Raw genomic sequence first — 111,776 nt, forward strand, 5'->3', positions numbered from 1 at the left:
GGATTGTCGTCTAACCCGGACTTGGTGCCCCCCGTGTGGGGGGTCACCCTCCTGTGTCTGTTGTCGGGGGGGGCGGGGGGGGCGGGGGGGTCCCGCGGGCCCCCGCCCCGCGTCAGCCGTGCTTGCTGATGCGGTCGAGCAGATTGGCGGTCGCGCGCTGGATGCGGGGGTCGACGTGGCCGGGGCGGTCGAGGGCGGGGGACCAGGCGAAGGTGCCGGAGGCGAAGACGTAGGCGCCGCTGGGGGCCTGGTAGAGGGACGTCTCCTGGTGGCGGGGGCGGCCGGTGGCGTCCTCGTACGGGGAGTGGGCCAGGAGGATGCGGTTCTGGGTGGGAGGGAGTGGCGTGCGGGGGAAGTAACGGTCCGCCTCGCCGGCGACGAGGCCGGGGATCTCGTCGCCCTCGGCGGCGCCGGTGGCCTCCCAGAGCCAGTGGTCGGCGTTGCGGACGACGAGGGGGGACGGCTCGGGGACCCGGCCGGCGTACTGGAGGCCGAGGAGGAGCTGCTCGGGCTCGCCGAGGTCGCGCCAGAGTGCGGTGCGGCCGCGCGGGTCGGAGCGGCGCTTGCGGCAGCTGAGGAGGCGGTCGGGTTCGCCGGCGGCGGAGGGGCCGAGGTCGACCTGCCAGTACATGGTGTTGGCGGAGAGGAAGACCAGCGAGGTGCCCCGGTCGCGGGCGGCCTCGACGGCGCGGCGCATGGGCACGGACCAGTACTCGTCGTGGCCGGGGAAGACCAGGCCCCGGTAGCGGGCGGGGTCGACGCGGCCGGCGTGCAGATCGCGGGCGTCGGCGTAGGCGAGGTCGTATCCGTAGCGCTCGGCCCAGCGGATGAAGTCGTAGGCGTGGCCGACGTGGAGGGGCAGGCCGGCGCCCGCGTAGGGACGGTCGAAGGAGACGGTGACGGCGGCGTCCTCCTCGCCGAGGAGGCGGCCGTGGTCGTCCCAGGCGTGGTAGAGGCTGGCGCCGGTGCGGCCGTCCTCGGGGTAGAGGTTGTAGGCCTGCCAGGTGACGTCGGGGAGCAGCAGGAGCAGATCCGCCGGCCGGTCGTCGCGGACGGTGAAGGGGACGTGGCTGCGGTAGCCGTCGTCGGTGGTGAGCACGGCGACGTACGCGCCAGTCTTCCAGTACGCGGGGACCTGGAGCCGCCAGGACTGCCACCAGTGATGGCACGAGACCGTACGCCCGGCGGCGAGGGGCGCGGGCTGGACGATGCCGGAGAGGCGGGGGCTGGTGGTCACCTGGGCGGCGCCGTCGCCGCCGTAATGGCCGATTCGGTAGATGTCGATGCTGAACTGCTGCGGCGGGTCGACGGTGACGCGGAAGTCGATGGCCTCGCCGGGGGCGACCGCCCCGGCGGAGGCGAAGCCCTTGATCTGGCGGCGTACGTCGTCCGAGGAGCGGGGGCCGGGGCTCTTGCGGGGGTGGGGGACGGTCTCGCCGCTGCTGGCGGCGAGGTCGACATACCAGGGGACGACCTGACCGGTGTCGTCGTCCAGGTACTCGGTCGTGCCGCGCAGCCAGGGCACCGGGCCCTGTCCGAAGGGGTCGGTGACCCCGTGAGCCAGCGCACCCGACTGCCACCGGCGGACTTTCTCCGTCCCCACGGCGTTCCCCTCCTCGTCCCGCGTCCCCCGAGGTGGTGGTGTTGCGTTCTGGACCCAGCACATCACATAAAGCACTCATGCCGTTACTGTTCGTGGCGAATTGAAGCCAAAATCGGTCAACACGGCGGGGCCCAGCCGTCAGACGAGGCGGACCGGCTTCTCCAGGCGGACGCCGACCGCCGCGAGCCACGAGCGCAGCGGGGCCGCGTCGCCGTTCTCCACGAGGCGCAGCACCGGCCAGGCCAGGTCGGCCCGGCGGGCGCCGTTGACCAGCAGCGTCGGGCCGTCGAGCCAGTCCAGGCCGGGGGCGGCGCCGGCGGTGTCGACGGCGGCGCAACAGACCATGGCGGTGACGTGGTCGGTGAGCAGCTCCCGGCCCGTGCGGGGCGGAAGGAGCTCGTAGACCGGTGTCGTCGCGGCGGGGTCGGGGGCGCCGGATATGCGGCGGGCCGCGGCCTCCTCGCGGGCGACGTGCCCGGTGATGCGGGCGGCCAGCTCCTCACTGCCCCCGGCGGCGAGGCGGTCGAGGACCCGGGCGAGCGTGGCCCGGCCCGGGGGTTCCTCCAGCGAGGCCAGGGGGCGTTCGTCGGTCGCCTCGGCCGCGGGCGGCCTGGCGGCGCGCGGCGCCTGTCCGCCCATCAGCAGCCGCTCCGGCGCCGGGGCGGTGTCGACGGCCGGTTCGGGGGCCGAGGCGCGGACGACCGGGCCGCGCACCTCGTCCAGTACGGAGACGAGCCGGGCGGCGTCGCCACGCCAGATCCGGTCCACGACCTCCTCCGGATACGTGTCCCAGCCGACCGGTGACCAGTCGGGCCCCGGCTTCTGCGCGCCGGCGTGGAAGAGCCGGGCGGCGAGCAGCGAGGCGGCCTCGTCCACGGTGCCGGGCTCCTCGAGCAGGTCGCAGGCCGGGCGTTCGCCGAGCCGGGACTCGAAGCCCTCCGCGAGCCGGTCGCGGCGGGACAGCTCGGTGAGCGCGGCCACCACCCCGGCGTCCAGCCGGGACGGCCAGCGGCCCATCCGCCAGGCGGGCAGCGCGACCCTGGTCAGCAGCCGGTCCCAGCCCGCGTAGGCCAGGCCGACCTGCTCCTGGGCCACGATCCGCAGTCCGTAGTCGACCGCCTGCGCCCGCTCGGAGGCCGAGGCGGCCACCGCCCGCTCCATCTCGGCGGCGTGCGCCCGGCAGCCGCGCAGCAGCAGCCGGGCGACCCAGCCCAGGAAGGCGTACGCGGGGAAGGCTAGGCGGCGCGTGCTCCACTTACCGGAGGACTGGGCGCTGATCGCCACGGCCGCGTCCAGGCCCCGTACGAAGCGGCGGGCCGCGGCTATGTCCGGATCGGCGGAGGGGCCGGTGCCGGCCACGACCGGCGCGAGCAGGGCGCGCAGTTCGGCGACCCGCATCCACCACATGAAGGGCGACCCGACGACCAGGACCGGCGCCGTCGGCTCGCCGCCGGCCGTCCGGCGGCGCCTGAGGCGGTGCGTACGGTCCTCCAGCCAGCTGTCGCAGTCGGGCGTCAGCTCTATGCCGGAGGGCGCCGGAACCTGGAGGCGTACGGCCAGGTCCCGCACCATGCGGTAGAGATCGGGCGCGGCGGATTCGGCGACCGGGACGGTGGGGCTGACGGCGGGCCTGGCCCGTACGATCACGGCCGCGACGGCGCCCGCCAGCAGCAGCACGACGAGGGCGCCGCCGACCACCGTCCAGCGGACCGTGTGCGAGGTGTCGCCGACGATGCGGCCGGTCGCGCCGCCCACCAGCAGCACCACCGCGACGGCGGCGGGCAGCAGGGCGACCGCCAATGCGGTGCCACGGATCCGCAGCACCGACATCGCGCGGGCCCGCGCGAATCCCTCACCTGCTTCTCCGGCCAATGCGCTGCTCACCCCCAAGCCGACGCGCTGCATGCCTGTGCATGTCCCCACTGTCGCACCGCCCACTGACACCGCAATGTCCGTACGGCCAGTTGCCGCAGTGGGGCTGTGCACCTGCCGGGAACCCTAGTTGGGCAACCGGTCATAGTCAGCCATATGGCCGAGCCATCACCCTATGGAGTGGCTTTGGTCAAAGCCGATCAGGTGCTCGGCCGGGGGATCGGCCAGAAGAATCGATCAGGCGTCCGGGGCGGGTTCCGCGGCTGTTTCCGAGGCCGTTTCCGCGGCCGTTTCCGCGGCTGCCCGCTCGGCTTCCGCGGCCGCCTTCGCCGCGATGTCCGTGCGGTGGTGCGAGCCGTCCAGCGTGATCCGCTCCACCGCGCGGTACGCCCGCTCCCGCGCCCTGCCCAGGTCCGCGCCGGTCGCGGTCACCGACAGGACCCGGCCGCCCGCGCTGACGATCCGGCCCTCGGCGTCGAGCTTCGTGCCCGCGTGAAGGACGTAGGCGTGCTCGTCCTTCTCCGCGACCTCGTCCAGGCCGCTGATCGGGTCGCCGGTGCGGGGGGTGTCCGGGTAGTTGTGCGAGGCGATCACGACGGTCACCGCCGAGCCCTCGCTCCAGCGCAGCGTGGGGAACGTGGCGAGGCTGCCGTTCGCGGCGGCCCGCAGCAGGCGGGCCAGCGGGGTCTTCAGCCGGGCCAGCACCACCTGGGTCTCCGGGTCGCCGAAGCGCGCGTTGAACTCGATCACCCGCACGCCGCGCGAGGTGATCGCCAGGCCCGCGTAGAGCAGCCCGGAGAACGGCGTCCCGCGCCGGCGCAGCTCGTCCACGGTCGGCTGCAGGATGGTCCGCTCGACCTCGTCCACCAGCTTCGGGTCCGCCCACGGGAGGGGGCTGTACGCGCCCATGCCACCGGTGTTCGGGCCCTGGTCGGCGTCCAGCGCCCGCTTGAAGTCCTGGGCCGGCTGGAGGGGGACCACGGTCTCGCCGTCGGTCACCGCGAAGAGCGAGACCTCCGGGCCGTCCAGGAACTCCTCGATCACGACGCGCTCGCAGGCATTCGCATGCGCGCGGGCCGCCTCGAGATCGTCCGTCACGACGACGCCCTTGCCTGCGGCGAGCCCGTCGTCCTTGACCACGTACGGCGCGCCGAAGGCGTCCAGCGCCGCGTCCACCTCGGCGGGGGTCGTGCATACGTAGCTGCGGGCCGTGGGCACGCCCGCGGCCGCCATCACGTCCTTGGCGAACGCCTTCGACCCCTCCAGCTGCGCCGCCTCGCGCGACGGGCCGAAGCAGTCGATGCCCCGCGCCCTCACCGCGTCTGCCACGCCCACCACGAGCGGGGCCTCCGGGCCGACGATGACCAGCTCGGCCTCCAGGCCGACGGCCAGGTCGGCCACCGCCGCGCCGTCCAGCGGGTCGACGGGGTGCAGCTCCGCCGCCTCGGCGATCCCGGCGTTGCCGGGCGCGCAGTGCAGCGAGCTCACGTCGGGATCGAGGGACAACGCACGGCACAGGGCGTGTTCGCGGGCTCCGCCGCCGATGACAAGGACCTTCACGCGCCCAGACTAACCGCAAGCCCTTCCGGCGCCGGACGCCGTCCGGCGGTCCGGTGGCCAAAACGTGCCCGGAACCGGGGTCACTCGTTCGGGTGGGGTACACCGTGGCGTATACCTGATCACGGGCCACGTACGAGGGGAAATTCAGGGATCGGGCCTGCATGGTCAGCCGTTCGGCGGTAAGAAGGGGGCCGATCCGTCGGGAGGTCCGCCGGGATGCGAGGGAGCGCGCAGTGAGCCAGCCGGACATGTATCCCGAGGAAGCCCCGAGGGAACCGGAGCGGCAACCGGAGAGGCAGCGGCGGGAGGATCTGCGGGCGATGCCCTTCCCGCTGGGGGACTGGGGCGAGCCGGCGGAGCGGCTGGAGGAGCTGTACCGGTGGGCGGAGGAGGGCGCGCTGCGCACCGCCGACTGGTATCTCAGGGACCGCGTCTGGAAGCGCCGCTGGGCCCGCGCGCTGCGGCTCGGTGCGGCGCTGGGCACCGCCGCGGGCGCCGTGCTGGCGCTCACCGGACAGCTCAGGGGCGCGGTGGTCGCGCTGCTGGGCGCGGCGATCTGCGTGGGCCTGGACCGCGCGTTCGGGCTGACGGCCGGGTGGATGCGGGACGTGGCGACCGCGCAGGCCGTGCAGCGCCGCCTGGACGCGCTGCGCTTCGACTGGGCCTCGGAGTCCGTACGGGAGGTGCTCGGCCCCACCGAGGGGACCGCCGCCGAGGCGGCGGAGCGCTGCCTCGGCGTGCTGCGGCGCTTCAGCGACGACGTGTCGGAACTCGTACGTACGGAGACCGCCGACTGGATGGTGGACTTCCACGCCGGGAGCCCCCAGCTGCGTACGCAGTCCCTGGCGGGCGGCTGGGGGCACCGCGCGGAGGGCGGCGCACCCGTCGGGCGGTTTCCGCTGCTGCCCGGCGGGCGGCCGAACATGCCCCGCCAGCGCCCGCCGGAAGGACCCCGCGCCAGCTAGGGCCCTAGCTGAAGACGATCATCGAGCCCTGCCCCAGCGACCGCGTCGCCGCGGCGTGCAGGCCGAGCCAGACGTGGCGTTCCCGGGCGAAGGGGCTCTCGTCGACGAAGCCGTACGGCTGGGGCGCGGGCTCCTCCAGCTCCGTGGGGCGGCCCGGGGGCGCGGGCGGGGCAGGGGGGTTGAGCGGGTCGATGCCGATGACCGGGGCGACCAGGTCGAGTTCGCGCATCAGGCCGTGCGAGGAGCCCAGCGGGCCGCCGCCGTCGAGGAGTTCGTCGCTGACGACGGGCTGCGGGAAGTCGAGCGGTACGTACCCGCCGGCGTGGTCGTAGTGCCAGACGAGGTGCGACTGCTGGGCCGTGGCCTCGAACATCTCCAGCAGCTGCTCGTAGTCGCCGCCGAGTTCGTCGACCGGGGTGACCTCAAGCCCTTGCAGGTGCAGCAGATACGCGCGCCGCAGGAAGTGCAACGCGTCGTAGTCGAAGCCGGCGACGGGCGCCACGTCCCCCGAAAGCCCGGGCATGTAGCTGTAGACGGGCACGGGCGGCAGTCCGGCCTCGCTCAAGGCCTTGTCGTAGCGGGCGATTTCCTCGGCGAATGGGTTTTCCGGGCTGTGGCAGAGCACATCCACGAGGGGAACCAGCCACAAGTCACAGGCCACAGGCGTCGCTCCAAGGTCCGTCCGTCATCCAGCCAGTGCGGGACAGCGTAGTGCGCCGGGCGCTGTCCGTCAGGGGCGTGCGAGCTTGTCCACGAGTGCGAGCGCGTGGTCGTCGTACGCCTCGACGATGCGGTGGGCGGTGACCGCGTCACGGTCGGCGACGGCGGCGGCAAGCTCGCTGTGGTCGGACCAGCACACTCCGGCGAGCGACCGTTCCCTGCGCAGTAAGGGCACCGTGTATATCCAGGTGTGGGTGCGCAGGCGGTCCAGGAACTCACCGACGTGCGCATTGCCGGCCAGCGCCATGATCTCCCTCCAGAAGCGCAGGTCGTGGCCGATGAGGATGTCCAGTTCCCCGGCGCGCGCGGCGCGGGCGGCCGATTCGGCGCGGCGGCGTACGGAGGCGAGCGCGGCGGGATCCATGTCGATCGGGCCCCGCTCGGTCACCCGACGGAAGATGCCTTCGGCGACGAAGATGCGGGCCGCGACCATCGACCGGAACTCGTCGTAGGTGAAGCGGCGGACCTGGAAGCCGCGGTGCTGCTCCAGGTCGAGCAGGCCCTGTGCGGCGAGGTCGACCAGCGCCTCGCGGACGGGGGTGGCGGAGACCCCGTACAGCTCGGCGATCTCCTTGACCGTGAAGTGGCGGCCCGCCTGGAGTCTGCCGGTGAGCACCTCGTCGCGCAGCGCGTCGGCGATCTGCTGCCGCAGACTGCTTCGTCTGACCGGCGTGGTGTCCGGCATGCGCGCTCCTCCTGGACCTGTGCTCGTACGTAACGCGGGGGTGGCCCTCGCCCACCTTAGGCGAGGGCCACGGCAAAGCGTTACGCGCGGTAAAGCTCAGGCGGAGCGGAGTCGAGCGGTCACACCGTGTGCGCGTCGGCCACCGCGAGCGCCTCGTCCAGCGCCGCGAGGCCTTCCTTGGCCTCGGCCTCGGTGACGGTGCAGGGCGGGACGACGTGCGTACGGTTCATGTTCACGAAGGGCCACAGGCCGCCGCGCTTGCAGGCCGCCGCGAACTCGGCGATGGGGGCGTTGTCCGCGCCCGCCGCGTTGTAGGGCACCAGGGGCTCGCGGGTCTCCTTGCTCTTGACCAGGTCCAGCGCCCAGAAGACGCCGAGGCCGCGCACCTCGCCGACCGACGGGTGGCGCTCGGCGATCTCGCGCAGCGCGGGGCCGATGACCTGCTCGCCGATGCGGGCCGCGTTCTCGACGATGCCCTCCTCGCGCATCGCCTTGATCGTCGCGACGGCGGAGGCGCAGGCCAGCGGGTGCCCGGAGTAGGTGAGGCCGCCGGGGTAGGGGCGGGTGGCGAAGGTCGCGGCGATCTCCTCGCTGATCGCGACACCGCCCAGCGGTACGTAGCCGGAGTTGACGCCCTTGGCGAAGGTCATCAGGTCCGGGGTGACGCCCCAGTGGTCGGCGGCGAACCACCTGCCGGTGCGGCCGAAGCCGGCCATGACCTCGTCGAGGATGAAGACGATGCCGTAGCGGTCGCAGATCTCGCGGACGCCCGCGAGATAACCGGCCGGCGGGACCATGATCCCGGCGGTGCCGGGGACGGTCTCCAGGATGATCGCCGCGATGGTCTGCGGGCCCTCGAAGGCGATCAGCTGCTCGAGGTGGGCCAGCGCGCGGTCGCGCTCCTGCTCCTCGGTCTCGGCGTGGAAGGCCGAACGGTAGAGGTACGGGCCCCAGAAGTGGACGACGCCGGCCGAGCCGCTGTCGGAGGCCCAGCGGCGCGGGTCGCCGGTGAGGTTGATCGCGGCGGAGGTGGCGCCGTGGTACGAGCGGTAGGTGCTCAGCACCTTGTGGCGGCCGGTGTGCAGGCGCGCCATGCGGATGGCGTTCTCGACCGCCTCGGCGCCGCCGTTGGTGAAGAAGATCTTGTTGAGGTCGCCGGGGGTGTGCTCGGCGATCAGCCGGGCCGCCTCGGACCGTACGTCCACGGCGAAGCCGGGCGCGATGGTGCAGAGCCTGGCCGCCTGCTCCTGGATCGCGGCGACGACCTTGGGGTGCTGATGCCCGATGTTGGTGTTCACCAGCTGGGACGAGAAGTCCAGATAGCGGTTGCCGTCGTAGTCCCAGAAGTACGAGCCGTCGGCGCCGGCCACCGCGAGCGGGTCGATGACCGCCTGCGCGGACCAGGAGTGGAAGACGTGGGCGCGGTCGGCGGCCTTGACGGCGGCGCCGGTCTCGGGGTCAGCGTGAGGAGGGGTCATGAGCCCCAGGCTAAGGAATCGGCCACAGCGGCGGCACCGTCACCTTGTATGGCGCTCGCCACTCACGCCGACACAGTGTCGGTGTAAGCGGCGAGCGCCATGGAGTGCGGTCCTAACCGCGGCGCCTACCTGACCGCAGGGCCTACCTGACCGCAGGGCCTACAGGAAGGAGTTGATCTCGATGGTCTCGGTGCGGCCGGGGCCGACCCCGATCGCCGAGATCGGCGCGCCCGACATCTCCTCCAGCGCCTTCACGTACGCCTGCGCGTTCTTCGGCAGGTCGGCGAAGGTCTGCGCCTTGCTGATGTCCTCCGACCAGCCCGGCAGGTACTCGTAGACCGGCGTGGCGTGGTGGAAGTCGGTCTGGCTGTACGGCAGCTCCTCGACCCGCTCGCCGTCGATCTCGTACGCGACGCAGACCGGGATCTGCTCCCAGCCGGTGAGGACGTCGAGCTTGGTGAGGAAGAAGTCGGTGAGGCCGTTGACCCGGGTCGCGTAACGCGCGATGACCGCGTCGAACCAGCCGCAGCGCCGGTCACGGCCGGTGGTCACACCGCGCTCGCCGCCGATGCGGCGCAGGGCCTCGCCGTCCTCGTCGAGCAGCTCCGTCGGGAACGGGCCGGCGCCGACACGGGTGGTGTAGGCCTTGAGGATGCCGATGACCCGGGTGATCTTCGTCGGGCCGATGCCGGAGCCGGTGCAGGCACCGCCGGCGGTCGGGTTGGAGGAGGTGACGAAGGGATACGTGCCGTGGTCGACGTCCAGCAGGGTGCCCTGGCCGCCCTCCAGGAGGACGACCTTGTCCTGCTCCAGTGCCTGGTTGAGCAGCAGGGTGGTGTCGGCGACGTAGTCCTTGATCTGCTCCGCGTAGCCGAGGTACTCCTCGACGACCTGGTCGGCGCTGATCGCGCGCCGGTTGAAGAGCTTGACCAGCACCTGGTTCTTGTCGGCGAGGGCGGCGTCGACCTTCTGGCGCAGGATCGACTCGTCGAAGAGGTCCTGGACCCGGATGCCGACACGGTTGATCTTGTCGGCGTAGGCGGGGCCGATACCGCGCCCGGTCGTGCCGATCTTGCGCTTGCCGAGGAAGCGCTCCGTCACCTTGTCGATGGTCTGGTGATACGGAGTGATCAGGTGAGCGTTGCCGCTGATCAGGAGCTTGGACGTGTCGATGCCACGCTCGTTGAGTCCGCTCAGCTCGGAGAGCAGGACCGCCGGGTCGATGACGACACCGTTTCCGATGACCGGGGTGCACCCCGGCGACAGGATTCCGGAGGGGAGGAGATGCAGCGCGTACTTCTGGTCGCCGACGACGACGGTGTGGCCGGCGTTGTTGCCGCCCTGGTAACGCACCACATAGTCCACTGAGCCACCGAGCAGGTCGGTGGCCTTCCCCTTGCCCTCGTCACCCCACTGAGCACCGAGCAGCACAAGTGCGGGCACAGGCGTACACCCCTTCCGGGCGGGGCATGTCCAACGTGCAGAGAGCCGTCGAACCGGTGCCCCGGAATAGACGAAGCCCCTGGCGCAAGACAGCGCAAGGGGCTCTTGCACCGAGATATTACCTGAGGAAGGACCAAGGTGTCGGCTCAGCGACCGGCGGGACATCCGCTGCTCGTGGTCATCGACCCGGCCGCCCGTGCCATGGACGGCGAATCCGTACGCATCGCAAAGGATGTCCTGTGCGCCGGCTCATCCTCCGTAAAGATCGCTCTGCCCGATTCGGCCGAGGAGGTTGACCGGGCGCTGGCCCACCGGGGAAGGCGGCGGCCGGTCGTGGTCGGCGACGACGGGGCGCTGCTGCGGGCACTGCGCGCACTGCACCGCGAGCGGACCCTCGGGCAGGGCCCGGTGGCCCTGGTGCCGGTCGGGCAGCGGTCGGCGCTGGCGCTGGCTCGCGCTCTGGGTGTGCCCGTCGGGGCGGTGCCCGCGGCACGGGCGGTGCTCGACGGGGCCGAGCGGGAGCTGGATCTGCTGGTCGACGACAGCGGCGGAATCGTGGTCGGCGCACTGCGGATCCCCTGCGGCGGCTTCGCGGTCTCCCCGACGGCACTGGGCTGGACGCCTGTGGAGCGGGCGGCGCGGGCGGCGCGCTATCTGGTGCGGTCGCTGGTGGCGAACGGGCAGCCGCAGCGGCTGAGGGTCGAGGCGGACGGCGTCGTCCTCGCCGACCTCGACCACCCGCTCCAGGAGATCTCCGTACGCACCGCCAAGTCCGGACTCGCCGAGGTGCTGGTCCGCGGTTCCAACGGCGGACCGGTCTCGGTGCAGGCCCGCACCGTCACCGTCTCGGGGCGCGACTTCCGCTACCGGGCGGACGCCTCGGTGACCGGGCCGGTGCGTACGCGTACGTGGACCCTGCAGCCGGCGGCGTGGCGGCTGACGGTGCCGCGCTGAGGCCCGGCAGGGCTCAGAGCGTGGCCTTGTGCTCGCGCCAGCGGTCCATCATGCCGACCAGCTCCTTCTGCAGGAACTCGAAGAAAGCCGCGGTCTCCGCTATCCGCTGCCCGGCCGGCGTGTCGGGCCCCAGGGCCTCGATTCCGGCGCGAAGGGTGTTCTCCCAGCGGACGAGGACCTGGTCGCGGCGGCTGAAGGTCTCGTACCACTGGTGTGGCGGCTCGCCGGCGCCGCGCTGGTCCAACTCCCGGCGGTCTGGCTGGTCGCGTCGGTGGCGATGCTGCTGTACGGCGCGGTGCCGAAGCTGGCCGTGGCGAGCTGGAGCACCGCCCTGCGGCGCCGGGACCTCACAGCGTGACGGGGAGGGACTTCAGACCACGGATGACATAACCGGGGCTCCACTCCGGCTCGGAGACCAGCTGGAGGCCGGGCGCCCGGCGCAGCAAGCTGCCGAAGGACGCGGCGAGTTCGATCCGGGCCAGCGGGGCGCCCAGGCAGAAGTGGATGCCGGCGCCAAAGGTGACGTGCGGGTTCTCCGGACGGGCCAGCCGCAGCTCGTCGGGCTGGTCGAAGCGCGCGGGATCGCGGTTCGCCGAACCGAAGAGCAGCGCCACCTCGCTCCCCCGCGGGATGACCGTGCCGCCGATCTCGATGTCGTCCAGCACCCACCGCTCGAACATCTGCAGCGGCGTGTCGTACCGCATCAGCTCCTCGACGGCGCTCGGCAGCAGCGCGTCGGGCGCGGCCTGGAGCGCTTCGAGCTGACCGGGATTGCGGAACAGCGCCCACCAGCCGTTCCCGGTGGTGTTGACGGTGGCCTCGTGACCGGCGTTCAGCAGCAGCACGCAGGTCGAGATCATCTCCTGCTCGCTCAGCCGGTCGCCCTCGTCATGGGCGGCGATCAGCGCGCTGATCAGGTCCTCCCCCGGCTTGGTGCGCCGCTCCGCGATGAGGCCCCGCAGATACGCCGAGAAGTCCAGGCTCGCCTGGACGGCCCGGCGGGCGGTCTCCTCCGTCGGGTTGAGCTCGAACATGCCCACGATGTCCGCCGACCACGGCCGCAGCAGGTGCCGGTCCGCAAGCGGTATCCCCAGCATCTCCGCGATCACCGCCACCGGCAGCGGCTCCGCCACCTTCGCGATCAGATCGCCCCCGCCGTCCGCGAGCAGCTCCCCGACCAGCTCGTCCGCCAGCCGCTGCACGGTCGGCGCGAGCCGCTCCACGGTGCGCGGCGTGAACGCCTTCGAGACCAGCCGCCGGATCCGGGTGTGGTCCGGCGCCTCGAGGTCCAGCAGCCCGTTGCCGTTGAGCGTGTGGAACGGCTCGTGCTCGGGCGGCGGTGCGGTCCGTCCGAACTCCTCGTGCGTGAACCGGTGCAGATAGGTCCGCCCCAGGCGGCGGTCCCGCAGCAGTGCGCTCACGTCTTCGTAATGCGGAATGAGCCACTGCCGGCTCGGCTCGAACCAATGCGCGCGGCCCGTCGCGCGCAGCGCGGCATACGCCGGATACGGATTGGCCACGAACTCCGGCGACCACGGGTCGAAAGCGGGTGCAGCTGTGCTCATGCTCCCGGAGGGTATCCGGCGTACCCCTGAGCTGCGCGACTACGCCCCCTCTACGCCCCCTCCGGGCGGTTGTGCCGCCCCCGCACCGGGCATCACCGCTACAGCACGCACCAACGCATGGGCCGGCCCACCGCCCATCGCGGGGAGAACCCCTACCGGCGGCGACCGGAGCCCCCTCTCCGTCAACCGCCCCTACAGGCCATCACCACGGGCGTGGCGTCGCGCACCACCCGGGGCGGTGCGGAGGTGGACCCATGAGTGCGATCGACCGACGACGCGCAGAGCGCGCCTTACGATTCCTCGGCCTTGGCCTACTGGCCACGGCGGTTTGTGTACTGATGAGCATCGCCATGACCCTCGTTCCGGACCTGCGCAGCCAGGGGAGCGGCAACGCCGGGCAGGCGTACGGCGCGGTCGCCTCCTCCAGCGCGGTGCTGGTGCTCTTCCTCATGGCGAAGACGTTACGGCTGCAGCGGGAGGAGACATCGCTTCAACGGCAGGAGCTTGAGCTGCAAAGGGAGGAGATGCGCCTGCAGCGGATCGAACTCGAGCTACAGCGGGAAGAGATGCGGCGATCGGCGGGTGAGCTGCACCGCAGCGCGGAGGCGGAGCTGCGCGGACTGCACATGCAGTTGCTCAAGATGAGTATCGACGACCCGGATCTGGCGGAGGTGTGGCCACCCCTGGCACCCGGCCTCTCCTTCAAACGAAGCCGCCAGTACTCGTACGCCAATCTCATCTACGCCCATCTTTTGCTGGGGCACAGTCTGGGGACCCTCTCGGACCGCGAAGCGCTGGGACACATGAGGTCTATCGCCGCTACGCCCGTATTCCGGGAGTACTGGGCCGCCGCGCGGGCGATGCGTGACGAGCTGGAGCCGGGCTCGCAGGAACATCGGTTTGCCACGCTGGTCGACGAAGCCGTGATGCAGATCGCCGCACTGACGCCGGATCTCCACGTGGTGGACGAGCCCACCGGCTAGCCGGTCACGTCCCTCACAGGAGTCACGCCTGTCGCGGATGTAACGAAAATGCCTCCGTTCGGCGTCTTTTGGCGTGGACCAGCTCCATTGACCTCTGCGTTCCTGTTGCATTGCGCAGCGTGACCCACATCACTCGAAGGCTTGGCGCGACCCCACGAGAGCGCGGCAGTTACAGCAACGGCACGTGTCCGGACCTGTTCGAACTGAGCGACGGCCGCTTCGCCGTCATCGGTACCGACGTGACCGACGAGCTCAGCGGCAAGCTCCCGCCGGACGCCGGAGTCGCTCCCTACGAGCGGATCGTGGTCATCACGCGCGACACGTTGCTCCGGGCAAAGGACGACATCGCCGGGCTCTGAGCCAACGGCGTCCCGTTCACCCGCCCGGGGTGACCAACCGGGCCTCGTACGCGAAAACCGCCGCCTGGGTGCGGTCGCGGAGGCCGAGCTTCACGAGCACGCGGCTGACGTGGGTCTTGACGGTGGACTCGGCGACGACGAGGTGCGTCGCGATCTCCGCGTTCGACAACCCCTGGGCGACAAGAACCAGCACCTCGGTCTCCCGCTCCGTCAGGTCGGCGACGCGGTCCTGGGCGGGGGGCCGGGGGGAGCCGAGGCGGGAGAATTCGGCGATGAGGCGCTTGGTGACGGCGGGGGCGAGGAGGGCTTCGCCGGCGGCGACGATGCGGACGCCGTCGGCGAGTTGCTGGGCGGAGGCGTCTTTGAGGAGGAAGCCGGAGGCGCCGGCGCGGAGGGCCTGGTAGACGTATTCGTCGAGGTCGAAGGTGGTCAGGACGAGGACCTTGGCGGTGGCGTCGGCGGCGATGATCTCGCGGGTGGCCTCGAGGCCGTTGAGCTCGGGCATGCGGATGTCCATGAGGACGACGTCGGGGCGGAGGGCGGCGACCTGGCTGATGGCGTGGCGGCCGTCGACGGCTTCGCCGATCACTTCGATGCCGGGCTGGGCGCCCAGGAGGACGGAGAAGCCCTCGCGGACCATCATCTGGTCGTCGACGATGAGGACGCGGATGGGCGGGGGTGTCATGCCTCGCTCCCTACCGGGAGGAAGGCGACGACCTCGTAGCCGCCGTCGTCCGTCGGCTCGGTGGTGACCTCGCCGCCGAGCATCGTGGCGCGCTCGCGCATGCCGAGAAGGCCGTGGCCGGCGCCCGGAGAGGGCCGTACGGACCCGGTGGGAGGGCCGTTGACGATGCGGAGGCCGAGGCCGACGGGGACGTAGGAGATCTCCACGCGGGCGGGGGCGCCGGGGGCGTGGCGCAGCGCGTTGCTGAGGGCCTCCTGGATGATGCGGTAGGCGGAGAGCTCGACGCCCTGGGGAAGGGCGCGTACGGCGCCGGTGATGACCTTGTCGACGGTGAGCCCCGCGTCGCGGACGTTGGCCAGGAGGGAGTCGAGCGCGGCGAGCGTGGGCTGCGGCGCGTCGGGGGCCTCATAGTCCTCGGCTCGTACGACACCGAGGACGCGGCGCAGTTCGGTGAGGGCGATGACCGCGTTCTCACGGATGATCGCGAAGCTGCGGGTCAGCTCCTCCGGCGGGTCGGTGACGCGGTACGGCGCGGCCTCCGCCTGGATGGCGATGACGGACATGTGGTGGGCGACGACGTCGTGCAGCTCCCGGGCGATGGTGGTGCGTTCCTCCAGCACGGTGCGGCGGGTGCGCTCGACCTCGGTGACGGCGGCCTGCTGCTTGGTCGTACGGGAGCTGCGGATCGCCCAGACGGTCAGGAGGACGAGCGTGGACAGGACGAACATCGCTCCGGCGTCGGACGCCCGCCAGCTGTCGTAGGCGGTGAAGAGGATGCCGATGAAGGTGGTGATCACCCACATCCCGGCGGCCACGCGCGGCCTGGACCGCATCGCCACCACCGTCATCACGGCGAGGTGCGAGACGAACCCGACGGCCGTCCAGGGCCAGGGCATGGAGGAGAAGGCGGCCAGGCCCATGAACATGGTCACGGCGACCGAGAGCCACCAGGCGCCGATGGGACGGAGCAGCGTCATCGCGAGCGGGATCGCCGCGAAGAGTGCGGCGAAGGCCGCTGCCTGGTCCGGGCCTCCCTGCATCACGAAGCCGACGGTGAGGAGGAAGAAGGCCAGCATGCCGATCGCTATGTGCGGCAGCCGGCGGGCGTATTCGCGGAGGGAGTTGTCGGGGAGCGGGCGGACAAACGCGCTGTCCGCCGGGAGGAGCGGCAGGGGGCGGAGGGCGAAGGCATCCGTGATGAAGTCCTGCCGGAAGCCGTCCCAGAGCCCGCGGGCCAGGCGGAGTTCGGTCTGCGGGACGGTGGGGTGGCTGCTTGTCTCTTTCACGCTCCCCAAGGTAGAGAGCGCGGCGGTCGGCGTCGTCCGCTGCGGAGATGACGTTCCGGCGTCCCCCTCAAGTACTACCCGGTGGCTACCAGGCGAGCTGGGCGATCTCCTCGGCCACCACAGCCGCCGCGTCCGCCGACGGGTCGATGAGCGCGAAGTGCCCGACGCCGTCGAGCAGCGTGAGCTGGATCTCCTGGCCCGCCTTGGCGGACGCGGCGGCGTAGGCCTCCGCGACCTGCGGCGGGACGTCGTTGTCAGTGGCACCCTGCACGATGGTGGTGGCGATACCGGTGGGGACCAGCGCGGCGGGATCGGCTTGGGGCTGCCGCGCCTCGAAGCGTTCCTCGGGGTCCTCCTCGGAGTGCTCCGGCTCCGGTCCGCCGAGGAACTGGACGACGGCGTCGCCGCACACGCCCAGCGCCCGCGCGGAGGTGAGGTCCGCGATGGGCGCGAGCGCGACGACGCCGCGCAACGGGGGAGGTGTCGGGCGGTGCCAGCGGGAATCGGGCGGCAGTTCGTGACGGGCGGCGGCCCACAGCGCGAGGTGGCCGCCGGCGGAGTGTCCGGCGAGCACGGTCCGCCGGGGGTCGACGGTGTCCGCGCCGAGCGTGGCCACGGCCAGGCCCGGCAGGGCGTCGGTGGCGGCCTCCGCGTCGTCCAGGGTGTCGGGCCAGCGGCCGGCCGTGCCCCGCGGCTCGCCGCCGCGCCGGTATTCGACCGACGCGACGGCGAAGCCGTGCCGCCGGGCCAGGAAGGCCGCGAGCGGCGAGATGTGCTGCCGGTCGTACGGCGCCCGCCACGCGCCGCCGTGGAAGAGTACGACGAGCGGGGCGGGGCGCCCGGGGCCGCCGCCGGCCGGCCGGAAGAAGTCGACCACCTGGTCCGGGTGTTCGCCGTACGCGGCCGTCGCGTCCGGCGGGACGGGCGCGTGCGCGAGGGCCGACTCCTCCTCGTTGAGCATGCCTTACGTGTTTCCTTCCAGAACGGAACCGAGTGTGCGTGCGGCGCGCAGCACATCGGCATAGCGCGTGTAGAGCGGAGTGAAACCGAAGCGGAGGATATCCGGTGTCCGGAAGTCACCGACGACACCCCGTGCGATCAGCGCGCGCATCACGTCCTCCGCGCCCTCGCAGCGCAACGCGACCTGGCTGCCCCGCTGTTCGTGCGCGGCCGGCGTGACCGACTCGACCAGCCCGGCCGGGACGTACGCCGCCACGCACTCCAGGAAGAAGTCGGTCAGGGCGAGGCTCTTGGCCCGCACGGCCTCGATCCCGACCCCGTCCCACAAGTCGAGGGCCGCGTCCAGCGCGAGGAGGGAAAGGATCTCCGGGGTGCCGACCCGGCCCCGGGCGCTGCCCGGTGCGGGACGGTAGGCGGCCTCCATGGCGAAGGGGTCGCGGTGCGAGTTCCACCCCGGCAGCGGGGAGTCGAAGCGGGGCTGGAGCTCCCGGCGTACGTAGAGATACGCCGGGGCGCCGGGACCGCCGTTGAGGTACTTGTACGTGCAGCCGATGGCGAGGTCGACCCCGTGCTCGTCCAGACCGACCGGCAGCGCGCCGGCGCTGTGGCACAGGTCCCAGACGACGAGGGCACCCGCGGCGTGGGCGGCGGCGGTGACGCCCGGCAGGTCGTGGAGCCGGCCGGTGCGGTAGTCGACGTGGTTGACCAGGGCGACGGCGGTGCGCTGGCCGGCCTCGGCGGCCATGTCGGAGGCTGCCACGGCGCGGATCCGGCAGCCGGTCATCCGGGCGGCGGACTCGGCCATGTAGCCGTCGGTCGGGAAGGTCGCGGCGTCGACCAGCACCTCGTCACGGCCCGCGCCCGCCATGCGTACGGCCGCGACGACCGCCTTGAAGACGTTCACGCTGGTCGAGTCGCCGGCCACGACCTGGCCCGGGGCGGCCCCGATCAGCAGGGCGATACGGTCGCCGACGCGCTCGGGGGCGGTCCACCAGCCGCTCTCGTCCCAGGAGCGGATGCGCAGGCTGCCCCACTCGCGGGCGATCACGTCCTGGAGGCGGGGGGCCACGGCGGACGGGAGCGCGCCCAGGGAGTTGCCGTCGAGGTAGACGGCGTCGTCCAGCTCGAAGCGGTCGCGTACTTTGGCGAGTTCGTCGGCGGCGTCGAGGCGTTCGGCCTGTGCCGGGAGAGGTTCAGACATGGCTGCGGGCCGTCCAGAGCTCGGGGAAGACGTTCTTGGTCGCGCGCTTCTCCAGCCAGGCCACCCCGGCGGAGCCGCCGGTGCCCGACTTGGCGCCCATCGCGCGGCGGGTGGCGACCAGGTGGTCGTTGCGCCAGCGCCAGACCAGTTCGGCGACCTCGGTCAGCGCCTCCCCGAGCCGGACCTCGTCACGGTCCTGGTCGGAGCCCGCGTAGATCTCCTGCCAGACCCGCTCGACGCCCGGGTCGACGTCATAGCGCTGCGACAGGTCGCGCTCCAGCACGGCGGTCGGCACTGCGTGGCCACGCCGGGCGAGGAAGGCCAGCGCCTCGTCGTACAGGCTGGGCTCCTGGAGCGCCTTCTCCAGCTCGGCGTGGACGCGCGGCGCGCCCCGGTGCGGGACGAGCATCGACGCGGACTTCTCGCCGAGCAGGAATTCCAGCCGCCGGTACATCGCGGACTGGAAGCCGGAGCCCTCGCCGAGGGCGCTGCGGTAGGCGTTGAACTGGGCCGGGGTGAGGTGGGCGAGCGGCTTCCAGGACGCGTTCAGCGACTCGAGCTCGTAGGTGCTGCGCTTGAGGGCGGCCATCGCGACCGGCAGGTCGTCGCGGCGCAGTGCCTGCGCCGCGGTGTGCCACTCGTGGACGATGACCGTGAACCACAGCTCCATGACCTGGGTGGTGACCAGGAAGACCATCTCACCGGGGTCGTCGGAGAGCGGGTGCTGGAGGTGGGTGAGGACGTCCGCCTGGACATAGTCCTCGTAAGGGGTGGTGCCCTCGAAGTCGAGATTCGGGGGGTTGTGGGACTCCTGTGCCATCGGGGTTTTCTCCGTCGAGAAGAGCTACCGGGTAGCGGTCCGTCCCGTGCCCGTCGGCGGCGGAACTCCGGTCCCCTCGGGCCCGCGCGCCAGACGCGTCAGCGGATACCCATGGCGAATCATGCGTTACATCGCCGGGGCGGAGCAAGGCCACGTGGACCCTGCCCCGCTCCGTACGGGCTCAGCCGAGCGTGTTGGCGGCCGTCTCGGACGAGTCGCGCAGGAAGCCGCTGCAGCGCTCGTACTCCTCCTGCTCGCCGATCGCCTGGGCGGCGCGGGCGAGGGCGTGCAGGGCGCGGAGGAAGCCACGGTTGGGCTCGTGCTCCCACGGCACCGGGCCGTGGCCCTTCCAGCCGCTGCGGCGCAGGGCGTCCAGCCCCCGGTGGTAGCCGGTGCGGGCGTAGGCGTACGACTCGACGACCCGGCCGCCCTCGAAGGCGTCGTCGGCGAGCTGGGCCCACGCCAGCGAGGACGCGGGGTACTTCGCGGCGACCTCGGCCGGCGCGGCGCCGGAGGCGAGCAGCTCGCGCGGCTCGGGGTCGTCGGGCAGGTGCGTCGGGGGCGGGCCCCCGAGGAGGTTCTCGTGAATGGACATGGGTTCCAGTATGGCCGGGGCCCGGCCGCTCGTGGTGAGCTGCCGGGCCCCGGATCGGTATTCCGCCGAGCGCGTTACTTCAGCTTCGTACCGGTGGAGCGCAGGTCGGCGCAGGCCTGGGTGACGCGGACGGCCATGCCGGCCTCCGCGGACTTGCCCCAGCTGCGGGGGTCGTAGACCTTCTTGTTGCCGACCTCGCCGTCGACCTTCAGGACGCCGTCGTAGTTGCGGAAGACGTGGTCCACAACGGGGCGGGTGAAGGCGTACTGGGTGTCGGTGTCGAGGTTCATCTTGATGACACCGTTCTCCAGCGCCGTCGCGATCTCCTCCTTGGTGGAGCCGGAGCCACCGTGGAAGACGAAGTCGAACGGGTCCTTCTTGCCGTACTTGGCGCCGATGCCGTCCTGGAGGTCGCGCAGCAGCTCGGGGCGGAGCACGACGTTGCCCGGCTTGTAGACGCCGTGGACGTTGCCGAAGGAGGCGGCCAGCAGGTAGCGGCCCTTCTCGCCCAGGCCGAGGGCCTCGGCGGTGCGGACGGCGTCCGAGACGGTGGTGTAGAGGGAGTCGTTGATCTCGTGGGAGACGCCGTCCTCCTCGCCACCGGTCGGGGTGATCTCCACCTCGAGGATGATCTTCGCCTTGACGGCCTGGGCGAGGAGCTCCTTGGCGAGCTCGAGGTTGTCGTCGAGGGTCTCGGCGGAGCCGTCCCACATGTGGGACTGGAAGAGCGGGTTCAGGCCCTTGGCGACGCGCTCCTGGGAGATCGCGAGCAGCGGCCGTACGTAGCCGTCGAGCTTGTCCTTCGGGCAGTGGTCGGTGTGCAGGGCGACCGTGACCGGGTACTTCTCGGCGACGATGTGCGCGAACTCGGCGAGCGCGACCGAGCCGGTGACCATCTCCTTGTTGTACTGGCCGCCCAGGAATTCGGCGCCGCCGGTGGAGATCTGGACGATGCCGTCGCTCTCCGCCTCCGCGAAGCCGCGCAGCGCCGCGTGCAGGGTCTGGGTCGAGGTGACATTGATGGCCGGGTAGGCGAACTTGCCTGCCTTCGCCCGGTCGAGCATCTCGTTGTAGACCTCGGGGGTTGCGATGGGCATCTGTCCGCTCCTTGTGATGTGCGGGTGGTCGTGACCTGGGGTGACCCTGACCTGGGGTCGACGTCATCGTCGGGGCCATCTTCCCAGATGGCCGGTTTCACGTGAAACGGCCTGCCGGGGGTGGTTCGGCCCTGCTTCGAGTGTGCTCCGGGTGTACGTCAGTCGAGGTCGAGATCGGCCAGACCGAACACCTGGTAGTACGGCAGCCCGGCCTGCGCGATCGCCGGGGCGGCCCCGCGCTCGACGATCACCGCGACGCCGACCACCTCGGCCCCGGCCTCGCGCAGCGCCGCCACGGCGGCCAGCGGGGACCCGCCGGTGGTCGAGGTGTCGTCCACCGCCAGCACCCGGCGGCCCTTGACGTCGGGGCCCTCCACCTGGCGCTGCATGCCGTGGGCCTTGGCGGCCTTGCGTACGAAGAAGGCGTCGAGCTTGCGGCCGCGCGCGGCGGCGGCGTGCAGCATCGAGGTAGCCACCGGGTCGGCGCCGGCGGTCATGCCGCCGACGGCCTCGAAGTCGAGGTCGGCGGTGGCGTCCAGCATCAGCTGCCCGACCAGCGGGGCGGCGTCGCCGTCCAGGGTGATGCGGCGCAGATCGATGTAGTAGTCGGATTCCAGGCCGGACGAGAGGGTCACCTTGCCGTGGACCACGGCCTTGTCCTTGATCTGCTGGAGCAGGGCTTCGCGGGCGTCAGTCATGGCTACGAGATTAGTCGCTGTCAGCCGCGGCTCAGGCGAGCGATTCCCAGGCCCATGTCGTGCTGACCTCGAGCGGATCGATGGGGGTGACCAGGCGCGGATCGGAGTTCAGGCCGTTCGGCGGGCCCGACTGCGGCTCGACGCAAACGGCCTCGGGCTGCTCGTCGTACATCACGACCCACTCGGCGGGGCTGGTGATGCGGAGCGTCAACTCACCCGGCCAGGTGAGGGTCACATCGACCCCGTCCGGCATGCCGAAGCAGTCGTCCCACGGGCGCGGCTCGGGGTCGATCCGGCGGCCGGTGGGGAGGTGGTCCTCGCCGCGCTCCTCCTGCCACGCGGGTGTGAAGGACGGCTGCGCGTCCTGGCCGCCCTTGCCGAGGTTGCGCAGGAACCACGGGTGCCAGCCGGCCTGCGCCGGGAAGGAGTCGCCGTACGTCTCCACGCCGAGGGTGACGGTGAGGTCCGACTCGGTGAGCTCGAAGAGCTGCGTCACCCGGCCGGGGTAGGGCCAGGGCTTGGCGAGGTCGTAGTAGAAGCCGGCGGTGGTGTCGGTCGCCCCGGGCGCGGCGTGCCAGGCCGTGTCGCGGCCGGTGCCGTGGATGGCGTGCGGGCCGGCGTCCTGCGGCATCTGGTGGACGGTGTCACCGTTGCGGAAGCGGCCGTCCTTGGTCCGGCCGCACCAGGGCACCATCGGGAAGGAGCCGTAGTGGCTGCCCTGGCGAAGCAGTTCGACGCCGTCCACCGTGAACGAGCCGATACGGCAGCCGTTCTCCGGAACGATCGTCAGCGCGGCGCCCCCGGCGCGGAGTACGTGAGTTTGGTCAGCCACGGAACAAACTCTAGAGCCTCCGGCGTCGCAGCGCCCTGCCGACCACCACTGCGCCGGCGATCAGTACCGCCGCCGCCGGTGCCGCCCAGCGCAGCGTCGCCGTCGCCGATGCGGCCTCCGGCGGCGGTACGGGGGCGTAACGGCCGCGCGGCGGGGCGTGGTCGACCTCCTCGGCGCTGCGGCCGATCATGGTGCGGCGGGCGTGCGCCGCCTCGGCGGGAGGCTCGGGTGCGTCGTCGAAGGCCTCGAGCTCGGCCACGCTCTCCGGGACGGTGAGCCCCTCGGGGAGGTCGGCCTCGTCCTCCAGGTCCGGGTCGGGCTCCTGGTCCGGCGCCGGCGCCTCCACCGGCTTCTGCTCCGGCAGGTCCGTGGTGAGTTCGGTGACGAAACGGTCCAGCAGGCGGTGCCCGGCCGCGGTGACCACGGCCGGCTCGAGCTCGGCGAGGCGGCCGTCCGCCTGCACGGTGCCGCTGAAGGTCAGCAGGGTGCCGCCTTCCGCCTGCTCCAGCCCGATCTCGATGGACAGCTTCACGCTGCCGGCGCCCCGGGCCTCGGTGGCCTCGGCCTCGGCCGCGAAGGCGCCGGCGTTCTCCGTCAGACGGAGCACACCGCGATACGTGATCGTGGAGCCGCCGATACGCAAGCGCAGCCGCCCGGTGATCCCCTCTGCCCCCGCTTCCCGCTGCAGGCCCGGCACGGACCGGCTGACCCGCTCCGGGTCGGTCAGGGCCCGCCGAACGGTTTCGGCCGGAAACGGAACGAATACCTCGTGGTCCATGGCCCCGGAGCCTAATCGCCTCCGGCGCGGTTGGGGGTCTTTTCGCGCCGCCCGCCGTCCGGTTGCCCTCAGCCCACGCGCGGGCGGATCAGGGTCGACGGGGGCAGGCCCCGGATGCGGGTGGCGGAGGCGGCTTCGGCGGCGGCGCGCAGGGCCGGGGGGAGGCTGGGCGCGGAACGCGTCGCGGCGAGGACGATGCCCGAACGGCCGCCGCCGGGTGGGCCGTCGACGTAGGGCGTGGTGTGCAGGCCCGCCGCCCGGAGCGTGGCGTCGACCGTCCACAGGGTGTGCGGGGCCGCCGCACCGGTGTGGACGGCGAGGCGGCCGCCGGGGGCGAGGGTGCGGGCGGCCAGGCCGAAGAACTCCTGGGAGTAGAGCTTGGCGCTGCGGGAGAGCCGGGGATCGGGCAGGTCCGCCAGGACCACGTCGTACGTGCCGGGCCGGCCGCGCCGGAGCCAGTCGAAGGGGTCGGCCGGGACCGCGCGGACGCGGGGGTCGCGTAAGGAGTGACGGTTCAGCACGGTGAGCCCCGGGTCCGTACGGGCGAGGCGGATCAGCTCGGCGTCCGGGTCGACGACGGTGGCCGACCGCACTCCGGGGTAGCGCAGCGCCTCCCGCAGGGCGAGTCCGTCGCCCCCCGCGATGACCAGGACGCGGCGCCGGGGCCCGGGCCCGGCCATGGCGGGGCGGACGAAGGCGGCCTGGTAGCCGCCGCGGGGGTGGCCGTCGAGGTAGAGCCGGCGCGGGGTGCTGGTGAGGACGACCTCCTGGACGGCGGTCTGCTCGGCCAGCCGTACGTCGCCGCCGTACAGCGCGTGCCGGGCGGCCCGTTCGAAGGGGCCGGAGGCCAGCGCGGCGGCGGCCAGCAGGGTGAGGACGGCGAGGTTGACGAGCAGGACCCGGAGCTGGGCGCGCCGGCTGAGGTCACTGCGGAAGAGCCAGAGGACGATGACGCCGCCGGCCACCGCGTTGACCGCGCCGGTGACGAGGGCGCCGGTGAGCTGGCCGAGGAAGGGCAGCAGGAGGAAGGGGAAGGCGAGTCCGCCGGCCAGGGCACCCACGTAGTCGGCGGCGAAGAGGTCGGCGACGGCGCCACCCGCGTCCTGGCGGCGGATGCGCTGGATGAGGGTCATCAGCAGGGGGACCTCGGCGCCGATGAGCACGCCGATCGCGAACGCGAAGACGATCATGGCGGGCCGGGACTGGCCGAGCCAGGCGAAGCCCGCGTAGAGGGCCATGACGGAGAGTCCGCCCACCAGCGCCAGCGCCGCCTCGACGGCCGCGAAGCCGGCTGCCGCGACCAGGCGGAGCCGTTTGGCGAGCAGCGAACCGACGCCCATGGCAAAGACCATGACGGACAGCACCACGGACGCCTGGGTGACGGAGTCGCCGACCAAGTACGAGGCGAGGGCGACCAGTTCGAGTTCGTAGACCAGTCCGCATGCCGCGCAGACGAACACCGCCGTCAGCACCAGCGCACGGGCCGGCCCGGCGGCTACGGGAAGTCGGAGCCGGCGGGCCGGTCGGGCCGAGCGAAGGGGCGACTGGTCGATCATGGCTGAACGGTATGTCAGGTTTGCGGCGCAACTCGTCACCCACAAGGGTGGGATGCGCGTATTCCGGGGGCGGATTGGAGGCTGGTTATGGGAGTGCGCTGAGCCGTGAGCGGGTGGCCACGAGGCGGTTTTCCTGTGGATAGGCGTGCCAGGTCCGCCAATGGACACCGTCGTTGCCGTATTGGACGAGCATCGCCGTGAAGGCGTGCGGGTCACCCGGAAAGGTTCCCGCCAGGCCGTTGGGATGGTCGGCCACCAGGGCGAGCAGTTCCTGGGCGCGTCCGGCGAAGGATCCCCGGGACAGGGTCTCGATACGGGCGGCGAATTCGTAGTCCCAGCCCGCCACCCGTTTGGCGACCCCGAAGGGGAGCGGATCGGTACTGCCCTTCATACAGGCCACGGTCTCCGAGCAGCGGCCTCGCGGCGAGTCGAGAATCACCTGATGGGAGGCGCCGAGCAGCCGCATCTGAACCTGTACGCCGGAACCGGCGCCGGGGCCGGAGCCGTCGGCGCCCAGGCGCCGGTCGAGCACGGCGAGCGCGGGCAGCGCGTCCTTGCCCAGACACCAGGCCAGGTCTCCGGCGCGGGTGTCGGTGTAGGCGGTCTGCAGGGTGGTGAGCATGGGTCGGCTCCGCAAGCACATCGCAGGGACGCGATGGAGTAAGGGTTCGTGGTGAGGTGAGGTGAGGTGAGGTGGTGGGCCGACCCGCGCCTGTGGGGGGATCATCTGATACATGGTCCGTCGGCTCGCGCCCACGTCGGGTCGGGGGTCGGTGAATACGCAATCATGAATGCGCGGTGCCCTCAGCTCTTTTACCCATCTCCGGCCGCTTTACATCCCCAAGGGCGCGTAATGGCTCAGATGTTCTGCGTTATGACACCCGGCGGGTGAGTGGAACCCGCCGGGCGCATATGCGAATAGGCATGGGCTGTCCGCAATTTCACGCGGCCGCTCGGACCGCACCTGCCTCAACTGCTTCCGCAGCCCCCGCCCCCGCCGCACGACGATCCGCCCCCGCACGACGAGTGCCCTCCCCCGCACGAGTGACCGCCACCCCCATGGTGACCACCGCCTCCGCCGTCCGACGAGCCGGCACCGCCAGCCCACCAGCTGGCGCTTGCCCCGCTGTCGGTGTAGCCGCCGCTGTTCGAGCGCTTCGCGTTCCTGCCCCGCGGCTTCCGGTTGCTCGCGATCATCCCCGCGACGAACAGCACCCCAAAAATGATCAGGAATATGGTCATCTCCGAAGCCCCCCTTTCTTTGCGCCTGTCCTACGTGTCGTACGTGGCACGGTCATGCCCGCGGTCTCAGCGGGCCAAAGCAGAGTTGAGGAAGTCCAGAGGTTCGGCAGCCGGCGCCGGGCCGAGCGGGACATCGTTTAGTGTCAAAGCGTCGCGTGGGACGTGTGCCGTATGCCGTATGCCGTAGGGAGCTGGTGTCATGGGAGCAAGGCCGTATCTGAACCGGAGCCTGGCCGCATTCGGGACGACGATCTTCGCGGAGATGTCCGCGCTGGCCCTCAAAACCGGCTCCATCAACCTCGGCCAGGGCTTCCCCGACACCGACGGCCCCGAGGAGATCCGCGAGGCAGCCGTGCGCGCCCTCCGGGACGGGCGCGGCAACCAGTACCCGCCGGGGCCGGGCGTGCCCGAGCTGCGCGCCGCCGTCGCCGACCACCAGCAGCGGCGGTACGGGCTCGAGTACGACCCTGATGCCGAGGTCCTGGTCACCGCGGGGGCGACGGAGGCGATCGCGGCGGCACTGCTCGCGCTGCTGGAGCCCGGCGACGAGGTGATCGCGCTGGAGCCGTACTACGACTCGTACGCCGCCTGCATCGCCATGGCGGGCGGCGTACGCGTCCCGGTCACACTGCGGCCGGACGGCGAGGCGTTCGGGCTGGACCTGGCCAAGCTGCGGGCGGCGGTGACGGAGCGGACGCGGCTGATCCTGCTCAACACCCCGCACAATCCGACGGGCACGGTCCTGAGCCGGGCCGAGCTGGCCGCCGTGGCGGAGCTCGCGGTGGAGCGGGACCTGCTGGTCGTGACCGACGAGGTCTACGAGCACCTGGTCTTCGAGGGCGAGCACCTCCCGCTCGCCGGCTTCCCCGGGATGCGGGAGCGCACCGTCACCATCGGCTCCGCCGGGAAGACCTTCTCCTTCACCGGCTGGAAGGTCGGCTGGGTGACCGCCTCGCCCGAGCTGGTCAGCGCGGTGCGGTCGGCGAAGCAGTTCCTGACCTATGTGGCCTCGGGGCCCTTCCAGTACGCCGTCGCCGAGGCGCTGCGGCTGCCGGACTCGTACTTCGCGGGCTTCCAGGCCGACCTGAAGGCCAAGCGGGACCTGCTGAGCGCGGGCCTCGCGGACGCCGGCTTCAGGGTCTTCCGGCCGGCGGGGACGTACTTCGTGACCACCGACATCCGCCCGCTCGGCGAGTCGGACGGCTTCGCCTTCTGCCGCGCGCTGCCGGAGCGGGTCGGTGTCGTCGCCATCCCCAACGCGGTCTTCTACGACCACAAGGAGGCGGGCGCGCCCTACGTACGCTTCGCCTTCTGCAAGCGCGACGAGGTGCTCACGGAGGCGGTGACCCGCCTCAAGGGGCTGCGGGCGGGCTGACCGGGTTGCGGGAAGGCGTTCCGCAAGGCGGACGGCCTACCCCCAACCCGGCGGTAGCTCAGCTCTCGTCGTCGCCTTCGTCCTGCTTCGGCGACTCCACGTCCTTCTCCAGGCCGAGCGTGTCGACGACCCACTTGTCGAACTCGATCGAGGCCCGCACCCAGCTGACCGTGCTGGAGACGAAGTGCTCCAGGCCGACGCCGAGCCCGATCAGCATCTGGGCCTCGCCGATCAGCCGTACCGAGCCGTCGTCGTTGGTGTGGGTGTAGACCTTCGGCCACAGGGTGCGGCGGTTCCAGTCGTCGATGACCTCGTGCAGCTGCGGCTTGTCGTCGACGGTGTACGGGCGGTCGTAGAAGGTGCGGACCGCGAAGATCTGCTGGTCCTCCTCACCGCGGAACATGAAGTACGCGCGGAACTCCTCCCACGGCGCCGCGAGGTCACCCTCGTCGTCGACGACGTACTTGAGCTCCATCTGCTCCAGCAGCTGCTTGACCAGGTCCTGGTCGGGGATGACCACGTTTCCGGCAGTCTCGGACGGATCGGGGTCCGGCTGGCCCCCGAAATTCGGAATCGAGGACGGGTCGATGCTCACCGTTGAGGTTCCCTTCGTACGGATTACCCGCCATCCTCCCCCATCCGGGGACGGAGCGTCACAGTGACTTCGCCGTGCCGACGATCAGCCGGTCGCCGGCTCGGTCCACGCGCACGGTGTCGCCGTCACGCACCTCGCCGGAGAGGATCTCCCGGGCGAGCTGGTCGCCGATGGCGGTCTGGACGAGACGGCGCAGCGGCCGGGCGCCGTACGCGGGGTCATTGCCCTCGTCGGCGAGCCAGTCCAAGGCCTCGTCCGTGACTTCCAGCGTAAGCCGACGGTCCCGCAGCCGGGCCGCGAGCCGGTCGGTCTGCAGCCGCGCGATGTGGCGCAGCTCGTCCTTGGCGAGCGCGGAGAAGACCACGATGTCGTCGAGCCGGTTGAGGAACTCCGGCTTGAAGGACACCCGGACCGTCTCCAGGACGCTCTCCTTCTTCTCGGCCGCGCTGAGCACCGGGTCCACCAGGAAGTGGCTGCCGAGGTTGGAGGTGAGGATGAGGATGACGTTACGGAAGTCAACGGTCCGGCCCTGGCCGTCCGTCAGCCGCCCGTCGTCCAGCACCTGCAGCAGGACGTCGAACACCTCGGGGTGCGCCTTCTCGACCTCGTCGAGCAGCACCACGCTGTACGGGCGCCTGCGCACCGCCTCGGTGAGCTGGCCGCCCTCCTCGTAGCCGACGTAGCCGGGCGGGGCGCCGACCAGGCGGGCGACGGAGTGCTTCTCGCCGTACTCGCTCATGTCGATACGGACCATGGCGCGCTCGTCGTCGAAGAGGAAGTCGGCGAGAGCCTTGGCCAGTTCGGTCTTGCCGACGCCGGTCGGGCCGAGGAACAGGAAGGAACCGGTGGGGCGGTCGGGGTCGGCGATGCCGGACCGCGCGCGGCGTACGGCGTCGGAGACGGACCGTACGGCCTGGGTCTGGCCGATCAGCCGCCTGCCCAGTTCTTCCTCCATACGGAGGAGTTTCTCGGTCTCGCCCTCCAGAAGGCGCCCGGCGGGAATGCCGGTCCAGGCGGCGACGACGCCTGCGATGTCGTCGGGGCCGACCTCCTCGCCGACCATGCCCTCCAGCTCCTGCTGGGCGGCGATCGCCACCTCCAGCTCCTTCTCGGCGGCCGGGATCAGCTCAGTGCGGATCTTGCCGGGGGTGACCCAGTCGCCGGTCTCGGGGGCCTTGAGCTCGGCGAGTTCGCGTTCGGTCTCCAGCTCGTCGAGCCGCTTCTTCAGCTCGCCGACCCGGGTGTGGATCGCCTTCTCCTTCTGCCACCGGGCCGTCAGGCCGCGCAGCTGCTCCTCGCGCTCGGCGCGGTCCTTGCGCAGCCGCTCCAGGCGCTCGCGGCCGTCGTCGGACAGGTCCTGCTCGGGGTCGCGCTTCTTGAACAGGCCCCGCTCCTTGTCGGCCGAGGCGCTGGCCAGCAACGACTCCTCCTCCATCCGCAGCCGGTCGACGGCGCGCTGCAGCTCGTCGATCTCGACGGGCGAGGAGTCCATCTCCATCTGCAGCCGGGACGCGGCCTCGTCCACCAGGTCGATGGCCTTGTCGGGCAGGAAGCGTGAGGTGATGTAGCGGTCGGAGAGCTGGGCGGCGGCGATCAGCGCCGAGTCGGCGATCTGTACGCCGTGATGCGCCTCGTACCGTCCCTTGAGGCCGCGCAGAATGGCGACCGTGTCCTGCACCGAGGGCTCGGCGACCAGCACCTGCTGGAAGCGCCGCTCCAGCGCGGGGTCCTTCTCGATGCGCTCGCGGTACTCGTCGAGGGTGGTCGCGCCGACCATGCGCAGCTCGCCGCGCGCCAGCATCGGCTTGAGCATGTTGCCCGCGTCCATGGCGGAGTCGCCGCCGGCGCCCGCGCCGACGACCGTATGCAGCTCGTCGATGAAGGTGATGACCCGGCCGTCGCTGGCCTTGATCTCGGCGAGTACGGCCTTCAGCCGCTCCTCGAACTCCCCGCGGTACTTCGCCCCGGCCACCATCGCGCCCAGGTCCAGTGCCACCAGCCGCTTGCCGCGCAGCGACCCGGGCACGTCGCCCTTGACGATGCGCTGGGCGAGGCCTTCGACGACGGCGGTCTTGCCGACGCCCGGCTCGCCGATGAGCACAGGGTTGTTCTTGGTGCGGCGGCTCAGCACCTGCACCACGCGCCGGATCTCGTTGTCCCGGCCGATGACCGGGTCGAGCTTGCCCTCGCGGGCGGCGGCGGTGAAGTCGGTGCCGTACTTCTCCAGCGCCTTGTAGGTCCCCTCGGGGTCCTGACTGGTCACGCGCTGCCCTCCCCGGGTGGTCTCGAACGCGTCCAGCAGCTTCTTGCCGGTCGCACCGTACTGCGTCAGCAGCTCACCGGCCGGACCGCCCTTCACGGCGATCCCGATCAGCAGGTGCTCGGTGGAGATGTACGCGTCCCCGAGCTCCTTCGCCCGGGTCGTCGCGTCGGCCACCACTGCCAGCAGATCGCGGTTCGCCCCGGGCGGTGCCACGGTCGAACCCTGCACGCTGGGCTGGGCCTCGACCAGCTTCTCCGCGCCCTGGCGTACGGTGCCGGGCTCGGCGCCCGAGCTGGTCAGCAGGTCGAGGATGTTCTCGTTCTCCGGCTGCTCCAACAGCGCGAGCAGCACATGCGCAGGCGTCAGGTCCGGATGCCCGCCGGACACCGCCTTCGCATTGGCGGCGTTCAGCGCTTCCCGGCTCTTGATGGTCAGCTCGGCGTCCACGTCCGCGTAGCCCTCCTCCTCGGTCGGCGGTCAAAACCTGCTGTTTCCAACCTGAGACAAGTTGAGTCTATTCCACTCAAGGTTGCGACCGCCAGCATGCGCGGCGCACAGCCGCACCTCAGCTGCCCCACAGCCCTGATCGAACCTCATCGAACCTCTTCGCTGATCCTTCACACCTCTGCCAAGATCCCCACAGGGAGGGGATCCTTTACATGTCCATACGCAGTCGCGCGGCCTCCGTCGCCGTGCTCTCGCTTGCCATCGCCGCCGCCGGCCTGGCGCCCGCCACCACCGCGCAGGCCGCCGTCACGTGCCCCAGCGGCTACTGGAAGGCGCAGTACTACCCCAACACCACCTTCAAGGGTGACCCCAAGAAGACCGCCTGCGAGACAGGCATCAGCAAGGACTACGGAACCGGCGACCCGGCAGGCGTCACCCTGCCGAAGGACAACTTCGGCATCCGCTGGACCATGACCCGCGACTTCGGCTCCGGCGGACCGTTCGCCTTCTCCACCGCCGTACGCGACGGCGTCCACGTCTACCTCGACGGCAAGCGGAAGATCGACCTCTGGAAGGACGTGACCACGACCCGGAAGAAGACCGTCAACGTCACCGTCCCCAAGGGCAAGCACACCATCACCGTCAAGTTCGCCGCCTTCAAGGGCAGGGCGAACATCACGTTCGGCTACACCCCGCGCACTTCGGCCGGCGTCGACAAGGTCAAGCCGCTGGCTCCGACCGGCATGCACGCGGCGTACCTCAGCAACGGCGACGGCAGCCTGTACTGGTCCGGCAACGTCGAACTCGACCTCGCCGGTTACCGCGTCTACCGCCGCCCGTCGACGGCCACCACCTGGACGAAGATCAGCGGAAGCTCGCTGCTGACCTCACCCGCGTACACCGACCGGCCGCCCTCCACGGGCCTGCAGTACGTGTATGCCGTCACCGCGGTCGACAGGGCCGGCAACGCCTCCGCCAAGTCCTCCGGCGCCGCCGTCACCACACCCGACTGGACCGCCCCCGCCGTCCCGACAGGCCTGAGCGCCACGTATGACGACGACACCGCCCAAGCCACCCTGACCTGGAACGCCAACACCGAGGCCGACCTCGCCGGTTACCAGGTCTACGTCCGTACGGGCTCCGCCGGCGACTGGACCGCGGGCCCCGTGGTGACGTCGACCGGCTACACCACCTCGCCGGCGACCACGGGCGAGACGTACGAGTACGCCATCACCGCCCTCGACAAGGTCAACAACTCCTCGGCCAAGTCCCCGGTGGTGAGCGTCACTTCGCGCGACGACCTCCACCCCGCGGCCATCACCGACCTCACGGCGACGGTCACCGCCAACTCGGCGGTGAAGCTGAGCTGGACCATGCCGACGACCCGCTTCGCCACGGTTTACCACGTCTACCGGTCGACCACCTCGCCGGTGGAGATCACCTCCGCGAACTACCTCGAGGACTGCTACCAGCCGACCGACACCGACCCTGCCCCGTACGCGGTGACCTGCACCGACAGCAATGTCCCGCTGCGCGGGGTCACGTACTACTACGCCGTCACCGTGGTCAACTGGGACGAGAACATCCAGTCGGACGCCTCGAACGAGGTCTCCGCCACCGTCCCGGACTGACCCTCTGACACCCTGCTGACCATGACGATCAACCCGCGCGACCCCGGCCCCGACTACCTCGCCTTCTGGCGTGAGTACCACCTCTGCACCCTGACCACCCACCGCCCCGACGGCTCTCCGCACGTCGTCCCGGTCGGCGTGACGTACGACCCCGGGGCCGGGGTCGCGCGCATCATCACCAACAAGGCCAGCCGCAAGGTCGCCAACATCCTCGCGGCCCGGCCCGAGGCCGCCCGGGTCGCCGTCTGCCAGATCGACCGGGCGCGCTGGGCCACCCTCGAAGGCACCGCCACCGTCAACACCGACCCGGCGGCCGTCGCCGACGCCGTACGCCGCTACGCGGAGCGGTACGGCCGCACCCCCGGCGAGAACCCGAGCCGGGTCGTGATCGAGATCGCCCTCACCCGGGCGATGGGCCGGCCCTGACCCGCAGACGACAACAGGCCCGCCACCCTCCCGGGTGACGGGCCTGACTGCTCCGCGCTGAGAACGGCTGTGCAGGAGTGGCTACTCCGGCCGCTTGGGCCGCCACACCACCAGCGCGCTGGTCTGCTGGACGTCCTGGTACGGGACCAGGTCGCGCCGGTACGAGGCATGGACCTGGGCCTCGCGCTGTTGGAGGGCGGCGGCGGCACCCTCCACGGCGGCGGCGAGCTCGGCGACGCGGTCCTGGAGGGCGGCGACCTGGTTCTCGAGCTCGATGATGCGCTTGATGCCGGCGAGGTTGATGCCCTCGTCCTGCGACAACCGCTGCACTTCACGCAGCAGCTGGATGTCGCGGGCGGAGTAGCGGCGGCCACGGCCGGCGGTGCGGCCGGGGGAGACCAGGCCGAGGCGGTCGTACTGGCGGAGGGTCTGGGGATGGAGGCCTGAGAGCTGGGCGGCCACCGAGATGACGTAGACCGGCGATTCCTCGGTCAGTTCATAGGGGTTACGCCCCCTGACACCGCCGATGCCGTCCATGCCGTCCATGCTCATGACGTCAGGCTCCCTTCGCGGCCTTGAACAGCTCTGCCCGTGGATCGAAGTCCGAGGTCGCGTTCCGGTACGCCTCCAGGGCGTCCAGGGCCTTGCCCTCGCTGGCCGGCGGGACGGCGACCTCGACGGTGACGAGAAGGTCGCCCCGGGTGCCGTCCTTGCGCACGGCGCCCTTGCCGCGGGCGCGCAGCGTACGGCCGTTGGGGGTGCCCGGGGGCAGCTTGAGCCGCACCGGGGGGCCGCCGAGGGTGGGGACCTGGATCTCGCCGCCGAGGGCCGCCTCCGTGAAGGAGACCGGGACGGTGACCGTGAGGTTGTCGCCCTTGCGGCCGAACACGGGGTGCGGGTCGACGTGGATCATCACGTACAGGTCACCCGACGGGCCGCCGGTCTCGCCGGGGGCACCCTTGCCGCGCAGGCGGATCTTCTGGTTGTCCGTCACGCCGGCCGGGATGCGGACCTGCATGGTGCGGGAGGAGCGGGCCCGGCCACTGCCCTTGCAGACGTCGCAGGGGTTCTGGGCGATGAGGCCCCGGCCCTTGCAGTCGACGCAGGGGTCGGTGAGGGAGAAGCCACCGCCGCCGCCGCGCGAGACCTGGCCGGTGCCGACGCAGGTGGGGCACACGCGGGGCGTGCCGTTGGTGTCGCCGGTGCCGGCGCAGGCCTTGCAGGGGGCCTGGCTGGACATCCGCAGCGGCACGGTCGCGCCGTCCACGGCCTCGGTGAAGCTGAGCGTCACCTCGGTCTCGATGTCCTGGCCACGGCGCGGCTGGACGCGTCCGGGGCCGCGGTTGAACAGGCCGCCGAAGACATCGCCGAGGCCGCCGCCGAAGCCGCCGCCCGCCGTGCCGCCGCCGCCCTGGCTGCCACCGAAGAGGTCGCCCAGGTCGAAGCCACCGCTGAAGCCGCCGGGCCCCTGGCCGGGACGGCCGAAGCCGCCGCTGCCGAAGAGGGCGCGGCCCTCGTCGTACTCCTTGCGGCGCTTGGTGTCCGACAGGACGTCGTTGGCCTCGGAGATCTCCTTGAAACGCTCCTCGGCCTTGGCGTCGCCCTTGTTCGCGTCCGGGTGGAACTCCCGGGCGAGCTTGCGGTACGCCTTTTTGATCTCGGCCTCGGTGGCGTCCTTCGGGACGCCGAGGACCTTGTAAAGATCTTTCTCCAGCAGGTCCCTGCTGATGCTCATCCTCGACGTCCCTCCTTCCTGCTTCCTGCGTGTGACGCGTCAGCCCTGTTCGGGGCCACCGTTCTCCTCTTCGGACGTCTCATCGGCCTTCTGCGCCCCCGGCTGGGGCTCGGCGACCGCCACCCGCGCGGGGCGGATGGTGCGTTCACCGATGCGATACCCGGGCTGGAGGACTTGCACGCAGGTGGTCTGGGTGACGTCCGGCGAGTAACTGTGCATCAGGGCCTCGTGCACCAGCGGGTCGAAGGGCTCGCCCTCCTTGCCGAACTGCTGCAGGCCCAGCTTGGCGGCCACGGTCTCCAGCGACTCGCCGACGGACTTGAAGCCGCCGACCAGCTCGCCGTGATCCCGCGCCCGGCCGATGTCGTCGAGGACCGGGAGCAGTTCGGTCAGGAGGTTCGCGATGGCGATCTCCCGGACCGCGATACGGTCCCGCTCCACCCGGCGACGGTAGTTCTGGTACTCGGCCTGGAGCCGCTGGAGGTCCGCGGTGCGCTCGCCGAGCGCGGTACGGGCCTGGTCCAGCTGCGCCTGCAGGGCTGTGGCCGTGGTACCGGCAGTGGAACTTGCGTCCCCGGCCGGGGCGCCCGGGCCCGCCTGGTCGGCGGGCCCGGCGCCCTGCGCCGCGTCGTTCGTTACGGATTCCGCGGCGTCGGCAGAGGGGACATCAGGCTCCTGGTTGTGGTCGAAGCCCTGGGTCTCCTCCGTCACGCGGCACCGTCCTTCTTGTCCTCGTCGACGATCTCGGCGTCCACGACGTCGTCCTCAGCGGCGGCCTGCTGGGCGCCCGCGTCGGCCGAACCGGCGCCGGCCGCGCCCGCACCCTCGGACTGGGCGTTGGCGTAGAGCGCCTGGCCCAGCTTCTGGCTGGTGGCGGCGACCTTCTCGGTGGCCTCGCGAATGGCGCCGGTGTCGTCGCCCTTCAGCTTCTCCTTGAGGTCCGCGATCGAGGTCTCGACCTCGGCCTTGACGTCACCGGGGACCTTGTCCGCGTTGTCGGCGATGAACTTCTCGGTCTGGTAGACGAGCTGCTCGGCCTGGTTGCGGGTCTCGGCGGCCTCGCGGCGCTTGTGGTCCTCGTCCGCGTACTGCTCGGCCTCGCGCATCATGCGGTCGATGTCGTCCTTCGGCAGCGCCGAGCCGCCGGTGACGGTCATCCGCTGCTCCTTGCCAGTGCCGAGATCCTTGGCGCCGACGTGCATGATGCCGTTGGCGTCGATGTCGAAGGTGACCTCGATCTGCGGGACGCCGCGGGGGGCCGGCGGGAGGCCGGTCAGCTCGAACATGCCGAGCTTCTTGTTGTACGCCGCGATCTCGCGCTCGCCCTGGTAGACCTGGATCTGCACGGACGGCTGGTTGTCCTCGGCCGTCGTGAAGATCTCGGAGCGCTTGGTCGGGATGGTCGTGTTGCGCTCGATCAGCTTGGTCATGATGCCGCCCTTGGTCTCGATACCGAGGGACAGCGGGGTGACGTCGAGCAGCAGGACGTCCTTGACCTCGCCCTTGAGCACACCGGCCTGAAGCGCGGCGCCGATGGCGACGACCTCGTCCGGGTTGACGCCCTTGTTGGCGTCCTGACCGCCGGTCAGCTCCTTGACGAGCTCGGCGACGGCGGGCATCCGGGTCGAGCCGCCGACCAGGACCACGTGGTCGATCTCGGACAGCTGGATGCCGGCGTCCTTGATGACGTTGTGGAACGGGGTCTTGCAGCGGTCGAGCAGGTCCGCGGTCAGCTGCTGGAACTGGGCGCGGGTGAGTTTCTCGTCCAGGTGCAGCGGGCCCTCGGCGGAAGCCGTGATGTAGGGCAGGTTGATCGAGGTCTCGGTGGACGAGGACAGCTCGATCTTCGCCTTCTCGGCGGCCTCACGCAGGCGCTGCAGCGCCATCTTGTCCTTGGAGAGGTCCACGCCGTGGCCGGAGTGGAACTGCTTCACCAGGAAGTCGACGACGCGCTGGTCCCAGTCGTCACCGCCGAGGTGGTTGTCACCGTTGGTGGCCTTCACCTCGACGACGCCGTCACCGATCTCCAGGAGGGACACGTCGAAGGTGCCGCCACCGAGGTCGAAGACGAGAATGGTCTGGTCGTCCTTGTCGAGGCCGTAGGCGAGGGCGGCCGCCGTCGGCTCATTGACAATACGCAGAACGTTGAGACCCGCGATCTCGCCGGCCTCCTTGGTCGCCTGGCGCTCCGAGTCGTTGAAGTACGCCGGCACGGTGATGACCGCGTCGGTGACCTTCTCGCCCAGGTAGGCCTCGGCGTCCCGCTTCAGCTTCTGCAGGATGAACGCGGAGATCTGCTGCGGGTTGAAGTCCTTGCCGTCCAGGTTGATCTTCCAGTCGGTGCCCATGTGGCGCTTGACCGACCGGATGGTCCTGTCGACGTTCGTTACCGCCTGGCGCTTGGCGACCTCGCCGACCAGCACCTCGCCGTTCTTGGCGAAGGCGACGACGGAAGGCGTGGTCCTGGCGCCCTCGGCGTTGGTGATGACGGTGGGCTCGCCGCCTTCCAGAACGCTGACGACGGAGTTAGTCGTGCCCAGGTCGATGCCGACCGCACGTGCCATTTTGGAATCCTCCAGCGACTTGAGTGGAACTGGCTCAAGAGTGCCTCACCGGTTCGCCGGTGTCAAAAGGCCTGAGCCCTCCAGACTCAACCTTCCTCCGCGTAAGGGGCGCATAAGTAGCTTAGTCGCAGGTCAGAGGCACCGCGAGGGCCTCCGGGGCCCGATAACGGGTCGTACAGGCGACGCAGATCACCGGCAGGGCGGCTTCTGGTGGCTGGGGGAAGACGATAATCTCGTGGAAACTGGATAAGTTACTGCTTAGTAAGAACGACCGTAAGTACCGCTCTCGCAGGTCCGAGGAGCCCCGTAATGCAACTCGCCGCGATCATCGTGTCGCTGGTCCTCACCGCGGTCGGCGTTGCGCTCATCAGCCGCGCCGTCGCGCAGATCTACCGGTTCGTGAAGCTCGGCCGGCCCACCCCGGCAGGCGCGCGCACGGGCAACCCGGTGCAGCGCAGCAAGACGCTCGCCAAGGAGTTCGTCGGGCACACCCGGATGAACCGGTGGGGCGTCGTCGGCGTCGCGCACTGGTTCGTGGCCGTGGGCTTCCTGACGCTCGGGCTGACGATCGTCACCGCGTACGGCCAGCTGTTCAAGGCCGACTGGACGCTGCCGGTGCTCGGCGACTTCCTGCCGTACGAGGTGTACACCGAGTTCATCGCGCTGGCCACGACCGTCGGCATCCTGGTGCTGATCGGGATCCGGCTGCTGAGCCTGCCCTCCCGCGCCGGCCGCAAGTCCCGCTTCGCGGGGTCGAAGGCCTGGCAGGCGTACTTCGTCGAGTACGTCATCCTCGTCATCGGCCTGGCCATCGTGACGCTCCGGGGCCTGGAGGGCGCGCTGCACGGCGTGGACCACTACGAGGCCGCGTACTTCGCCTCGTACCCGCTGGTCGCCGCCTTCCACGGACTGAGCACCGGGACGCTGCAGAACCTGGTCTACCTCGTCGCGATGATCAAGCTCGGCGTCACCATGACCTGGGCGATCACGGTCGCGCTGAACACCAACATGGGCGTGGCCTGGCACCGCTTCCTGGCCTTCCCCAACATCTGGTTCAAGCGCGAGGAGTCCGGCGCGACCGCGCTCGGCGCGCTGCAGCCGATGGTGTCGGCCGGGGTGCCGATCAACTTCGAGGACCCGGGCGAGGACGACCAGTTCGGCGTCTCGCAGGTCGAGCACTTCTCCTGGAAGGGCATCCTCGACTTCTCCACCTGTACGGAGTGCGGCCGCTGCCAGTCGCAGTGCCCCGCCTGGAACACCGGCAAGCCGCTCTCGCCGAAGCTGCTGATCATGAGCTTGCGCGACCACGCCCACGCCAAGGCGCCCTACCTGCTCGCCGGCGGCGGCAAGGACGCCGAGGGCGAGGAGAAGGCCACGCCGGAGCAGCTCGCCGGCGTCCCGGCGGCCGCCCTCGCCGAGGCCGAGCGCCCGCTGATCGGCACGGCCGAGGAGAACGGGGTCATCGACCCCGACGTGCTGTGGTCCTGCACCACCTGCGGCGCCTGCGTCGAGCAGTGCCCGGTGGACATCGAGCACATCGACCACATCGTCGACATGCGCCGCTACCAGGTGATGATCGAGTCCTCGTTCCCGAGCGAGGCCGGCACGATGCTCAAGAACCTGGAGAAGAAGGGCAACCCCTGGGGCCTGCCCAAGAAGCAGCGCCTGGCCTGGGTCAAGGAGGTCGACTTCGAGGTCCCGGTCGTCGGCGAGGACATCGAGGACCTCAGCGAGGTCGAGTACCTGTACTGGGTCGGCTGCGCCGGCTCCCTGGAGGACCGGGCCAAGAAGACCACCAAGGCCTTCGCCGAGCTGCTCAACATCGCGGGCGTGAAGTTCGCGATCATGGGCGGCGAGGAGAACTGCACCGGTGACTCCGCCCGCCGCCTGGGCAACGAGTTCCTCTTCCAGCAGCTCGGCCAGGAAAACGTCGCCATGCTCAACATGGCCTTCGGCGAGGACGACGAGGACGAGAGCACCAAGCTCCCCAAGGCCAAGAAGAAGATCGTCGCGACCTGCCCGCACTGCTTCAACACCATCGCCAACGAATACCCGCAGCTCGGCGGCGAGTACGAGGTCGTCCACCACACCCAGCTGCTCCAGCACCTCGTCGACGAGGGCAAGCTCGTCCCGGTCACCCCGGTCGAGGGTCTGATCACCTACCACGACCCCTGCTACCTGGGCCGCCACAACAAGGTCTACACACCGCCGCGCGAGATCATCGCCTCGGTGCCGGGCCTGCGCAACGAGGAGATGCACCGCCACAAGGAGCGCGGTTTCTGCTGCGGCGCGGGCGGCGCCAGGATGTGGATGGAGGAGCGGATCGGCAAGCGCGTCAACAACGAGCGCGTGGACGAGGCGCTGTCCCTCAACCCGGACATCGTCTCCACCGCCTGCCCCTTCTGCCTCGTCATGCTGTCCGACTCCGTCAACGGCAAGAAGAACGACGGCCAGGCGAAGGAGTCGCTCCAGGTCGTGGACGTCTCCCAGCTCCTGCTCGAGTCGGTCAGGACCCCGGCCGAGGCCGCCCCCCAGTCCAACGCGGACTCGGAGCCCGAGCCGGTGAAGTAGCGGTACCCATACGTCGAGGCCGGCCCGGATGCGTCCGGGCCGGCCTCACGCGTTCCGTACGCGGCCCGCTACTTGACTCCGTACTGCTTCAGCAGCTGCGCGAACTGCGCCGCGTCGTGCAGCTTCGAGGAGTCCGTCGAGGCCACCTCCTTGCCGTTGATCTTCACGTACGGAGTGCCCTGGGCGCCGCTCGACTCGAAGGCCTTCTCGGACTGCTTGACGAAGCTGTCGTACGTGCCCTTCTGCACGGCGGCGTCGAAGGCCGTGCCGCGCAGTCCGTCGACCTTGCTCGCGATGCTCAGCAGGAAGTCGGCGGTGAAGCCGTCCACGGACTCGTCGGGCTGGTTGGCGTACAGCGCCTCGTGGTACGGAACGAACTTGCCCTGCTCCAGCGAGGCGCGCAGCGCGTTGGCGGCGCGCTTGGAGCCATTGCCGCCGAGGTTGCCGTCCAGGAAGGAGGCGAGGGTGTACTGGATCTTGACCTTGCCGGACTTCGCGAGGGAGGCGAGGGTCGGGCCGGAGGCGGTCTCGAAGCTCTTGCAGATGGGGCAGCGCAGATCCTCGTAGACCTGGACCGTGTTCTTCGCGGACGCCTGACCGACGGTGATCGTCGTGCCGTCGGAGCTGAGCTTCGCCGGTATCGCCGCGAGCACGGCGGGGTCGGACAGCTCTGGGCCGCCCGTGGCCGAGACCGTGGAGGACGGAGTGGCCTTGGAGCCGGAGTCCGTCACCGCACCCAGCGGGTCGCAGGACGTCACCGTCAGCGTGATCAGCACGGCGGCGGCAGCGGCGACAGCGGCTCGCCCGGCGGTTCGTACAGCCATGAAATGGTCCCTTCCGATTGCTCGTTGGCATGAACGCTATGGGCTGACGGGCCCCAGTAGCCAACCCGAAGAACTTCCGCCTCCCGTGCAACCAAATGGTCCGGGACAACCCATCGCCGCCCCGCACCCCCCGTCCCCCGCAGCCGGCCCGGATCTGTCACAGGTTGGCAGCAAAGCCTCCAGGTGGGCGAGGGGCCGCTCCCCCACCGACCCGGACCGGGTAATTTCGAGTACGTGGCTGGATTCAGGAACAGACGCGGACGGGACCGGGACGTGCAACCGCAGAACACGCAGCCGTACGGGCAGCAGCAGACCTACGGGCAACCGCAGCAGCAGCCCCCGTACGGCTCCGGCTACGGATACGCCCCCGCCGCCGGAGAAGGCGAGCCCGAGTACTTCGGTACCCCGGGGCCCGCCCCCGCGCCCTCGTACAACGACAACCCCGGCCACACCCGCGCCTTCACCCTCGGCGGCGCCCCCGACGCCGCCCAGCAGTCGGGCGGCCAGGACCACGTCGCCACGTACCGCGCCGGCCAGACCACCGCCCCTCCGACCGGCCCGCGCCTGCCCTGGAAGCAGCTGATCAGCGGCATCGTGCTGCGCCCGGCCGCCACCTTCTGGCAGATGCGCGACTACCAGGTCTGGGGCCCGGCGCTCACCGTCACCTTCCTCTACGGCCTGCTCGCCGTCTTCGGCTTCGACGCGGCCCGCCAGGACGTGCTCAACGCCACCATGTCCAACAGCATCCCCTGGGTGATCTGCACCGCCATCGCCGTCATCCTCAGCGGCCTCATGCTCGGCGCCGTCACCAACGCCCTCGCCCGCCAGTTCGGCGGCGACGGCGCCTGGGCCCCCACCATCGGCCTCGCGATGCTCATCACCTCCCTCACCGACGCCCCCCGCCTGTTCTTCGCCCTCTTCCTCGGCAGCGCCAACAGCTTCGTCCAGGTCCTCGGCTGGATCACCTGGCTCGCCGGCGCCGCCCTCCTGACCTCCATGGTCAGCAAGTCCCACGACCTCCCCTGGCCCAAGGCCCTGGGCGCGGCCTCCATCCAGCTGATCGCGCTGCTGGTGCTCTTCAAGCTCCCGGTGATCTGATCCGAACGTACGTAAGGGGCGCCCTCAAAGGAGAGCGCCCCTTACCAAGCGTCTGTACCGACCGACCGACGCCTACGCGTCGAGCACCTGCCCCTGGCGCCGCACGACCGGCGGTTCGACACTCCACGGGAAGTTGATCCAGTCGTCGGTCCGCTTCCACACGTACTCGCACTTCACCAGCGACTGCGTCTTCTCGTAGATCACCGCGCTGCGCACGTCCGCGACCTGATCCACGCAGAAGTCGCGCACCAGCTTCAGAGTCTTCCCGGTGTCCGCCACGTCGTCGGCGATCAGCACCTTCTTGCGCGAGAAGTCGATCGCGTTCGGCACCGGCGCCAGCATCACCGGCATCTCCAGCGTCGTCCCGACGCCCGTGTAGAACTCGACGTTCACGAGGTGGATGTTCTTGCAGTCCAGCGCGTACGCCAGTCCGCCCGCCACGAAGACCCCGCCCCGCGCGATCGACAGCACTATGTCCGGCTCGTAGCCGTCGTCCGCGATCGTCTGCGCCAGGTCGCGCACGGCCCCGCCGAAGCCCTCGTACGTCAGGTTCTCCCGCGCCTCCGACCCCATGCGCGTCACACCTGCGTCCGGTGGAAGTTCATGAACGACCGCGACGGCGTCGGTCCCCGCTGCCCCTGATACCGCGACCCGTACTTGTCCGACCCGTACGGGAACTCCGCCGGCGACGTCAGCCGGAACAGGCACAGCTGCCCGATCTTCATCCCCGGCCACAGCTTGATCGGCAGGGTCGCCACATTCGACAGCTCCAGCGTCACATGCCCGGAGAACCCCGGGTCGATGAACCCCGCCGTCGAGTGCGTCAGCAGCCCCAGCCGGCCCAGCGAGCTCTTGCCCTCCAGCCGCGACGCGACATCGTCCGGCAGCGAGATGACCTCGTACGTCGACGCCAGCACGAACTCACCCGGATGCAGAATGAACGCGTCATCCCCCTCCGGCTCCACCAGCCGCGTCAGGTCCGGCTGCTCGACCGCCGGATCGATGTGCGGGTACCGGTGGTTCTCGAACACCCTGAAGAACCGGTCCAGCCGGACATCAATGCTCGACGGCTGCACCATCGACGGCTCATACGGGTCCACGCGCACCCGTCCGCTGTCGATCTCGGTCCGGATGTCCTTGTCAGAGAGAAGCACGCAACGAAGGTTACGCGGACCACGCGGCCCGGGCCGAATCCACCCCGACGCCGCGCGCCCCGCCCGCTCCTACTTCTACTTCTGCGGCTCCCGCACATCCACCGGCACCGCACTCCTCAACCGCGCACACCCCGGACACCGGATCAACCGTCCCGGCCCCAGCCGGTCGGCCCCGAGGTTCTGCATCGGAAACGTAGTGGTGCTGAACACGTGCCCCTCGGCACAACGAACGACGGTGCGATCCATCGCTCCCCTTCCCTGCACGCCAACGACGAAAGCCACATTAGGGGATCAACCACCCACCCCACACGCGGCACTCCGCGCCCACCCGCACCAGGAAATCGCCCCCAACCTACGCCCCACCCCACCCTCCCCGCACCCACTCCCCCACAGCACAAAGGCCCCTCGACGCATGCGTCCGGGGCCTGCCATGAGGTACAGTGTGCGACGATGAACCGCCCCCAGGGCGATCTTCGCGGGTGTAGTTTAATGGTAGAACATGAGCTTCCCAAGCTCAGAGCGCGGGTTCGATTCCCGTCACCCGCTCCAATGCATAGCCCCAGGTCAAAGACCCGGGGCTGATTTATTGTCTAGACCTATTCTCACGCTCGTGCCAGATCCGTGCCAGAAGGCGGGATCCCTTTCAGGCCGCTTCCTGCGTACGGCGCGGCGTGAAGCGAACGATGACCTCGCCGCGCTCGGGGGCGACGTGAATGTCCAGGTCGGACTCCATCGCCTGGGCCAGCCGCGAGAGCAGCGGCAAGGTCGGGGTGGTGCCACCCAGCTCTATACGCGAGATCCCGGGTTGGGTCATGCCCGCCCGTCGGGCGAGCTCGCTTTGTGAAATGCCAAGTTGCCGACGCCTCGCGCGTACTCCGTCAGCCAGACGCTGCGCATAGTCCACCGTGCCCCCTACGCGGCGTGCGTGTCGAAGGACACGGCGGTGCCACCCGACGGAGCCAGGTGCACATCCACGCCCACCTCCAGTGCCGCAGCCAGCCGGGCGAGCAAGTCCGAAGTGACCGGCAGTGCTCCTCCGACCTCAATGCGGTCGACCTCGTCGGCCGAGGTACCGAGCCGACGCGCCAAATCCTCCTGGGAAAGACCCAGTTCGGTACGCCGGTCGTAGACAAGCTGGCCGAGCGCCATGGCAAGCCGGATCTGCTCGCGCTCCAGTGTCACCTCGGGGGGTTCGGTGTACCCCTCGGCCAGCTGCCGCTCACGGGCCAGCTTCCAGCGTGCGTGGTTCATCGTTCCTCCTCGTGTGCCTCTCGACTGTACGTCTCGTGGGCAGCCGGATGCTCCGCCTCGCACAGCTGCTTGGCCTGCCTTGCCCGCTTCACCTCGGCATCCTCACGCATCTTCGTCTTACGGAAAACCGTCAGCAACACGATCCGCTGCCCGGGAGCGAGCCAGTACGAGATCCGCATGGCGTCACCACTCAGGCTCAGGCGCAGTTCCCGCACGCCGCCACCCAGATAACGGGAATGGGGTTCACCCAGCGTCGTCGGCCGCTCGGCCAGAAGCTCGGCCTTCTCCTCGACCTGCCGATAGTGCTGCGGCGACAGGTTGGCGAGCCATTGCCGCACCTCCGGCTCGATCTCGACCACGTACAACTCGCCCATACCAGGGATCGTATATCACAAATACGGTATGGGCGAAGCCGCCCCAACCAAGCCACGCCCGGCCGGAGCGCCAGCCCATCACCTCCGAGCCTCGGATCGCATCCGCGGCGCGGCCCCCGGGCGGTGGGCGACAGGGCCGAAGCAATCCGGCAGTGCCGGATCCGCCACTGAAATCGTCAGACCGTCCGGATCCGCCGCGTTGCTAAAAGGCCGACTCCGGCAACGGACAAGGAGAGCGGACGCTCGTGCCAGATCCGTGCCAGATAGGACGGGGCACCACGGTCAACAGCGGTCAGCCCACGAGGCCACGCAGCCAGGCACACGTAGTTGTTTCCGCAGGTCAAAATCATCCCCCGACCCGAAGGACCTGTGATTCCCAAGCTCAGAGCGCGGGTTCGATTCCCGTCTCCCGCTCCACAATGAAGTCCTAGGTCAGCGGCCTGGGGCTTGTTTATTGTCTAGACCTATCGAAGCCATCGCACCACTTGCGCACCACTGGAAAAGGGCGGGGCGGCAGTCACGGGCTCAGGTCCACCGTTCGCAGCAAGAGGTCGGCGAAGCGAGGAAGTCCCGCCTTCCCCAGGCGAGTGATCGCGTCATGCGCTGTCATCGGTGGGTTGCGTTTTTCGGCAGCCAGCAGGACGACAGCGTCGGACACTTCCTAAGGCAACTCGCCATGCAGCTCGCACAGATAGGTGTCCGGGTCGAGAACGCGTACGCCGCGCGCCGCGAGTTCGCCGGCGGGGAAGTCATCAAGATTCCAGGTGATCAGCGCGGTCGCCCCAGCGGCCACTGCAACCGCCTTGCCGGATGCCGCAGTCGTAGAGCCGTTCGACGCCTGCGCTTAGGGCTCTAAGGTATCTACTGACGGGTTCGCGTCAAGTCGAGCCCGAGGGGTGGAGGGGGAACGGCGCGATGCCGATTGCCGAAGACATAAGACGCACAAGGCGTACCGGGCGCAACGGCCGCACAAGGCTCCGCGCATCGGGGCTTCTCGCACTGGCGGGGGCCGTGATGGCGGCCTCGGCGCTGGTCGTGACCGGCACCGGAAGCAGTTCGGCCGCGGATCGCGCGGCGCCGGGGGACGACCAGGGGGTGGTCGGCACCGTCGGGCATGCGAAGGGCGCCGGGGGCACCGTGCGGCTCGCCACGGGTGAACGGGTAGGACTGGTCGACGGCAAGAACGTCGGCGTGACGGCGCAGAACGGCCGGAGCACAGGACGGTACGCCATCACGTCGACGGACGGAGACATCAGTGTGCGTCCGGTGAGCCGGCGGCAGCCGGTGGCCGCGACGGAGGTGGCGACGGCCAAAGGGCGGGCGCTCTCGACGATGACGGTCGCCGCAACGACGACGTACAAGGTGAAGTTCACGGTCACCAACGCGGACGTCGTCAGCAAGACGGTCGCGCTGTGGAACCGCGCCAACTGGTCCTCCGTGGCCGTGGACAACGCCGACAACGGTCCGGACGCCACCGCCGAGCTCCCGCCCGGGGACTACTTCGCCGTCGCCCTGCACAGCGACTGGCAGCAGCCCAGCTACCTCCTGGCCCGGGCCTTCACGGTCACAGACTCAGCTCTCACAGTGCGCTTCGACCAGAGCAAGGCCAAGGAGACGGCGGTCAGGACCGATGACGCCACCGCCGCGCGTGAGGCCGCCGCGGTGTGGATCTCTGTGCCGGGCGGTGATCTCGCGGGCTTCGCCGGCGCCGGCAGCAGCAAGGTCTACACGACGCCGTTCTCGGTCACCGGGACGGCGCTGCGCATCCATGACGTGCTGACGAAGAAGGGCTCTTCGGCCTCCGCGCCGAGCCCCTACCGTTACGACCTCACGTACTCCTTCAAGAAGACCGTGCCCTCCTCGCCCATCGTGACCGTGAGCAGGGCGAGTCTCGCCAAGACCAGCACCCCGATCCGGGCGCAGGGCGCCGTCATCCGGGCGGACCTGGAAACCGTGCCCAACACGGGCGAATGGACCGGTGTTTACATCGGCAGCTGGGTGAAGACCGCGGCGGCCACCACCGAGTACGTCACCCCGGGCGTCTCCTACTCCCGCCTGCTCTCCTACGGCCCCGGCGACCAGCGCCTCTACCTGCCCGACCGTACGCTGTCCGCCGGCACCACGGCCGGTGCCACGGTGGGCTCCGCCCCCTTCGGCACGAGCCCGTTCCCCTCCGGCTCCGTCCGCAGTGCCACGAAGATCAGGCTGTACGAGCCGGAGACCGCGAGCGACGCGGCGGGCAACACGGGCACCGACGACCGCTCGAAGTCGTCCTTCCTGCTCACCTCCGGCGGCGAGACCCTCGCGTCGGCCAGCGGCCTGTCCCCGTACGACACGCTGTCCGCCACGGTCCCGAGCGGCACCGGCACCTACGAGCTTGAGCACACCGTCACCCGCAGGGTCGGCTACTCCCGCCTGTCCACACTGGTCCGCAGCGAGTGGGCGTTCACCTCCACCGGCACGAGCACCGCCGAGGAACTGCCCCTGGTCGAGACCGCCGTCACCGCCTCCGGCCTGGACGCCCGCAACGCGGCGGGCACGAACCCCGTGACCCTCGGCGTGACGGCCACCACCCGCGGCTCCGCCGGGGCCACGGAGACGGTCACCGGTCTCGCGTACTCGACGGACGACGGCGCGACCTGGACGGACCTGCCGCTCACCACCACGGACACCGGCGTCTCGGCGACGCTCACCGTCCCCGCGACCGCGTCGTACGTATCGCTGCGCGCCACGGCCGTGAACGACCAGGGCGGCAGTGTCCGACGCACCGTGATCCGCGCCTTCGGCGGCCCAGCCGCCCAGGGCGACGAACAGACCGGCACGACGAAGATCTCGAACGTGGTGGTCGGCAGTGGCAAGCCGGTCGTCCTGACCACCGCCGCGCTCCAGTACTTCAGCGCGAAGTTCACCGCCACCGACCCGTCCGGCATCGCCGAAGGCGGTCTCTACCTGTACCGCGGCTCGTACGGCACGCCCAGCGGCGTTCTCTTCGACACCTGGCCGGCGACGTGCACCGCACAGTCCGCCACCACATCGGTCTGCGAGACGACGCTCGCGTACATCACGCCGCGCTCCAGCCTGGGCCTCAACAGCCTTGCCGGCACGTGGAAGGTCGCCGCTTGGGCCTGGTCGAACGACGGTGTGAGCCACAGCGATCTGCACGCCGCGAAGAGTCTCCTGGTCCAGCGCGACTCCGCACTCACGGCCAACGCGTCCCCGGAGCCGGTCAAGAAGGGCAAGACCCTGACCGTCACCGGCAAGCTGACCAGCGCTAACTGGCAGTCCGACACAGGCGCCTACTCCGGATACGGCGGCCAGTCGGTGAAGCTCCAGTTCCGCAAGAAGGGCACCAGCACCTACAGGACGGTCAAGACGGTCAAGTCCTCGTCCACCGGCGCCCTCAAGACCACCGTCACCGCGTCCACCGACGGCTACTGGCGCTTCAGCTTCCCCGGTACGACATCCACCCCGGCAGTCTCAGCCACCGGTGACTACGTCAACGTGACGTAGTCCGCAGGGCCCACACGGCAGGCAGGCCCGACCACGACCGGTCGGGCCTGCCGTCTGCCGACGGCACCATCGGGCCACATCCTCACCAGACGGACATCGCCGCGAGACTCCACGAGTCGGAAATCCTTGACGAAGGCTGAGAGGCTCAGCCACGCCATCTCGCGGTGCCGTGCCAGTACCGTGCCAGATAGGGCGGGGCACCACGGTCAACAGCAGTCAGCGCGAAGGGCCTCGTAGCCACGCACGTGTAGTCGTTTCTGCAGTTCAGGGTCAAATCCAGGCCTGAAGAACCTGTGATTCCCAAGCTCAGAGCGCGGGTTCGATTCCCGTCACCCGCTCCACGCTTGAGCCCCAGGTCAGAGGCCTGGGGCTTGCTTGTTGTCTAGACCATTTTTTAGGTCGCCCAGCCCTCCACCAGCCCCATCTGCCGACACAGGGGGCCGATTTGGCGAATTTCCGCACCACGCCAGGATTCCCGAGGGTGGTTGTCTCAAATGGCGGGACGCATTTCATGTGAGCTGCGTCATGCAATCGCGCTCGGCCGCATCCTCACGATGCGCACTCCTATTGCGGTGGCGGTCATACGGCCACCGCGACGCCCCAGTACCGCGACGGCTACAGCCGCAACGTCCTGCGCGCTCATCGACCGCCCCCAACCGTTCGACCCGCGTGTATCAGCACCGCAGCCCGGATCCCGCACGGCGAGGGGCCGGAACGACCCACTGCTACTGCACGGCGGTTCCGGTCTTTCGGTTCCGGCCCTTCCACAGGATGACCGCGCCACGGATCTGGTAGCCGCAGCTCACGACGGCCGTGATTGCAGCCACCCCAAGGCCTGACGTCTGCTTCAAAATCTGGCCATCTCCGACCAGTACCAGGATCAGTGTGATCAGAGCGAGCAGGTTGTACCACCAGCGCAACCAGCGCCGTCCGAGGACCGTCGAACCGTGGCTCGCCAGCCATCCCACGGTGCCACAGGTGATCGCGCTGAGCATGACCGGAACAGCCACAAGCACTCCGAACGGTGTCGCCAGTGCCCACGTCTGACCGTCGTCAATCGGCAGGGCCAGGGTGGGCACCGCCAGCCCCACGGCGATGAAGAACGGCCGCGCTGCTTTACCCGGGCTTGTCCACGGTGGAGCGCTCGGCACCGGAGCGTCTGGCCACAGTGAGACCGGCTGCCCAGACGGTGGCACCGGCGACTGCGGCACCGCCGTCCCGGTCGCGGGGCTGGGCCGGCGGCGCGCCGGCGGGATTGGCTGCGCTTGCGGCTCGGCAACCACCACTTCGGCCACCACCCGCTCCGCATCAGCAGGCTGCGTCACCGGCTCAGTCATCGGCGCCGACTGAGGCAGCGTCCGTTCAGGTTCCGGCTCGGGCGCGGGCGCCGGCGCCGGCGCCGGTGGGGATTCGGGGGTCTGCGGAAGGATCGCCTGGAGCCGGGCTGCGGCGGCGAGCGACACGGTTCGGCTGTCGTCGTCGACGAGGCTCCGGATCTCGTCAGCTGCGAGCCGGCGTACGAGGTCGTTGCCTTTGCGATGCAGGTGGGCGAGCCCGTCCAGGGCGCTCATACGGTCGGTGGGGATCGGGCTGCTGAGTGCGTGGCGCAGGTAGGTCGGCAGCGCCCAGTTGATGTTGCGGGCGATGACGATCCGGCCCTCGACGTCGTCCTGCTTCTTGGGGCGCTGCTGGGGCATCTCGTCGACGACTTTGTCGTGGACATAGCTGTAGAGCTCGTCGAGGGTGATGTCGCCGTCCCCGTCCAGGTCGGCGCTGCCGTCGCGCAGGCCCGCCACCAGATGGCGAGTGAACACCGACTGCACGCCCGTACCGTGCGGCTCGTTGCCCTCGAAGGAGTACTGGGTGGCGTCCGAGGCCGTCAGTACGGTACGACCCCTGCCCTGGAACCGCTCTAGCGCATGCACGGTGGTGTCGGCCTTGGCTGCGCGACCGGCCGGGAAGGCGCCGCTGTAGCAGCAGTCCAGGATCAGGACCTTCTGGCGGGACATGCAGCCGGACATGGCATGGTCGATCTGCTCGGCGGGCAGCGAGGTGAACAGCAGGCTGTCGCGCCTGGTGTTGGCTGTCGCCAGGTAGAGTCGGCCGTCGTCGTCCTTCAGGCCGTGACCGGTGAAGTACAACAGGGTGAGGTCGTCGCGTCGCCGGTCGCGGTAGAGGTCGCCGATGGCCTCCCCAACCCGGTGATGCGGCTCGTTGATCAAGGTGGTGACCTCGAACCCCGCGATGTCGGGATCCCGCAGGACAGCGGCGAGCGCCTCCGTGTCGTGGCCCGGGGCGGTCAGTCGCCGCAGTCCGGCGTCCTGGTAGTCGTAGTTCGCGATCAGCAGTGCCACCCGGCGGCCCATGGCTATCTTCCGGTGTGCCGACGGACGTACGCGTCGATCAGGTCGCGGCGCTCATCGGTGGACGCCTGTTCCAGCTCGATCGTGTCGCCGTCGATGGTCAGCGAGATACGGTGCCGGACGGACTGGCGGCCGAGCCAGTCGCGCAGAGTCTCGATGAGCGTGGTGAACACGCCACCAGACGCGCTCAGCGCCACCACGACCGCCCCCAGCATGAGGGAGTCGCCCTTCGCCCCGTCAGGAGCGGCCCCAGCGGGTGCGGGACGGACCGACTCGACATCCAGCTCGGCGATCTCGACCCGCAACTGGCGCGTCAGTCGCTCGCCCACCTCCCAGTCCAGCTCGGGATTGGGCGCGAGGACCAGCAGCACACTCATCACGCCCCCTGCTGGGGCACCCGCGTGGCCATCGTTCATCGCATCCTGACGGTGCATGCGCCCCCCGTTACGAATTTCAGCGATGCCGTTTCCCACAGTGTGGCCGCCAGAGGCCGCCGACGGCAGCCCTTCGTGACTATCTGCCCAAGGCACAGCGCTGCGGAGGCAGGGCCGTCGACTGACCGGCTCTACCTCCGCTGCGTGTCGCCTCTCACTCGGGGAAATCGGCGCTTCAGCCGGAGTGCTTCCGCTTCTCCGCCTGGAGCCGCTCGGCTGCCTCCTTGCGTTGCTGGCGCACCTCGGCATCGATGCTCTGGGCGAGCTTGCGCTGGTGCTTTTTCTTGGAGTGCTGGTAGATCAGCTGGGCCTTTGGACTGGACTGGCCGGCACGGACCATGAGGTCCTTCATCTTCGCGCCGGTGTCGGCCGCCAGGGTGTTGCCGGTGTGGCGCAGGTCGTAGAAGCGGAAGTTGGACGGCAATCCGACCTTGTCCCGGGCCTTCCGCCACTTGCGACCGAGGGTCGACCGCCGGAACGATGCGCCGCGCTCCCCGACGAACAGCAGCCCGCCTACATCCGCGGCCACCACGCCGCCACACTGCGTGCCGTCCTGCCCGACCACGCCGACCGCATCCAGGCCGAGCCCAACTGGCCAGCACTCGCGGCGACCCTCGCAGACGCTCAAGCTGCCGGCCACAACCCGGCCGAGCTCCTCCACAGGGCTGTCGACCTCACCCAGCACCCCGCGCGGACGGGGTCGCTGACACGTCACTCCCCATGGCCAAACCTGGCCGAGGGGCAGCTCTATCAGGAGCCGCCCCTCGGCCTACCCGCAGCACCGAGGAAAATGCCGCGGATTGCGCCGGTGAGGAACGGGCCCGCCCTCGGCCTCGGGGCGGGGCCTGCCAAGGCTGGCACCTTCCCCCTCATCCGGAGATGCCGGGGTTCCTGGCCATGATGTCCTCGGTGGCCTGCCAGAGCCGGGGCAGGAACTGTGTGACCTGGTTGGCGCGGTGCAGGAGATCACTGGTGGAGGTGATGCCGAGGTCGGCGACGGCTGCCTGGAATGCCGGGACGAGCTCGCGGTGCAGCTCCGGGGCGTCCACGGCAAGGATGGTGTGGCAGCGCGCGAAGGTCGCGATGATCCAGAAGACCGCTTCGTGGTGGTAGCCGCGGTCGATGAGGCCCTGGCTTCCGTCGATCGCGATCGGCCGTGCCGCCGGGGTGACGTCGGTGCTGAAGAAGAAGGCAGTCTTCGCTATTTGGGCGGTGGCGTCGAAGACTGCGGTCAGTTCGCGTAGATGGTGCTGAACCTGTCCTGCGAGCAGGTCGGCGCAGCCAAGGAGCTCCAGCAGTTCTGGGTAGAGGCTCAGGTGGCGTAGTCGGTGAGGACCTCGCGTGCGGCCAGATAGCGCAAACGCACGGTGGGGTTGCGCAGGGCGGCGACGAGCACCACGTGGGTGGTCACCCCGGTGGGAAACAGCCAGGCCAACACCTGCTCGTGGAACGGCACTGAGGTGTCGATCGCTGCGAGCCGGTTCTCGACGCGGTGGCGGGCGTCCTGGCATCTGCGACGGACCCACGGCCGGTCGGCGAAGCTGCGCGAGACGCGTATGTGCAGCTGACGCAGGTGGCCGGTGGGGTCATCGATGATCGTGTCGACGCGAAAGCTCCCGGCCAGGTGATACGAGGCCAGGACACCCTCGGCCGAGGCGAACTCCGCCCAGGGCAGATAGGTCACTTCCAGCAGGGCACCGTGGTAGCGGATCTTTCCGGGCTTGACAGGCAGGTCGGCTTTCGCAGTGACGACGACGATGTCGACGTCGGAGGACGGTGACAGCTCCGCATCGTCCGGCAATCCGACCGTAGAACCGCTGAAGTACGCTCCGCGAAAGCCGGTCTCGGGGCGGGCGTGCCGGGCGACCCACTGAGCTGCGGCTGAGCGTGCCAGGCCGACTCTCACAAAGATCTCCCCCGATGACGTGTGCAAGACCATCATTGTCCCTGCCGTCCTCCGGCCGACGCATGCATGCATGCAAGGCTGTTCCGGTGGAGACACACGTGATCGCAGTCGTGGGCAGCAGTCCCGGCGTGGGGAAATCGACGTTGTGCGGTGCCTTGGCCCGCTGGATCGCCGAGAGCGGGGCAGTGGTCGATCACTTCGAAGAAGCCGACATCCTCACCCGCGCCGCCTTCCACGCCGTGGCCGAGGAGTTCGCCGAAGGCCGCGGCAGCGTCCGGCCTCACACCCTGATCGAGGCCACCCGGGCCTACGTCGAGCAAGCACGTGCGGACGGCGTGGACGTGCTGGTGACGGACGCTCTGATCCCCTTCATCCCCTCGCTGGTGGCCTGGGGCCACGACGAGACGGCGATCACCAAGGTCGTACGCGAACTGGAGACAGCCGTTGAGCCGGCCCAAGTGACCGTGGTGTATTTGCGGGACGCCCCGGAGACGGCACTACGACGCGCGGTCGAACGCGAAGGCCCGCAGTGGGCGGACTGGTATGTCGACAAACTCAGCCGCTCCCCCGGCACCCGAAGCGTCGCAGACCTGGCATCAGCGGCCGTACACCTCCGCTGCGAAATGGAACTGACCCTGCGACTGCTGGCAGCGACACACTGGACCGTAATGATCGTGGACGTCACTGACCGTGACGTGGCTCAGACCGTGCAGCATGTCCGCAACCAACTGCACGACAAGCTCGGCAACAGCGCGCGCTGAAATCCCCACCCGCCGCCGGGAACACCATCACTCTCAGGACAGACCGGCAGCCTGGCCGACGGCAGGTCCGCTGACGAGACACAGGCCCCGGCCAACCGTTCGCCCCTGCCTCCCACGCCTGCCGTGACTCCACCAGAAGCCAGCGGATGACCCCAGAGCCTCCGGCCGGACGAAGCCAATGCGGTGCGTACGGGCTCGACGACAACGAGACGGCAGAGCTGCGCCGCTGGGCACTCTCGTGGGCCGAGGACATCGCGGGCAGGTCAGTACAGCCGAGAAGTTTCAGCGATTCTGGGTAGCGGCTGAGATGGCCGTAGTCGGTGAGGACCTCGCGGGCGGCCAGATAGCGCAAACGCACGGTGGGGATGCGCAAGGCGGCGACCAGCGCCACGTGGGCAGTCACTCCGGTGGGAAACAGCCAGGCCAAGGCCCCTCCGGAGAGCCGGACTCAGTTCCCCACGCCGAGGCTGGACATGAAGGCGGACGGGTATCGGTCGCCGCGCGCCGCGCCCGGCGGCACCGCCTTCTCGATCTCGGCGAGGTCGTCCGCGGTGAGGTTCAGCTCCGTCGCGGGCAGCGCCTCGGCCAGCCGATCGCGGGTGCGAGCGCCGACCAGCGGCACGATGTCCTCGCCCTGCGCGGTCACCCAGGCGATGGCCAGTTGGGCGACGGTGCACCCCTTCGCCTCGGCGACCCGGCGCAGCGCCTCCACGAGGGCGAGGTTGTGTTCCACGTTCCCGCTGGAGAACCGCGGGCTGAAGCCGCGGCTGTCGCCGGGGGCGGCGGTGTGGCCGGCAGACCAGTGCCCGGAGATGAGGCCGCGGCTGAGGACGCCGTACGCGGTCAGGCCGATGCCGAGCTCCCGCAGCGTAGGCAGAATGTCCGCCTCCACCGCGCGGGAGATCAGCGAGTACTCGATCTGCAGGTCGGCGACCGGGTGCACGGCGTGCGCCAGGCGGATCGTCGCCGCATCGACCTCCGAGAGGCCGAGGTGCCGGACGTACCCGGCGTCGATCATCTCCTTGATCGCGCCCACCGTCTCCTCGATCGGTACCGCCGGGTCCAGCCGGGCGGGACGATAGATGTCGATGTGGTCGGTGCCCAGCCGGGTCAGCGAGTAGGCCAGGAAGTTCTTCACCGCCTCGGGACGGCTGTCGTGCCCGCCGAACTCCGGGCCCGGCCCCCGCAGCATGCCGAACTTGACGCTCAGCTGGTAGCTGTCCCGATCCCGTCCGCGCAGCGCCTCGGCGAGCAGCAACTCGTTGTGGCCCATGGCGTAGAAGTCGCCGGTGTCGATCAGCGTGACGCCGGTCTCCAGCGCGGCGTGCACGGTGGCGATACTCTCCGCGCGGTCGGCCGCGCCGTAAGCGCCCGACATGCCCATCGCACCCAGGCCCAGCGCGGAAACGGCCGGGCCGGTGCTGCCCAGGGTTCGTATCTGCATCGTGTTCTCCTTCGTCGTCGATCTGTCACCCACCTTGCGCCCGCGCCGCGACGTGCGGGAGCGGAGTGTTCATCATGGGAGAGCCGCTCCCTGGATCGGCTCGCCCACCGCGAGGGACCATGAGGGCCATGCAACGTGACCAGCTCGCCGACTTCCTGCGCCGCCGCCGGGAGGCGATGCGCCCGGCCGAGGTCGGCATCGCCGACGGCCCCCGCCGTCGCACCAGCGGCCTGCGCCGGGAAGAGGTGGCCATGCTCGCCGGCGTGTCGGTGGACTACGTCGTACGCCTTGAGCAGGGCCGCAGCAGTCAGCCCTCGGTCCAGCTGCTCGGCGCGCTGGCCCGGGCGTTGCGCCTGTCCGACGACGAGCGCGACCACCTGTTCCACCTGGCCGGCCACCGGCCCCCACCGGCCGACGGGCTGGCCCGCCTGGCCCGCGCCGGCCTGATCCGCATGCTCGACCTACTCGGCGACACCGCGGCCTTGGTGCTGTCCGACCTGGGCGAGGTCCTCGCCCAGAACCGGGCCGCCCTCCTGCTCACGGGCGACCACACCGACTTCTCGGGCGACCGCCGCTACGTCGCATACCGCTGGTTCACCGACCCCGCAGCCCGGGCCGTCAACCCGCCCGAGGAACAAGAACGCCACGCCCGCCAGCTCGTGGCCGACCTGCGCGCGGCCGCCGCCCGCCGGGCCGGCGACTCCACGGTCGCCGGACTCGTCGACCGGTTGCAGGCCGCAAGCGCCGACTTCCGCCGGCTCTGGGCCGAGCACGAGGTGGCGGTCCGGCGCTCCGACCGCAAGACCCTGCTGCACCCGCGGGTCGGCCGCCTGCTGATGGACTGCGAGACCCTGGTCACCCCCGACCAGGGCCAGCAACTGCTGGTACTCACCCCGGCAGACGCCGAGACCCGCGAGCGACTGGAACTGCTGCGGGTCATTGGCATCCAGGAATTCCCCACCGGAGCAACGGGCCCGCCCGAACGGTGAAGCGGCCGACCACGGGGCAGCGGCTCTCCACCCGGCGTCGCCTCATACAGCGTGGCGTTGTGGACGACACGTAGTTCGGCTCTGGCGACGGTCACGTGACGTCCCAAGGGACACGCGACGTCACAAAACCCGCTCCACCAGCAGAGAAATGGGGCAATTGCCCGTCTCACGCTTGCGTACGACGAGATCACGGCCACCCAACGCCGTCCCTGACCGACGCCGACGGCTGCCCCTGAGTCCGGTGCCCCAGGAGTAGCCGTCAGCCACCTGAACCATCAGCTCTGTACAGGTGCGCCTGCGCCCTGGGCGGGAACCTGCGCCTGCGGGATGGCCGTCAGTAGCTGGTCGAACTCGCCGCGCCAGTAGCGGTGGATGTTGAGCCGACGCGGCTTGGGGTCGTTGGGGAAGTGCAGGTACATCGAACTCCAGACCCTCGCCCGCTTTATCGCGCTCACCGGGAACGCCTCACGGGGGAACACCGCGACAACGTCGCCCGGACGGTTGGTGAAGCGGTTCGCGTTGTTGATCACGATCGAGGTGTTGGTGAGCGTGATGAAGTAGAACTTACGCGTCAAGGCGACCGCGAGGCCGACCCCGGGGATCTCGTCGAATATCGCGTTGAGCCAGGGGCTCGGGCCGGTCTCGGTGTGCACGCAGGCGATGAACGTCTCACCGGGAGGCGCGACCTGAGAGAGCTTCTCGATGACCTGAGCCTTCTGTTTGGCCCGCCGAATCGCCATGAACCCATTTCCTTTGTTCATCCAACCAGGGCACCGCGTCAACGCGGTGAAAACGGCTGACGGTAGCACTTCAAACCCACCGAGTCCCAGCGTTTCGGCGACCCGCATACGGGTGGAACCCGTAGACCACTTCCAAGGACGTCGGCGGGCAATGCCGCGGACAGCACACTCCACCGCACCGACGGCAGCAGCCGGATCGGCCCAGGGTGCTCATACGGTCGCTTCGAACTTGACCGTGCTTGAGCCCAGAGCGCTTGGCCTCTTGTGCTTCGCGGTGGGAGCCTGGGCATGTCTTTGCGGGATGGGGCTGCGCCGGCCCCCTACCCGCGCCTGACGAGAGGGCGGTAAACGTCCGCCTGCGGTGCGAGGTGGTTGCGGGCGCGTGCCGTGCCCGGTCTGCGACCTCAATTCAGGACATCACGAGCCGCGCACGATAACGGGGGATGATCATGCGACCGAACGGCGACTCACGACGGATGCCCGCCGGGCTCGTCGCGCTCGCTCTCGGCAGCTTCGGGATCGGCCTGACCGAGTTCGTGATCGCCGGTCTGCTTCCGCAAGTGGGTGGGAGCCTGGCGGTGTCCGAGGCCGCGGCCGGCTGGTTGATCTCCGGGTATGCCCTGACGGTCGCGGTCGGCGCGATCGTGGTGACCGCCGCCACCGCCGGCCTGCCGCGCAAGGCGGTGCTCACCGGTTTGGTGGCGCTGTTCGTCGCCGGCAACCTGCTGTCCGCCGTCGCACCGAACTATCCGGTGATGATGCTCGGACGCGTGGTCGCGGCGCTGTGCCACGGCTCGTTCTTCGGCCTCGGCTCGCTCGTCGCACGGCGCATGGTCGCCCCCGAGCGGGCGTCGAGGGCAGTGGCGGTGATGTTCGCCGGGCTCACGGTCGCGAACGTGCTGGGTGTACCGTTCGGCGCCCTGGTCGGCGAACGCTGGGGCTGGCGCGCCACGTTCTGGGGGATCGCCGGCATAGGCGTCGGCGCCCTGGTCGCCATCGCCGTGCTCGTGCCGGCCTGGGCCGGCGCCGTCAACCGGCCGCCCGCCTCGAAGGGTTCCGCCACGAACCGGGCAGACGGTCTGCGTACCCAACTGGGCGCTTTCCGGTCCGGGCAGGTCTGGCTGACCCTCGCCGCCACCGCGCTCGGCTACGGCGGCATGTTCGGTGCGTTCAGCTACCTCGCCTACACCTTCACCCGGGTCACCGGCTTCTCCAGCACCGATGTCGCCTGGCTGCTCGTCGTGTACGGCAGCGGCCTCGTGGCCGGGAACATCCTCGGCGGACGAGCCGCCGACCGCGATCGCGACCTCACCTTGATCGCTTCCCTGGCCGGTCTCACCGCCACCCTCACCGCGTTCGGGCTCCTGGCCGCCAGCCCTGTCGCGTCCACGGTCCTGGTCTTCCTGATGGGGTTGTTCGGCTTCGCCAGTGTTCCCGGTTTCATCACCCGCGTCACCGACCACGCCCACGGGGCGCCACTCGCCGCCAGCGCCAACGTTTCCGCCTCCAACGTCGGCAACGCCCTGGGCGCCTGGCTCGGCGGGTTCGCCATCAGCGTCGGTCTCGGCTACACCGCTCCGCTGTATGTCGGCGCCGTCATCGTCCTCATCGGGCTCGCCGTCATGATTGCTGCCGCACGTCTATCGGGGCGATCACAGCCCGACACCATCGACCGGGAACTCGCCCAGAACCCGGCGTCCGCAGGCTGACCGGGCCGACTGGTGACGGGTGTTCGCACTTAGTCGGGTAGCCGTGCCATCAGGGTCGTGAGTTCGTGCGGGGCTGGCTGTGGCGCCCGCTGGTGCGCGTGGTCCCGTGGCCTTTCACGCCGGGGGTGGTGGCGCATCGGGCGCGCAGGCGCTGGTTGACGGGGTTGCGGTAGCCGAAGGCGCAGCGAGCGTCGGTTTTGATCAGGCGGTTGACGCCTTCGGAGCCGGCGTTCGTGACCCCGGTGATCAGCGCCGCGAGGATCTGCGGCCACCACGTCGAGACTGTCTGGGCCAAGCGGCCAATCTCCGGGAGGTTGCGTGGCGGCGGCCGATTCGTAGAACTTCACGAGCCTGGCGTTGATCGTCGCGCGCTGCGGGTTCGTGCCGTGCAGGGCGAGCAGGTCCATCAGGTCCTCCTTGCAGTCCCATGCGGCGAGGATCGACAGCCCGATCTTCTTCGGCAAGGCTCTGAGGTCGTTGACCATCGGGTCGAGGTGTCTCGCGTGCATCCGCGCGGCCGATGAGAAAACCTCACTGTCGCACCAGGCGATTCCCGTCACCCGCTCTACGACAAAACCCCAGTTCGGAGACCTGGAGCTTGTCTGACGTAGTTCGGGAGGATCTCTCGGCATCACAGCTGGCGTAGCAGCCTCCTCGGCGTTGCCCTCCGTCCGGTCGACGGTGTCCGGTACGTCGGACGGAGGGGCGCCGTGCGGTCTACTGCACCGGGACGAAGTATCCCTCCTGGTCCACCACCACTTGGACCGTTCCACCCGAGCCGTTGTAGATCTTGATGCCCTTGGCGCTGCTCCCGCCCACGGACACCAGGTTGGGCACCGTCTCGCCCTTCGCGAAGTTGAGGTTCGACACGCTCGGCAGCGATGCCCCGCCCGGATAGACCGTCAGCACTCCGGAGGTCTGCGGCTGCGTCACCGTTACGTTGAGGACGGCGGCCGTGAGCGGCGTGGAGTACTGGCTTCCGATCGGCGAGGTCGTGAGCGTCCCATGGGCCTTGACCGCGCCGGCGCCGTCCGAGCGGGTGTCCTCGATCCGTAGCGGCCCGTTGGGGACGAAGGCCAGCGTGGCGCCGGAGGCAGCCGTACCGTAGTAGCCCGCCAGATCTGCCACCACCTGCACCGACCCGCCGCTGCCGTTGTAGATGTCGGCGACGCCGTTGACGACCGGGACCACGACCAGGTTCGGCACGGTATGCCCGGCGGTGAAGTTGAGGTTGGACGCGGTCGGCACCGACTGCCCGTCCGGGAACGCTGTCAGGAACCCCGACTTGGTCGCCTGTGTCGCTGTCAGGTTGAGCACGGCGGTGGTCGCCCCGCTCGGCAGCACACTGGACAGGTTCAGCCGCAACTTGCCGTGGGCCGTCAGCGCACCGGCGCCGGAGGTACCCGTGCCTGCGCGTGTGTCCAGGACACGCGAAGGGGTCAGCGACTTGTAGCCGTAGCCGCCCGGACCGTAGAAGCCCTCCAGGTCGACGATCACGTGCACGGTGCCGGAACTGCCGTTGTGAAGACGGACCGCGCCGTCACTCACCGAGGTCGTCACCAGGTTGGCGACAGTCTCGCCCTTGGTGTAGTTCAGGTTCGACGCGGTCGGCAGGCTGCTGCCGTCCGGGTAGACGGTCAGCACCCCTGCAGCCGTCGGCCGGGTGACCGTCACATTGGCGACGACCGCGCTCATGTCCGCACCCGACACCCCGTCAAGGGCCGGCAGTTTCAGTACCACATCGGACTTCGCCGCCACCGGCGCCGTCGTGGTGACCCCGACCGCGTGGCGCGTGTCCAGCACCCGGTCCGGAGCGACCGGAGTGTAGTCCGCTCCAACGACGTGACGGGCGCTGGACCTGATGTCGAAGCCCCAGTAGCTGATCTCGTAGGTGCGGGTGCGCGTGTAGTCGTGGGTGACGACGGAGGCTGAGCTGGCGACCTGGGGCCGGCCATCACCGAAGTCATAGACCACGGGACGGGAGTCCGAGCCGTTGGTCGTCCAGGTGAACGTCGGCGCCGTGTGCGACACCTTCGCTGTCAGCGCGCCGGTCGTGACGGTCGCCGTGCCGAGGCTGGTCACAGGGCCCTGATACTCGGCCGCGCCTACGTCGTAGTAGCCCACGCCGGTGCCGGAGTTGGCGATGCTCGGGTCATCGGTGCGGGGCATCCCGAGGGAGTCGGTGGCGGTCTCCCCCGCCGCCGAGGCGTCAGCCGCGTCGATGGCCGCCGAGGTGGCGGCCGGGCCGTAGGAGGCCGCGTTCCCCACCGACCCCCCGTCCAACTGCGGGTTCACCGCGAGGTCGTGTGTCCCCTGGCCCGTCCCGGACTGGAAGGCCGACAGGTCGGCATAGGCCACGCCGGCCCAGGTGTAGGGGGTGCCTCCGCTGACGGGGTCGATCAGATTGTGGCTCGCGCTGGTCCCGCTGGTGGAGTCGGCTGAGACGGTCAGTGCTGTCGCGGTGGCCGGGGTCTTGCAGGCGGAGAAGACGACCGGGGAGGTTTCCAGATTCGTGGTGGAACCGTTCTCGACGATGTTGTTCTCGATCGTCGTCCCGGTTGAGCCCGACTCCAGGTCGATCCCACTCCTGCAGTCGGACACCAGAGTGTTGCCCACGACGTCCGTGCCGGTGGGGCCCTGCAGCAAGATGTCGACGCTGTTCGCGCCGAGCCCGGTGACCTGGTCGGACGCCAGCACAATCCCGGTGCTCCCGCCGTCGACCTCGACGCCCGCCGAGTACTGGGTCAGCACGGCAGTACGCGTCACCGCGACGCCGCTGGAGCCCCCGGTCACGTGGATGCCCGGCTCCTTGTAGGAGGTCGCGACGTCGCTGTCGAGCGTGATGTCCGAGGAGGAGTTGATACTGAACGCTTCGTCATCCCCGCTCGGCTGGAAGCCCTTGATCACGATGTGATGCGCACCCGTCACACCGAAGCCGACCGCCCCGCGCGCAGCATTGACGTAGACCGGACTACCCGCCTGCGTGGGCACGCCCTGGAACGTGATCGGTGCGTCAGCAGTGCCCGACCGGGTAATGCTGACAGACTCGTTGTACGTGCCCGGCTCCACCATTACGGTCTGTCCCGGCTCGACCACGTTGACGGCAGCCGAGATGGTGCAGAACGGCACGGCGGCGGAGCCCAGCCCCGCGCTGTCCGAGCAGCTGGCCGACTTGGACACGAACAGTGCGCTGGAGGCTGGGGACAACGCCGTGGTCGCCCCTGCCGCCGACCCCCCGAGAGCAGACACGGCTGTGCCCACCACGGCCAGTGAGACGAACGCAGCGCCCCCGGATCGCAGGCTTCGCATGAACTTTCCCCTCCCCTTCCCGCTCGGGTCGCAGGGAACGACCCGAGCGGAGACGCTACACCCCTGCTCACACCCGGGAGCGCCAGGGATGGTATGGGGTTTCCGGGAGTTGAGAGCCTGGTGCTGAGGGTCAGCCGTCAACCGCCACGCTCGCTACGGGCGGCATGGCTATCCGATGCGATCAGCCCCCGCCGCGTCGCTCACAGGAGCCAGGAGCGGAATAACTGGTCCCGATGCCGAGGGGTTACCCGGCCGTGCAGCCGCCAGTTGCGTCATGCGACTCGGGGGAGGGCGACCCGAGGAAGCTCACACCGTGAGCAGCACCTTGCCCACGTGCGCGCTCTCTTCCACGATCCTGTGCGATCAGGCGGATGTGCTCGCACACTCGCTCACTGATCGTCTTCGGGCGTCCCCCGCTCCATTCTTTCCAGCCGGACGAACGCACTCGGTCGACACCCCACGGCCATCCCGGGTGCAGGCCGACCTCAGTTGGTCAGTTGGTCAATTGGTCAATTGCCCAGCTGTCGCCCGCGCCGATCATCGATGCCGGGCGCAGCTGGTGGCTCCAGACCTCGGGCGGCGTCCCCTACGCTCAGCCCTGGGTATCGGCGTCGGCGACGGCAATCGCGACGCCGAGGGCTTTGGTGATGTTGCCAGCTGCCGTCATGACGCGGGCTGTGCCCACTATGGGAGCGATGGCGACCAGGACATCCTGTAGCTGGTCGGCGGTCAGGCCGGCCTGGAGGGCGGGGTCGATGTTGGCAACGTAGGAAATCGGCGGAGCGTCCGAGGCGGCCAGGGCCGCGATGCGGGTGAGCATGAACGTGTCCGGGGCCAGCCCGCACCGCTCAACCGAGTCGACCGTCATCGCGGCGAGGGTGTCCAGTACCGGGGTTTCAGATGCTGTGGCCATGGCGGGTCGTCTCCTCTTGGTGTCGCGATGAGGATCTGCGGGCGGAAGCAAGCAGGGCTCCGCATCTCGGTGCAGCGTCTACTGCTCGACCGTAAGTCCGTTTCTTGCGGATTGCCTGTCGAGGGGATCGTCCGAGGAGGGATGCAGATAGGCGGCGACGGGACGAAACCTGGGGGCCTGCGGGGGCGGCTGGCTCCGGCCGTAAGGAGCGCCCGACGGACCGCTGACGCACTGGGTCAGCGCCGACCTCGCTGTGCGGCGGAGGAAGGGCTTCGATTCCCGCCCCTTCCATCCGGCGGCAACAGGCGAGTACGAGGAAGTGGGAAAAGAGTCGGCCGCGCCGCACAGCCTGCGGCGCTCGCCCCGGACTCAGAGGGAGGCTCGTCGCGTGGCGCCGTGCCAGATCCCTTGCCAGATAGGGCGGAGCACCACGGTCAACAGCGGTCAGCGTGAAACGTCGCGCAGCCATGCGCATGCAGTCGTTTCCGCAGCTCAGGGTCACATCCAGGCCCGAAAGACCGGTGATTCCCAAGCTCAGAGCGCGGGTTCGATTCCCGTCACCCGCTCCGGTACTTAAGGCCGGGAGTGTCTTTTTCTTTGTGTATGCCCGGTGTGAGGGTTGGTGTCAGTAGTCGGTGACGCGGTCGCCGTAGTAGCCGGCGAGGGTGTTGATGGCTTCCTTCCAATTGCGGGTCCGGCCAGTGGCGTTGGGTTTGTTGGGCTGTCGGTCGCGGATGACCAGGTAGAGGACCTTGAGGGCGGAGTTCTCGTCGGGGAAGTGGCCGCGTCGGCGGGTGGCCTGGCGGAAGCGGGAGTTGAGGCTCTCGATCATGTTGGTCGTGTAGACGATCTTTCTGATCTCGGGTGGGAAGCGCAGGAACATCACGAAGTGTTCCCAACTGCGCCGCCAGACCGCGATCAGGGCCGGGTATTTGGCGCCCCAGACGTCCTCGAACTCGGCGAACCTCGCCTCGGCGGCGTCGGCGGTCGGGGCGGTGTAGACGGTGCGCAGTTCCTTGGCGATCTGGGCCCAGTGCTTGGTGGAGGCGTACTTCAGGCTGGCGCGGACCATGTGGACGACGCAGAGTTGGATGTCGGCCATGGGCCAGATGTTGCCGATGGACTCCGGCAAGCCCTTCAGGCCGTCGCAGCAGGCGATCAGGACGTCCTGGACGCCGCGGTTCTTCAGCTCCGCGAGCCAGGTCATCCAGGTCTTGGCGCCCTCGCCGCCGGTGCCGACCCACATTCCCAGCACGTCCCGCTCGCCGTCGAGGTTGATCCCGACGGCGACGTAGACCGGGCGGTTGGCGACCGCGCCGTCGCGGATCTTCACCACGATGGCGTCGATCATGACGACCGCGTAGACGGCGTCCAGAGGGCGGTTGCGCCAGGCGTCCAGTTCCTCGCTGACCTTGTCGGTGGCCCGGGAGATCAGGTCCCGCGAGACGTCCACGTCGTAGATCTCCGCCAGGTGGGCCTGGATCTCCCCGGTCGTGAGCCCCTTGGCATACAGCGACAGGATCGCGGCGTCGAAGGCCGGGGTGAAGGATCCGGCCCGGTCCCGTGGGATGTCCAGTTCCACCGACCCCACGTCCGTCAGCACCGTCTTGCGTGAGGTTCCGTTGCGGGAGTTGCCTGATCCCGCGCCGGCCGCATCGCCTTTCTCGTAGCCGAGATGCTCGGTCATCTCGGCCTCCAGGGCGCCTTCCAGGACCAGTTTGACCAGCCCGGACAGCAGGCCGCCCTCGCCGACCAGGTTCAGTCCCTCGCGACGGGCCCGCTCGATCAACTGCTCGGCCAGGTCCCGGTCCAGCTGAGCCGCTCTCGCCAACTCCGCCCCCGTTCGTACGATGTTCGCATTCTTGCGGGGGTGCTCGTCCTTGATCCCCATGCGTGATCCTTCCCGGCAGAGACCACGTCTCATGCCATCCGGGTCACACCGGGGCATACACAATCTTTAGGACAGTCCCCCCCGGATCCGCTGGGCCTCCAGCCGGCCCCAAATCCCGCTACCTATGTCAGTAATCCCCACACATGGATGGATCCTCTTGGTCTCGCGTCATGCCATGAATTCCATACCGTGCAAAGTCCGGAGGACGCTGCACGGCTTCGCGCGGGCGGTGAACCCTGGCCCCCCGAGGATACTCGGGGACAGTACGGTGAGGGTGTGTACTCCTGGGCGACCAGAGAAGAGGCAGAGGCCTATGCGGAGCGCCTGCGTGGTCGCGGGACTGACGTCGATATACTTACGTTCCATGTCTCGGACAGCGACTTCTCAAGCCTGAAGAAAGCCGATGTGGTCGCAATGAGCCCCGGCGAGGCGGACGCCTTCATGGAGCGTCACAGTCGCCTGTACGGAGCCGGGGAGCCGCATGATTACGAATACGTGAAGGACCGCACGGGCATGGGCCACGAACACTACTTCGCCAAATCCGTTTTCCACAAGCTGAAATTCGCGAACTGAGATCGGTAATGGAATACACTTTCAAGTTCCGAGAGCGCCTGTCGCCGGGTGGGCTGGCCGCCGATTTGACCGCCGAGAAGCTTGTGATGAACAGCCGCCCCGCGGACACTGTACAGATTTATCGAAAAGTATGGCTTTCTCCGCCCGACGGCACGCACTGGAAAGACTTGGCATGGCTCTGCTTCGGTCTGTCACTTCATTCCGAGCAGCTATCACTTGCACATCCCGACGGCCTGCTTATTTCTATTCGCAATCTGTCATACCCGCTGAGTGACTACCGCTCCGAAGTTGCGGCATTCGCCATGGATGGGTGGGTACGGGAAGTCTTCCGACTTCCAGATTCCGGTATCCGAGTCGTAAAGAAATCCGATGGAGCCCTGGATTCTTTTGACTGGGCCGGGCGGGATCCGTTCAGCGATCCTCTTTGACTGACTCAATACCGTCCCGGAAGGTGATGCAGAACGTCTCCCGCTTCGAGCGGGGCGAACCGGGACGCTCTGAGTTGGCGACGGAGTCCGCCGGGCGGCGCTGCGGGCAGCACGCGAACGCCCGAGTTCCTCGTCCACCAGGCGGTCAGCTCCCACCACGGGGGGCACGCCCTGCCGGGGCAGGCGGCCGTTTTTTCGTTCCGTCGCGCCGGAGCTTCGGCCGTGTCGGAGCTACTCGTCGATGGCGCGGCCCTTCGCTTCGAGAACGGCCGCGAGGTTGCTGATCGCCTGAGCCGGCCAGGGGAGCTGCCGCGGCGTAGGGGGCGCCTCGGTGAGTGGGGCCCGGGAGGACGAGGGGGGCGACCCTGGTGGCGGTGGACGGCAGGACGCTCGTGAGTCGCTGCCCGGGTCACAAGGGCATGGCGGCTGCGGGCAGCGTCTGCTCGCACCAGATCGTCTTGCCCGCTTTGGTCTGCCGGGTCCCCCAGCGCTGGGTGAGCTGGGCGACCAGCAGCAGACCCCGGCCGCCCTCGTCGAAGACTCGCGCCCGCCGCATGTGCGGTGCGGTGCTGCTGGCGTCGGAGACCTCGCAGATGAGTGCGCGGTCATGGATCAGCCGCATCTGGATCGGTGAAACGCCGTACCGAATGGCATTCGTCACCAGCTCGCTGACCACCAGTTCGGTGACAAAGCCCGCCTCGCCCAGACCCCAGGCGTCGAGTCTGCGGGTGCTCTCCGCACGAACCTGCGCCACGGCAGCGGCATCCACCGGCACATCCCACACGGCAACGCGACCGGGGTCCAGGATCCGGGGGCGGACCAGCAGCAGAGCGGCGTCGTCGGCGGGGCCGTCGGGGAGCAGTGTCTTCACGGCGTGGTCGCACAGGGCTTCCAGCGAGTCGGCCGGTGTGATCAGCGCCCGGCGCAGTGTCTCAAGGCCGACGTCCAGGTCACGGTGGCGTGACTCGACGAGGCCGTCGGTGTAGAGGGCGAGCAGGCTGCCCTCGGGCAGGGGCACCTCGACGGACTCGAACGGCAGACCGCCGAGGCCGAGCGGCGGGCCGGCGGGCAGTTCCAGGAATTCGGCGGTTCCGTCCGGGCTGACCAGGACCGGTGCCGGATGGCCGGCGCGAGCCAGGGAGCAGCGCCCGGTCACCGGGTCGTACACCGCGTACAGGCAGGTGGCGCCGATGTCCGCGTCCGCTCCGGCCTCGTCTTCGGTGCCGGATTCCTCCGACAGTTGGATGACGAGGTCGTCGAGCCGGGTGAGCAGTTCGTCGGGGGTCGGGTCGACATCGGCGAGGGTGCGTACGGCGGTACGCAGCCTGCCCATCGCGGCGGCCGCGTGGATGCCGTGTCCGACCACGTCGCCGACCACCAGTCCGACCCGGGCGCCGGAGAGCCCGATCACGTCGAACCAGTCGCCGCCCACGCCCGCGCGGGGCGTCGCGGGCAGGTAGCGCGAGGCGACCTGCACCGCTGACTGCTCCGGCAGCCGCTGCGGCAGCAGACTGCGCTGCAGCGCGAGTGCCGCCGTACGCTCGCGGGTGAAGCGGCGCGCGTTGTCGAGGCAGATGGCGGCCCGGCCCACCAGGTCCTCGGCCAGGGAGATGTCCTCGGGGGCGAAGGGCTCCGGGGTGGTCCGGTTGCGGACGAACATCACCACGCCCAGCGTGGTCCCCCTGGCCGTGACCGGAACGAGGAGCCAGGAGTGCGTTCCGAGCCGGTCGACCTTCCCCTGCCGGACCGGGTCCTCGGCCAGCCACGAGCTGATGACCGGGTCCGTGGTCCGGTACAGCGCGGTACGGCCGGTGGCCAGGCAGAGGGCTGCGGGCGAGCTCGCCAGGTAGACATCGGCGTCGGTCGCGGCGGACAACACCTCCGGGACCCCCTCGAACACGTTCAGCTCGGCGATCCGGCGCAGCCGGACAGCGCCGACGAGTGGTCCCGGAGCGGGCTCGTCCCCTCTGAGCAGGACTTCCAGCAGATCGACGCGGGCAAAGTCGGAAAGCCGGGGTACGGCCACCTCCGTCAGTTCCCGCCCGGTGCGTGTCACGTCGAGCGTGCTGCCGATGCAGATGCCGGCGTCGTTCAGCAGGGCCAGCCGATCCCGGGAACGGCGGGCCTCGGTCACATCGGTCGCGGTGACGCAGAGCCCGAGCGTCTGCCCCCGATCGTCACGCAACGGTGTCGCGGAGACGCTGGTGACACTGGAGTGGGCGTCCCCCGGAATGCGGACCCGCAGATCACTGACCTGTTCCTCGCCGGTGGTGAGGACCCGGCGCATCCGCCCCTCCCATTCCACGGCCTCCGGACCGGCCAGGATGTCCGTCAGCCGGAGCCCGCGCCGCGCCTCGTCGGATATTCCGCTCATGCGGCGCATCTCGGCGCTCTGCCACACATGGCGCAGATCCGTGTCGTAGACCGACAGGGCGATCGGCGAATCCGCGAGCAGCCATCCGGACAGTGCCTGCGCTTCCCGGCGCGCGGTCGGGTCCGGCGGCGGGCCGATCACCAGGACCGAGCCGGATACGCCTGCGTCGGACGCCAGGGGACAACGGGAGACGGGCAGTACCAGCAGGCGGCCGTCCTTGTGACGGACCGGAAGAACCGCGTGGCGCTCCTCGCGGCCGGCCGGACCGTCGGCGGAGGGCAGATCCGGTATGTCCAGCAGTTCCGTCACCGGCTGCCCGACTGCGTCCGCGACCGTGTGGCCCAGGAGGCGTTCCGCTCCCGGGGTCCACCCGGTGACGGCTCCCCGCCGGTCGGTCGTGACCAGGCCGAGGAGCGGGCCGCTGGAACGATCACCGCCCCTGTCCGGCGGAGAAGGGCCGTACGTCTCCATGGCGTCAAGCGTGGTGCGGAACATGCACGTAATCAAGTTGAACGGCTGCGGGTACCCACCGGCCGATGCACCGCGATTTCCGGTCGGTCGAGGAGGGTGACGGTGCCGGCGGTCCCGTCCACGCGGATGCGCTGGCCCGTCCTGATGCGCGTGGACGCCGAGCCCGTCCCGGTGACGGCAGGCAGGGAGTACTCGCGGCAGACGATGGCAGCGTGCGACATCACCCCGCCTATGTCGGTGACCGCCGCACGGATCCTGCCGAACACGGGGGCCCAGCTCGGTGCGGTGACCGGGGCGACGATGATCTCCCCTTCCCGTACGAGATCCAGCTCGTCCGGATGGTGGACGACACGTGCCGTGCCGTCGGCGGTCCCCGGCGAGGCGGCCATACCGGTCAGGTCGCCGGTGGCGGTGGCGGTGGCGGTGGCGTCGGCGTCGGCGGCGGCGGGGTCGCTCAGCCAGGACCTGAGCCGTTCGCTGGTGATGCCCCAGAGCATGATGCTGAACGGTTCGGTGACCTTGGCCGGGGGCCGGTTGAGTGCGGGTTCGGGGCGTCGGCGGGCGAGGGCGTCCACGATCCGGCGCCGACGTTCGATCTCGGGCGGCCAGTGGTCGGGGCCGGCGGGGGCGACACCGACGGCCCAGCCGGAGGCGTAGTCGAACAGCGCCTCGCGGACCTCCCCGCGCGTGAGGTAGAACATGTCGTTCTCGCCGGGCCAGAAACCGGCCCGGTGGAGCAGCGCGGACAGCTCCCGCGCCTTCCGCCAGAAGACGCCCATGGCCCAGTGCTCGATGTAGAAGTTGTGGTTCTCCACGTACGGGTAGACCTGGCGGGCGAGTTCGGCCTTGGCCATGAAGGTCGCCCGCTCGTCCGGATCGAGCAGATCGGCGTACTCGCCGGTGATCCGGTCGCGCTCGGCGACGAGTTCGGCCACGTGCCGGTCGATGGTCTCGCCCCGCCGCAACCGCAGGATGTAGTCGCGGATGTACGCCAGGGGCAGGGACAGGGTGTCCCTCCAGTAGGTGTCGTCGCTGTAGAGGCCGTTGCCGGAGGTGAAGTTGAACCACGGGTCGCGGGCGGCGTGCCAGGCGTCGAGCCAGGTGCGGCCCTGCGGCCGCCCGGCCAGGGCGGCGAGGGTGTGCGGGCCGGGGCCGGGGACGGTCAGTGCTGCGTCGAGGTCCAGTTCGACGGCGAGCTTCGCCAGCCGCTTCAGCTCGTCGTCCGGGCGGAAGAGCTCCATGTCCACGCCCTGGACCATCGTCGCGGTGCCCTGGTCCGGTATGTCGGGGAACCACTGCTTGGATGCCTGGAAGAAGTCCAGGTAGGCCGCGTAGCCAAGGTTGAGGAACTCGAAGTGGTACTGCCAGGCCCGGTGGCACAGGGCGATGAGCCGGTCGTACCCGCCGAGCAGGGCGTCGGTCGCGTCCAGCCCGATGCCCGCCTCGATCTCCTCGTACGGCTGGGCGTCCGGGAGGTCGGTGAACCGGATCGCCTCCATGTCCCGGATCGTGTCGAGGACCTTGCGCTTCCAGTTCTCCAGCAGCGGGTCCCAGTGCTCGAAGTAGTAGCCCGCGCGCTTGAGGAACTGCGGAACGCGCGCCGCGACCTCGCTCTCGGGTGCGGCGACCGGGCTCAGGTAGACGTAGCCCTGGACGACGCGGGACTCGATGCCGTACGCGGGCGGCACCATGAAGTGCCGGGTGTTGTACTGGCCCAGGCACTTCGCCGCGAACTCGGGCGTGATCGTCTCGAAGGGTTTGAGCACGTGGGGCCAGTGCTGGCTGTCGCAGAACCAGAACTTCGCCTCCTCCGCCTCTCGTCGGCCGGCCTGGAAGAGCACGTGGTACGGGTAGAGGCCCTCCCAGCCCTCGGCTCCGGCGGGAACCGGCAGCTCGTAGGGGCTGGGGAAGGTCGTACGCGACTCCGTCTCCATGGCACGGTCCCTTCCTTCGTCGGCGGGCTCGGGGCGTCGGGCTCGGGTCGGGATGTTCGGGTCGGCAGGTTCAGGTCGGCAGGTTCCCCAGGCCGAGCATGGTGTCGGCGATGCTCCCGACGCCCGCTCCCTCTCTTACTCCGCTGGGCCTCCCCGGCCTGCGGCTCCAGACCGTCTCGGCCCGTGCCTGGAGCAGAAGGACGCCTCCGGGCGCGGACGGCACACGGTCGATGGCCCACTCGATGTCCTGCGGGAAGCCGTAGTGGCGCTCGACCTCCTTGGCCAGCCGGGCGACCGCGGCGACCTCGCCGGGCGCCAGGCACGCCACCCGGCGGCGGCCCTCCTCGACGCCGCTGCGGACGAGTCCCCGGCCGCCCGGGGCGGCGACGAGCTCGTACTCCTTCGGCGACACGGTCGTGCGTACGGCGACGAGCAGTACCTTGTCCACCACGTAGTTGTCAGGGGTCACCTCCCCGGACACCACCGGAGCCCCGAGGCCCCATCCGGCGTCGATGACGATCTTCGAGCGGTCGCCGTCGGCCGGGTTCACGGTCATGGCCACACCGGCAGAGCGCGCGTCGACCATCTTCTGTACGCCGACCGCCATCTTCAGCCCATCCTCGGGCACGGCGTTGGCGGCGCGATAGGTGATCGCGCGGGCGGTCCACAGGCTCGCCCAGCAACGCCGTACGGCATCGAGGACGGCGTCCGCTCCCCGGACCGCCAGGTAGGTGTCGTACTGTCCGGCGAAACTCGCACCCGGCAGATCCTCCGTCGGCGCGCTGGAACGGACGGCCACCGCCGCCTCCCGTTCGCCGACCTCCTCGCAGAGGGAGCCGTACGCGCCCTCGACGGCTGCCGCGACCCCCGGTGGCACCGGCTGCCCGCCCACCAAGCGGCGGATCTGGGCGCCGGCCACCTCGGTGCCGCCCGGGTCGGTGACATCGAGCCCGGCGAGGACGGCGTCGACACACCTGCGCAGACCGGCGCCGGCGAGCAGTGCCTCAAAGGCGTCCGTGGTCACGACGAACCCAGGAGGCACGGGGCAGCCCGCGCGGGTCATCGCCAGCAGGCCGGCGCACTTGCCCCCGACCCGGCTCACGGCGGCATCAGCAGGGGCGTCGAATGCGATGACGTACCGGCCGGTCATGGTCCGGCCCGCCCCGCCGACGCACCCCACGGGCGATGGGCCGACGGGCCCGGGCAACCCGCCACCCCGGCACCGAATGCCCTGCTCATATCACCAGCAAAGCAGGTCGCGACGGCACGCGGAAGGCCGCCCGGACGTGGACCGGGGGTGCGGAACAAGCCCGCTCACGGGCCCCGGCCCGGTTTCCGGTCGGGGCTCAGTCGCTGACGAACGAACGGATGCGCTGCTCGAGGCTGCGCTGCAGATGCGCGCGCATTTCGGAGCGCGCCGTCTCCGCCGAGCGCTCGCGGAGAGCCTGGAGGATCCGTTCGTGCTCGGCGCTGAGCAGGTCGAGGTCCCCGAAGGACGCCGGGGGTCCGCTGTCGTAGATCCGGAGCTGGGTGGTGAGCTTGACGAGCAGCCCGGCGATGGTGGAGTTGTGGGCGGCGCGCCAAAGAGCTTCGTGGAAGCGGAAGTTGCCCGCCCGTGCCTCGGTGTCGTCGGTCGCCTGACAGCAACTCTCGTGAAGGTGCTGGAGCCGCGCGATGTCGAGGTGGGTGTGCCGGAGTGCGGCGGCGGCAGCGGCCTCGGATTCGAGGGCGATGCGTGCCTCGTAGATCTCGACGATGTCCTCGGGGGTGCCGGAGCGCACCCGGTAGCCGCGCGCAGCGCGTTCGAGGAGGCCGTCGTGCTCCAGGAGATTGAGGGCTTCGCGGATCGGGGTGCGCGAGGTGCCGTACTGGGTGCTGAGCGAGGTCTCCAGCAGGGGCGCGCCCTTGGGGAACCTGCCGTCGAGGATGTCCTGGCGCAGCCGCCAGTAGTGGCCGGACGCCTGCTCGGACTGCTCGGCCGCGTCGTACTGCGCGACCGGCTTCTCCGCTGCCATGGGCTCCCCTCGCTCCGTCATCACTTGACCTGCCCAGCCTATCAGCGCGTACATTTGCGTATACGCACGTCGACGCTTGTCGTCGCGCAGGAGCAGGAGGAGGAATCGTGGACCGCGCCGGAGTGCTCATCTCCCCCGCCGAGCTGGCTTCCCGGCTGGGCGGCGAGGAGCAACTCGCCGTCATCGACGTCACGGTGCGGCTGGCCTCTCCGGCGTACGACGGGGACTACCGCGCCGAGTCGGGTGCCGGTCAGTGGCGGGCGCAGCGGATTCCGGGCTCGGTCCATGTCGACCTGCTGACGGAATTCGTGGACGAGCGGGCCCCGTACCACTTCGGCCGTCCCAGGCCGGAGGCCGTACGGGACGGGCTGACGCGGCTCGGCGCCGGGGCCGGGACGCGGATCGTGCTGTACGACGACGGGGCGATGCACTGGGCGGCACGGGCGTGGTGGATGCTGCGCAACGTGGGGGTCGAGGCACGAATCCTCGACGGCGGCCTGGCGAAGTGGCTCGGCGACGGTCAGGCCGTGGAGCGCGGCGAGCCGCAGGCGCAGCCCGTACGGAGCGGGGCGGCGGAGCCGCTACCCGGGCCGGCCGGGGAACTCGGGCTGTGGGCGGACAAGCAGGAAGTACGTGAGATCAGCCTCGGCCTGCGCCCGGGCAGCCTCGTGTGCGCGCTGGGCGTGGGGCAGTTCGCGGGCACGGAGCCGACCCGGTACACGCGGCGGGGCCACATTCCGGGCAGCCTGAATCTGCCGGCCCGCGACCTGCTGGGCGCCGACCGGACCCTTGTCCCGGACCGGCAGGTGTCGGAGCTGACCGCCGCCGCACTCGCGGAGGCGGAATCCCCGGTCGTCATCTACTGCGGGGGCGGGATCTCGGCAAGCCTGACGGCGCTGGCGCTGACGCTGAACGGCCGCCAGGACGTCAAGATCTACGACGGCTCGCTGGAGGAGTGGACCGCCGACCTGTCCCTCCCGGTCGCCACGGGCCACCGATGTCCGGGGCAGAGTGCCACGCCGCTCCCGTAGATGCCCGTAGATGTCCGTAGATGCCCTGCCCGTAGACCTCCGTAGCGTCACGCACCGTCCGAAAGGCCTCCCCATGACAGCCTCCCCTGCTCTCCCGACCGCCGACACCGCCGCAGCCGCCCTCGAAGAGCTGCGCTCCCGTGTCCCGCTGGTGCAGTCCCTGACCAACATCGTGTCGGCGAACTTCCTCACCAACGTGCTGCTCGCGTCCGGTGCCACCAACGCCGTCATCGACAACCATCACGAGGCGGCGTTCTTCGCCAAGATCGCCGACGCCGTCCTGGTCAATCTGGGTACGCCCACCGACGGCCAGGCCGAGGCGTTCACCGAGGCCGCGCGGGCCGCACACGACGCGGGCCGCCCCTGGGTCCTCGACCCGGTCGGCGTCGGTGGCCTGCCCTGGCGGACCGAACTCGCGGCCGGCCTGCTGGACTTCCGGCCGACCGCGATCCGGGGCAACGCCTCGGAGATCACCGCCGTCGCGGGCCTCGGCGGCGACACCCGCGGCGTCGACAGCGCCTCCGACGCCGCCGACGCCGTGCCCGCCGCCCTCGCGCTGCTCGCGGTGAGCGAGACCGTCTCCGCCTCGGGGCCGGTGGACTACGTCGTCGGACGCACCGCCGCCGGCGACACCGGGACGGTCCGGGTCCTGGGCGGCAGCGATCTTCTGCCGAAGGTCACCGCGACCGGGTGCTCCCTGGGCGCGCTGTCGGCCGCGTACATCGCGGTGGCACCCGACGCCTTCACCGGCCTGGTCGCGGCCCACACCCACTTCGCGGTCGCCTCCGAGATCGCCGAACGCAACGCGCAGGGCCCTGGCTCCTTCGTACCCGCGTTCCTTGACGCCCTGGCGGCCGTGGACCCCGACGACATCCGCAAGCACGGACGCGTGGAAGCCCATTCATGAGCATCAAGACCCTCTGGTACCTCACCCCGGCCGACGGCGAGTACCCGTGGAGCCCCGGCGGCCTGTACCCGTTCAGCAGCGAGCGGTACATCGAACTGGCGCGGACCATCGACCAGGGCGGCTTCTTCGGCGCGCTGGTCGCCACGTGGCCGAACGACCCGTTCGTCTCGGCGAGCTTCGCCGCCGCGCACACGACCTCGATGAAGTTCCTGGTCGCGGTCTACGCCCGGATGATCCCCGCCCGGCTCCTGGCCGAAAAGGCCCTGGCCTTCGACGCGTTGAGCGGCGGACGGCTGCTCATCAACTCGGTCAACGGGCGCGACAACATCCTCACCAAGTACGACATGAGCACCGAGCACGACGAGCGATACGCGCTCGGCCGGGAGTACTGGAGCGAGTTCCGCGAGCACTACCTCGCCGGCGCGGACTCCAACTTCCCCAACACCCCGCTGCGCATGGAGCCGACCCAGGCCTCCGGCATCCCCGTATGGGGCGCGGGCGACTCGGCCGCCGGGCTCGCCAGCTCGGGGCAGGTCCTCGACACCTACCTCACGATGATGCGCGAACCCGCCTTCCTCGGCGAGAAGTTCCAGGCCGCGCGCGACTCCGCCCGCGCGCACGGCCGCGAGCTGAGCGACTTCGGCGCCCTGGCAGGCGTCGTCGTACGGCCGACGAAACGCGAAGCACTCGACCGCTTCCGCTCGCTCTTCGAGGAGACCGGCATCGACCGCCTCACCGACGTCCTCGACCAGGCGGTTCGCCGACGCACCCACGGCGCGCAGGACCTCAAGACCTTCACCGCCCGCGACGCCCAGCACCAGGGCTGGGTCGACACCATCCTCTCCGGCCGCCTCCCCGAGCCCGAGGACCTCTACCTGGGACACGGTCTCTACGCCGGAATCACGGCCTGGTCACCGCTCGACATCTTCGCCACGGGATCCTCCGCGGTCTACTACGTCGGCGAGCCGGACGACATCACCACCACCGTCGCCGAACTGCGCAAGCAGACCGGCCTGTCCGCCCTGATCCTCGCCGGCTGGCCCCTGGCCGAGGAGGCGGAGCTGGTCGCGGAACACCTCGTCCCGCGCTTCGACGAGATCGGCTGACCAGCACCTCAGCCCAACTCCCTTGTCACAAAGGGCCGCTACGCTACCCTCGCGCTCACACCGCCCGCGAGAAAACCGGGATCCCATGCCAGACCACGACCGCGTCGGACCCCATGCGATGGCCTACGCGGCGGCTGGTACGGAACCACCGCCGCCGACCCCGTTGCGGGAGGGCGACCCCCGGCGGGTCGGCCCGTACCTTACGGTGTCGGTGCTCGGGCGCGGCGGTATGGGCCGGGTCTGTCTGGGCCGGGACGCCACCGGTGCGCGGGGCTCAGCCGCCGTCAAGGTGATCCGGCCGGAGTACGCGCAGGACGCCCCGTGACCGTGCATAGCGATCGGTCGGCGTCCGAACCGCTCGGCCCCTCGTCGCTGGCGTGGCGGTACTTCAGTGACTGGCGTGGCCTGTTGGTGAGCCTGTGGGCCGGGTCGATGCAGAACATGCACCCCGGTCTCGGAGCCGGGGTGGAGGAGCACTCGCGGTTCTTCGACGAGCGCTGGGAGCGGCTGTTCCGCTCGCTCTACCCGATCGCCGGGGTGGTGTACGACGGCCCCGACGCCGCCCGCACCGCTCGCGCGGTGCGCGACTACCACCTCGGCATCAAGGGCACGGACCGCCAGGGCCGCCCGTACCACGCGCTCGACCCGGACACCTTCTTCTGGGCTCACGCGACCTTCGTCATGGTTCCGGTGCTGGTCTGCAGGCACTTCGGCCGCCCGCTGACGGAGGAGCAGAAGGAGCAGCTCTACGCCGAGGGCCTCCAGTGGTACCGGCTGTACGGGGTGAGCGACCGTCCGGCCCCGGCGGACTGGCGCGGCTTCTGTGCGTACTTCGACCGGATGTGCGCCGAGGTGCTGGAGGACAACCGGGCGACCCGCGCCGTGCTGGACCTGCGGCGTATCGGCAAGCCGCCCGCGCTGGGATGGCTGCCGGACGCCACATGGCGCGTGATCCGCTTCCCGCTGACGCGGTCCTTCGTGTGGCTCACCGTCGGGATGTACCCGTCGGCGGTGCGGGCCAGGCTGGGCTACCGCTGGTCGCGGCGGAGCGCGCTCGTGCTGTGGCTGCTGGGCCGTACGGTCGCGCTCGGCTGGCGTCTGGTGCCGTTCGAGCGGCGCTATCACCCGCGCGCCCGGGCCGCCTGGCGGCGTGCCCGCGGACTGTCCGTACCGCCGGTGGAGACGCCGCGCCGGAACCTGCCTCCGGTCGAGCGCCGCGGCGACCCCAAGCACTACGCACCGGACGGGTAATTTTCGATCTCCCGTTGTGCGTTCGTCGCGTTCAGCCCGGCGTCACCGGGGATTCCCCTTGCGTTGCCGGACTCCTACGGACCGTCGCGACAGGTCAGTGGCCGCGCTGGAGGGGGACAGCACGTCCGGGTTTCGGCGTTTCCCGGTCGCACGGGGTGACGCGGTGGGCGGCCAGGGCGGCGAGGTCGTCGTCGCGGGCGCCGTGGACGTAGGTGCGCAGGTCCTGGTGGAGGTGGTCGAGGAGTTGGCGGGGCGGGGCGGAGGCCCATGGGCGGACGCGCTGGGTGAGGGGGTAGAAGGTCCCGGTGCGGTCGCGGGTCTCGCTGACGCCGTCGGTGTAGAGCAGCAGGCGGTCGCCGGTGGCGAAGGGGATGGTGTCGACCTGGTAGTGGTCGCCGAGGAGGTCGGCCATGTTGATGGGTGGCGACGGCGCGCTGGGTTCCACCTCGCGCACGTCGCCGTGGTGCAGCAGCAGTGGCGCGGGGTGCCCGCAGTTGAGCACGCGGGCGACGGGTTCCCCGGCGGGGATCTCGACGAGCACGACGGTGACGAAGCGTTCCACCGCGCCGTCGGGGACGTTCAGGCAGTACTGGCCCATGACGGTCTCCAGCAGGCCTGCCAGGGACGGCAGGTCGGGCGCGCCGTGCGCGTGCACCCGGAACGTGCTGAGGATGACCGATGCGGCCTCGACGGCGGGAAGTCCCTTGCCGCGCACGTCGCCGATGATCAGCCGCACCCCGTGCGGGGTCTGCATCGCCTCGTAGAAGTCGCCGCCGATACGGGCGTGCGCGGCGGCAGCCTGGTAGAGCACCTCGACGTCGATGTGCGCGAGGTGCTGCGGGGGCGGGCGCAGCAGTACCTGCTGAGCGGTCTCCGACACCGCGCGGACCTGGGCGAGGGTGCGCTCCCGTTGCTGCCGTACGCGGCTGGCGTAGGCGGCGGCCAGGGTGATGGCCGTGATCGCGAGCAGGGTGAAGAGGCCCGGTGTCCGACCCAGGTCGTGGTTGACGGCGGAGAGGGCGAAGCCGACCGCCAGGGCCAGCAGCCCGATGCCCAGCGTGCCCATCACGCAGTACATGGCGGCTGCCAGTGCCGGCGCCGCCCCGAGCAGTCGGTTGAACTGCAGATGGGGGGTGAGGATGTCCGTCACCGCGACCAGCGCGATCACCAGCAGCGGTGTGAGTTGCGCCGGCTCGAACGACTGGCCCTTCGCCTGCATCCGCCGGCGGAGCCATTGGGGGGCTCGCATCCGTCCGAGCGACCGGGCGGTGGTGCTTCGGCTCGCGATGGGCGGCCCCTTGACCTGCACACCCATATCCCTGTCCTTACGTAAAGGCGACTCGTGGACGCCGGTTCGCAGATGGAATTACGTAAACTATGCCTAACGTTTCAATGCGGCTATATGACCCGAATCTCACGTGATGGTCATCACGTCGGCCTGGCTGCGGACCATGGTCGCGGCGATCTTCGAGGCTCCTCACTTGCCTTGGAGTGCACTCCAGGGTGTTCGCTGGCAGGCAACAGGCTTTGATGAGGAGCACGCCATGACACAGAAGATCTGGTTCATCACCGGTGCCTCACGGGGCTTCGGGCGGGAGTGGGCGATCGCGGCGCTGGAACGCGGCGACTCGGTGGCCGGGACGGCACGCGATCTGTCCACGTTGGACGATCTTGTCGCGACCTACGGAGAGCGGTTCCTGCCGCTGCGACTCGACGTCACGGACCGCGACGCCGACTTCGCCGCCGTACGGCAGGCACACGAGCGGTTCGGGCGCCTCGACGTGGTGGTCAACAATGCCGGATACGGCCACTTCGGGATGGTGGAGGAGCTCACCGAGGCGGAGGCCCGCGCGCAGCTGGAGACCAACCTGTTCGGGGCGCTGTGGGTCACCCAGGCGGCACTGCCGTTCCTGCGTGAGCAGGGCAGCGGCCACATCCTGCAGGTCTCCTCGATCGGTGGGATCAGCGCGTTTCCGCTGGTCGGCATCTACCACGCGTCGAAGTGGGCGCTCGAAGGGATCAGCCAGTCGCTGGCCCAGGAGGTGGCGCCGTTCGGCGTCAAGGTCACGCTGATCGAGCCCGGCGGGTTCGCCACCGACTGGGCCGGTTCCTCGTCGAGTACGTCCGCGCAGCTGCCGGCGTACGCCGAGTTCCACGAGCAGGTACAGGAGCAGCGTCGTCAGCGCGTCGGCACCCCGGGTGACCCGCAGGCGTCCGCCGCAGCCGTGCTGGAGCTCGTGGATGCCGATGAGCCGCCGCTGCGGTGCTTCTTCGGTGCGGCGCCGCTGGGCATAGCGAAGGCCGACTACGAGCAACGTCTCGCGACGTGGGAGAAGTGGCAGTCGGTGGCTGAACTGGCGCAGGGCTGAGCGCAGCGAAGAGCCTTGTTGGAGCCGAGAGCCCGTCCGCGCACCGGACGGGCTCTCGGCGTTCGTTCAGGGATCCGCGGGGATCGGTCACCCGGCGGCGTGCAGGAGTTTTGCCGCCAGGACGCGGATCTGGGTGTGTTCGGCGGGAGTCAGTGACGCGGTCAGGGCGGCGATCTGCTGGTCCATCTCGGCGGTGCACCGGTCGGTGAGTTGCCGGCCGAGCGGGGTGAGGCTGACCAGGACGGAGCGGCCGTCGTGGGGCGAGGGGAGGCGCTGGACCAGGCCGCGTTTCTCGGCGCGGGTGACCAGGCCGGTCATGGAGGACTTGTCCAGGCCCAGGTGGCGGGCGAGTTCGAGCATGCCGGGCCGGCGGTCGCGCAGGATGCCGAGGAGGCGGACCTGGATGAGGGAGAGGTCGTGGTCGGACGCGATGCGCGCCAGGACGCCCTGCACCAGGAACGACAGCTGGACCAGGGCGTCCACGGTGTCCTGCGGCTCGTCGGGCCCCCGGTCGTCCGCGAACTCCGGGGTGTGGCTGGGGGTCATGGTGGCCGCCTCCGCTTGACTTGGTACGTGGCACAAACTACCGTCGAATTAGTACGCGCCACAAACCATACGCGTTCCCGCCCGAGCCCAGGAGGCCAGCCATGCGCGCTGCCGTCGTCCGCTCCTTCGACGCCCCGCCCCGCTTCGACACCATCGACACCCCCCGGCCCCGCGGGGAGCACGAGGTCCTGGTGGACGTCCTGGCCGCCGGTCTCCACCCGCGGGTGCGCTCCAGCGCCGACGGCACCCACTACACCTCCGACGGCGTCCTGCCCCTGGTCCCGGGCATCGACGCGGTCGGCCGCACCCCGCAGGGGGAACTGCTCTACTTCGTCGCCCCGGACACCGCCCTGGGCACCATGGCCGAGCAGGCCGTCGTCGACCGCCGCCGCGCCATCACCCTGCCGCCGGACACCGACCCGGTCGCGGTGGCCGCCGCGATGAACCCCGGCATGTCCTCCTGGGTCGCCCTCCGCCGCCGCGTCACCCTCCGGCCCGGCGCCGGCGTCCTGGTCCTGGGCGCGACCGGCAACGCCGGACAGCTCGCCGTACAGATCGCCAAGCACCTCGGCGCCGCCCACGTCGTGGCCGCCGGCCGGGACCCCGAGCGCCTGGATCTCCTGCCCGGCCTGGGCGCGGACGAGACGGTCTCCCTGCTGGGCGACCCCGAGCAGGTCGCCGAACGCCTCGGCAAGAGCGCCGGCGACGCGGACGTCGTCATCGACTACCTGTGGGGCCCGGCCGCCGAACACGCCATGCCCGCCCTGCTCACCGCCCGCGCCGAGCGCAGCAAGCCGCTGGCCTGGATCCAGATCGGCTCCATGGCCGGAACGGACATCACCCTGCCGTCCTACCTGCTGCGCGCGGCGAACCTGCAGATCATGGGCAGCGGCCAGGGCTCGGTCACCACCGCCGGAATCCTCGCCGAACTGCCGTCCCTCGCGACGGAGATCACCTCCGGCACCCTGGCCGTCGACCCTCTCGCCCTTCCCCTCTCCCAGGTCGAGCAGGCGTGGAACACCCCCACCGCCCCCGGCCGGCGCATCGTGCTGACCCCCGGTAGGTGACCCCCTGTTGCTGTTCCGGTACCTCGTTCTCAGGCGCGGCGCATGCCGGTGAACACCGTGGTCGCGGACAGCAGGAAGGCGTCCGGCCGCCGCAGGATGCCCTCCGGCGCCTCGGCGTCGAGGAGTTGGTCGACCGTCGTGCGGTCCTCGGCATCGAAAGGCTCGCCCATCGACTCGCGCAGCCGGCTCAGTTCGGCATGCAGATAGGTGCGGGCCGGCCCGTCGAGCGGCGCCGGCAGATCGAGGAGGAGGCTGAAGGTGCCGGCGGGGGCGAGCCCGGCGCGGGTGAGCAGTGCCGGCCAGTCCTCGACGACGGAGGTGCTGCCGGGCAGCTCGGCGCGCATGGCCGCGAACCAGTCCTCCAAGGCGGCGTCGAGCCGGGCCTGCAGCCCCGGCCTGCCGATGCCGATGTCGCGGGGAAGGAAGCGCGTCGGCAGCCCGCCCTCGGCGATCGCGAGCAGCCCACCGGGGCGCAGCGCCCCCGCCAGCCCGTCCAGCGCGCCCTGCTGGTCGCCGAGGTGGTGCACGGCCCGGCTGCTCCAGATGAGGTCGGCCGTGCCGAGGTCCTCGTCCAGGCCCTCGGGCAGTTCGGCGTGATGGGTCGTCACCCGGGCGCCGAGGCCGAGTCGTTCGGCGCGGGCCGTGGCCCGGTCCAGCAGGGCGGCGGCGCCGTCCACGGCGACCGTCCGGGCCTCCGGGAAGGCCTCGGCGAGTACGCAGGTCATCACGCCGGGACCGCTGCCGATGTCGAGGATGCGCCGCACCTCCTTGTCCGGGCCGAGCAGCTCGCGCAGCCGGGCCGCGGTCTGCCGGAGGACGGGCAGCTGCAGCTCGCCGCTGTTCTCCAACCGGGTGGCCATCGCACCCCAGTCGATGTCGGTGTTGTGGTGTCCGGATCCATGGCCGTGTCCGGAACGGCTGTGTGCGCTCATGACGGGCAGCGTGCTCCCCGTGCCCGGCCGTGGCAACTTGTGTTGCCGTTTCCGGGACACACGCGGTGGAATGCGGGGCATGGAACAGTCACCGGCCTACGAACCCGTCCTCGCCGCGGTCGGCCCCCGCCTCAAGCGGCTGCGTGCCGAGCGCGGCATCACCCTGGCCGCGCTCGCCGAGACCACCGGCATCTCCAAGAGCACCCTGTCCCGGCTGGAGTCCGGGCAGCGCCGCCCCAGCCTGGAGTTGCTGCTGCCGCTCGCCGGGGCCTATCAGGTGCCACTGGACGAGCTGGTCGGCGCACCCGAGGTGGGCGACCCCCGGGTGCGGCTGGCACCGCGCACGACTCCGGGTGGGACCGTGGTGCCGCTCACCCGGAGTCCGGGTCCGCTCCAGGCGTTCAAGATGATCATCCCGGACCGTGGTGCGGAACCCGACCCGCGTACCCACGAGGGCTATGAGTGGCTGTACGTGCTGAACGGCCGGCTGCGGCTGGTGCTGGCGGACCACGACCTCGTGCTCGGGCCGGGCGAGGCCGCCGAGTTCGACACCCGGCTGCCGCACTGGTTCAGCAGCGCGGGCCGGGAGCCCGTCGAGATCCTGAGCCTCTTCGGGAGACAGGGTGAGCGCATGCACGTACGGGCGAAGCCCCGTTAGTGCCGCTTGCGTGCCGGCACGGGATCCCCCGCCCCGGCCCCGGGGACATCACCGTCCCTCGAAGCGATCGGCGATCAGCTCGGCGGCCATGACGACGTCGTACTCGCGGTGACACACGTCCTCCCACATCCGAAATCCGTGCCCGAAAACCCGGTGATCCCTTACGGATCTTACGTATTGTGTCACTCTGGTGACTCCGTGTAATCTCCGTCGCAACGGGGGTCCTGGTGACCACCCGTTCCCCGATCCCAGAAGCAGAGGTCCCCCTCAGCCATGCCCGAAATCGGCACCGCCCCTCGCCGGCCTGCTCCGCAGCACCGGGAAGCGGTCTGGGAGATGCGCGCCCAGCAGGCCGTGGAGTACGAAGTCGTCCTCACCCGGGACGTGCTGGACCCGGCCAACGACGCCCTGGCCCACGCCGGCGCCCCCTTCCCCGGCGTAACGCCGAAACGTTGTTGCGTCGTCACCGAGGCAACCGTCGAAGAGCTCTACGGCGACCGGCTCCGGGCCTACTTCCTGGCCCGCGGGGTCGAGGCGCGGTGGCTGGTCCTGGACCCGGGCGAGGAGCACAAGACCATCGAGTCCGTCCTGCGGGTCGTGGAAGCCTTCGACGCGTACGGGCTGCTGCGCAGGCAGGAGCCCGTCGTCGCGGTGGGCGGCGGTGTCCTGACCGACATCGTCGGGTTCGCGTGCAGCACCTACCGGCGCGGCCTGCCCCACATCAAGGTCCCGACCACACTGATCGGCCTGGTCGACGCGGGCATCGGCGCCAAGACCGGCGTCAACCACAAGGACCGGAAGAACCGCATCGGCAGCTACTTCCCCCCACGCCGCACACTGCTCGACCCGGCCTTCCTGGCGACCCTGCCGGACTGCCACATCACCAACGGGCTGGCGGAGATCCTCAAGATCGCCCTGGTCCTGGACAGACCGCTCTTCGAACTGCTGGAAACCCACGGCCCGTTGTTGCGCGGCGAACGCCTGCAAGGGCTCACGCCGGCCGGCGCGGACGCCGCCGACGAGGTGCTGCGGCGCGCGATCGGCGGCATGCTCGCCGAGCTGGAGCCGAACCTGTGGGAGGAGCAGCTGGAACGCCGCGTCGACTACGGCCACTCCTTCAGCCCGGCCCTGGAGGTGGACGCCCTGCCCGGACTCGGGCTCGGGCTTCTGCACGGCGAGGCCGTCGCCGTCGACATGGCACTGACCACCGTCATCTCCTGCCAACGCGGCCTGCTCACCACCGGCGAGCGGGACCGCGTACTGGCGGTGACGACCGCGCTGGGACTGCCGCTGACCCACGCCGCCTGCGGGACCGGGGTGCTGGACGGCGCGCTGTCCGACATCGTCCGGCACCGCGACGGCCGCCAGCGGCTGCCACTGGCCACCGGCATCGGATCGGCCCGGTTCGTCGACGACATCACCGGGGACGAAGTGCGGGCCGCCGCGGCCTTTCTGCGTACGTACGGAAACGAGGGAACGTACATGCTCGACGGACCGGATGAATGGGACGAGCTGCTCGTCGCCGATGTGCACGGTGCTTCCGCCGTGCACGCCATGCACGGCGGCGCGGACGTCGCCCGCTGGAAGTGCCTGGCCCGCCGGATGGGCCTGGCCGGGACGTGGGAGGCGATCGAGTGGGCCTCTCTCCCGCCGGGCGCCGTGTGCGGGGAGCACCGCCACACCCGCACCGAGGAGCTGTACTTCGTCATCTCCGGGGAGGGGGAGATCCTCCTCGACGACGTGCCGCATCGCATCCGCCCCGGCCACCTGGTCGTCAACGGGCTCGGCACCCGGCACCAGTTCCGCAACCTCGGCGACCAGGACCTCAACTGGCTGGTCATCGAGGTCTTCGGCCCCGCCACGGCACAGGCGCTGGTGGGCGCCGGCGCCGTTACCGCTTCCGAAAGGACATCATGACCAACGCCACGATCATCGACCTCGCGGCCCGCGGTGAGGTCGACCTCTCCGCCCTGCTCACCGGCCCGCTGCGGCAGGCCCGCATCGTCACCCTCGACGCCGACCGGACCGAGACCCTGTCGGCCGCCGACCGCGAGCACACCGTCTTCGTCCTGGAAGGCACCGGCACGGCGACGTCGGGCACCACCGCCGTCGAACTGTCCGAGGGGACGGCCGTCACCATGCCGCTGGGCGGCACGCTGACGATCACGGCCGGTCCGCAGCCGCTGCGCTACTTCCACGCCAGCCTCATGGTGCCGTCGGCCGAGGGAAGTGCCCGGTGATCGTGACCACCGTGGAGCGCACCACCCGTACGTTCCGGGACGGCGCCGCGCAGGCCGCGAGCCGGTCCCTGGCCCGGCGCGGTTTCTTCTTCTCCGAGACCGAGGCCGTCGATCACGTCCGGCTGGCCGCGGGAGCCGAGATCGGGCCGCGTGGACGCCGGGGCACCGAGGAGATCTGGTACGTCGCGAGCGGCGACGGCCACCTCCTCCACCCGGACGGGACGCCGGCCGGTCACCTGCACCCCGGCGCGCTCGCCGCCTGCTCGCTGAACAGCGACACCCGGCTGCGGGCGGGGGCCGGTGGCATGGAGCTCGTCCTGATCGCCGTGGCGCCCCGGCACCTCACTTCCGCCATGCCGCCCCGGCTGCCCGTCGCGTCATGATTCCGGGCGCCACCCATGTGGACCACGTCGCCTACACCGTCCCCGACCTCGACCAGGCGGTGGCCTTCTTCACCGAGGTCGTCGGCGCCGAACTGATCTACCGCGAAGGGCCCGTCCACGACCCTGACGGCGATCTGATGACCCGCCGGCTGGGCGTCCACCCACGGGCCGTCGCCCACATCGCCATGCTCCGGCTCGGCCCGGTGACCAACCTCGAGCTCTTCGCGTACGAAGCCCCGGGCCAGAACCGCGTCCCGCCCGCCAACAGCGACTGGGGCGGCCACCACCTGGCCATCCACGTCACCGACATCGACACCGCCGCCCGCTATCTCCGCGAACAGCCCGGCGTCCGGTTGCTCGGCTCCCCGCGGACCATCCCCGACGGACCCATCGCCGGCAACCGGTGGATCTACTTCCTCACCCCCTGGGGCATGCAGCTGGAACTCGTCCAGGCATCCCCCGGCCTGCCGTACGAGAGCACCACCACAGCCCGCCGCTACGGGCCCCAACCACGTCACCGGGAGCCTTCATGCGTGACCAGATCGACCTCACCCCGGCCCTGCTGGACTACCTCCGGGAGACCTCCCTGCGCGAGGACCAGGTCCTGCGCGAGCTGCGCGAGGACACGGCCGCGCTGCCCGACCGGATCATGCAGATCCTCCCCGAGGAAGCCCAGCTCCTGGCCCTGCTCGTCCGCCTCACCGGGGCGCGCGACATCCTGGAGATCGGCACCTTCACCGGCTACAGCTCCCTGTGCATGGCCCGCGCCCTGCCGCCCGGCGGCCACCTGGTCACCTGCGACATCAGCGAGGAATGGACCACGACGGCCCAACTCGCCTGGAAACGCGCCGACATCGCCGACCGCATCGACCTCCGCCTCGGCGACGCCACCGCCACCCTGGACACACTCCTGACGGAACGCGGACCCGGCTCCTTCGACTTCGTCTTCATCGACGCCGACAAGGCCCACTACCCGCAGTACTACGAGCAGTCCCTCGCGCTCACCCGGCCCGGCGGCCTGATCGTCCTCGACAACACCCTCTGGTCGGGCCGGGTCGTCGACCCCGCCGTCCGGGACGCCGACACGCGAGGCGTCCGGACGGTCAACCGGAACCTCCTCGACGACCAGCGGGTCGACCTCTCCATGCTCCCCATGGCCGACGGCGTCACCCTCGCCCGCAAGCGCTGACTCCCGCGGCCGGGCGGTTCACCACCGCCCGGCCGCACCCGATGGGGCCGGTTGCGGTGGTCAGCCGCAGTGGCCGGCGTCCACGACGTACTGGTCGGCGATCTGGCCCCGCCAGGTGACGCACTCGCCGCGCCCGGGGATGTGGACGGGGCCGGCGTAGGTCGTGTAGGCGCCGGAGTCGGAGGCGCTGACCTGCGTGTGGTTGGTGTAGACGGCCGCGCCCGGCTTGGTGCGCACAGTGACCGCGCAGTTCTCGCCGGTGCGGTCGTTCCAGGTCAGGTACACCGTTCCCAGGGTGCCGATGTTGTCACCGCCGTGTACCGAGGAACGGGCTCCTGTCCCGCCTCGACTAGAAGACGCCCTTGTAGCCCTGCCAGCCGGTGGCGATGCGGACCCGGGGCCGGAGGCCTCCGGTGCCGGTGTTGCGCCAGAGGTTGCCGGAGGTGTCCCGCTCGACGATGTCGGCCTTGCCGTCGCCGGTGATGTCCCCGACGCCGACGATGGCGTTGTACGAGCCGCCCCAGTCGGTGGCGATCCGGACCCGGGCGGTGAAGCCGCCGGTGGCCTTTCCGTAGTAGCGCCACAGGCTGCCGTGCTTGTCGCGGGCGAGGAGGTCGCCGGTTCCGTCGCCGTTCAGGTCGCCGGCGCCCACGATCTTGGTGTAGCCGGTCCAGTTGGAGGCGATCTTCACGCGGGAGGTGAACTTGCCCGTGCCGTTGTCCGCGTACAGATACACGTCACCGGTCGAGGTCTGCCGGGCGATCAGATCCGCCCGTCCGTCGCCGGTCAGGTCGCCGGGTGAGGTGAGCACGTTGTACTGGTTCCAGCCGGTGCCGAGGGAGACGTGCTTGGTGGAGGGTGTGAACGCGGTGCCGCATCCGCCGTTGTAGCGGGTGAGGGTGCCGGAGCTGCTGCGTACGAGGAGGTCGTCGCACCGGTCGCCGTTCATGTCGCCGACCGGCACCACCAGGGACGAGACGGGCCAGCCGCTGCCGGAGGTCTTGGCGCCGAACTTCCCGGTGCCGGTGCCCTGTTGGACGGTGAGGCCACCGGAGGAGTTCATGGTCAGCAGGTCGCCGATGCCGTCGTTGCCGTAGTCCCGGCGGACGGCCGCGCCCTTGGTGAAGGCGGCCTTGCCCGTCCTGACCATGGCGGGGCCGAAGCCGTCGGCCGGCTGGGCGGTGAGGGTCCAGGAGTACGTGCCGTTGGGTGCGAGCGCGCCCGTGCTGGTGAGGCCGCCCCACTCGGTCACCAGCGATCCGCGGGTGGCCCCGCCGGTCACCGTGTCGACGACCCGGCCGAGGGAGTTGCGCACGGTCAGGCTCCAGCCGGAGGCGGGCTTGCTGAGCTGCCACGATGCCCAGATCGGCCCGTAGGGGGTGGACCGGCCCACGGTGGGGACGGTGTGCGATTCGATCGCCGTGAGGTTCTGGGTGGGCACGCCGGTCGGCACGATGTGGATCTGCTGCTGGTCGTCGGCGTAGGCGACGTCGCCGCCGTACTTGTCGACCGTCCACGTGATGCCCCGATCGTCGTCAAGGGCGCCCTTGGGGAGGTCGGCGAGGTCCCGGGTCACCGCGGTGCCGGTGTGGAAGTCGGTGAGCAGCAGCTTCCCGGCATCGGCGTCGGTGCCGGTGTCGTGACGTACGAGGTAGCCGTCGCCGAGCAGGGCCTCGCCCGACGGGACGGCGATGCTCTTGGCGGCCGTACGGTCGTAGACCCCGGCCGGGCCGGTGGTCCCGCAGGACCAGTAGATCCAGCGGCCGACGGCCTGCAGTTCGGCCGGCACGCACGGCGCGCCGGTGGCGAGGACGCCGACCGTCTTCTTGGTCTTCAGGTCGATGGAGCTGACCGTGCCCTGGGTCGAGCCGGTGACCCACAGGGTGCTGCCCCATACGGCGGCGGCGGTGACGGGCCGGGTCATCAGCACATCGCTGTCGTAGCCCTGCTCGAAGTCGCCGACGTACTGCGTGGAACGGACGTCGACCACGACGTACCGGCCGGAGCCGTCAACGATCCGGCCCCCGGTGGCGGGGACCTGCATCATGTTGAAGTAGACCGGGCTTTCGGCCGACGGCGACATGACGTCCGTCCCGTCCACATAGGCCACCCGGTCGTCGCCGAGACCTTGCAGCTGCGCGCAGGGCACACCGGCGCTCTGCCCGGTGCTGTCGACGCCGGGGCAGCTCTCGCCCCAGCCCGTGTCGCTCGTCGTTACGTGCGGGTCATCGGCCTCCGGCGCGCCGGTGACCGCCAGGTCGCGCCGGAGCAGGGTCCGTAGCTGGCTGGTGTTGGTCCCGTACTGGAGCCGGTCGGCGCTCAGTGTCAGCCCGTAGACGGTGGCGGCCACCGGCGGTACGTCGGCGACAGGCACAAGTTGGGGCTTGCCGTCGTCACCGGTCACCACGCGCTGCACCGCCCAGTGTGCCGAGTCCCGGCCGCCGACGACGAGCGCGGTGCCGTCGGGGGCGGTGATCATACGGGGGGAGGCCGTGTCGAGCAGCACGTAGCGCGGCGTGCTGTCGCGCAGGGAGACGACCGCCAACGGGTCAGTCTCGGTCGAGGTCTTGGGGTCGTACCAGGGCGTGAGCAGCCAGTCGCCCACGACGGCGAACTGGGCGTAACCGCCCGCGTCGGCCGGGACGGTCACCTGCTTCACGGCCGCCGACGGGTCGTCACGCCGCACGACGTAGGCCGTGGTGCTGCCGCCGTAGTCGACGATGTAGCCCTGGGACAGGACGACGTACGGCAGGAAACCGGTGACGTCCTGGAGGATCGGGGTCGCGGTCGCGGTGTCGAAGTCGATGTACGCCAGGTGCCGGACGGCGTCGCTCGCGGCCGAGGTCGTGTAGACGACGACGGCCCCGTGGGCGTCCTGGGCGAGCCCGATGGTGACCGCGCCGTCCCCGAAGTCCAGGCCGGAAAGCGTACGTTCGGTGAGGCCGCCGCCGTCCTGCGGGCTCACCAGGTGCACGACGGTCGGCGTTCCGGTGACCCGCTCCTGGGTCAGCATGTTCTGGCCGCCGAAGCCCCCGGTCCATCGTTCAGCGACGGGCAGGGTGACGGTGTAGCGGACGGCGTCCGTGGCTGCGTCGCGTACCTGCATCTGACGGGTCGCCGGCACGAACTGCGCGATCTCGCCGGCGGAGACCTCCTGGAAGGTGCCCGGGGTCGCGGGGGTGGTGGCACCGGTGTCGTACGACGTCCACTGGTAGCCGTTGACGCCTTCCTGCTGGTGCAGATAGCCGTCGGCGGAGGCGGTCACGAAGGTGTCGCCACGCGGGGCGTAGCGTGCGCCCGCCGGGATCACCACCGGGGCCGACGGGGCGGTGTCGGCGTGTGCCGGGCCGCTCAGGGGGCCGATGACCCCGGCCAGCGAGATGGATACCGCGGCGGCGACGGCCGAGCGGACGAGGGCACGCGAAGCCACCCGTTCCTCCTGTACGAGACGAAGGCGCGGTGCGGCAACGGCGGCCCTGCGCGCGTCAGCCGCGCATTCTCAAGTCCCCCCGGCGTCACCCCCACGCAGGTCGGCCGAGCCTAGCAACGGCCTCGGGCAGAGCGCTTCAAGAGAACGCAAAGATCAACGCAACGATCGCGGAGAAGGCCGTTCATGGCCCTCACCGGCGGGACCCGCTCGCCAGGGCCCGGTGGTGCCGACGGGCCCTGGCGGCGGCCACGGGTCAGAGCAGCTCGGGGCGGACCCACTCCTCGCCCAGGACGTGGTGGGCCAGGAAGCCCAGCACGGTGGCGTACCAGAGGCGGACGTTGTTCGGTTTGAGGATCCAGTGGCCCTCGTCCGGGAAGTACAGGAATTTCGCCGGGACCTCGAACCGCGCCAGGTCGTTCCAGAGGGCGAGGGCCTCGCCGACCGGTACGCGGTAGTCCTTGTCGCCGTGGATCACCAGCATGGGTGTGGTGATTTTCGCGGCCCGCAGGTGCGGGGACTCGAGCTCGTACCGGTCGGTGCGCACGAGTGGGTCGCCCTGACGCCGCATCCAGTAGGCCGGGAAGTCGGTGACGCCGGCGAAGCTGTACATGTTCCACAGGCTGGCGTGGGTGACGATCGCCTTGAAGCGGTCGGTCTGAGTGGCGATCCAGTTGGCCATGTAGCCGCCGTACGAGCCGCCCATCATCGCCGTACGCTCACCGTCGAGGTCGTCACGGCGCAGCGCGGCGTCGGTCAGCGCCGTCACGTCCTGGTACGACGCGCCGCCCCAGTGGGCCCAGCCGCGTTCGTGCATCCGCTGCCCGTAGCCGGTGGACAGCGCGGGGTCCGGCAGCAGAACCGCGTAGCCGGCGGCCGCGGCGACCCAGGGATTCCAGCGCCAGTGCCAGGCGTTCCAGCTGGTCTGCGGGCCGCCGTGCACCCACAGCAGCAGTGGCGCGGGGGTCGCGGCGGAGGCGTCCCGCGGCAGTACGAGCCAGGCGCGCAGCGCCGTACCGTCCTCGGCGGTGGTGTGCACCTCGGTGAGGCTGCCGGGCAACTCGCCCACCTCCCCGGGTGACGCCAGCGGCACCGGCTGCTGGTCGGGCGCCGCGGCCTCGAGGCGTACGGGGGTCGGCGGGCTGTCGACCGCCGAGCGCAGCGCGTACAGGGTGCGGCCGTCCGGGCTCACGACCACGGTGGAGTAGGCGCCGGACGCGGTGAGCCGGACCACCTCGCCGCTGCCGGTGGAGAGCCGGAAGACCGGCGCGTGCCCGGCTTCGTCGGCGGTGAACCAGACCACCGGCGTGCCGTCCTCGCCCGGCACCGGGGAGACCACCGGGGCGCCCGGCCACTGGTCGAAACCGGGCAGCAGGTCACGTCCGGGGTCCTGGTCGTCGGTGGCGCCCGCCAGCCACAACGTGACGTCACCAGGCTCGTCCCAGGTGATCCGGCGCTCCCGGATGCAGACCAGATGGCGGCCGTCCGGCGTGAAGGCCGGAGCGCCGAACTCGGCGTCGGGGGACTCCAGTACCCGCAGTTGCTTGCCCGTAGCGGCGTCCGCGACCACGATCGCGGCGCGGATCTCGTCGGGGAGCGTGCCCACGGCCGTTGTGTAGGCGGTCAGCGAGCCGTCCGGGGAGACCGCGATCCCCTCATGGGCTCCGATCCGGCGCCCGCCGCAGTCCACCACGGCCGGCTCCTCGGCGGCGGCATCCTGAACGGCGAACACCCGCGGCATCCCGGGACCGAGGTCATGGTCCCAGTACCGCACCGGCACCGACTCATGCAGGATCGCCGACACCTTGGCCTTCTGGCGCGCCTCACGCAGCTCCGCATCCTGCTCAGGGTTCACCGCGCCCGGAAGCTGCGACGCCGCCAGCGCGATCCGCGACGCCCCGGTGGCGATCGCGTACTCGTCGATCCCCCCCGGCCTGGCCAGCAACTGCGAGGCCTCACCACCACCTGCCGGCAGGCTCCACAACGCTGCTTCCCGCTTGTCGTCCTCCCCCTCACCGGGGTCCGCGACCGGGCGGGAGGAAAGGAACAGCAGCGTCCCATCGGGCAGGAACCCCGGGGCGGACTCCCCGCGCCCGGAGCGCGTGAGCCGCCGGGCCGGCCGTCCCCCGGACGGATCGACCTCCCACAGGGCCCCGACGAACCTGGTGCGATCGGTGGACAGCTCCTGAACCACCGTCACCAGACGCGTTCCGTCCGGCGACAGGGCCAGCGAGGAGACCCGGGGCAGCGCGACAAACGCCCCCAGGTCGTGAAAGGCAGTTGAGTCAGGCATGAGGATCATCCTGACTCCCGTCGCGAGCCCGCACCAGCCCGCCTCCGGCCGCCGGACGTTGTCGTACGACGGCGGATCAAGGACGGCCGGATCAAGGACGGGGCCGCCCGCGGTGTTCGCGGACGGCCCTGGGCCGGGGGTGGGGTGGGGTGTTACCAGGGGGAGGGGGCGGGGGGTGGGAGGACGGGGGGGCGGTCGTCGCAGGTGATGGTGTTGGGGAGTTCCCAGGGGGCGAGCCAGGGGCCGGTGGTGCCGCCGCCGGCGTTGCCGCCGAGGTCGGTGAGGGTGAACTCCGAGCCGGTGGCGGGGAAGTTGAACGAGCCGCAGTTGTTGACGCCGACGGCGCCGACGTTGCGGGCGTCGACGTTCTCGAAGGTCGCCGATCCGGCGGCGCGGGCGCTGAGTACGGAGGTGCCGGTGCCGTCGATCTTGATGTCCTTGAAGTGGACGTTGGTGATCGAGTAGGTGTCCTTCACCGGCCAGTCGGTGACCAGCATGATCGCGTTGTAGGTGTTGTCGAGGTAGGTGTCACCGGTGACGCGGATGTCCGCGTCGAGGTTCTTCTCCAGCGCGTAGAACCAGATGGCCCCGAGACCGATCTTCCAGTTCAGCTCGTAGGTGCCGGCCCGTACGGTGGTGTTGCCGGTGATCGACAGATGCCCGGTGAACGGCTCGGAGCCGAAGCGGGAGCCGACGTGCAGGGCGCTGCCCTCGCGGATCGGGTCGGCGATGAGGTTGGCCGAAACCGTGTTGTCGGTGCCGCCGTAGATGGCGATGCCGTTGGCGAGCACCGGTGTCTGGACCGTGTTGTGGTCGAAGGTGTTGCGGGCGTCGCCGGTCTTCTCCGACCACATGGCGAGTCCGTCGTCGCCGGAGTTGCGGACGAAGTTGTTGCGTACGACCGAATCCGTCACGCCGGTGTGGAAGTTGAGGCCGTCGGCGATCTGGTCGGTGATGACGTTGCTGGTGATCCGCAGGTTCGACATGGGCCCGTCGAACCACATGCCGACCTTGGTGTGGTGGATGTAGAGGCCGTCGATCGTCGAGTCGCTGAGCGCCCCGCCGATGCCGTTGACCTGGTCGGTGTCGATGCGCTCGCGGACGTCGCCCTCGATCGCGAAGCCGGAGAGGTGGACGTTGTGACTGCCGCCCGCCGACGCGTCCTTTCCGTAGAAGCCGACCCCGGTGTGCACCGAGCCGTCGGGGGCGGGGGCGTCGAGGGTGACCTGGTGCCCCTTGATGATCGTGTACCAACTGCCGGCGCCCTCGATCGTCACGTCATCCACGACGATGTGCCGGTTCACCTGGTACGTGCCCGGCGGGAGGTAGACCGATCGGTGCCCGCGCCGCGCGGAGGCGATGGCCTTGTCGATCGCCCCGGCCGAGTCCCGCCGCCCGGTCGGATCGGCGCCGAAGGCGAGGACGTTCACCGCGGCGAGGGCGACGTGCGGGGTGGCGACCAGCTGGGAGTCCAGCAGGTCCACGGTCGTCGACACGGCCCCTGTGCGCGTCGGGACCGCCAGCCGGACGGTGTCACCCGCCTTGTACGTCCTGCCCAGCAGCAGACGCTGCTCGTCGTAGAAGTGGTTCGGCCGGAACGGCTTGGTGATCACCGGCGCCGGCGTGGTGGCGCTGGGCACACAGCCGCACTCGGTGATCCACCAGTCGTCGTGCAGCAGCCCGGCGTTGGGGTCGTTGGAGAACGGATACTGGTTGTAGAGCCACGCGTACTGCGAGGTCAGCGTCATCGTCTTCCGGGCGCCCCCGTTCACCGTCACGTCGAGCGGCGCTGTGATGCCGCCCCCGCTCGGCCCGTCCGGAATGCTGTACCGCACGGTGATCGCGTTGGCGGCGCTCGGCAGGGTGAACTCGACGTACTGCCCCCGCTCCAGCGTCACCGCCTTCCGTCCGGACGCCTCCGCGGGCAGCGTGTAGGCGCTCCGGTCGGGCCCGATGACCTTCCCGTTCGTCGCGGCGTTCTCCGCCTCCTGCTCGGCGAACCCGACGTCGGCCCCCCGCCCCGCCACCAGCGCCGGGTCCAGCCCCGCCCGCGTCACGACGGCCCCCGCCGTCTTCTCCGCGCCGGCCTGAGCCGTCCCACCGAGCCCGAGGCCGATCCCGGCCGTCACCGCGACCACCGCCACGGTTCTTCGCCACGCGCTCCTGCTGCTGCTCCCTGCCATCCCCAACTCGCTTCTCTCGTAAGGCGCGACCGCCCGGGACGTTCGAGTCAGAGCGGACGTCGTGAGGTGAGGCGACAGTAAGGACCCGGCACGCCGCTCCACAAGGCTCCTGCGAGATGTTTTCCTGGAGCTGCTACTGAAGTGGCGACCCTATGTAAGTTTTTTGCGCTGCTTGCATGATTCCTTGCGCAATGACCAACAGCGGCCATGGATCCCGGAGGGAGGGGTTCCGGGGTCCATGGCCGCTGTGAAGGCTTACGGCAGATGCCGCCGTCAGAGAGAGACGCCGCCGGCGAGCTGCGGTATCGACAGAGCGGGCGCGACGGCGCCGAGGGCCTCATCGAGGCCGTCGACGGACACGCCGCCGGAAAGGCCGACGAGGCCGGTGGTGGCACCGCCGGAAATGGCGATACCGCCGGCGACGTTGTCCAGGTCGGCGTCGGCGATCTCGCGGGTCTCGACCTGAGGAGTGAAGCTACGCATGAATTGCGATTCCCTTCATGGTTTTTGTGTCTCTGAATAGCGTCGGCCGGCTCGGCGGGTAATCCCGATCCGGCCGGTCAGTCAAACGGTTGTCCGATTCCCGAAAAACCGGGACAACTCCCGTCCGGGGCACGATGGAACCACCCCAACAGGCCACCCGTCCACCCACCCATCGGAAGATCCGCACCACCGGTTGGCCGCCGCAACGCACCTGCGTGCATTTACCCACGGGACGGTGACGCCTTCTTCACGCGATCTCAACGGCCAATTAACGTGGGCAGGATCCGCGGTTGATCCCGATCGGACATACCCGCATTTAATTTCGCCGACCGCTCGCCGAAGCCGGATTCTGTCAAGTTGCTGAGCACCTCATGTGTGCACGATGTGCAGGGTTTGCCGACAGGGGCCCACCATCAGGGCAAGAGGGTGTCGTCGTCGGGACGGCGGTGGTCCAGGTTCCCCGTCGGAGATGCGGGCTCAACGCGCCCGGGAGCGGATCGAGTCGATGAGGAGCTCGACGGCGAGGCGGAAGTTGTCGGGGGAGTCCAGCGGCGGGATGTCGTCGATCAGCGCGGCCAGATTCGGGTACGTGTCCGGGGGAAGCTCCCGGTAGTCGACCCGCCAGGAGCGCAGGTCGGCCTCACGGGTCGGGGCGTCCAGGGCGTACAGGGCGGCCTCCATGCTGGAGTAGGCCAGGACCGTGTCGGCGAAGACCCGGTAGCAGCGCGCGGCGTCCCGGTCCGGGAGCCCGGCGCGGCGCATGCAGCCGAGGATGTGCTCGACCACCTCGAACTCGTGCGGACGGCGCGCGGTGCGGGCCGCGACCAGCTGGCCGACCTGGGGGTGGGCCATGAAGGCGCCCCGGATGCGGTGGGCGACGGCGCGCAGGTCCTCGGCCCAGTCGTCGCTGACGGGGAGGCCGCCGGCGGTGGTCTCGGCGTGCAGGGCGTCGGTCAGGGCGAGCAGCAGCTCGTCCTTGTCACGGAAGTGCCGGTAGATGGCCGTCGGGTGGGCGTCCAGCTCGCGGCCCAGCGCCTCGAAGGTGAGCGACTCGATCCCGGCGCGGTCACAGATCCGCAGGGCGGCCTCGGTGATGACCTGCTGGTTGAGACTGCCCCGGGGGCGCCGCGCGCGTCCCGCGCCCGCCTTGGGGGTGGCCGCCATCCCGCCGTGTCCTCTCGTCGCCCGCCGTCGTTCCTCGCCAGATGGATGCTACCGGCCCGTGTTAATCGCCGGTTACCTCTAGTCAATGTCATTGACTATGGAGTTGATTATCTCCCACACTGACGATCGGCGAGCCGCACCGCCACTCCCCCGTCTGGAGAACGATGCCCTCCGTATCCGCTCGTACGCCGTCCGCCGACCCCCCTCGCGAACCGTCCAGCCCCTCGTCCTCGCCCGGCCCCACCGCCGCGAGCACCGGGCTGGAGATCCATTCCGTCGACTGGATCCCGACCGCCGAGCGCCACGGAACCCCGGCCCACCTGGGCGCGCTGTGGTTCGTCGGCAACATCAATCTCACCGCCATGGCCACCGGCGTCACCGCGCTGAGCATCGGCGCCGGGCTGCTCTGGACAATCGTGGCGACCGTCACCGGCTCGCTGTTCGGCACCGTGTTCATGGCCTTCCACTCCGCCCAGGGACCGCAGCTCGGCCTGCCCCAGCTCGTACAGTCCAGGCCGCAGTTCGGGTATCTCGGCGCCGCGCTCACGGTCTGGGTCTTCGCCCTGGTCAACTACGTCGCGTACAACACCTCGGACGCGATCCTGTCCGGCGACGCGATGCACACGCTCTTCGGGCTCGGCTCCAGCGCCGGGTACTTCATCGCGGCCGCCGTGGCCGCGATGATCGCGCTGTTCGGCTACCGCTGGATCCACCGGGTGAGCCGCTGGCTGACCTGGCCCCTGGTCGTCGTGATGGCGGTGCTCACGGCGGCGGCGCTGGGCGACGGCGCGCTGCCGAAGGGCGCCTTCACGCTCGGCGCCTTCCACGCCGGGCCGGTCATGACGGTCTTCGTCATCACGGCCGGGTTCCAGCTGGGCTGGGCCCCGTACGTCTCGGACTACTCCCGCTACCTGCCGGCGAACGTCGGCGTCCGCCCGGCCTTCTGGTGGACGTACCTGTCCAGCGGCCTGTCCGCGATCTGGGTCTTCGCGATCGGCGCCGTGATCTCCGCCGCGCACCCCGACGCCACCCCGGTGGAGGCCTTCAAGGCGGCAGCCGACGCACTGGTGGGCGGGCTCGGCCGGGTGGTGGTACTGGCCCTGCTGGTCGGACTGCTCTCGGTGATGGCGATCAACCAGTACGGCGGGATGATGTCCATGATCTCGATCAAGGACTCGTTCTCACCCGTCGTCCCCAACCAGCGGATCCGCGCCGTCTGCATCGGGATCATGTTCTTCCTGGTCTGGGGTGTGGCGCAGTTCGTCGGGGTGGACCGCTTCAACTCCTTCTACGGCAATGTGCTGATCTTCCTCGCGTACGTCTTCACCCCGTGGACGGCGATCAACCTGGTCGACTACTTCTTCGTCCGGCGCGGCCTGTACGCGATCAAGGAGATCTTCAACCCGGCCGGGATATACGGCCGTTGGGGCTGGCGCGGCAATCTCGCCTACCTGCTCGGTCTGCTGGTGATGGTCCCGTTCATGGTGTCCGGTCCCTTCACCGGCCCGATCGCCACGGCGCTCGGCGGCGCCGACTACTCGATGTTCGTCGGCCTGCCCGTGGCCGGCCTGTTCTACCTGCTCTTCTGCCGCAGCCTCGACCTGGAGGCCGAGCGGCGGATCGTGGCCGAGGAAGGGATTCTCGAGGGTGCCCACTGACGACACCGCCGACCTGATCGTCACCGGTGCCCGGGTGCGCCTCGGCGAGGGCCGGTGGGCCTCCGCGGTGGCGGTTCGCGACGGCCGGATCTCCGCCCTCGGCGAGGATGCCGAAGTGCGGGAACTGGCCGGCCCCGGGACCAGGGTGGTGCGGGCGGCCGGCGGGCTGGTCGTCTCCGGGTTCCAGGACAGCCACATCCACGCGCCGTTCGCCGGACGCAACCGGCTCCGTCTGTGGCTCAACGACCTGGCGGGCCGGGACGCGTACCTGGACGCCATCGCCGCCTACGCCGACAGCCACCCCGACGAGCCCTGGATCATCGGCGGCGGCTGGGCGATGGAGTACTTCCCCGGCGGCACCCCCCGTAAGGAGGACCTGGACGCCGTCGTCCCGGACCGCCCGGTCTTCCTCTTCAACCGGGACGTCCACGGCGCCTGGGTCAACTCCCGCGCCCTGGAGGCCGCGGGCATCGACCGGGACACCCCGGACCCCGCCGACGGCCGGATCGAGCGCGATCCGGCGACCGGCCTGCCCACCGGCACCCTGCACGAGGGTGCCGCGTACCGGGTCAACGACCATGTCGTACCCGAGCCGGGGCAGGCGGAGTGGGAGGCTGCGATCCTGGAGGCGCAGACGTATCTGCACGCCCTCGGCATCACCGGCTGGCAGGACGCCTGGGTAACCCCCGGCACCCAGGCCGCCTACCAGTCCCTCGCCGCCGACGGCCGGCTCACCGCCCGCGTGGTGGGCGCCCTGTGGTGGGACCGGCACCGCGGCCTGGAGCAGATCGACGAACTGCGCGAACGGCGGGAGCGGGGCCTCGCGGTCCGTGCGCCCGGCGCGGCGCTGGGGTCCGGCTTCCACCCCACGACCGTCAAGATCATGACCGACGGGGTGCTGGAGAACCACACCGGCGCCCTGCTGGAGCCCTACTGCGACGGATGCGGCGGCCACAGCGACAACCGCGGCCTCAGCTACCTCCCGTACGAGACGCTCCGCCGGGCCGTCACCGAACTGGACCGGCACGGCTTCCAGGTCCATCTGCACGCCATCGGCGACCGCGCCGTCCGTGAGGCCCTGGACGCCGTCGGCGCCGCCCGGACCGCCAACGGGCCGGGGGACCGCCGCCACCACATCGCCCATGTGCAGGTGGTCCAGCCCGAGGACGTCGGGCGCTTCGCCGAACTCGGCGTGGTCGTCAACTGCCAGGCGTACTGGGCCCAGAGCGAACCGCAGATGGACGAGCTGACCATCCCCTACCTCGGCCCGGAGCGGGCCCGGATGCAGTATCCCTTCGCCGACCTGCTGGCCTCCGGCGCGCGCCTGGCCATGGGCAGCGACTGGGCCGTCACCACGGCCGACCCCCTGGAGCAGATCGAGGTCGCCGTCACCCGCGTCGACCCCGGGAACCGGGGCAACGCGCCCTTCCTCCCCGAGCAGCGGCTGCGCCTCGACGACGCCCTGGACGCCTTCACCTCGGGCTCCGCCTACGTGAACCACGACGAGCAGGGCGGCACCCTCGAGGTCGGCCGCCGCGCCGACCTGGCACTGCTGGACCGCGACCTCTTCGCACCCGGCGCCCCGCCCGTCGCCGACGCGCGCGTACGGCTCACGGTGGCGGCGGGGAAGATCGTCCACGATGAGGGCCTGTGAGCGTACGGGCCGACAGGAGACCCACCGATGACCGGCCATGACTTCTTCGCCCAGCCGAACCTGCCGCGCCCGCAGGTGAGTCCCGTACGGGCCAGGGCGGTGGCCGCGGAACACTTCGGGGTCGAGGGGCGGTTCCGCGAGGTCGGCAGCCAGCAGGAGCGCAACTTCGTCATCGACGCGTCGTCCGGCCGGCGGTTCGTGCTCAAGATCGCCAACCCGGCGTTCTCGGACGACGAGCTCGCGGCCCAGGACCACGCGCTGCTGCACCTCGCCGGCACCGCGCCCGACCTGGTGATCCCGCGGCCCCAACCCACCCGGGACGGCGGCTTCGTCGCCCGTTTCGACGCCGACGGTGTCGCTCTGCGGGCCCGGCTGCTCAGCTTCGTCCCCGGCCGACCGCTGGCGGACGCCGGCCACCTCGCCCCCACCGTCATGGCGCGGCTCGGCGCGCTCTCCGGCCGGGTGGCAGCCGGGCTGGCCGACTACCGGCACCCCGGGCTGGACCGGACTCTGCAGTGGGACATCCGCAACGCCCGCCGGGTCCACCGGACGCTGGCCGCGTTCGTCGCCGACCCCGAGCGGGCCGAGACCCTGAGCCGGGCCGTCGAGGAGTCGTGCGACCGGCTCGACGTCCTCTCCCCGCAGCTGCGGGTCCAGGCGATCCACGGCGACATCACGGACGACAACGTCGTCTGCGGCCGGGAACCCGACGGCCGCCCCGCCCCCTCCGGGGTCATCGACTTCGGCGACGTCGGTCTCGGCTGGACCGTCGCCGAACTGGCCACCACCTGCGCCTGCCTGCTCCACCACGAGCCGACGCGGCCCCTGGCCCTGCTCGCCGCCGTGCGCGCGTTCCACGAGGTCGTCCCGCTCACCGGGGCCGAGCTCGCCGCCCTCTGGCCGGCGATCACCGCCCGCACCGCCCTCCTCGTGGTCAGCGGCCTGCACCAGGGGCTCATCGACCCGGCCAACGAGTACGCGCTGCGGGCCCAGGAGCACGAGTGGCGTGCCTGCCAGGTCGCCGTGAGCCTGCCGGCCGAGGTCGCGCACGCCGCGATCCGCGAAGCGCTGGGGCTGCCCGTGACGGCGTCCCGGGCCCCGGTCGTGAAGGCGCCGCTGCTCCCGGGCCTCGCCGGGGACCAGGCCACCGTCCTCGACCTGTCCCCCCTCAGCCCGGACCTCTCCGACGGCACCTGGCTGGCCCCGGAGACGGAAGCCCGCCTCGCGGCCACGCGCCCCGGCGTTGCCATCGCCCGGTACGGCGAGGCCAGGCTGACCCGGACCCGCCTCCACAGCGCCGACGCTCCCGCCACGGTCGCCCTGGGCATGGACCTGTTCTGCGCCCCGGGCACCGCGGTGGCGGCCCCCTTCGCCGGAGTCGTACGGTCCGACGCCACCGGGCCGGTCCTCGCGGGAGCCGACGCCGACCTGCGCCTGACGGGGCTGCGTGCGGCGCCGACCGTCGGCCAACGGCTCGACCCCGGCGCCGCGTTGGGCGAGGTCGGCGAGGAGGGCAGGCTGTCCGTACAGCTCTGCACCCTGCGCGGCACCGTCCCGCCCGGTCACGCCACCGCCGAGACCGCCCGCGCCTGGCTCACCGTCTGCCCCGACCCCTCGGCGCTGCTCGGCCTCGCCCTCCCGGCCCGGGGCGAGGAGCCGACGGGCGCGAGTGTGCTGCGCCGGCGGCACGCGGCGCTGGCCGACGTACAGGAGCACTACTACGACAACCCGCCCCGCATCGAGCGGGGTTGGCGCCAGCACCTCACCGACCTCGACGGCCGCACGTATGTGGACATGATCAACAACGTGGCCTCCATCGGCCACGCCCACCCCCGCCTCACCGCGGCCGTCGCCCGTCAGTGGGATCTACTGAACACCAACTCGCGGTTCAACTACCGCGCGGTGTCCGACCTCGCGCTGCGCCTCGCCGACCTCCTGCCGGACCCGCTCGACACGGTCTTCTTCGTCAACAGCGGCTCCGAGGCCGTCGACCTCGCGCTCCGGCTCGCCCAGACCTTCACAGGCCGCCAGGACATCGTCTCCGTCGCGGAGGCGTACCACGGCTGGACCATCGGCTCCGACGCCGTCTCCACCTCCCTCGCCGACAACCCCCGCGCCCTCACCACCCGCCCCGACTGGGTGCACACCCTTCTCGCCCCCAACACCTTCCGCGGCGAGTTCCGCGGTCCCGACGCCACCGCCCACTACCTCGCAGACGCCCACCGGGTCATCGACGCCGCCGTCGCCTCCGGCCGCCCGCCCGCCGCCTTCATCTGCGAGGCGCTGTACGGCAACGCCGGAGGCGTACTGCTCCCGACCGGCTACCTCCCCGCGCTCTACGAAGCCACCCGCGCCGCCGGCGGCCTCTGCATCGCGGACGAGGTGCAGGTCGGCTACGGCCGCCTCGGCGAGCACTTCTGGGGCTTCGAGCAGCAGGGGGTGACCCCCGACATCGTCACCGTCGCCAAGGCCATGGGCAACGGTCATCCGCTGGGTGCGGTCATCACCCGTCGCGACATCGCCGACGCCTTCGCCAAGGACGGCTACTTCTTCTCCTCGGCCGGCGGAAGCCCGGTCAGCTGCGTGGTAGGGCTGACGGTCCTGGACGTCATCGAGGACGAGGGACTGCAGGCGAACGCCACCGTGGTCGGCGACCACCTGCGCCGCCGCGTCGAGCGGCTGGCCCGCGACCTCCCCGGGTCCGGAACCGTGATCGGTGCCGTGCACGGCATGGGCCTCTACCTGGGCATCGAGCTGGTCCGGGACCCCGACACCCTGGAACCGGCCACCGAGGAGACCGCCGCGATCTGCGAACGCCTGCTGGAACTGGGCGTCATCGTCCAGCCCACCGGCGACCGCCTCAACGTACTGAAGATCAAACCCCCGCTGTGCCTCACCACCGAAAGCGCCGACTTCTTCGTCAACGCCTTGTCCCGCACCCTCCGGGACGGCTGGTGACCGTCGGCGGACCGCCCGTCAGAGCGTCGCGTCGACCGGGTCGGGCCTCCCCGGTTCCGGCTGGTCGACCGCTGGCACCCGGTTGCGCTGCTGCCATGCCGTACGGGCGATCAGCGCACCGAGCACCGCCGCGAGGACCAGCGACGAGCCGATCGTGCCGCACCCCAGACCGCCCTTGGCGGTGGGCTTGCTGAAGAAGTCACCCACGGTCGCGCCCAGCGGGCGGGTCAGGACGAACGCCACCCAGAAGAGCAGGGTGTCCGAGATCGGGGTGCGGTACTTGGCGACGAGGGTCAGCAGCAGCACGCCGCCGACCAGCAGCGCTCCGCCTCCGTAGCCGAGTCCCGAGTCGTCGGAGAGGAAGTCACCGAGGGAAGTGCCCAGCGTGTTGGAGAACAGGATCGCGGTCCAGTAGAGGATCTCGCCGCCGAAGGTGCTGATCCGTGCGACGTCGAAGGTCAGGCCACTGAGCTTCCATACGGCGAACACCACGCTCAGCGCGGTGATGAGGACCAGAGCCCCTCTGGCGTAACCGAGTCCGGCGGTCCGGTTCATGAAGTCCGACATGGTGGTGCCCGCCGTGCTGGTGGACAGGATGACCGTCCAGTACAGCGCGGGATGGAAGCTGTGGACCCGCAACTGGGTCACCAGGCTCACGAGGAAGAACCCGATCAGGATCAGCGAACTGACGAGGTATCCGACCTTCATGGTCTGGGCGAGCAGATCCCCGGCTGTCTCACCCAGGGTCGTGGCCGCGATCTTCATGACCCAGAAGGCCAGGGTGATCTCGGGGAGTTTCTTCATGGTCCCTTTTCCGCAGGATCCGAAAGGCCGGGCGAACCCGGATCATCCTACGCAAAGAGGACAGGTCAATAGGAGTTGGCGCGACACAGCGAGAGGGGGCGGCCGTGGTCGAGAGGTGAGGGCCCTTCAGCGCGCAACACGTTTCACCACGCGTAAACGCGGCTCATGATCTTGCCCAGAGCATTACGGTCCGGACCGGGATACATCACCATCACCGGCAGTCCGTCCGGGTCGCGACCCTCGACCACGGTGCGGCCTTCCTCGGAATTGGTCTCGACGTGGGCCGACCGCTCCTTGAGGTAGCGCTCGCACCGCTCTAGGTCTTCCGGGTCGTGGGCGGACCAGCACGTGTACTGGACTCCGATCGCCCCCAGCGCGTGCTCGCCGCGCGGGCCGATGGTGCGCAGGACCACGTTGGAGTTCCCGGACCCCGCGAGCACCAGGGCAGTGGTCTCCCGGGCGATGGTCTCCATCTTCAGCAGGTCGCTGTAGAACCCGGCCGCCTGGTCGAGGTCGCGGACAAAGACCACGACCGCCGCCAGCCGGGGGCCGTCGTCGTGCGCGCCGACCGGCGTCACGTCAGCCTCGGACGGCTCTGGCGTCATTGGGGCTTCTCCCCATCTCGTGCCTCGCGTGGAGGGTCGTGGTCCAGTGGCCGCCCCCTCTTTCACCGTATCCGGAACACGGGTGGGCCGCTCCCCGTGCACCCGCCGTCGAGTTAACTCGAACGTACGTACGGGTTCCGCGCCGGTGGGTCAGCGGCGGACCAGGCGGGCATGAGTTGCGGCCGCGGAGCTGACCTGCTCGGCGACCTGGTAGCCGTCGATCGCGTCTCCCAGATGGTCGAGCAGGCGCTCACCCCTGCCGGCGAGGAGCGGGACGATGGCCAGGTGAAGCTCGTCGACCAGCCCGGCGCGCAGATACTGCTGGATGGTGGCCGGGCCACCGCCGATGCGTACGTCCTTTCCCTTCGCCGCCTCGAAGGCACGCTCGAGCACCGTCTCGATGGGCTCGTCGGTGAAGTGGAAGGTGGTCCCGCCCTCCATCGGCAGCGGCGGCCGCAGGTGGTGGGTGAGGACGAACACGTCATGGTGATACGGCGGGTTGTCGCCCCACCAGCCCGTCCACGACTCGTCCTGCCACGGCCCGCGCACGGGCCCGAACATGTTGCGGCCCATGATCGTGGCGCCGATGTTCTGCTCGCTGCGCTCGACGTGGTCGACGTCGATGCCCGCCTTGCCGTCGGCGCGGTCCCGCATCGCGGCGAACATCCACTCGTGCAGGCCCTCGACACCGTCGCCGAAGGGTGCGTCGAGGCGCTGGTCGGTGCCGGTGGCGAAGCCGTCCAGCGTGACCGTGAGGTTGTGTCCGCGCAGCTTGGGCATGGCGTTCTCCTTGGGGGAGGTCGGGCTGTTCCTGCTCTCACCCATGCGTCGAACAGGAGACGGCCCGATCGACAGCTCCTCCTGGAATTCTGCGCAGAACCTTCCGCGACGGCCACCGCCGGCCAGGGCCGCCTAGCCGAAGATCTTGTCGGCGGAGATGCCGAACATCTCGTGGGCCAGGCCGTAGCCGAAGTCCTGGACCAGACGGCGCTTCCACGGGCGGGAGGCGATGGCGTGGGTGAGCCGGCGCGCGGCCTTCGGGCGGGAACGGATGGTCTCGGCGAGCTGCCGGGCGCGCGGCAGGAGCTTGTCGGCCGGCAGCACTTCGTTGACCAGGCCCAGGTCGAGGGCGGTGGGTGCGTCGATCTCGGCGCCGGTGTAGAGGTAGTACGCCGCGCGCTTGGTGCCGAGCAGTTCCTGCAGGCCCAGGTGCAGGCCGTCGCCGGGGGCGGTGCCGGACAGCAGATGGGGGTCGGTGAAGGTCGCCGTCTCGGCGGCCAGCGTGATGTCGCACAGCAACGCGAACTCGGTGTGGCCGGGGCTGGGCCCGTTGACCGCGGCGATGGTGGGGATGTCGATGCCGAAGACCAGGTTTTCCAGCAGCTTGATCGCGTCGTAGTAGGTGTTGTACGCGAAGTCGTCCGGCCGGGGCTCGCGCATCATCTCCGCGAGCCGCGCCGGGTCGGCCGGCTTGAGCCACCAGTCGCCGGTGCCGGTGAGGACGAGGACCTCGTTGTCCGGGTCGTTGCCGACCTCCAGCCAGGCCTGGCCCCAGGCGTTGTGCATGCCCAGGCCGTAGACGGCGGGGCCGTCGTCGGTGTGCATGCGCAGTTCGATGACGCCGTCGCGGCGGGTCATCGCGAAGTAGTCGGCGTACTTCTCGGCGTAGTCCTCGAAGCGGGGTCGGGGGACGTAGCGGCCGTTGCGGGCCTGCCAGTCGTCGGGAATCGGTGGCATCGGCACAGCTCCTCATGGGGTCGAAGGCGGGCCGGAACGGCTATGCTGCCATCCGGAGCGCTGCTCCGAATATATCCGGAGCAGCGCTCCGATTGGCAAGAGGAACGGCGGAACTCATGGCGGACACGATGCGTGCGGACGGTCGCCGCAACTACGAGCGCCTCCTCGACGAGGCCCGGGCCGCCTTCGCCGAGCACGGCACCGAGGTCTCCCTGCGCGACATCGCCCGCCGCGCCGGCGTCGGCATCGGCACCCTCTACCGGCACTTCCCCACCCGCGAGGCACTCCTCGAGGCCGCCATGCGCCAAGGCCTCGACGCCCTCTGCGCCCGGGCCGACACCCTGCTGCAGAGCGCGTCCCCCGCCGACGCCCTGGCCGCCTGGCTGCTCGCCTTCGCCACCGGCTCAACCCGATACCAGGGCCTCCCCGCTTCCCTCCTCGCCGCCCTCCACGACGAGACCTCCGAACTCCACCGCTCCTGCCTCGCCATGCGCACCGCAGCCGCCCAACTGCTGTACCGCGCCCAGGAAACAGGCCAGGTGCGCGGCGACCTGGCGATCGACGACCTGCTCGCCCTGGCCACCGCCATCGCCTGGGCCGGTCAACAGGCCGCCGACGGGGAGGACCTGACCGGCCGCCTCCTGGACCTGGTCAGAACCGGCATCCAACGCCCCGCCTAGCCGGCGCGGCCGGTCTGCAGGGCGTGGAGGCGTCGGCGTAGACAGGGCCGCCCGGCTTTACCGGGGTTGTACCTGTTGGCCACCCGCACGTCACCGATTCGCCTCTGCCCCGTCGGCTGAGCCCGGCGCTGTAGCCATGTGCGGTCTTGAAACTTTGCCGGTCGCACGCGCCACCGGGACGCGCGGGCCCAAGGAGGACCAGATGAACCGTCCGAGAAACGCCACCTCCGCAGCCATGGTGGTGATCCTGTCCTTGGCCGGGAGCAGCGCTTCGGCAGCCGCAGCCGACGCAGTCCACCACGGTTCCGGGCCCGCTCTCAGCGCCCGCGGCGACGCCTACAGCACGCACGCCGGCACGTCGCTGACCGTACGCGGTAGCGGCGTACTGGCCAATGACAGCGGCCGCCCGGTGACCCTGATATCGCACACCGACACCGCCCACGGCTCGCTGACGCTGAATCAGGACGGTTCGTTCTCCTACGAGCCCGAGGCGGGTTTCACCGGCACCGACACCTTCAGCTACACGGTCAGCGACGCCGTACGGCTGTACCGGACCCACCTGAGCCCGCTCGCCACCATAGGCGGGGTGCCGGTGACCGCGGGGGCGTACGGCTCGTCGCTGTATCCGGTGCCCGGCTCGAAGGACGAGTACTACGGGCTCACCGACCGCGGCCCGAACGCGGGCGCCCCGAACGGCCAGAAGGTCCTGCCGCTGCCGGACTTCGACCCCGCGATCGGCAGGTTCCGGATGGTCGGCACCAAGGCCGTACTGGAGAAGACGATCCCGCTGCGGGCCGCCGACGGCACCCCGTACAACGGCCTGGTGAACTCGCAGGCCGCGACCGGCGAGAGCCTGGTCGACCTCAGCGGGAACGCGCTGCCGCAGTCGGCGTACGGCTACGACCCGGAGGGCCTGGTGGCCATGCGCGACGGCACCTTCTGGGTGTCCGACGAGTACGGGCCGTACATCACGCACTTCGACCGCACCGGCCGGGCCATCGAGCGGCTGTCCCCCTTCGACGGCTCACTCCCCGCCGAACTGGCCAACCGGGTACCGAACAAGGGCATGGAAGGCCTGACCGTCACCCCCGACGGCAGCACGCTCGTCGGCATGATGCAGTCCGCCCTCCAGCAGCCGGACCTGTCGAGCAGCACGAAGGCCAAGAACGTCACCACGGTCCGCATCGTGACGTACAACCTGCGTACGCACGCCACCCACGAGTACGCCTACCTGCTCGACGACCCGAAGGTGAACAGCGGGGCGGTCAGCGAGATCACCGCCCTCAGCGACACGCGCTTCCTCGTCGACGAGCGGGACGGCAGCTTCGAACCGGGCACGTACAAGAAGCTGTTCGCCATCGACACCGCGGGCGCCACCGACATCGGCCCCTCGGCCCAGGTGCCGGGGGCGGTCTACGACGCCGCCAAGGGCGGACTGCTCGTCGGCTCCGGCCGGCAGACGATCGATGCGTACGTCGGCCAGGACGACACCGCGACCGCGCAGGCGGCCCTGACGTCCGTCGGCATCACCCCGGTCGCCAAGAGCCTGGACGTCGACCTCGGCGCCCTGGTCAGCAGCCTCGACCCGAGCGGTGGCTTCTTCGGCCACGACAAGATCGAGGGCGTCGCCACCACTGACGGCGGTCGCACCATCCTCGTCAGCAACGACAGCGACTTCGGGGTCGACGGCGTCGTCGGCGACACACCGCCCTACACCCTGCACGCCAAGATCCTGCCCAACGGCCGCCAGGACGACGGCGAGTACCTCGCGGTCGACACCACCCGGCTCCCCGCCGCGACCAGCACGGCGACGGTGACCATCACCGTGCGATGACGTCCGACGGAGGCGGGGCCCCCCGCACCCCCCCGCCCCCGCCCCCGCCGCAACCACCCGGCGGCGGGTCTAAACCACGTTGCGTTCCCCCCCCCCGGCGGCGCCCCCCCCCCCCCCGCCGTCCCGGCGGCCGCGCGGGGCCGCCTCCCGCGGAAGGGCCCGTCAGCCCTTCCGGCGGGTGGTACGCCGCCAGGAGAACGGGCCGGGCAGGTCGACGGACTCGGTCCGCCGGCCGCGCGAATCGACGGTGTAGTGCCCGGTCTTTCCACCGGTGGTGATGGATACCGAGCCCTTGTTGATGTTGAGGCGCACTCCCGGGAGGATCCGGAAGGTTTGTGGAAGCGCAGAGGCATGTCAGGCTCCTCCAAAGCGAGTCGGTACGACGACGCCTGCCCCGCTGACGGAGTTTCACCTCCGGGCAGCCGCAGCAGTTGAGGAACCGATGAGTGCGGCAGGGCTTCCAGGGCAGCCGACCTGTCGAGACCCATGCGTTGGAGGATCAGGGGTGGGCGCGGCCTGCGCCTCACCCGGCGCATGGCACATCGGCAGGGGACAGCGATGGGAAACCCGCAGATCGTACGTATATGGCGAGGCAGCACGCGACGGCAGGAAGCCGACGCGTACGAGGACTATCTCCGCGAGACCGGATTCGTGGGCTACAGCTCGACCCCGGGCAATCGGGGCGTCCGGATGGCGCGCCGTGAGATCGGCAAGCTGACCGAGTTCTGCCTGATCACCGTCTGGGAGTCATGGGACGCGATCCGCGCCTTCGCCGGGGAGAACCCCGAGCAGGCGGTCTTCTACCCGGACGACGAGCATTACCTGGTGGAACGCGACCTCACCGTGCAGCACTACGAGGTCTTCGCGGCAGGCTGAGGCGGCTCTTGCGGTCCTGTCGGGGCCGTTCCGCCGGGCCCGACGGGACGGTAGCGCGCATCAGCGGGCCGGGCGTCTGCCGCTGCGCCGAAATCGTACGGCCCCCAGGAAGAGGGCGGCGACGAAGACGACGACCCCGACGACCAGCAGGTAGATCAGGCCTTTCACCACCGCGCCCACGAGGCCCAGCGCGACCGCCAGGAGAAGCAGCAGCAGGAACAGCGCCATCTTCGGTCTCCTCTCACCTCTCCGGTGCCTCAGCGGCGCGCGAGCCGCCGCTCACCCTTGCTGCCGAGCTCATAGGCGAAGGAGTAGTGCGCGAAGACTCCCTCCTCCTCGGCGACCGCCAGCTCTCCGTCGGTGTCGATCGAGGGGGCGCCCTTGATCTGCTGTTTGTCGAAGGTGACCTTCAGGTATCCGGGTCCCACGGTCGCCCCGGTGAGCGGCACGAACACCAGCCGGTGCCGCGTCGGCAGGCCGACCGTGACGGTCGCGAACAAGGGCTCGTCGGTGCGGGTGTCCACGTAGACCGCCTCGAGCGTGCCGACCTTGTGGCCGGCCACGTCGACGACGGGATGGCCCCGCCACTCCCGGATATCGCCGGCTTCGAACACCGTCGTCCTCCTCTGCTCGTTACCGGACGTCTACCCCGCATCGCCGGTCTACCGATCTGCCGGCCCCGGGATTCGCACGAATGATCAGCCTTTGACAGGGCAGGCGCATGACAGCGGCGCGGCCACCGCCATCCGGCGTGGTTTGCCGTCTACCCGTTGGAGAAGACAGATGCTGGCATTCGTGGCGGCCGTGCTCTTCGGCATCGCCTTCCTCATCAACGCCACCGAGACATCGACCGATGTGGTTTTCAGCCCGACGAGTCTCCTGCTCTTCGGTCTCGCGCTCCTTGCTCTGCACGTGGCCGGCGTCGGTACCGGCTGGTCCTCCTCCGTGCGTCGGGGACGCCGCCGCTGAGCCGGCCGCTGTGGTGGATGCGTGCGGTGCTGCGCCCGGACCGGAGTACGGTGGCGTATCCCGTGCACTCCAGGCTGCCCAGCCGTTGCGGGCGCCCCATCGCCAGCAGAGAAGAGTGCCGCGAATGTATTCAGCCGACGGGATCGCAAAACGCCGTAACGGGCGCGCCGAACCGACCGAGGAGATGATCGCCGGGCTGGTCTGCAGCGTTTGCCGTACGGACTACCGGCGGTCTTCGGACAGGGAGGCGAAGGTGGTCTCGCATCACGGCGACGCGCAGTTGCTCGCCTGCGAGGGGGTGTGCGCGCGGATGGCGAGCGGGTCCGTGAACGGCGTCGACGAGACACCGCTGCCGCTGGCGGACCGTGTGCACAACTACGAGGTCGGTCGCTGAGCCGCCAGGCCCGTTCCTGAGCAGGTCGCCGCACTCAGCCCCGGTCGAGGGGGCGGCGACCGCGTCCGTCACCTGCTGCCCATGCGCCCGCTGCCCCGCGCGCTTCTCGCCGCTCGCCATGCGCTCCTGTGGCCCGGAGGGTGCTGGCGCCCTGGGTGACCCGGAGGCGGTCACGCGGGCGAAAGCCGCGGACCTCGCCGGTGACGCCTGCGGCCGTACGGTACGGAGCGCCGCTCTCCGGGGTGAGGTCCGCGCCGGGGCCGAGCCGGAGGGCGAGCCCCTCGGGGCCACTGATGGGTGCGTCATGTGGGCGTCACCTGAGGTGTCGCGGAGCTGTCGCGTACGTGCCTGAAGGCCCGCGCCACCGGCCTGACACCGCCATGGCCGATCGCGCGGGCCCGCCGCCCCGGCCCCCGTTGCCCGGGTGCCCTGGGCCTCAGCTGAACGGGTCGAGCGTGATGTACGCCTTCTGCGGGTTGCCGTCGTTCACCAGCGACTCGTAGTTGCCGACGTCGTCGAAGGCGAAGGCGTAGGCCTTGCCGTCCGCCATCTGGGCGTGGATCTTGCGGGCGTAGTGGTTGGTCACCACGTCCTGGTAGAAGCTCGTGGAGCTGGTGTCGGGCTGGTTGGGGTTGACCAGGAGGGTGGAGCGGTTGAACCCGGCGCACAGGGTGCGGGAAATGGGGCCGCGTACCTGGTCGTTGGGCGCGTCCAGAAGCTTGTAGCAGCCGAAGATGCTGTCGGCGTCGGGCTTCTGGAAGCTGGTGACGACGGCTCCGGAGCTGTTGGTGAAGTTCATGACGTTGCCGGAGACCCTGCCGTAGTACTTGGTGTTCGGCTGGTCGGCGAACGGCGTGACCGTCAGCGTCGAGGTGGCGTACTTCGTCCACACCCTGTTGACGTAGTCGTCCATGACCGTGCTCGGCAGGGCGCCGGACTCGATGCCGTGGCCGGGCGCGAGGGCGCGCAGGATGGTGCCGTCGGACCGGGTCTGGATCAGGTTCGCCCAGCCGCCGGGCTGGCCCTTGAGGGCGTTGAAGAAGCCGGCGTAGCCGCCCGCCTTGAGGTGGCCGGTGCTCTTGGTGGTGCCGTCGGCGAGCTTGACGCCCACGGCGTACGGAGCCGAGAACATGTCGACCTGGGTGCTGTTGATCCACAGCCCGGAGTCGTTGAGGGTGTACTCGGACCAGTTGAACAGGATGTTGACGTTCGGGTCGGACGGGTTCTGCACGGCGGGCTGCACGAGGCCGCCGGTGGTCAGCTTGAAGACGAGCTTCTGGCCGTAGGAGAAGTAGACCCGGCCGGAGAACTTCGGCATCTGGAGGGTCATGGTCTGGCCGTTGGCCGGTCCCGCGATCGACGCGTCGGGCGCGGGGGTCGGCGGGTTGCCCCCGGCGGGCCAGGCGTGGAAGGTGCCGCTCGCGTCGGCCCAGCCCTGCTGGCCCGTCGCGAGCAGGGTCCCGATGTCGTAGATGTAGATCTGGTCGCTGCGCCCGGAGTTGTTCTTGAACTCGAGCGGGATGGTCGTGGGCACCGCGGCCTGGGCGCGGGGTGTGGGACCGGCGGCCGTGAGTCCCGCGGCGACGGCCGCCGCGGCGACCAGAGCCACCAGCACCTTGCGTATGGCTAGCACGCTCTTCCTCCTCATCAGGTGGATCGCCCACCGGAGTTGAACTGCGACGTACCGACGCCGGCAGGTGTTCACGGCGTCGTTTGAGAGCGCTCTCAGAGTTGCGCGGTGAGCAGAGCATGTCAAGGTCTAGACCTGTAAATGACGATCGCCGGCCCGAGGTGTCCGACCTCCGGGGCGCCCTCGGCCACGAGGTCCGCCTCTCGGCCATGCGGGGCGAGAGTCCGGCGGGCACCGCGTGGCGTTCCCCGCCGACTCCGCCGGTTTCCACAATTGAGGTGCCCGCAACCGGACCGCACTCGCACCCCCGTGCACCCGCCCCCCGCGCCCCCGGCCGCACCGCAGGACAGGAGCTCCGCCGATGACACAGCTCGACCTCACCGGCTCAACCGCCCTGGTGACAGGCTCCACCCAAGGCATCGGAGAGGCCATCGCCATCGGTCTGGCCCGGGCCGGCGCACGCGTGGCGGTGAACGGGCGCGGCCCGGAGACCGTCGGGGCGGCGGTCGAGCGCATCCGCGCCCTCGTGCCGGGCGCCGACCTCGTGCCCGTGGCCGCGGACGCCACCTCCGAGGACGGCACCCGGCGTATCGAGGAGGCCCTGGACCACGTCGACATCCTCGTCAACAACCTCGGCATCTTCGGCGCCCAGCCCGCCCTGGAGATCAGCGACGACGAATGGCGGCGCTACTTCGAGGTGAACGTGCTGACCGGGGTCCGGCTCACCCGCAGGTATCTG

General features: G+C 70.3%; 102 protein-coding genes, 1 tRNA gene and 3 pseudogenes (1 of these 106 cut by a window edge). 40 read left to right on the forward strand and 66 right to left on the reverse strand.

Going from position 1 to position 111,776, the window contains the following annotated elements; translation table 11 throughout:
- Positions 1-112: 112 nt before the first annotated feature.
- The 3 genes from ACFXJ5_RS04710 to purD all read right to left on the reverse strand — a co-directional run bounded on the left by ACFXJ5_RS04710 (position 113) and on the right by purD (position 5,035).
- Positions 113-1,603 carry a N,N-dimethylformamidase beta subunit family domain-containing protein gene (locus tag ACFXJ5_RS04710; protein ID WP_384626825.1) on the reverse strand — a complete coding sequence of 497 codons (1,491 nt, stop codon included), beginning with the start codon at positions 1,601-1,603 and terminating at the stop codon, positions 113-115.
- Between the two features lie 138 nt (positions 1,604-1,741).
- Positions 1,742-3,508 carry a hypothetical protein gene (locus ACFXJ5_RS04715; protein WP_384626827.1) on the reverse strand — a complete coding sequence of 589 codons (1,767 nt, stop codon included), beginning with the start codon at positions 3,506-3,508 and terminating at the stop codon, positions 1,742-1,744.
- Between the two features lie 204 nt (positions 3,509-3,712).
- Complete coding sequence (purD, locus tag ACFXJ5_RS04720) at positions 3,713-5,035, reverse strand: phosphoribosylamine--glycine ligase (RefSeq protein WP_384626830.1); 1,323 nt, start codon at positions 5,033-5,035, stop codon at positions 3,713-3,715.
- 233 nt (positions 5,036-5,268) lie between these two features.
- Between purD and ACFXJ5_RS04725 the strand changes: the two genes are divergently transcribed.
- Positions 5,269-6,000, forward strand: a complete 732-nt coding sequence (locus ACFXJ5_RS04725) for an SLATT domain-containing protein (RefSeq protein WP_384626833.1) — start codon at positions 5,269-5,271, stop codon at positions 5,998-6,000.
- A gap of 4 nt (positions 6,001-6,004) precedes the next feature.
- Here the strand turns inward: ACFXJ5_RS04725 and ACFXJ5_RS04730 are convergent, their stop codons facing one another.
- From ACFXJ5_RS04730 to ACFXJ5_RS04745, 4 genes are all read right to left on the reverse strand, one after another.
- Positions 6,005-6,661, reverse strand: a complete 657-nt coding sequence (locus ACFXJ5_RS04730) for a hypothetical protein (protein ID WP_384626836.1) — start codon at positions 6,659-6,661, stop codon at positions 6,005-6,007.
- 69 nt (positions 6,662-6,730) lie between these two features.
- A complete protein-coding gene (locus ACFXJ5_RS04735; protein WP_384626838.1) occupies positions 6,731-7,405 on the reverse strand; it encodes a GntR family transcriptional regulator in 675 nt (224 codons plus the stop codon).
- A 119-nt stretch (positions 7,406-7,524) separates the two neighbouring features.
- Positions 7,525-8,883, reverse strand: a complete 1,359-nt coding sequence (locus tag ACFXJ5_RS04740; RefSeq protein WP_384626839.1) for an aspartate aminotransferase family protein — start codon at positions 8,881-8,883, stop codon at positions 7,525-7,527.
- A gap of 159 nt (positions 8,884-9,042) precedes the next feature.
- Positions 9,043-10,326 carry an adenylosuccinate synthase gene (locus ACFXJ5_RS04745; protein WP_384626841.1) on the reverse strand — a complete coding sequence of 428 codons (1,284 nt, stop codon included), beginning with the start codon at positions 10,324-10,326 and terminating at the stop codon, positions 9,043-9,045.
- 138 nt (positions 10,327-10,464) lie between these two features.
- Here ACFXJ5_RS04745 and ACFXJ5_RS04750 point away from each other — a divergent pair, with 138 nt between their 5' ends.
- Entirely contained in the window at positions 10,465-11,280 is an 816-nt protein-coding gene (locus ACFXJ5_RS04750; RefSeq protein WP_384626844.1) for a diacylglycerol kinase family protein, read from the forward strand.
- Between the two features lie 13 nt (positions 11,281-11,293).
- Here the strand turns inward: ACFXJ5_RS04750 and ACFXJ5_RS04755 are convergent, their stop codons facing one another.
- Positions 11,294-11,524 (reverse strand): hypothetical protein, encoded by a 231-nt coding sequence (locus ACFXJ5_RS04755; RefSeq protein ID WP_384626846.1) that lies wholly within the window; start codon positions 11,522-11,524, stop codon positions 11,294-11,296.
- Here ACFXJ5_RS04755 and ACFXJ5_RS04760 point away from each other — a divergent pair.
- Positions 11,492-11,638 (forward strand): hypothetical protein, encoded by a 147-nt coding sequence (locus tag ACFXJ5_RS04760; protein WP_384626849.1) that lies wholly within the window; start codon positions 11,492-11,494, stop codon positions 11,636-11,638. The two genes, ACFXJ5_RS04755 and ACFXJ5_RS04760, sit on opposite strands and share 33 nt — an antisense overlap.
- Here the strand turns inward: ACFXJ5_RS04760 and ACFXJ5_RS04765 are convergent.
- A complete protein-coding gene (locus ACFXJ5_RS04765; RefSeq protein ID WP_384626851.1) occupies positions 11,628-12,845 on the reverse strand; it encodes a cytochrome P450 in 1,218 nt (405 codons plus the stop codon). The genes ACFXJ5_RS04760 and ACFXJ5_RS04765 overlap by 11 nt on opposite strands.
- A 254-nt stretch (positions 12,846-13,099) precedes the next feature.
- Between ACFXJ5_RS04765 and ACFXJ5_RS04770 the strand changes: the two genes are divergently transcribed.
- Together ACFXJ5_RS04770 and ACFXJ5_RS04775 are read left to right on the forward strand one after the other, a co-directional pair.
- A complete protein-coding gene (locus ACFXJ5_RS04770; RefSeq protein WP_384626854.1) occupies positions 13,100-13,828 on the forward strand; it encodes a DUF6082 family protein in 729 nt (242 codons plus the stop codon).
- A 119-nt stretch (positions 13,829-13,947) separates the two neighbouring features.
- Positions 13,948-14,187, forward strand: coding sequence for a hypothetical protein (locus tag ACFXJ5_RS04775; protein ID WP_384626856.1), 240 nt, complete (start codon positions 13,948-13,950; stop codon positions 14,185-14,187).
- A gap of 16 nt (positions 14,188-14,203) precedes the next feature.
- On the opposite strand, the gene ACFXJ5_RS04780 is transcribed toward ACFXJ5_RS04775, so the two are convergent.
- From ACFXJ5_RS04780 to ACFXJ5_RS04835, 12 genes are all read right to left on the reverse strand, one after another.
- On the reverse strand, positions 14,204-14,872 hold the full coding sequence (locus ACFXJ5_RS04780; protein WP_384626859.1) for a response regulator: 669 nt from the start codon (positions 14,870-14,872) through the stop codon (positions 14,204-14,206).
- Positions 14,869-16,158 (reverse strand): sensor histidine kinase, encoded by a 1,290-nt coding sequence (locus ACFXJ5_RS04785; RefSeq protein WP_384626862.1) that lies wholly within the window; start codon positions 16,156-16,158, stop codon positions 14,869-14,871. The genes ACFXJ5_RS04780 and ACFXJ5_RS04785 overlap by 4 nt, the downstream gene beginning before the upstream one ends.
- An 85-nt stretch (positions 16,159-16,243) precedes the next feature.
- A complete protein-coding gene (locus ACFXJ5_RS04790) occupies positions 16,244-17,119 on the reverse strand; it encodes an alpha/beta hydrolase (protein ID WP_384626865.1) in 876 nt (291 codons plus the stop codon).
- A 3-nt stretch (positions 17,120-17,122) separates the two neighbouring features.
- On the reverse strand, positions 17,123-18,319 hold the full coding sequence (gene kynU / locus ACFXJ5_RS04795) for a kynureninase (RefSeq protein ID WP_384626867.1): 1,197 nt from the start codon (positions 18,317-18,319) through the stop codon (positions 17,123-17,125).
- Positions 18,312-19,139 carry a tryptophan 2,3-dioxygenase family protein gene (locus ACFXJ5_RS04800; RefSeq protein ID WP_384626870.1) on the reverse strand — a complete coding sequence of 276 codons (828 nt, stop codon included), beginning with the start codon at positions 19,137-19,139 and terminating at the stop codon, positions 18,312-18,314. The genes kynU and ACFXJ5_RS04800 overlap by 8 nt, the downstream gene beginning before the upstream one ends.
- A gap of 181 nt (positions 19,140-19,320) precedes the next feature.
- Complete coding sequence (locus ACFXJ5_RS04805) at positions 19,321-19,734, reverse strand: DUF3151 domain-containing protein (protein WP_384626873.1); 414 nt, start codon at positions 19,732-19,734, stop codon at positions 19,321-19,323.
- 74 nt (positions 19,735-19,808) lie between these two features.
- Complete coding sequence (fbaA, locus tag ACFXJ5_RS04810) at positions 19,809-20,831, reverse strand: class II fructose-bisphosphate aldolase (RefSeq protein ID WP_384626875.1); 1,023 nt, start codon at positions 20,829-20,831, stop codon at positions 19,809-19,811.
- 158 nt (positions 20,832-20,989) lie between these two features.
- Positions 20,990-21,529 (reverse strand): orotate phosphoribosyltransferase, encoded by a 540-nt coding sequence (gene pyrE / locus ACFXJ5_RS04815; protein ID WP_384626878.1) that lies wholly within the window; start codon positions 21,527-21,529, stop codon positions 20,990-20,992.
- A gap of 31 nt (positions 21,530-21,560) precedes the next feature.
- A complete protein-coding gene (locus ACFXJ5_RS04820) occupies positions 21,561-22,361 on the reverse strand; it encodes an aldose epimerase family protein (RefSeq protein ID WP_384626881.1) in 801 nt (266 codons plus the stop codon).
- Between the two features lie 10 nt (positions 22,362-22,371).
- Entirely contained in the window at positions 22,372-23,139 is a 768-nt protein-coding gene (locus ACFXJ5_RS04825) for an SRPBCC domain-containing protein (RefSeq protein ID WP_384626884.1), read from the reverse strand.
- A 68-nt stretch (positions 23,140-23,207) separates the two neighbouring features.
- The gene (locus ACFXJ5_RS04830; RefSeq protein ID WP_384626887.1) at positions 23,208-24,695 is read right to left on the reverse strand and encodes a polyamine aminopropyltransferase; all 1,488 of its coding nucleotides are present in this window, start codon (positions 24,693-24,695) and stop codon (positions 23,208-23,210) included.
- Positions 24,696-24,780: 85 nt separating this feature from the next.
- Positions 24,781-25,317 (reverse strand): DUF2617 family protein, encoded by a 537-nt coding sequence (locus ACFXJ5_RS04835; RefSeq protein ID WP_384626891.1) that lies wholly within the window; start codon positions 25,315-25,317, stop codon positions 24,781-24,783.
- A gap of 819 nt (positions 25,318-26,136) precedes the next feature.
- Here ACFXJ5_RS04835 and ACFXJ5_RS04840 point away from each other — a divergent pair.
- A complete protein-coding gene (locus ACFXJ5_RS04840) occupies positions 26,137-27,312 on the forward strand; it encodes a pyridoxal phosphate-dependent aminotransferase (RefSeq protein WP_384626894.1) in 1,176 nt (391 codons plus the stop codon).
- Positions 27,313-27,370: 58 nt separating this feature from the next.
- Here the strand turns inward: ACFXJ5_RS04840 and ACFXJ5_RS04845 are convergent, their stop codons facing one another.
- Both ACFXJ5_RS04845 and ACFXJ5_RS04850 read right to left on the reverse strand, forming a co-directional pair.
- Positions 27,371-27,907 (reverse strand): YbjN domain-containing protein, encoded by a 537-nt coding sequence (locus tag ACFXJ5_RS04845; RefSeq protein WP_384626897.1) that lies wholly within the window; start codon positions 27,905-27,907, stop codon positions 27,371-27,373.
- Positions 27,908-27,965: 58 nt separating this feature from the next.
- On the reverse strand, positions 27,966-30,617 hold the full coding sequence (locus tag ACFXJ5_RS04850; RefSeq protein WP_384626900.1) for an ATP-dependent Clp protease ATP-binding subunit: 2,652 nt from the start codon (positions 30,615-30,617) through the stop codon (positions 27,966-27,968).
- Between the two features lie 212 nt (positions 30,618-30,829).
- Between ACFXJ5_RS04850 and ACFXJ5_RS04855 the strand changes: the two genes are divergently transcribed.
- Both ACFXJ5_RS04855 and ACFXJ5_RS04860 read left to right on the forward strand, forming a co-directional pair.
- Complete coding sequence (locus ACFXJ5_RS04855) at positions 30,830-32,248, forward strand: PA14 domain-containing protein (RefSeq protein WP_384626903.1); 1,419 nt, start codon at positions 30,830-30,832, stop codon at positions 32,246-32,248.
- 21 nt (positions 32,249-32,269) lie between these two features.
- The gene (locus ACFXJ5_RS04860) at positions 32,270-32,674 is read left to right on the forward strand and encodes a pyridoxamine 5'-phosphate oxidase family protein (RefSeq protein ID WP_384626906.1); all 405 of its coding nucleotides are present in this window, start codon (positions 32,270-32,272) and stop codon (positions 32,672-32,674) included.
- A gap of 81 nt (positions 32,675-32,755) precedes the next feature.
- On the opposite strand, the gene ACFXJ5_RS04865 is transcribed toward ACFXJ5_RS04860, so the two are convergent.
- From ACFXJ5_RS04865 to dnaK, 4 genes are read right to left on the reverse strand one after another with little or no spacing between them, the layout of a single operon-like run.
- Positions 32,756-33,211, reverse strand: a complete 456-nt coding sequence (locus ACFXJ5_RS04865) for a heat shock protein transcriptional repressor HspR (protein ID WP_384628308.1) — start codon at positions 33,209-33,211, stop codon at positions 32,756-32,758.
- A 19-nt stretch (positions 33,212-33,230) separates the two neighbouring features.
- Positions 33,231-34,409 (reverse strand): molecular chaperone DnaJ, encoded by a 1,179-nt coding sequence (gene dnaJ / locus ACFXJ5_RS04870; protein ID WP_384626909.1) that lies wholly within the window; start codon positions 34,407-34,409, stop codon positions 33,231-33,233.
- 39 nt (positions 34,410-34,448) lie between these two features.
- Complete coding sequence (gene grpE, locus ACFXJ5_RS04875; RefSeq protein ID WP_384626912.1) at positions 34,449-35,120, reverse strand: nucleotide exchange factor GrpE; 672 nt, start codon at positions 35,118-35,120, stop codon at positions 34,449-34,451.
- The gene (gene dnaK / locus ACFXJ5_RS04880) at positions 35,117-36,973 is read right to left on the reverse strand and encodes a molecular chaperone DnaK (protein ID WP_384626915.1); all 1,857 of its coding nucleotides are present in this window, start codon (positions 36,971-36,973) and stop codon (positions 35,117-35,119) included. The genes grpE and dnaK overlap by 4 nt, the downstream gene beginning before the upstream one ends.
- A 309-nt stretch (positions 36,974-37,282) precedes the next feature.
- Here dnaK and ACFXJ5_RS04885 point away from each other — a divergent pair, with 309 nt between their 5' ends.
- A complete protein-coding gene (locus ACFXJ5_RS04885) occupies positions 37,283-39,544 on the forward strand; it encodes a (Fe-S)-binding protein (protein ID WP_384626918.1) in 2,262 nt (753 codons plus the stop codon).
- 68 nt (positions 39,545-39,612) lie between these two features.
- Here the strand turns inward: ACFXJ5_RS04885 and ACFXJ5_RS04890 are convergent, their stop codons facing one another.
- A complete protein-coding gene (locus tag ACFXJ5_RS04890) occupies positions 39,613-40,368 on the reverse strand; it encodes a DsbA family protein (RefSeq protein WP_384626921.1) in 756 nt (251 codons plus the stop codon).
- Between the two features lie 273 nt (positions 40,369-40,641).
- Here ACFXJ5_RS04890 and ACFXJ5_RS04895 point away from each other — a divergent pair, with 273 nt between their 5' ends.
- On the forward strand, positions 40,642-41,466 hold the full coding sequence (locus ACFXJ5_RS04895; RefSeq protein ID WP_384626924.1) for a Yip1 family protein: 825 nt from the start codon (positions 40,642-40,644) through the stop codon (positions 41,464-41,466).
- A 72-nt stretch (positions 41,467-41,538) separates the two neighbouring features.
- Here ACFXJ5_RS04895 and ACFXJ5_RS04900 read toward each other — a convergent pair whose 3' ends face one another.
- Positions 41,539-42,039, reverse strand: a complete 501-nt coding sequence (locus ACFXJ5_RS04900; RefSeq protein WP_384626927.1) for a phosphoribosyltransferase — start codon at positions 42,037-42,039, stop codon at positions 41,539-41,541.
- Positions 42,040-42,044: 5 nt separating this feature from the next.
- Positions 42,045-42,620, reverse strand: coding sequence for a dCTP deaminase (gene dcd / locus ACFXJ5_RS04905; protein ID WP_384626930.1), 576 nt, complete (start codon positions 42,618-42,620; stop codon positions 42,045-42,047).
- Between the two features lie 475 nt (positions 42,621-43,095).
- Here dcd and ACFXJ5_RS04910 point away from each other — a divergent pair.
- Positions 43,096-43,169, forward strand: a tRNA-Gly gene (locus tag ACFXJ5_RS04910).
- 94 nt (positions 43,170-43,263) lie between these two features.
- Here ACFXJ5_RS04910 and ACFXJ5_RS04915 read toward each other — a convergent pair.
- From ACFXJ5_RS04915 to ACFXJ5_RS04930, 4 genes are all read right to left on the reverse strand, one after another.
- The gene (locus ACFXJ5_RS04915) at positions 43,264-43,524 is read right to left on the reverse strand and encodes a helix-turn-helix domain-containing protein (protein ID WP_384626933.1); all 261 of its coding nucleotides are present in this window, start codon (positions 43,522-43,524) and stop codon (positions 43,264-43,266) included.
- Between the two features lie 8 nt (positions 43,525-43,532).
- The gene (locus ACFXJ5_RS04920) at positions 43,533-43,871 is read right to left on the reverse strand and encodes a multiprotein-bridging factor 1 family protein (RefSeq protein WP_384626935.1); all 339 of its coding nucleotides are present in this window, start codon (positions 43,869-43,871) and stop codon (positions 43,533-43,535) included.
- Entirely contained in the window at positions 43,868-44,245 is a 378-nt protein-coding gene (locus ACFXJ5_RS04925; protein WP_384626938.1) for a type II toxin-antitoxin system RelE/ParE family toxin, read from the reverse strand. Before ACFXJ5_RS04925 ends, ACFXJ5_RS04920 begins: the two co-directional genes overlap by 4 nt.
- 661 nt (positions 44,246-44,906) lie before the next feature.
- Positions 44,907-45,038: a hypothetical protein gene (locus ACFXJ5_RS04930; protein WP_384626941.1), complete on the reverse strand. Its 132-nt coding sequence runs from the start codon at positions 45,036-45,038 to the stop codon at positions 44,907-44,909.
- Between the two features lie 221 nt (positions 45,039-45,259).
- On the opposite strand from ACFXJ5_RS04930, the gene ACFXJ5_RS04935 reads away from it, so the two are divergent.
- Positions 45,260-47,755, forward strand: coding sequence for a hypothetical protein (locus tag ACFXJ5_RS04935; RefSeq protein WP_384626944.1), 2,496 nt, complete (start codon positions 45,260-45,262; stop codon positions 47,753-47,755).
- Positions 47,756-48,480: 725 nt separating this feature from the next.
- On the opposite strand, the gene ACFXJ5_RS04940 is transcribed toward ACFXJ5_RS04935, so the two are convergent.
- The 4 genes and pseudogenes from ACFXJ5_RS04940 to ACFXJ5_RS04955 form a co-directional block, all read right to left on the reverse strand.
- Complete coding sequence (locus ACFXJ5_RS04940; protein ID WP_384626946.1) at positions 48,481-50,109, reverse strand: caspase, EACC1-associated type; 1,629 nt, start codon at positions 50,107-50,109, stop codon at positions 48,481-48,483.
- 14 nt (positions 50,110-50,123) lie between these two features.
- A complete protein-coding gene (locus tag ACFXJ5_RS04945; protein ID WP_384626949.1) occupies positions 50,124-50,495 on the reverse strand; it encodes an effector-associated constant component EACC1 in 372 nt (123 codons plus the stop codon).
- Positions 50,496-50,727: 232 nt separating this feature from the next.
- Positions 50,728-51,063 (reverse strand): annotated as a pseudogene (locus ACFXJ5_RS04950) (tyrosine-type recombinase/integrase); the annotation flags it as partial.
- 358 nt (positions 51,064-51,421) lie between these two features.
- Complete coding sequence (locus ACFXJ5_RS04955; RefSeq protein ID WP_384626951.1) at positions 51,422-51,601, reverse strand: hypothetical protein; 180 nt, start codon at positions 51,599-51,601, stop codon at positions 51,422-51,424.
- A 12-nt stretch (positions 51,602-51,613) separates the two neighbouring features.
- Here ACFXJ5_RS04955 and ACFXJ5_RS04960 point away from each other — a divergent pair, with 12 nt between their 5' ends.
- A complete protein-coding gene (locus ACFXJ5_RS04960; RefSeq protein ID WP_384626954.1) occupies positions 51,614-51,796 on the forward strand; it encodes a hypothetical protein in 183 nt (60 codons plus the stop codon).
- 68 nt (positions 51,797-51,864) lie between these two features.
- On the opposite strand, the gene ACFXJ5_RS04965 is transcribed toward ACFXJ5_RS04960, so the two are convergent.
- Complete coding sequence (locus tag ACFXJ5_RS04965; protein ID WP_384626957.1) at positions 51,865-52,353, reverse strand: hypothetical protein; 489 nt, start codon at positions 52,351-52,353, stop codon at positions 51,865-51,867.
- Between the two features lie 203 nt (positions 52,354-52,556).
- Here ACFXJ5_RS04965 and ACFXJ5_RS04970 point away from each other — a divergent pair, with 203 nt between their 5' ends.
- Positions 52,557-53,219, forward strand: coding sequence for a hypothetical protein (locus tag ACFXJ5_RS04970; protein WP_384626960.1), 663 nt, complete (start codon positions 52,557-52,559; stop codon positions 53,217-53,219).
- Between the two features lie 448 nt (positions 53,220-53,667).
- On the opposite strand, the gene ACFXJ5_RS04975 is transcribed toward ACFXJ5_RS04970, so the two are convergent.
- Positions 53,668-54,663, reverse strand: coding sequence for an aldo/keto reductase (locus ACFXJ5_RS04975; RefSeq protein ID WP_384626962.1), 996 nt, complete (start codon positions 54,661-54,663; stop codon positions 53,668-53,670).
- A gap of 128 nt (positions 54,664-54,791) precedes the next feature.
- On the opposite strand from ACFXJ5_RS04975, the gene ACFXJ5_RS04980 reads away from it, so the two are divergent.
- A complete protein-coding gene (locus ACFXJ5_RS04980) occupies positions 54,792-55,652 on the forward strand; it encodes a helix-turn-helix transcriptional regulator (protein WP_384626965.1) in 861 nt (286 codons plus the stop codon).
- A gap of 275 nt (positions 55,653-55,927) precedes the next feature.
- Here ACFXJ5_RS04980 and ACFXJ5_RS04985 read toward each other — a convergent pair whose 3' ends face one another.
- Positions 55,928-56,392 (reverse strand): hypothetical protein, encoded by a 465-nt coding sequence (locus ACFXJ5_RS04985; RefSeq protein ID WP_384626968.1) that lies wholly within the window; start codon positions 56,390-56,392, stop codon positions 55,928-55,930.
- A 476-nt stretch (positions 56,393-56,868) separates the two neighbouring features.
- Here ACFXJ5_RS04985 and ACFXJ5_RS04990 point away from each other — a divergent pair, with 476 nt between their 5' ends.
- Positions 56,869-58,101: an MFS transporter gene (locus ACFXJ5_RS04990; RefSeq protein WP_384628311.1), complete on the forward strand. Its 1,233-nt coding sequence runs from the start codon at positions 56,869-56,871 to the stop codon at positions 58,099-58,101.
- A 49-nt stretch (positions 58,102-58,150) separates the two neighbouring features.
- Here the strand turns inward: ACFXJ5_RS04990 and ACFXJ5_RS04995 are convergent, their stop codons facing one another.
- From ACFXJ5_RS04995 to ACFXJ5_RS05010, 4 genes are all read right to left on the reverse strand, one after another.
- Positions 58,151-58,405: a transposase gene (locus ACFXJ5_RS04995; RefSeq protein WP_384628314.1), complete on the reverse strand. Its 255-nt coding sequence runs from the start codon at positions 58,403-58,405 to the stop codon at positions 58,151-58,153.
- Positions 58,406-58,818: 413 nt separating this feature from the next.
- Entirely contained in the window at positions 58,819-61,281 is a 2,463-nt protein-coding gene (locus ACFXJ5_RS05000; RefSeq protein WP_384626971.1) for a NosD domain-containing protein, read from the reverse strand.
- A gap of 721 nt (positions 61,282-62,002) precedes the next feature.
- The gene (locus ACFXJ5_RS05005; protein WP_384626973.1) at positions 62,003-62,323 is read right to left on the reverse strand and encodes a carboxymuconolactone decarboxylase family protein; all 321 of its coding nucleotides are present in this window, start codon (positions 62,321-62,323) and stop codon (positions 62,003-62,005) included.
- Positions 62,324-62,948: 625 nt separating this feature from the next.
- Complete coding sequence (locus ACFXJ5_RS05010; protein WP_384626976.1) at positions 62,949-64,214, reverse strand: IS256 family transposase; 1,266 nt, start codon at positions 64,212-64,214, stop codon at positions 62,949-62,951.
- A 276-nt stretch (positions 64,215-64,490) separates the two neighbouring features.
- Between ACFXJ5_RS05010 and ACFXJ5_RS05015 the strand changes: the two genes are divergently transcribed.
- Together ACFXJ5_RS05015 and ACFXJ5_RS05020 are read left to right on the forward strand one after the other, a co-directional pair.
- A complete protein-coding gene (locus ACFXJ5_RS05015) occupies positions 64,491-64,787 on the forward strand; it encodes a hypothetical protein (RefSeq protein WP_384626979.1) in 297 nt (98 codons plus the stop codon).
- Between the two features lie 8 nt (positions 64,788-64,795).
- The gene (locus tag ACFXJ5_RS05020; RefSeq protein ID WP_384626981.1) at positions 64,796-65,215 is read left to right on the forward strand and encodes a hypothetical protein; all 420 of its coding nucleotides are present in this window, start codon (positions 64,796-64,798) and stop codon (positions 65,213-65,215) included.
- 409 nt (positions 65,216-65,624) lie between these two features.
- Here ACFXJ5_RS05020 and ACFXJ5_RS05025 read toward each other — a convergent pair whose 3' ends face one another.
- From ACFXJ5_RS05025 to ACFXJ5_RS05040, 4 genes are all read right to left on the reverse strand, one after another.
- Positions 65,625-68,084 carry a SpoIIE family protein phosphatase gene (locus ACFXJ5_RS05025; protein ID WP_384626984.1) on the reverse strand — a complete coding sequence of 820 codons (2,460 nt, stop codon included), beginning with the start codon at positions 68,082-68,084 and terminating at the stop codon, positions 65,625-65,627.
- A gap of 8 nt (positions 68,085-68,092) precedes the next feature.
- Positions 68,093-69,994, reverse strand: coding sequence for a PEP-utilizing enzyme (locus ACFXJ5_RS05030; protein ID WP_384626986.1), 1,902 nt, complete (start codon positions 69,992-69,994; stop codon positions 68,093-68,095).
- A gap of 70 nt (positions 69,995-70,064) precedes the next feature.
- Positions 70,065-71,144, reverse strand: coding sequence for a PEP/pyruvate-binding domain-containing protein (locus ACFXJ5_RS05035; RefSeq protein ID WP_384626989.1), 1,080 nt, complete (start codon positions 71,142-71,144; stop codon positions 70,065-70,067).
- A gap of 196 nt (positions 71,145-71,340) precedes the next feature.
- Entirely contained in the window at positions 71,341-72,009 is a 669-nt protein-coding gene (locus ACFXJ5_RS05040; protein WP_384626991.1) for a GntR family transcriptional regulator, read from the reverse strand.
- Between the two features lie 107 nt (positions 72,010-72,116).
- Here ACFXJ5_RS05040 and ACFXJ5_RS05045 point away from each other — a divergent pair, with 107 nt between their 5' ends.
- The 5 genes from ACFXJ5_RS05045 (at position 72,117) to ACFXJ5_RS05065 (ending at position 76,304) form a co-directional block, all read left to right on the forward strand.
- Entirely contained in the window at positions 72,117-73,040 is a 924-nt protein-coding gene (locus tag ACFXJ5_RS05045) for a sulfurtransferase (RefSeq protein WP_384626994.1), read from the forward strand.
- Between the two features lie 73 nt (positions 73,041-73,113).
- Complete coding sequence (gene thiM / locus ACFXJ5_RS05050; RefSeq protein WP_384626997.1) at positions 73,114-73,947, forward strand: hydroxyethylthiazole kinase; 834 nt, start codon at positions 73,114-73,116, stop codon at positions 73,945-73,947.
- A complete protein-coding gene (locus ACFXJ5_RS05055; RefSeq protein ID WP_384627000.1) occupies positions 73,944-75,053 on the forward strand; it encodes an LLM class flavin-dependent oxidoreductase in 1,110 nt (369 codons plus the stop codon). The genes thiM and ACFXJ5_RS05055 overlap by 4 nt, the downstream gene beginning before the upstream one ends.
- An 85-nt stretch (positions 75,054-75,138) precedes the next feature.
- Positions 75,139-75,378, forward strand: a complete 240-nt coding sequence (locus tag ACFXJ5_RS05060) for a hypothetical protein (protein WP_384627003.1) — start codon at positions 75,139-75,141, stop codon at positions 75,376-75,378.
- Positions 75,375-76,304: an oxygenase MpaB family protein gene (locus tag ACFXJ5_RS05065; protein WP_384627005.1), complete on the forward strand. Its 930-nt coding sequence runs from the start codon at positions 75,375-75,377 to the stop codon at positions 76,302-76,304. Before ACFXJ5_RS05060 ends, ACFXJ5_RS05065 begins: the two co-directional genes overlap by 4 nt.
- A gap of 94 nt (positions 76,305-76,398) precedes the next feature.
- On the opposite strand, the gene ACFXJ5_RS05070 is transcribed toward ACFXJ5_RS05065, so the two are convergent.
- Positions 76,399-77,619: a PP2C family protein-serine/threonine phosphatase gene (locus ACFXJ5_RS05070; protein WP_384627008.1), complete on the reverse strand. Its 1,221-nt coding sequence runs from the start codon at positions 77,617-77,619 to the stop codon at positions 76,399-76,401.
- A gap of 229 nt (positions 77,620-77,848) precedes the next feature.
- Here ACFXJ5_RS05070 and ACFXJ5_RS05075 point away from each other — a divergent pair, with 229 nt between their 5' ends.
- Positions 77,849-78,673: an SDR family oxidoreductase gene (locus ACFXJ5_RS05075; protein ID WP_384627011.1), complete on the forward strand. Its 825-nt coding sequence runs from the start codon at positions 77,849-77,851 to the stop codon at positions 78,671-78,673.
- Positions 78,674-78,760: 87 nt separating this feature from the next.
- On the opposite strand, the gene ACFXJ5_RS05080 is transcribed toward ACFXJ5_RS05075, so the two are convergent.
- Positions 78,761-79,219, reverse strand: coding sequence for a MarR family winged helix-turn-helix transcriptional regulator (locus ACFXJ5_RS05080; RefSeq protein ID WP_384627014.1), 459 nt, complete (start codon positions 79,217-79,219; stop codon positions 78,761-78,763).
- A 101-nt stretch (positions 79,220-79,320) separates the two neighbouring features.
- Between ACFXJ5_RS05080 and ACFXJ5_RS05085 the strand changes: the two genes are divergently transcribed.
- Complete coding sequence (locus ACFXJ5_RS05085; RefSeq protein WP_384627017.1) at positions 79,321-80,286, forward strand: zinc-binding alcohol dehydrogenase family protein; 966 nt, start codon at positions 79,321-79,323, stop codon at positions 80,284-80,286.
- A 29-nt stretch (positions 80,287-80,315) separates the two neighbouring features.
- On the opposite strand, the gene ACFXJ5_RS05090 is transcribed toward ACFXJ5_RS05085, so the two are convergent.
- A complete protein-coding gene (locus ACFXJ5_RS05090) occupies positions 80,316-81,218 on the reverse strand; it encodes a class I SAM-dependent methyltransferase (protein ID WP_384627019.1) in 903 nt (300 codons plus the stop codon).
- Positions 81,219-81,297: 79 nt separating this feature from the next.
- Between ACFXJ5_RS05090 and ACFXJ5_RS05095 the strand changes: the two genes are divergently transcribed.
- From ACFXJ5_RS05095 to ACFXJ5_RS05120, 6 genes and pseudogenes are all read left to right on the forward strand, one after another.
- Positions 81,298-81,876 (forward strand): helix-turn-helix domain-containing protein, encoded by a 579-nt coding sequence (locus ACFXJ5_RS05095; protein ID WP_384627021.1) that lies wholly within the window; start codon positions 81,298-81,300, stop codon positions 81,874-81,876.
- A 273-nt stretch (positions 81,877-82,149) separates the two neighbouring features.
- Positions 82,150-83,793, forward strand: coding sequence for an iron-containing alcohol dehydrogenase (locus tag ACFXJ5_RS05100; RefSeq protein WP_384627024.1), 1,644 nt, complete (start codon positions 82,150-82,152; stop codon positions 83,791-83,793).
- Positions 83,790-84,116, forward strand: coding sequence for a hypothetical protein (locus tag ACFXJ5_RS05105; protein ID WP_384627026.1), 327 nt, complete (start codon positions 83,790-83,792; stop codon positions 84,114-84,116). The genes ACFXJ5_RS05100 and ACFXJ5_RS05105 overlap by 4 nt, the downstream gene beginning before the upstream one ends.
- The gene (locus tag ACFXJ5_RS05110; RefSeq protein ID WP_384627029.1) at positions 84,113-84,499 is read left to right on the forward strand and encodes a hypothetical protein; all 387 of its coding nucleotides are present in this window, start codon (positions 84,113-84,115) and stop codon (positions 84,497-84,499) included. Before ACFXJ5_RS05105 ends, ACFXJ5_RS05110 begins: the two co-directional genes overlap by 4 nt.
- Positions 84,496-84,933 (forward strand): annotated as a pseudogene (locus ACFXJ5_RS05115) (VOC family protein); the annotation flags it as partial. The gene ACFXJ5_RS05110 and the pseudogene ACFXJ5_RS05115, both read left to right, overlap by 4 nt.
- Before the next feature lie 95 nt (positions 84,934-85,028).
- Entirely contained in the window at positions 85,029-85,688 is a 660-nt protein-coding gene (locus ACFXJ5_RS05120; protein WP_384627031.1) for an O-methyltransferase, read from the forward strand.
- Positions 85,689-85,748: 60 nt separating this feature from the next.
- On the opposite strand, the gene ACFXJ5_RS05125 is transcribed toward ACFXJ5_RS05120, so the two are convergent.
- From ACFXJ5_RS05125 to ACFXJ5_RS05150, 6 genes are all read right to left on the reverse strand, one after another.
- The gene (locus ACFXJ5_RS05125) at positions 85,749-85,973 is read right to left on the reverse strand and encodes a hypothetical protein (RefSeq protein ID WP_384627034.1); all 225 of its coding nucleotides are present in this window, start codon (positions 85,971-85,973) and stop codon (positions 85,749-85,751) included.
- Positions 85,974-86,037: 64 nt separating this feature from the next.
- Entirely contained in the window at positions 86,038-89,118 is a 3,081-nt protein-coding gene (locus ACFXJ5_RS05130; protein ID WP_384627036.1) for an FG-GAP-like repeat-containing protein, read from the reverse strand.
- Between the two features lie 253 nt (positions 89,119-89,371).
- The gene (locus ACFXJ5_RS05135; RefSeq protein ID WP_384627039.1) at positions 89,372-91,408 is read right to left on the reverse strand and encodes a S9 family peptidase; all 2,037 of its coding nucleotides are present in this window, start codon (positions 91,406-91,408) and stop codon (positions 89,372-89,374) included.
- A 152-nt stretch (positions 91,409-91,560) separates the two neighbouring features.
- Entirely contained in the window at positions 91,561-93,591 is a 2,031-nt protein-coding gene (locus ACFXJ5_RS05140; protein ID WP_384627042.1) for a glycosyl hydrolase family 28-related protein, read from the reverse strand.
- A 273-nt stretch (positions 93,592-93,864) separates the two neighbouring features.
- Entirely contained in the window at positions 93,865-94,074 is a 210-nt protein-coding gene (locus ACFXJ5_RS05145) for a hypothetical protein (protein WP_384627043.1), read from the reverse strand.
- A gap of 477 nt (positions 94,075-94,551) precedes the next feature.
- A complete protein-coding gene (locus ACFXJ5_RS05150; protein ID WP_384627046.1) occupies positions 94,552-95,238 on the reverse strand; it encodes a TetR/AcrR family transcriptional regulator in 687 nt (228 codons plus the stop codon).
- Positions 95,239-95,402: 164 nt separating this feature from the next.
- On the opposite strand from ACFXJ5_RS05150, the gene ACFXJ5_RS05155 reads away from it, so the two are divergent.
- From ACFXJ5_RS05155 to ACFXJ5_RS05165, 3 genes are read left to right on the forward strand one after another with little or no spacing between them, the layout of a single operon-like run.
- A complete protein-coding gene (locus ACFXJ5_RS05155; RefSeq protein WP_384627048.1) occupies positions 95,403-96,896 on the forward strand; it encodes a purine-cytosine permease family protein in 1,494 nt (497 codons plus the stop codon).
- Positions 96,886-98,550: an amidohydrolase gene (locus tag ACFXJ5_RS05160; protein WP_384627050.1), complete on the forward strand. Its 1,665-nt coding sequence runs from the start codon at positions 96,886-96,888 to the stop codon at positions 98,548-98,550. The genes ACFXJ5_RS05155 and ACFXJ5_RS05160 overlap by 11 nt, the downstream gene beginning before the upstream one ends.
- 27 nt (positions 98,551-98,577) lie before the next feature.
- On the forward strand, positions 98,578-101,508 hold the full coding sequence (locus ACFXJ5_RS05165) for an aminotransferase (RefSeq protein ID WP_384627052.1): 2,931 nt from the start codon (positions 98,578-98,580) through the stop codon (positions 101,506-101,508).
- Between the two features lie 18 nt (positions 101,509-101,526).
- Here the strand turns inward: ACFXJ5_RS05165 and ACFXJ5_RS05170 are convergent, their stop codons facing one another.
- From ACFXJ5_RS05170 to ACFXJ5_RS05185, 4 genes are all read right to left on the reverse strand, one after another.
- Positions 101,527-102,312: a hypothetical protein gene (locus tag ACFXJ5_RS05170; protein WP_384627055.1), complete on the reverse strand. Its 786-nt coding sequence runs from the start codon at positions 102,310-102,312 to the stop codon at positions 101,527-101,529.
- A 143-nt stretch (positions 102,313-102,455) separates the two neighbouring features.
- Positions 102,456-102,917 carry a VOC family protein gene (locus tag ACFXJ5_RS05175; RefSeq protein WP_384627057.1) on the reverse strand — a complete coding sequence of 154 codons (462 nt, stop codon included), beginning with the start codon at positions 102,915-102,917 and terminating at the stop codon, positions 102,456-102,458.
- A 150-nt stretch (positions 102,918-103,067) separates the two neighbouring features.
- Entirely contained in the window at positions 103,068-103,697 is a 630-nt protein-coding gene (locus ACFXJ5_RS05180) for a dihydrofolate reductase family protein (protein WP_384628316.1), read from the reverse strand.
- Between the two features lie 132 nt (positions 103,698-103,829).
- Positions 103,830-104,654, reverse strand: coding sequence for an enoyl-CoA hydratase/isomerase family protein (locus tag ACFXJ5_RS05185; protein WP_384627059.1), 825 nt, complete (start codon positions 104,652-104,654; stop codon positions 103,830-103,832).
- Positions 104,655-104,770: 116 nt separating this feature from the next.
- Here ACFXJ5_RS05185 and ACFXJ5_RS05190 point away from each other — a divergent pair, with 116 nt between their 5' ends.
- Both ACFXJ5_RS05190 and ACFXJ5_RS05195 read left to right on the forward strand, forming a co-directional pair.
- On the forward strand, positions 104,771-105,334 hold the full coding sequence (locus ACFXJ5_RS05190) for a TetR/AcrR family transcriptional regulator (RefSeq protein ID WP_384627061.1): 564 nt from the start codon (positions 104,771-104,773) through the stop codon (positions 105,332-105,334).
- 202 nt (positions 105,335-105,536) lie between these two features.
- A complete protein-coding gene (locus ACFXJ5_RS05195) occupies positions 105,537-107,168 on the forward strand; it encodes an esterase-like activity of phytase family protein (protein ID WP_384627063.1) in 1,632 nt (543 codons plus the stop codon).
- Between the two features lie 162 nt (positions 107,169-107,330).
- On the opposite strand, the pseudogene ACFXJ5_RS05200 reads toward ACFXJ5_RS05195, so the two are convergent.
- Positions 107,331-107,521: pseudogene (locus ACFXJ5_RS05200) on the reverse strand (DUF4236 domain-containing protein).
- A 205-nt stretch (positions 107,522-107,726) separates the two neighbouring features.
- On the opposite strand from ACFXJ5_RS05200, the gene ACFXJ5_RS05205 reads away from it, so the two are divergent.
- Entirely contained in the window at positions 107,727-108,044 is a 318-nt protein-coding gene (locus ACFXJ5_RS05205; RefSeq protein WP_384627065.1) for a hypothetical protein, read from the forward strand.
- A 60-nt stretch (positions 108,045-108,104) separates the two neighbouring features.
- Here the strand turns inward: ACFXJ5_RS05205 and ACFXJ5_RS05210 are convergent, their stop codons facing one another.
- Both ACFXJ5_RS05210 and ACFXJ5_RS05215 read right to left on the reverse strand, forming a co-directional pair.
- Positions 108,105-108,272, reverse strand: coding sequence for a hypothetical protein (locus ACFXJ5_RS05210; RefSeq protein WP_384627068.1), 168 nt, complete (start codon positions 108,270-108,272; stop codon positions 108,105-108,107).
- 29 nt (positions 108,273-108,301) lie between these two features.
- Positions 108,302-108,658: a PRC-barrel domain-containing protein gene (locus tag ACFXJ5_RS05215; protein ID WP_384627070.1), complete on the reverse strand. Its 357-nt coding sequence runs from the start codon at positions 108,656-108,658 to the stop codon at positions 108,302-108,304.
- A 169-nt stretch (positions 108,659-108,827) separates the two neighbouring features.
- Here ACFXJ5_RS05215 and ACFXJ5_RS05220 point away from each other — a divergent pair, with 169 nt between their 5' ends.
- Both ACFXJ5_RS05220 and ACFXJ5_RS05225 read left to right on the forward strand, forming a co-directional pair.
- The gene (locus tag ACFXJ5_RS05220) at positions 108,828-109,013 is read left to right on the forward strand and encodes a hypothetical protein (protein ID WP_384627073.1); all 186 of its coding nucleotides are present in this window, start codon (positions 108,828-108,830) and stop codon (positions 109,011-109,013) included.
- A 124-nt stretch (positions 109,014-109,137) separates the two neighbouring features.
- Positions 109,138-109,407, forward strand: a complete 270-nt coding sequence (locus ACFXJ5_RS05225) for a hypothetical protein (protein ID WP_384627075.1) — start codon at positions 109,138-109,140, stop codon at positions 109,405-109,407.
- Positions 109,408-109,843: 436 nt separating this feature from the next.
- Here the strand turns inward: ACFXJ5_RS05225 and ACFXJ5_RS05230 are convergent, their stop codons facing one another.
- Positions 109,844-111,040 (reverse strand): glycoside hydrolase family 64 protein, encoded by a 1,197-nt coding sequence (locus ACFXJ5_RS05230; protein ID WP_384627078.1) that lies wholly within the window; start codon positions 111,038-111,040, stop codon positions 109,844-109,846.
- A gap of 358 nt (positions 111,041-111,398) precedes the next feature.
- Here ACFXJ5_RS05230 and ACFXJ5_RS05235 point away from each other — a divergent pair, with 358 nt between their 5' ends.
- On the forward strand, positions 111,399-111,776 hold the start of the coding sequence (locus tag ACFXJ5_RS05235) for an SDR family NAD(P)-dependent oxidoreductase (protein ID WP_384627080.1). The gene runs 420 nt beyond the window's last position; only the first 378 of its 798 coding nucleotides appear in the window; its start codon is at positions 111,399-111,401; its stop codon lies off the right edge, out of view.

Origin of the sequence: Streptomyces sp. NPDC059373 (assembly GCF_042751495.1) — a bacterium.
Lineage (GTDB): Bacteria > Actinomycetota > Actinomycetes > Streptomycetales > Streptomycetaceae > Actinacidiphila.

Excerpts from the sequence above, each read along its gene's own strand:
- ACFXJ5_RS04715 (WP_384626827.1), bottom strand. The coding sequence starts at position 3,508 with ATGCAGCGCGTCGGCTTGGGGGTGAGCAGCGCATTGGCCGGAGAAGCA.
- ACFXJ5_RS04735 (WP_384626838.1), bottom strand. The coding sequence starts at position 7,405 with ATGCCGGACACCACGCCGGTCAGACGAAGCAGTCTGCGGCAGCAGATC.
- ACFXJ5_RS04740 (WP_384626839.1), bottom strand. The coding sequence starts at position 8,883 with ATGACCCCTCCTCACGCTGACCCCGAGACCGGCGCCGCCGTCAAGGCC.
- ACFXJ5_RS04765 (WP_384626851.1), bottom strand. The coding sequence starts at position 12,845 with ATGAGCACAGCTGCACCCGCTTTCGACCCGTGGTCGCCGGAGTTCGTG.
- ACFXJ5_RS04770 (WP_384626854.1), top strand. The coding sequence starts at position 13,100 with ATGAGTGCGATCGACCGACGACGCGCAGAGCGCGCCTTACGATTCCTC.
- ACFXJ5_RS04780 (WP_384626859.1), bottom strand. The coding sequence starts at position 14,872 with ATGACACCCCCGCCCATCCGCGTCCTCATCGTCGACGACCAGATGATG.
- ACFXJ5_RS04790 (WP_384626865.1), bottom strand. The coding sequence starts at position 17,119 with ATGCTCAACGAGGAGGAGTCGGCCCTCGCGCACGCGCCCGTCCCGCCG.
- kynU (WP_384626867.1), bottom strand. The coding sequence starts at position 18,319 with ATGTCTGAACCTCTCCCGGCACAGGCCGAACGCCTCGACGCCGCCGAC.
- ACFXJ5_RS04800 (WP_384626870.1), bottom strand. The coding sequence starts at position 19,139 with ATGGCACAGGAGTCCCACAACCCCCCGAATCTCGACTTCGAGGGCACC.
- ACFXJ5_RS04805 (WP_384626873.1), bottom strand. The coding sequence starts at position 19,734 with ATGTCCATTCACGAGAACCTCCTCGGGGGCCCGCCCCCGACGCACCTG.
- fbaA (WP_384626875.1), bottom strand. The coding sequence starts at position 20,831 with ATGCCCATCGCAACCCCCGAGGTCTACAACGAGATGCTCGACCGGGCG.
- pyrE (WP_384626878.1), bottom strand. The coding sequence starts at position 21,529 with ATGACTGACGCCCGCGAAGCCCTGCTCCAGCAGATCAAGGACAAGGCC.
- ACFXJ5_RS04825 (WP_384626884.1), bottom strand. The coding sequence starts at position 23,139 with ATGGACCACGAGGTATTCGTTCCGTTTCCGGCCGAAACCGTTCGGCGG.
- ACFXJ5_RS04830 (WP_384626887.1), bottom strand. The coding sequence starts at position 24,695 with ATGATCGACCAGTCGCCCCTTCGCTCGGCCCGACCGGCCCGCCGGCTC.
- ACFXJ5_RS04835 (WP_384626891.1), bottom strand. The coding sequence starts at position 25,317 with ATGCTCACCACCCTGCAGACCGCCTACACCGACACCCGCGCCGGAGAC.
- ACFXJ5_RS04840 (WP_384626894.1), top strand. The coding sequence starts at position 26,137 with ATGGGAGCAAGGCCGTATCTGAACCGGAGCCTGGCCGCATTCGGGACG.
- ACFXJ5_RS04855 (WP_384626903.1), top strand. The coding sequence starts at position 30,830 with ATGTCCATACGCAGTCGCGCGGCCTCCGTCGCCGTGCTCTCGCTTGCC.
- ACFXJ5_RS04860 (WP_384626906.1), top strand. The coding sequence starts at position 32,270 with ATGACGATCAACCCGCGCGACCCCGGCCCCGACTACCTCGCCTTCTGG.
- ACFXJ5_RS04865 (WP_384628308.1), bottom strand. The coding sequence starts at position 33,211 with ATGGACGGCATCGGCGGTGTCAGGGGGCGTAACCCCTATGAACTGACC.
- dnaJ (WP_384626909.1), bottom strand. The coding sequence starts at position 34,409 with ATGAGCATCAGCAGGGACCTGCTGGAGAAAGATCTTTACAAGGTCCTC.
- dnaK (WP_384626915.1), bottom strand. The coding sequence starts at position 36,973 with ATGGCACGTGCGGTCGGCATCGACCTGGGCACGACTAACTCCGTCGTC.
- ACFXJ5_RS04885 (WP_384626918.1), top strand. The coding sequence starts at position 37,283 with ATGCAACTCGCCGCGATCATCGTGTCGCTGGTCCTCACCGCGGTCGGC.
- ACFXJ5_RS04890 (WP_384626921.1), bottom strand. The coding sequence starts at position 40,368 with ATGGCTGTACGAACCGCCGGGCGAGCCGCTGTCGCCGCTGCCGCCGCC.
- ACFXJ5_RS04900 (WP_384626927.1), bottom strand. The coding sequence starts at position 42,039 with ATGGGGTCGGAGGCGCGGGAGAACCTGACGTACGAGGGCTTCGGCGGG.
- ACFXJ5_RS04920 (WP_384626935.1), bottom strand. The coding sequence starts at position 43,871 with ATGAACCACGCACGCTGGAAGCTGGCCCGTGAGCGGCAGCTGGCCGAG.
- ACFXJ5_RS04925 (WP_384626938.1), bottom strand. The coding sequence starts at position 44,245 with ATGGGCGAGTTGTACGTGGTCGAGATCGAGCCGGAGGTGCGGCAATGG.
- ACFXJ5_RS04935 (WP_384626944.1), top strand. The coding sequence starts at position 45,260 with ATGGCGGCCTCGGCGCTGGTCGTGACCGGCACCGGAAGCAGTTCGGCC.
- ACFXJ5_RS04945 (WP_384626949.1), bottom strand. The coding sequence starts at position 50,495 with ATGAGTGTGCTGCTGGTCCTCGCGCCCAATCCCGAGCTGGACTGGGAG.
- ACFXJ5_RS04975 (WP_384626962.1), bottom strand. The coding sequence starts at position 54,663 with ATGCAGATACGAACCCTGGGCAGCACCGGCCCGGCCGTTTCCGCGCTG.
- ACFXJ5_RS04980 (WP_384626965.1), top strand. The coding sequence starts at position 54,792 with ATGCAACGTGACCAGCTCGCCGACTTCCTGCGCCGCCGCCGGGAGGCG.
- ACFXJ5_RS04985 (WP_384626968.1), bottom strand. The coding sequence starts at position 56,392 with ATGGCGATTCGGCGGGCCAAACAGAAGGCTCAGGTCATCGAGAAGCTC.
- ACFXJ5_RS04990 (WP_384628311.1), top strand. The coding sequence starts at position 56,869 with ATGCCCGCCGGGCTCGTCGCGCTCGCTCTCGGCAGCTTCGGGATCGGC.
- ACFXJ5_RS05005 (WP_384626973.1), bottom strand. The coding sequence starts at position 62,323 with ATGGCCACAGCATCTGAAACCCCGGTACTGGACACCCTCGCCGCGATG.
- ACFXJ5_RS05010 (WP_384626976.1), bottom strand. The coding sequence starts at position 64,214 with ATGGGGATCAAGGACGAGCACCCCCGCAAGAATGCGAACATCGTACGA.
- ACFXJ5_RS05020 (WP_384626981.1), top strand. The coding sequence starts at position 64,796 with ATGGAATACACTTTCAAGTTCCGAGAGCGCCTGTCGCCGGGTGGGCTG.
- ACFXJ5_RS05025 (WP_384626984.1), bottom strand. The coding sequence starts at position 68,084 with ATGTTCCGCACCACGCTTGACGCCATGGAGACGTACGGCCCTTCTCCG.
- ACFXJ5_RS05030 (WP_384626986.1), bottom strand. The coding sequence starts at position 69,994 with ATGGAGACGGAGTCGCGTACGACCTTCCCCAGCCCCTACGAGCTGCCG.
- ACFXJ5_RS05035 (WP_384626989.1), bottom strand. The coding sequence starts at position 71,144 with ATGACCGGCCGGTACGTCATCGCATTCGACGCCCCTGCTGATGCCGCC.
- ACFXJ5_RS05040 (WP_384626991.1), bottom strand. The coding sequence starts at position 72,009 with ATGGCAGCGGAGAAGCCGGTCGCGCAGTACGACGCGGCCGAGCAGTCC.
- thiM (WP_384626997.1), top strand. The coding sequence starts at position 73,114 with ATGACAGCCTCCCCTGCTCTCCCGACCGCCGACACCGCCGCAGCCGCC.
- ACFXJ5_RS05055 (WP_384627000.1), top strand. The coding sequence starts at position 73,944 with ATGAGCATCAAGACCCTCTGGTACCTCACCCCGGCCGACGGCGAGTAC.
- ACFXJ5_RS05060 (WP_384627003.1), top strand. The coding sequence starts at position 75,139 with ATGCCAGACCACGACCGCGTCGGACCCCATGCGATGGCCTACGCGGCG.
- ACFXJ5_RS05070 (WP_384627008.1), bottom strand. The coding sequence starts at position 77,619 with ATGGGTGTGCAGGTCAAGGGGCCGCCCATCGCGAGCCGAAGCACCACC.
- ACFXJ5_RS05075 (WP_384627011.1), top strand. The coding sequence starts at position 77,849 with ATGACACAGAAGATCTGGTTCATCACCGGTGCCTCACGGGGCTTCGGG.
- ACFXJ5_RS05080 (WP_384627014.1), bottom strand. The coding sequence starts at position 79,219 with ATGACCCCCAGCCACACCCCGGAGTTCGCGGACGACCGGGGGCCCGAC.
- ACFXJ5_RS05085 (WP_384627017.1), top strand. The coding sequence starts at position 79,321 with ATGCGCGCTGCCGTCGTCCGCTCCTTCGACGCCCCGCCCCGCTTCGAC.
- ACFXJ5_RS05090 (WP_384627019.1), bottom strand. The coding sequence starts at position 81,218 with ATGAGCGCACACAGCCGTTCCGGACACGGCCATGGATCCGGACACCAC.
- ACFXJ5_RS05095 (WP_384627021.1), top strand. The coding sequence starts at position 81,298 with ATGGAACAGTCACCGGCCTACGAACCCGTCCTCGCCGCGGTCGGCCCC.
- ACFXJ5_RS05100 (WP_384627024.1), top strand. The coding sequence starts at position 82,150 with ATGCCCGAAATCGGCACCGCCCCTCGCCGGCCTGCTCCGCAGCACCGG.
- ACFXJ5_RS05105 (WP_384627026.1), top strand. The coding sequence starts at position 83,790 with ATGACCAACGCCACGATCATCGACCTCGCGGCCCGCGGTGAGGTCGAC.
- ACFXJ5_RS05120 (WP_384627031.1), top strand. The coding sequence starts at position 85,029 with ATGCGTGACCAGATCGACCTCACCCCGGCCCTGCTGGACTACCTCCGG.
- ACFXJ5_RS05135 (WP_384627039.1), bottom strand. The coding sequence starts at position 91,408 with ATGCCTGACTCAACTGCCTTTCACGACCTGGGGGCGTTTGTCGCGCTG.
- ACFXJ5_RS05140 (WP_384627042.1), bottom strand. The coding sequence starts at position 93,591 with ATGGCAGGGAGCAGCAGCAGGAGCGCGTGGCGAAGAACCGTGGCGGTG.
- ACFXJ5_RS05145 (WP_384627043.1), bottom strand. The coding sequence starts at position 94,074 with ATGCGTAGCTTCACTCCTCAGGTCGAGACCCGCGAGATCGCCGACGCC.
- ACFXJ5_RS05150 (WP_384627046.1), bottom strand. The coding sequence starts at position 95,238 with ATGGCGGCCACCCCCAAGGCGGGCGCGGGACGCGCGCGGCGCCCCCGG.
- ACFXJ5_RS05155 (WP_384627048.1), top strand. The coding sequence starts at position 95,403 with ATGCCCTCCGTATCCGCTCGTACGCCGTCCGCCGACCCCCCTCGCGAA.
- ACFXJ5_RS05165 (WP_384627052.1), top strand. The coding sequence starts at position 98,578 with ATGACCGGCCATGACTTCTTCGCCCAGCCGAACCTGCCGCGCCCGCAG.
- ACFXJ5_RS05170 (WP_384627055.1), bottom strand. The coding sequence starts at position 102,312 with ATGAAGAAACTCCCCGAGATCACCCTGGCCTTCTGGGTCATGAAGATC.
- ACFXJ5_RS05175 (WP_384627057.1), bottom strand. The coding sequence starts at position 102,917 with ATGACGCCAGAGCCGTCCGAGGCTGACGTGACGCCGGTCGGCGCGCAC.
- ACFXJ5_RS05180 (WP_384628316.1), bottom strand. The coding sequence starts at position 103,697 with ATGCCCAAGCTGCGCGGACACAACCTCACGGTCACGCTGGACGGCTTC.
- ACFXJ5_RS05185 (WP_384627059.1), bottom strand. The coding sequence starts at position 104,654 with ATGCCACCGATTCCCGACGACTGGCAGGCCCGCAACGGCCGCTACGTC.
- ACFXJ5_RS05190 (WP_384627061.1), top strand. The coding sequence starts at position 104,771 with ATGGCGGACACGATGCGTGCGGACGGTCGCCGCAACTACGAGCGCCTC.
- ACFXJ5_RS05195 (WP_384627063.1), top strand. The coding sequence starts at position 105,537 with ATGAACCGTCCGAGAAACGCCACCTCCGCAGCCATGGTGGTGATCCTG.
- ACFXJ5_RS05205 (WP_384627065.1), top strand. The coding sequence starts at position 107,727 with ATGGGAAACCCGCAGATCGTACGTATATGGCGAGGCAGCACGCGACGG.
- ACFXJ5_RS05210 (WP_384627068.1), bottom strand. The coding sequence starts at position 108,272 with ATGGCGCTGTTCCTGCTGCTGCTTCTCCTGGCGGTCGCGCTGGGCCTC.
- ACFXJ5_RS05220 (WP_384627073.1), top strand. The coding sequence starts at position 108,828 with ATGCTGGCATTCGTGGCGGCCGTGCTCTTCGGCATCGCCTTCCTCATC.
- ACFXJ5_RS05225 (WP_384627075.1), top strand. The coding sequence starts at position 109,138 with ATGTATTCAGCCGACGGGATCGCAAAACGCCGTAACGGGCGCGCCGAA.